Annotated in this window: 88 protein-coding genes and 1 tRNA gene; 36 read left to right on the top strand and 53 right to left on the bottom strand. The window is 64.4% G+C overall.

Annotation, left to right across the window (positions count from 1 at the left end; all coding sequences use genetic code 11):
• The 5 genes from QMZ05_RS10235 to QMZ05_RS10215 form a co-directional block, all read left to right on the top strand.
• Positions 1-1,280 (top strand): peptide ABC transporter substrate-binding protein (locus QMZ05_RS10235; protein WP_353700651.1); only part of this gene is annotated, 1,280 nt, incomplete at its 5' end.
• 243 nt (positions 1,281-1,523) lie between these two features.
• Positions 1,524-2,480 carry an ABC transporter permease gene (locus QMZ05_RS10230; RefSeq protein ID WP_353700650.1) on the top strand — a complete coding sequence of 319 codons (957 nt, stop codon included), beginning with the start codon at positions 1,524-1,526 and terminating at the stop codon, positions 2,478-2,480.
• A complete protein-coding gene (locus QMZ05_RS10225; protein WP_353700649.1) occupies positions 2,446-3,363 on the top strand; it encodes an ABC transporter permease in 918 nt (305 codons plus the stop codon). The genes QMZ05_RS10230 and QMZ05_RS10225 overlap by 35 nt, the downstream gene beginning before the upstream one ends.
• Positions 3,360-4,340, top strand: a complete 981-nt coding sequence (locus QMZ05_RS10220; RefSeq protein ID WP_353700655.1) for an ABC transporter ATP-binding protein — start codon at positions 3,360-3,362, stop codon at positions 4,338-4,340. Before QMZ05_RS10225 ends, QMZ05_RS10220 begins: the two co-directional genes overlap by 4 nt.
• Positions 4,337-5,305 carry a dipeptide ABC transporter ATP-binding protein gene (locus QMZ05_RS10215; RefSeq protein ID WP_353700648.1) on the top strand — a complete coding sequence of 323 codons (969 nt, stop codon included), beginning with the start codon at positions 4,337-4,339 and terminating at the stop codon, positions 5,303-5,305. Before QMZ05_RS10220 ends, QMZ05_RS10215 begins: the two co-directional genes overlap by 4 nt.
• Positions 5,306-5,504: 199 nt before the next feature.
• Here QMZ05_RS10215 and QMZ05_RS10210 read toward each other — a convergent pair whose 3' ends face one another.
• On the bottom strand, positions 5,505-6,473 hold the full coding sequence (locus QMZ05_RS10210; RefSeq protein WP_353700647.1) for a LysR family transcriptional regulator: 969 nt from the start codon (positions 6,471-6,473) through the stop codon (positions 5,505-5,507).
• A gap of 100 nt (positions 6,474-6,573) precedes the next feature.
• On the opposite strand from QMZ05_RS10210, the gene bla reads away from it, so the two are divergent.
• Positions 6,574-7,494 carry a class A beta-lactamase gene (gene bla / locus QMZ05_RS10205; protein WP_353700646.1) on the top strand — a complete coding sequence of 307 codons (921 nt, stop codon included), beginning with the start codon at positions 6,574-6,576 and terminating at the stop codon, positions 7,492-7,494.
• Positions 7,495-7,628: 134 nt separating this feature from the next.
• Positions 7,629-8,543 (top strand): ankyrin repeat domain-containing protein, encoded by a 915-nt coding sequence (locus tag QMZ05_RS10200; protein ID WP_353700645.1) that lies wholly within the window; start codon positions 7,629-7,631, stop codon positions 8,541-8,543.
• A gap of 1,236 nt (positions 8,544-9,779) precedes the next feature.
• On the opposite strand, the gene QMZ05_RS10195 is transcribed toward QMZ05_RS10200, so the two are convergent.
• From QMZ05_RS10195 to QMZ05_RS10140, 12 genes are all read right to left on the bottom strand, one after another.
• Positions 9,780-10,346: a c-type cytochrome gene (locus tag QMZ05_RS10195; RefSeq protein ID WP_353700644.1), complete on the bottom strand. Its 567-nt coding sequence runs from the start codon at positions 10,344-10,346 to the stop codon at positions 9,780-9,782.
• 239 nt (positions 10,347-10,585) lie between these two features.
• Positions 10,586-12,295 (bottom strand): PQQ-binding-like beta-propeller repeat protein, encoded by a 1,710-nt coding sequence (locus tag QMZ05_RS10190; RefSeq protein ID WP_353700643.1) that lies wholly within the window; start codon positions 12,293-12,295, stop codon positions 10,586-10,588.
• 552 nt (positions 12,296-12,847) lie between these two features.
• Positions 12,848-14,278 (bottom strand): amidase, encoded by a 1,431-nt coding sequence (locus QMZ05_RS10185; protein ID WP_353700642.1) that lies wholly within the window; start codon positions 14,276-14,278, stop codon positions 12,848-12,850.
• 83 nt (positions 14,279-14,361) lie between these two features.
• Positions 14,362-15,300, bottom strand: coding sequence for a carbohydrate kinase (locus QMZ05_RS10180; RefSeq protein ID WP_353700641.1), 939 nt, complete (start codon positions 15,298-15,300; stop codon positions 14,362-14,364).
• Positions 15,301-15,309: 9 nt separating this feature from the next.
• Entirely contained in the window at positions 15,310-16,962 is a 1,653-nt protein-coding gene (locus QMZ05_RS10175) for an FGGY-family carbohydrate kinase (RefSeq protein WP_353700640.1), read from the bottom strand.
• Positions 16,963-17,100: 138 nt separating this feature from the next.
• Positions 17,101-17,874 carry an SDR family oxidoreductase gene (locus QMZ05_RS10170; protein ID WP_353700639.1) on the bottom strand — a complete coding sequence of 258 codons (774 nt, stop codon included), beginning with the start codon at positions 17,872-17,874 and terminating at the stop codon, positions 17,101-17,103.
• Positions 17,875-17,959: 85 nt separating this feature from the next.
• Positions 17,960-18,967, bottom strand: coding sequence for an ABC transporter ATP-binding protein (locus tag QMZ05_RS10165; RefSeq protein WP_146987008.1), 1,008 nt, complete (start codon positions 18,965-18,967; stop codon positions 17,960-17,962).
• A gap of 15 nt (positions 18,968-18,982) precedes the next feature.
• Positions 18,983-19,813, bottom strand: coding sequence for a carbohydrate ABC transporter permease (locus QMZ05_RS10160; protein WP_353700638.1), 831 nt, complete (start codon positions 19,811-19,813; stop codon positions 18,983-18,985).
• Between the two features lie 4 nt (positions 19,814-19,817).
• Positions 19,818-20,690 (bottom strand): sugar ABC transporter permease, encoded by an 873-nt coding sequence (locus QMZ05_RS10155; protein WP_050423560.1) that lies wholly within the window; start codon positions 20,688-20,690, stop codon positions 19,818-19,820.
• A gap of 135 nt (positions 20,691-20,825) precedes the next feature.
• The gene (locus QMZ05_RS10150) at positions 20,826-22,139 is read right to left on the bottom strand and encodes a sugar ABC transporter substrate-binding protein (RefSeq protein WP_353700637.1); all 1,314 of its coding nucleotides are present in this window, start codon (positions 22,137-22,139) and stop codon (positions 20,826-20,828) included.
• Between the two features lie 371 nt (positions 22,140-22,510).
• Positions 22,511-23,464 carry a sugar-binding domain-containing protein gene (locus QMZ05_RS10145; RefSeq protein WP_353700636.1) on the bottom strand — a complete coding sequence of 318 codons (954 nt, stop codon included), beginning with the start codon at positions 23,462-23,464 and terminating at the stop codon, positions 22,511-22,513.
• Positions 23,465-23,473: 9 nt separating this feature from the next.
• The gene (locus QMZ05_RS10140; RefSeq protein ID WP_353700635.1) at positions 23,474-24,139 is read right to left on the bottom strand and encodes an HAD family hydrolase; all 666 of its coding nucleotides are present in this window, start codon (positions 24,137-24,139) and stop codon (positions 23,474-23,476) included.
• A 113-nt stretch (positions 24,140-24,252) separates the two neighbouring features.
• On the opposite strand from QMZ05_RS10140, the gene ybaL reads away from it, so the two are divergent.
• Both ybaL and QMZ05_RS10130 read left to right on the top strand, forming a co-directional pair.
• Complete coding sequence (gene ybaL / locus QMZ05_RS10135; protein WP_353700634.1) at positions 24,253-25,986, top strand: YbaL family putative K(+) efflux transporter; 1,734 nt, start codon at positions 24,253-24,255, stop codon at positions 25,984-25,986.
• A 71-nt stretch (positions 25,987-26,057) separates the two neighbouring features.
• On the top strand, positions 26,058-26,291 hold the full coding sequence (locus QMZ05_RS10130; RefSeq protein ID WP_353700633.1) for a hypothetical protein: 234 nt from the start codon (positions 26,058-26,060) through the stop codon (positions 26,289-26,291).
• Positions 26,292-26,296: 5 nt separating this feature from the next.
• Here QMZ05_RS10130 and QMZ05_RS10125 read toward each other — a convergent pair whose 3' ends face one another.
• The 5 genes from QMZ05_RS10125 to QMZ05_RS10105 all read right to left on the bottom strand — a co-directional run bounded on the left by QMZ05_RS10125 (position 26,297) and on the right by QMZ05_RS10105 (position 29,616).
• Positions 26,297-26,521 (bottom strand): hypothetical protein, encoded by a 225-nt coding sequence (locus QMZ05_RS10125; RefSeq protein WP_016843345.1) that lies wholly within the window; start codon positions 26,519-26,521, stop codon positions 26,297-26,299.
• Positions 26,522-26,615: 94 nt separating this feature from the next.
• Complete coding sequence (locus tag QMZ05_RS10120) at positions 26,616-26,891, bottom strand: chaperone modulator CbpM (RefSeq protein WP_353700632.1); 276 nt, start codon at positions 26,889-26,891, stop codon at positions 26,616-26,618.
• Complete coding sequence (locus tag QMZ05_RS10115) at positions 26,888-27,790, bottom strand: J domain-containing protein (protein WP_353700631.1); 903 nt, start codon at positions 27,788-27,790, stop codon at positions 26,888-26,890. The genes QMZ05_RS10120 and QMZ05_RS10115 overlap by 4 nt, the downstream gene beginning before the upstream one ends.
• Before the next feature lie 122 nt (positions 27,791-27,912).
• Complete coding sequence (locus QMZ05_RS10110) at positions 27,913-28,095, bottom strand: hypothetical protein (protein WP_353700630.1); 183 nt, start codon at positions 28,093-28,095, stop codon at positions 27,913-27,915.
• Between the two features lie 84 nt (positions 28,096-28,179).
• Entirely contained in the window at positions 28,180-29,616 is a 1,437-nt protein-coding gene (locus QMZ05_RS10105) for a hypothetical protein (RefSeq protein WP_353700629.1), read from the bottom strand.
• Positions 29,617-30,222: 606 nt separating this feature from the next.
• Between QMZ05_RS10105 and clpB the strand changes: the two genes are divergently transcribed.
• From clpB to QMZ05_RS10080, 5 genes are all read left to right on the top strand, one after another.
• On the top strand, positions 30,223-32,835 hold the full coding sequence (gene clpB / locus QMZ05_RS10100) for an ATP-dependent chaperone ClpB (RefSeq protein WP_353700628.1): 2,613 nt from the start codon (positions 30,223-30,225) through the stop codon (positions 32,833-32,835).
• 103 nt (positions 32,836-32,938) lie between these two features.
• Positions 32,939-33,193: a DUF2171 domain-containing protein gene (locus tag QMZ05_RS10095; RefSeq protein ID WP_050423550.1), complete on the top strand. Its 255-nt coding sequence runs from the start codon at positions 32,939-32,941 to the stop codon at positions 33,191-33,193.
• 148 nt (positions 33,194-33,341) lie between these two features.
• Positions 33,342-34,403 carry a Dyp-type peroxidase gene (locus tag QMZ05_RS10090; RefSeq protein ID WP_353700627.1) on the top strand — a complete coding sequence of 354 codons (1,062 nt, stop codon included), beginning with the start codon at positions 33,342-33,344 and terminating at the stop codon, positions 34,401-34,403.
• Positions 34,396-35,211 (top strand): family 1 encapsulin nanocompartment shell protein, encoded by an 816-nt coding sequence (locus QMZ05_RS10085; protein ID WP_353700626.1) that lies wholly within the window; start codon positions 34,396-34,398, stop codon positions 35,209-35,211. The genes QMZ05_RS10090 and QMZ05_RS10085 overlap by 8 nt, the downstream gene beginning before the upstream one ends.
• An 80-nt stretch (positions 35,212-35,291) precedes the next feature.
• The gene (locus tag QMZ05_RS10080; protein ID WP_229186775.1) at positions 35,292-35,483 is read left to right on the top strand and encodes a hypothetical protein; all 192 of its coding nucleotides are present in this window, start codon (positions 35,292-35,294) and stop codon (positions 35,481-35,483) included.
• A gap of 17 nt (positions 35,484-35,500) precedes the next feature.
• Here QMZ05_RS10080 and QMZ05_RS10075 read toward each other — a convergent pair whose 3' ends face one another.
• The 4 genes from QMZ05_RS10075 to QMZ05_RS10060 all read right to left on the bottom strand — a co-directional run bounded on the left by QMZ05_RS10075 (position 35,501) and on the right by QMZ05_RS10060 (position 40,110).
• Positions 35,501-36,787 (bottom strand): MFS transporter, encoded by a 1,287-nt coding sequence (locus tag QMZ05_RS10075; RefSeq protein ID WP_353700625.1) that lies wholly within the window; start codon positions 36,785-36,787, stop codon positions 35,501-35,503.
• 124 nt (positions 36,788-36,911) lie between these two features.
• Positions 36,912-37,988 carry a cellulase family glycosylhydrolase gene (locus QMZ05_RS10070; protein ID WP_353700624.1) on the bottom strand — a complete coding sequence of 359 codons (1,077 nt, stop codon included), beginning with the start codon at positions 37,986-37,988 and terminating at the stop codon, positions 36,912-36,914.
• Positions 37,934-39,223, bottom strand: a complete 1,290-nt coding sequence (locus QMZ05_RS10065) for an O-antigen ligase family protein (RefSeq protein WP_353700623.1) — start codon at positions 39,221-39,223, stop codon at positions 37,934-37,936. Before QMZ05_RS10065 ends, QMZ05_RS10070 begins: the two co-directional genes overlap by 55 nt.
• 74 nt (positions 39,224-39,297) lie before the next feature.
• Positions 39,298-40,110 (bottom strand): WecB/TagA/CpsF family glycosyltransferase, encoded by an 813-nt coding sequence (locus tag QMZ05_RS10060; protein ID WP_353700654.1) that lies wholly within the window; start codon positions 40,108-40,110, stop codon positions 39,298-39,300.
• Between the two features lie 516 nt (positions 40,111-40,626).
• On the opposite strand from QMZ05_RS10060, the gene QMZ05_RS10055 reads away from it, so the two are divergent.
• Positions 40,627-41,757, top strand: a complete 1,131-nt coding sequence (locus QMZ05_RS10055) for a GNAT family N-acetyltransferase (RefSeq protein WP_353700622.1) — start codon at positions 40,627-40,629, stop codon at positions 41,755-41,757.
• Positions 41,758-41,903: 146 nt separating this feature from the next.
• Here the strand turns inward: QMZ05_RS10055 and QMZ05_RS10050 are convergent, their stop codons facing one another.
• Positions 41,904-43,124, bottom strand: a complete 1,221-nt coding sequence (locus QMZ05_RS10050; protein ID WP_353700621.1) for an NAD(P)/FAD-dependent oxidoreductase — start codon at positions 43,122-43,124, stop codon at positions 41,904-41,906.
• A 495-nt stretch (positions 43,125-43,619) separates the two neighbouring features.
• On the opposite strand from QMZ05_RS10050, the gene QMZ05_RS10045 reads away from it, so the two are divergent.
• Positions 43,620-44,966, top strand: a complete 1,347-nt coding sequence (locus QMZ05_RS10045; protein WP_353700620.1) for a polysaccharide biosynthesis C-terminal domain-containing protein — start codon at positions 43,620-43,622, stop codon at positions 44,964-44,966.
• A gap of 141 nt (positions 44,967-45,107) precedes the next feature.
• Here the strand turns inward: QMZ05_RS10045 and QMZ05_RS10040 are convergent, their stop codons facing one another.
• A complete protein-coding gene (locus tag QMZ05_RS10040) occupies positions 45,108-47,222 on the bottom strand; it encodes a GumC family protein (RefSeq protein WP_353700619.1) in 2,115 nt (704 codons plus the stop codon).
• Positions 47,223-47,388: 166 nt separating this feature from the next.
• Here QMZ05_RS10040 and QMZ05_RS10035 point away from each other — a divergent pair, with 166 nt between their 5' ends.
• The gene (locus QMZ05_RS10035) at positions 47,389-48,684 is read left to right on the top strand and encodes a glycosyltransferase family 4 protein (protein ID WP_353700618.1); all 1,296 of its coding nucleotides are present in this window, start codon (positions 47,389-47,391) and stop codon (positions 48,682-48,684) included.
• A 15-nt stretch (positions 48,685-48,699) separates the two neighbouring features.
• Positions 48,700-50,256, top strand: coding sequence for a hypothetical protein (locus QMZ05_RS10030; protein WP_353700617.1), 1,557 nt, complete (start codon positions 48,700-48,702; stop codon positions 50,254-50,256).
• A gap of 25 nt (positions 50,257-50,281) precedes the next feature.
• On the opposite strand, the gene QMZ05_RS10025 is transcribed toward QMZ05_RS10030, so the two are convergent.
• The 12 genes from QMZ05_RS10025 to QMZ05_RS09970 are packed head-to-tail and all read right to left on the bottom strand — an operon-like array spanning position 50,282 to position 62,716.
• Positions 50,282-51,484: an ABC transporter substrate-binding protein gene (locus QMZ05_RS10025; RefSeq protein ID WP_353700616.1), complete on the bottom strand. Its 1,203-nt coding sequence runs from the start codon at positions 51,482-51,484 to the stop codon at positions 50,282-50,284.
• Between the two features lie 56 nt (positions 51,485-51,540).
• On the bottom strand, positions 51,541-52,242 hold the full coding sequence (locus QMZ05_RS10020) for an SDR family NAD(P)-dependent oxidoreductase (RefSeq protein ID WP_353700615.1): 702 nt from the start codon (positions 52,240-52,242) through the stop codon (positions 51,541-51,543).
• A 39-nt stretch (positions 52,243-52,281) separates the two neighbouring features.
• Positions 52,282-53,088 carry a glutathione S-transferase gene (locus QMZ05_RS10015; RefSeq protein WP_353700614.1) on the bottom strand — a complete coding sequence of 269 codons (807 nt, stop codon included), beginning with the start codon at positions 53,086-53,088 and terminating at the stop codon, positions 52,282-52,284.
• Positions 53,089-53,113: 25 nt separating this feature from the next.
• Positions 53,114-54,274: an iron-containing alcohol dehydrogenase gene (locus QMZ05_RS10010; RefSeq protein ID WP_353700613.1), complete on the bottom strand. Its 1,161-nt coding sequence runs from the start codon at positions 54,272-54,274 to the stop codon at positions 53,114-53,116.
• A gap of 42 nt (positions 54,275-54,316) precedes the next feature.
• The gene (locus tag QMZ05_RS10005; RefSeq protein ID WP_353700612.1) at positions 54,317-55,090 is read right to left on the bottom strand and encodes an enoyl-CoA hydratase-related protein; all 774 of its coding nucleotides are present in this window, start codon (positions 55,088-55,090) and stop codon (positions 54,317-54,319) included.
• Between the two features lie 11 nt (positions 55,091-55,101).
• Positions 55,102-56,112: a nitronate monooxygenase family protein gene (locus QMZ05_RS10000; protein ID WP_353700611.1), complete on the bottom strand. Its 1,011-nt coding sequence runs from the start codon at positions 56,110-56,112 to the stop codon at positions 55,102-55,104.
• Positions 56,113-56,133: 21 nt separating this feature from the next.
• The gene (locus QMZ05_RS09995) at positions 56,134-57,324 is read right to left on the bottom strand and encodes an acetyl-CoA C-acyltransferase (protein ID WP_353700610.1); all 1,191 of its coding nucleotides are present in this window, start codon (positions 57,322-57,324) and stop codon (positions 56,134-56,136) included.
• A gap of 14 nt (positions 57,325-57,338) precedes the next feature.
• Positions 57,339-58,469 carry an acyl-CoA dehydrogenase family protein gene (locus QMZ05_RS09990; protein ID WP_353700609.1) on the bottom strand — a complete coding sequence of 377 codons (1,131 nt, stop codon included), beginning with the start codon at positions 58,467-58,469 and terminating at the stop codon, positions 57,339-57,341.
• Positions 58,470-58,492: 23 nt separating this feature from the next.
• On the bottom strand, positions 58,493-59,674 hold the full coding sequence (locus QMZ05_RS09985) for an acyl-CoA dehydrogenase family protein (protein WP_353700608.1): 1,182 nt from the start codon (positions 59,672-59,674) through the stop codon (positions 58,493-58,495).
• A 12-nt stretch (positions 59,675-59,686) separates the two neighbouring features.
• Complete coding sequence (locus QMZ05_RS09980; protein WP_279707997.1) at positions 59,687-60,424, bottom strand: SDR family oxidoreductase; 738 nt, start codon at positions 60,422-60,424, stop codon at positions 59,687-59,689.
• 48 nt (positions 60,425-60,472) lie between these two features.
• A complete protein-coding gene (locus QMZ05_RS09975) occupies positions 60,473-62,020 on the bottom strand; it encodes an AMP-binding protein (protein WP_353700607.1) in 1,548 nt (515 codons plus the stop codon).
• 57 nt (positions 62,021-62,077) lie between these two features.
• On the bottom strand, positions 62,078-62,716 hold the full coding sequence (locus tag QMZ05_RS09970) for a 2-hydroxychromene-2-carboxylate isomerase (protein WP_353700606.1): 639 nt from the start codon (positions 62,714-62,716) through the stop codon (positions 62,078-62,080).
• A gap of 197 nt (positions 62,717-62,913) precedes the next feature.
• Between QMZ05_RS09970 and QMZ05_RS09965 the strand changes: the two genes are divergently transcribed.
• Positions 62,914-63,426 (top strand): helix-turn-helix domain-containing protein, encoded by a 513-nt coding sequence (locus QMZ05_RS09965; protein WP_353700605.1) that lies wholly within the window; start codon positions 62,914-62,916, stop codon positions 63,424-63,426.
• Between the two features lie 51 nt (positions 63,427-63,477).
• Here QMZ05_RS09965 and QMZ05_RS09960 read toward each other — a convergent pair whose 3' ends face one another.
• From QMZ05_RS09960 to QMZ05_RS09950, 3 genes are all read right to left on the bottom strand, one after another.
• Positions 63,478-64,347 (bottom strand): PhzF family phenazine biosynthesis isomerase, encoded by an 870-nt coding sequence (locus tag QMZ05_RS09960; RefSeq protein WP_353700604.1) that lies wholly within the window; start codon positions 64,345-64,347, stop codon positions 63,478-63,480.
• Between the two features lie 38 nt (positions 64,348-64,385).
• The gene (locus tag QMZ05_RS09955; protein ID WP_353700603.1) at positions 64,386-65,429 is read right to left on the bottom strand and encodes an alpha/beta hydrolase; all 1,044 of its coding nucleotides are present in this window, start codon (positions 65,427-65,429) and stop codon (positions 64,386-64,388) included.
• A 110-nt stretch (positions 65,430-65,539) separates the two neighbouring features.
• Positions 65,540-67,861, bottom strand: a complete 2,322-nt coding sequence (locus QMZ05_RS09950) for a molybdopterin guanine dinucleotide-containing S/N-oxide reductase (protein WP_353700602.1) — start codon at positions 67,859-67,861, stop codon at positions 65,540-65,542.
• A 714-nt stretch (positions 67,862-68,575) separates the two neighbouring features.
• Here QMZ05_RS09950 and QMZ05_RS09945 point away from each other — a divergent pair.
• Positions 68,576-69,235: a hypothetical protein gene (locus QMZ05_RS09945; RefSeq protein WP_353700601.1), complete on the top strand. Its 660-nt coding sequence runs from the start codon at positions 68,576-68,578 to the stop codon at positions 69,233-69,235.
• Positions 69,232-69,507, top strand: coding sequence for an HGGxSTG domain-containing protein (locus QMZ05_RS09940; RefSeq protein WP_353700600.1), 276 nt, complete (start codon positions 69,232-69,234; stop codon positions 69,505-69,507). The genes QMZ05_RS09945 and QMZ05_RS09940 overlap by 4 nt, the downstream gene beginning before the upstream one ends.
• A 564-nt stretch (positions 69,508-70,071) precedes the next feature.
• Here the strand turns inward: QMZ05_RS09940 and QMZ05_RS09935 are convergent.
• Together QMZ05_RS09935 and QMZ05_RS09930 are read right to left on the bottom strand one after the other, a co-directional pair.
• Positions 70,072-70,323: a PilZ domain-containing protein gene (locus QMZ05_RS09935; protein WP_353700599.1), complete on the bottom strand. Its 252-nt coding sequence runs from the start codon at positions 70,321-70,323 to the stop codon at positions 70,072-70,074.
• Between the two features lie 113 nt (positions 70,324-70,436).
• On the bottom strand, positions 70,437-70,856 hold the full coding sequence (locus QMZ05_RS09930) for a hypothetical protein (protein WP_353700598.1): 420 nt from the start codon (positions 70,854-70,856) through the stop codon (positions 70,437-70,439).
• A gap of 557 nt (positions 70,857-71,413) precedes the next feature.
• On the opposite strand from QMZ05_RS09930, the gene fabF reads away from it, so the two are divergent.
• Positions 71,414-72,676 carry a beta-ketoacyl-ACP synthase II gene (fabF, locus tag QMZ05_RS09925; RefSeq protein ID WP_353700597.1) on the top strand — a complete coding sequence of 421 codons (1,263 nt, stop codon included), beginning with the start codon at positions 71,414-71,416 and terminating at the stop codon, positions 72,674-72,676.
• Between the two features lie 389 nt (positions 72,677-73,065).
• On the opposite strand, the gene QMZ05_RS09920 is transcribed toward fabF, so the two are convergent.
• The 3 genes from QMZ05_RS09920 to QMZ05_RS09910 are packed head-to-tail and all read right to left on the bottom strand — an operon-like array spanning position 73,066 to position 73,900.
• Positions 73,066-73,503, bottom strand: a complete 438-nt coding sequence (locus QMZ05_RS09920) for a hypothetical protein (RefSeq protein ID WP_353700596.1) — start codon at positions 73,501-73,503, stop codon at positions 73,066-73,068.
• The gene (locus tag QMZ05_RS09915) at positions 73,500-73,679 is read right to left on the bottom strand and encodes a hypothetical protein (protein WP_353700595.1); all 180 of its coding nucleotides are present in this window, start codon (positions 73,677-73,679) and stop codon (positions 73,500-73,502) included. Before QMZ05_RS09915 ends, QMZ05_RS09920 begins: the two co-directional genes overlap by 4 nt.
• Positions 73,676-73,900 carry a hypothetical protein gene (locus QMZ05_RS09910; protein WP_353700653.1) on the bottom strand — a complete coding sequence of 75 codons (225 nt, stop codon included), beginning with the start codon at positions 73,898-73,900 and terminating at the stop codon, positions 73,676-73,678. The genes QMZ05_RS09915 and QMZ05_RS09910 overlap by 4 nt, the downstream gene beginning before the upstream one ends.
• Before the next feature lie 381 nt (positions 73,901-74,281).
• On the opposite strand from QMZ05_RS09910, the gene QMZ05_RS09905 reads away from it, so the two are divergent.
• The 5 genes from QMZ05_RS09905 to QMZ05_RS09885 all read left to right on the top strand — a co-directional run bounded on the left by QMZ05_RS09905 (position 74,282) and on the right by QMZ05_RS09885 (position 77,052).
• Complete coding sequence (locus tag QMZ05_RS09905) at positions 74,282-74,743, top strand: Hsp20 family protein (protein WP_353700594.1); 462 nt, start codon at positions 74,282-74,284, stop codon at positions 74,741-74,743.
• Positions 74,744-74,842: 99 nt separating this feature from the next.
• Positions 74,843-75,334 carry an Hsp20/alpha crystallin family protein gene (locus tag QMZ05_RS09900; protein WP_353700593.1) on the top strand — a complete coding sequence of 164 codons (492 nt, stop codon included), beginning with the start codon at positions 74,843-74,845 and terminating at the stop codon, positions 75,332-75,334.
• Between the two features lie 86 nt (positions 75,335-75,420).
• Positions 75,421-75,750 carry a hypothetical protein gene (locus QMZ05_RS09895; protein WP_353700592.1) on the top strand — a complete coding sequence of 110 codons (330 nt, stop codon included), beginning with the start codon at positions 75,421-75,423 and terminating at the stop codon, positions 75,748-75,750.
• Between the two features lie 343 nt (positions 75,751-76,093).
• The gene (locus tag QMZ05_RS09890) at positions 76,094-76,336 is read left to right on the top strand and encodes a hypothetical protein (protein ID WP_353700591.1); all 243 of its coding nucleotides are present in this window, start codon (positions 76,094-76,096) and stop codon (positions 76,334-76,336) included.
• The gene (locus tag QMZ05_RS09885; RefSeq protein ID WP_353700590.1) at positions 76,333-77,052 is read left to right on the top strand and encodes a Fic family protein; all 720 of its coding nucleotides are present in this window, start codon (positions 76,333-76,335) and stop codon (positions 77,050-77,052) included. The genes QMZ05_RS09890 and QMZ05_RS09885 overlap by 4 nt, the downstream gene beginning before the upstream one ends.
• A 50-nt stretch (positions 77,053-77,102) precedes the next feature.
• Here QMZ05_RS09885 and QMZ05_RS09880 read toward each other — a convergent pair whose 3' ends face one another.
• Positions 77,103-77,801: a TetR/AcrR family transcriptional regulator gene (locus QMZ05_RS09880; RefSeq protein WP_353700589.1), complete on the bottom strand. Its 699-nt coding sequence runs from the start codon at positions 77,799-77,801 to the stop codon at positions 77,103-77,105.
• A 91-nt stretch (positions 77,802-77,892) separates the two neighbouring features.
• On the opposite strand from QMZ05_RS09880, the gene QMZ05_RS09875 reads away from it, so the two are divergent.
• On the top strand, positions 77,893-79,188 hold the full coding sequence (locus tag QMZ05_RS09875) for an MFS transporter (RefSeq protein WP_353700588.1): 1,296 nt from the start codon (positions 77,893-77,895) through the stop codon (positions 79,186-79,188).
• Between the two features lie 15 nt (positions 79,189-79,203).
• Here QMZ05_RS09875 and QMZ05_RS09870 read toward each other — a convergent pair whose 3' ends face one another.
• On the bottom strand, positions 79,204-79,446 hold the full coding sequence (locus tag QMZ05_RS09870) for a DUF3047 domain-containing protein (protein ID WP_353700587.1): 243 nt from the start codon (positions 79,444-79,446) through the stop codon (positions 79,204-79,206).
• A gap of 86 nt (positions 79,447-79,532) precedes the next feature.
• The gene (locus tag QMZ05_RS09865) at positions 79,533-82,319 is read right to left on the bottom strand and encodes a UPF0182 family protein (RefSeq protein ID WP_353700586.1); all 2,787 of its coding nucleotides are present in this window, start codon (positions 82,317-82,319) and stop codon (positions 79,533-79,535) included.
• A gap of 452 nt (positions 82,320-82,771) precedes the next feature.
• Between QMZ05_RS09865 and QMZ05_RS09860 the strand changes: the two genes are divergently transcribed.
• The 3 genes from QMZ05_RS09860 to QMZ05_RS09850 are packed head-to-tail and all read left to right on the top strand — an operon-like array spanning position 82,772 to position 84,800.
• Positions 82,772-83,707, top strand: coding sequence for a class I SAM-dependent methyltransferase (locus QMZ05_RS09860; RefSeq protein ID WP_353700585.1), 936 nt, complete (start codon positions 82,772-82,774; stop codon positions 83,705-83,707).
• A complete protein-coding gene (locus QMZ05_RS09855) occupies positions 83,704-84,393 on the top strand; it encodes a glycosyltransferase family 2 protein (protein ID WP_353700584.1) in 690 nt (229 codons plus the stop codon). The genes QMZ05_RS09860 and QMZ05_RS09855 overlap by 4 nt, the downstream gene beginning before the upstream one ends.
• Positions 84,390-84,800: a DUF2304 domain-containing protein gene (locus tag QMZ05_RS09850; RefSeq protein WP_353700583.1), complete on the top strand. Its 411-nt coding sequence runs from the start codon at positions 84,390-84,392 to the stop codon at positions 84,798-84,800. The genes QMZ05_RS09855 and QMZ05_RS09850 overlap by 4 nt, the downstream gene beginning before the upstream one ends.
• Positions 84,801-84,848: 48 nt before the next feature.
• Here the strand turns inward: QMZ05_RS09850 and QMZ05_RS09845 are convergent, their stop codons facing one another.
• Positions 84,849-86,543, bottom strand: coding sequence for a hypothetical protein (locus tag QMZ05_RS09845; RefSeq protein ID WP_353700582.1), 1,695 nt, complete (start codon positions 86,541-86,543; stop codon positions 84,849-84,851).
• 989 nt (positions 86,544-87,532) lie between these two features.
• Positions 87,533-87,862, bottom strand: coding sequence for a hypothetical protein (locus QMZ05_RS09840; protein WP_353700581.1), 330 nt, complete (start codon positions 87,860-87,862; stop codon positions 87,533-87,535).
• Positions 87,863-88,132: 270 nt separating this feature from the next.
• On the opposite strand from QMZ05_RS09840, the gene QMZ05_RS09835 reads away from it, so the two are divergent.
• Entirely contained in the window at positions 88,133-88,543 is a 411-nt protein-coding gene (locus QMZ05_RS09835) for a hypothetical protein (RefSeq protein ID WP_353700580.1), read from the top strand.
• Here the strand turns inward: QMZ05_RS09835 and QMZ05_RS09830 are convergent.
• Positions 88,531-88,605 (bottom strand) — tRNA-Glu (locus QMZ05_RS09830). The two genes, QMZ05_RS09835 and QMZ05_RS09830, sit on opposite strands and share 13 nt — an antisense overlap.
• A 536-nt stretch (positions 88,606-89,141) precedes the next feature.
• On the opposite strand from QMZ05_RS09830, the gene QMZ05_RS09825 reads away from it, so the two are divergent.
• Both QMZ05_RS09825 and QMZ05_RS09820 read left to right on the top strand, forming a co-directional pair.
• The gene (locus QMZ05_RS09825; RefSeq protein ID WP_074130888.1) at positions 89,142-89,594 is read left to right on the top strand and encodes a (2Fe-2S)-binding protein; all 453 of its coding nucleotides are present in this window, start codon (positions 89,142-89,144) and stop codon (positions 89,592-89,594) included.
• A gap of 1 nt (position 89,595) precedes the next feature.
• On the top strand, positions 89,596-91,911 hold the full coding sequence (locus tag QMZ05_RS09820; RefSeq protein WP_353700579.1) for a molybdopterin cofactor-binding domain-containing protein: 2,316 nt from the start codon (positions 89,596-89,598) through the stop codon (positions 91,909-91,911).
• A gap of 293 nt (positions 91,912-92,204) precedes the next feature.
• Here QMZ05_RS09820 and QMZ05_RS09815 read toward each other — a convergent pair whose 3' ends face one another.
• The 3 genes from QMZ05_RS09815 to QMZ05_RS09805 all read right to left on the bottom strand — a co-directional run bounded on the left by QMZ05_RS09815 (position 92,205) and on the right by QMZ05_RS09805 (position 95,118).
• Entirely contained in the window at positions 92,205-93,935 is a 1,731-nt protein-coding gene (locus QMZ05_RS09815) for a methanol/ethanol family PQQ-dependent dehydrogenase (RefSeq protein WP_353700578.1), read from the bottom strand.
• Positions 93,936-94,006: 71 nt separating this feature from the next.
• Positions 94,007-94,654: a Rieske (2Fe-2S) protein gene (locus QMZ05_RS09810; RefSeq protein WP_353700577.1), complete on the bottom strand. Its 648-nt coding sequence runs from the start codon at positions 94,652-94,654 to the stop codon at positions 94,007-94,009.
• 128 nt (positions 94,655-94,782) lie between these two features.
• The gene (locus tag QMZ05_RS09805) at positions 94,783-95,118 is read right to left on the bottom strand and encodes a hypothetical protein (RefSeq protein ID WP_353700652.1); all 336 of its coding nucleotides are present in this window, start codon (positions 95,116-95,118) and stop codon (positions 94,783-94,785) included.
• A gap of 11 nt (positions 95,119-95,129) precedes the next feature.
• Here QMZ05_RS09805 and QMZ05_RS09800 point away from each other — a divergent pair, with 11 nt between their 5' ends.
• Together QMZ05_RS09800 and rpoH are read left to right on the top strand one after the other, a co-directional pair.
• Positions 95,130-96,161, top strand: coding sequence for an RluA family pseudouridine synthase (locus tag QMZ05_RS09800; RefSeq protein ID WP_353700576.1), 1,032 nt, complete (start codon positions 95,130-95,132; stop codon positions 96,159-96,161).
• Positions 96,162-96,377: 216 nt separating this feature from the next.
• Positions 96,378-97,274, top strand: coding sequence for an RNA polymerase sigma factor RpoH (gene rpoH / locus QMZ05_RS09795; RefSeq protein WP_021077401.1), 897 nt, complete (start codon positions 96,378-96,380; stop codon positions 97,272-97,274).
• Positions 97,275-97,413: the final 139 nt, after the last annotated feature.

Genomic DNA, 97,413 nt, shown 5'->3' with positions numbered 1-97,413 from the left:
ACAGCGGCCTGACCGTCGAAAAGATCGACGATCTCACGATCCGCATCACTTTCAAGAAGCCGACGCCGTTCTGGGCCAATGCCTTTGTCGGGGCCTATGGCTGCATCATCCCAAAGCATCTGTTCGCAGATTACAAGGGCGGCAAGTCCCGCGAGGCGCCCAACAATCTGAAGCCCGTCGGCACCGGCCCGTACAAGTTCGTCGAGTTCAAGCCGGGCGATCTGATCCGCGGCGAGATCAACCCCGACTACCATATGGCCAACCGTCCATCCTTCGACACGATCGAGATGAAGGGGGGCGGCGATGCCGTCTCGGCCGCACGCGCGGTGATCCAGACCGGCGAATATGATTTCGCCTGGAACATCCAGGTCGAAGACGAAGTGCTGCTGCGCCTGGAAAAGGGCGGCAAGGGCAAGGCTCTGTTCGCGGTCGGCGGCGACATCGAGTTCATTGCGATCAACTTCACCGACCCCAACACCGAGGTCGACGGCGAGCGCTCGTCGATCAAGACCAAGCATCCGATCCTGTCGGATCCGAAGGTACGTCAGGCGCTGGCGCTGCTGGTCGACCGCGACTCCGTCAAGAAGGCGATCTACGGCCGCGCCGGCCGCACCACCGCCAACTATCTCAACGGCCCCGAGGAGTTCGTCTCCAAGAACACCAAATGGGAGTTCTCGGTCGAGAAGGCGAGCGCGCTGCTCGAGCAGGCCGGCTGGAAGCTGGGCTCCGACGGCATCCGCGAGAAGGACGGCAAGAAGCTGAAGCTGCTGTACCAGACCTCGATCAACGGGCCGCGGCAGAAGACCCAGGCCATCGTCAAGCAGGCCTGCCAGAAGGCCGGCATCGACGTCGAGCTGAAATCGGTGGTGGCCTCGGTGTTCTTCTCCTCCGACGTCGCCAACCCCGACACCTACGCCCACTTCTATGCCGACATCGAGATGTTCCAGATCCCGATGACGCAGCCCGATCCCGCTTTGCACATGCGCCGCTACCACTCGCGCAACATCGCCACCAAGGAGAACAAGTGGCAGGGGCCGAACTTCCCGCGCTGGGCCAACAAGGAATTCGATGCCGCGGTCGACGCGGCTGATACCGAGACCGATCCGATCAAGCGGGCGGACCTCTACATCAAGGGCAATGACCTGATGTGGCAGGACAATGTGATGATCCCCGTGATGCATCGGCTCGCGGTTGAAGCCTCCTCCAACACGCTGCGTCCCGCGCTCTCCGGCTGGGCCAACCAAACCGACAATCTGCAAGACTGGTATCGTGAAACTTGAGCCGTGAGGGGGCTCGAGATGTGCTCCTTCCTCCCCCCGTTCTTACGGGGAGAGGCTTGGGGTGAGGGGCTCCATCCGCAAATGGGTTGGAAGGTGAGTTCGCCTGAGAACCCCCTCACCCGGAATTCAAGCCGTGCTTGAATTCCAACCTCTCCCCGCACGCCGGGCGAGGTGAAGCTCGCCTTTCGATTGGAAGCAAGATCAACGTGCTCAAGGTGCGAGCGTTAGTTAGATGATCTCTCGATGAGTCAATATATCCTGCGCCGTCTGATGATCGCGATCCCGAGCCTGCTCGGAATCTCGCTCGTGCTGTTCGTCGTGCTGGCGCTCGCGCCCGGCGATCCGTTCAGCGAGCTCGCGACCAATCCGAACGTGCCACCCGAAGTGCAGGCCGCGCTGCGCGCCAAGTTCGGTCTCGATGACCCGATCTATCTCCGTTATCTGCACTGGCTCGCGGCAATGGTCCACGGCGACTGGGGCTTCTCGTTCGTCAGCCGGGTCGATGTCGACACCCTGATCCTGCAGCGGCTGCCGACCACGCTTTACGTGGTCGGCTCGTCGCAGCTGCTGGCGCTCCTGATCGCGATCCCGGTCGGCGTCTATGCCGCCACCCGGCCCTATTCGCTGTTCGACCAGCTCGCCAACACCTTCGCCTTCATCGGCTTCTCGCTGCCGACCTTCTTCACCGGCATCCTGTTCATCCTGGTGTTTTCGGTGAAGCTGGACTGGCTGCCCTTCGTCTACACCAGCGTACCGGGAAGCGGCATCCCCTGGCTGCTGGAGATGATCCGGCAGGCCATCATGCCGGTGATGGTGCTCGGCCTGTTCCAGGCGGCATCGATGACCCGCTTCGTGCGCTCGGCGATGCTCGACGTGATCCGGCTCGACTATGTCACCACCGCGCGCGCCAAGGGGCTCGGGCAGGCCAAGGTGATCGTCAAGCACGTGATGCGCAATGCGATGATCCCGGTGGTCACGCTGATCGCGCTGCAGATGCCCGCCGTGTTCGGCGGCGCCATCGTCACCGAGCAGATCTTCCGGATTCCCGGCATCGGCTCGCTGCTGATTTCCTCCATCCTCACCAATGATACGCCGGTCGTGATGGCCGTGACCTTCGTCTTCGCGTGTCTCGTGGTGCTGTTCAACCTGATCGCAGATGTCCTCTATGGCTGGCTTGACCCTCGCATCTCCTTCCGCTGAGCGGCGCGGCTATTCGCCCTGGCGCGAAACCTGGCGGCGCTACCGCCGGCACCGGCCGGCCGTGATCAGCGCAGTGCTGCTGCTGCTGCTGATCGCGGCCGTCGTGATCGGCCCGTTCATCTGGCGCGTCTCGATCAGCGACATCGACGTGGTGGCGGGCCTGCAGGGGCCCTCGCTGGCGCATCCGTTCGGCACCGACGATCTCGGCCAGGACCTACTCGCCCGCATGATTTATGGCGGGCGCATCTCGCTCGCGGTCGGCCTCGCCGCGATGCTGGTCTCGGTGTTCGTCGGCACGCTGATCGGCGCGCTGGCCGGCATGTCGCGCGGCGCGCTCGGCTATGCGCTGATGTGGCTGACCGACCTGTTCCTGTCGCTGCCGCAACTGCCGCTGCTCCTGATGCTCATCTACCTGTTCCGCGACGGGCTCAAGGCGATGTTCGGCCCGGAGGGCGGCATCTTCATCCTGATCGTGCTTGTCATCGGCGGCCTGCGCTGGATGCCGGTCGCCCGCCTGGTGCGCGCCCAGTTCCTCTCGCTGCGCGAGAAGGAATTCGTCGAGGCGGCGCGTGCGCTCGGCGCGAGCCCGGTGCGCCAGGTGGTGCGCCACATCCTGCCCAATGCGCTGGGACCCGTGATCATCGCCGGCACGATCGACGTCGCCGCGGCGATCATCGCCGAATCGACGCTGTCGTTCCTCGGCCTCGGCTTTCCGCCCGACACTCCGACCTGGGGCCGCATCCTCTATGACGCCAAGGACTTTCTCGACATCGGCCCGCATTGGGCGCTGTTTCCGGGCGGCGCGATCTTCATCGCGGTGGTCGCGATCAACTTCATCGGCGACGGGCTGCGCGACGCGCTCGACGCCCGCAAGGTGATCTGATGGCCTTGCTCGACATCAAGGGCCTGAAAACCCATTTCAGCACCGACGCCGGCGTGTTGCAGGCGGTCGATGGCGTCGACATCTCGATCAACCGGGGCGAGACACTGTGCGTGGTCGGCGAATCCGGCTGCGGCAAGACCGTCACCGCGATGTCGATCCTCAAGCTGATCGCGATGCCGCCGGGCAGGATCGTCGAAGGCGAGATCATGTTCGAGGGCCGCGATCTGGTGCCGCTGACCAGCCACCAGCTCGACGACATCAGGGCCAAGGAGATCGGCTTCATCTTCCAGGAGCCGATGACCTCGCTCAATCCGGTGCTGACGATCGGCGAGCAGATCGCCGAGAGCCTGCGCCGCCACGAGGCGGTGACCAAGAAGCAGGCGCTCGAGCGCACCATCGAGATGCTGAAGCTGGTGCAAATCCCCAATGCCGCGGGCCGCGTGCATCACTATCCGCATCAGTTCTCCGGCGGCATGCGCCAGCGCGTGATGATCGCGATGGCGCTGGCCTGCCGCCCCAAGCTTGTCATTGCCGACGAACCCACCACCGCGCTCGACGTCACCATCCAGGCGCAGATCCTCGACCTGCTTCAGGACATGAAGGAGCGCTTCGGCATGGCGGTGATGCTAATCACCCATGCCATGGGCGTGGTCGCCGAGACCGCGCAGCGCGTTGTCGTGATGTATGCCGGCAAGGTGGTGGAAGAGGCGCCGGTCGACGAATTGTTCGGCAACCCGCGCCATCCCTACACCCAGGGCCTGATCCGCTCGATCCCGCGCATCGACCTCGACGCCGAGCACAAGACGAGGCTGGAGGCGATCGGCGGCTCGGTGCCGATCCTGATCAACCCGCCACCCGGCTGCCGTTTTGCGCCCCGCTGCAAGCACGCCATGAGCATCTGCACCGAACGGGAGCCGCGCCTGCGCGAGATCGCACCCGGCCATCGCATGGCCTGCCACCTCGGAGACGCGTCATGAGCGAGCCGCTGCTGCGCGTCTCCAATCTGAAGAAGCACTTTCCGGTGCTGGGCGGACTGTTGTCGCGCGAGGTCGGCCAGGTCTATGCGGTCGACGGCGTGTCGTTTGCGGTCAACCGCGGCGAGACGCTGGGACTGGTCGGCGAATCCGGCTGCGGCAAGTCGACCACCGGCCGCTGCGTGCTGCGGCTGATCGAGCCGACCTCGGGCGAAATCGTGTTCGACGGCCAGAGCGTGACGGGCTTGGGCAGCGGCAATCTGCGCGCCATGCGTCGCAACATGCAGCTGGTGTTCCAGGACCCGTTCGCCTCGCTCAACCCGCGCATGACGGTCGGCGCGATCCTCGCCGAGCCCTTCATCATCCACAACCTCGCGACCTCGGCCAGCGAGCGCGAGGACCGCGTCGCGAGCCTCCTGGTCAAGGTCGGGCTGAAGGCCGAGCACATGCGGCGCTACCCGCATGAGTTCTCCGGCGGCCAGCGCCAGCGCATCGCGATCGCCCGCGCGCTCACCCTGGAGCCGAAGCTGATCGTGTGCGACGAGCCGGTCTCGGCGCTCGACGTCTCGATCCAGGCCCAGGTCATCAACCTGCTCGAAGATCTGCAGGCCGAGCTGAACTTGACCTATTTGTTCGTGGCCCACGATCTCTCCGTGGTCGAGCACATCTCCGACCGCGTCGCCGTGATGTATCTCGGCCGCATCGTCGAGCTCGCCAAGGCCAGCGACCTCTATCGCAACCCGCAGCACCCCTACACCAAGGCGCTGCTGTCGGCGGTGCCGGTCGCCGATCCCAAGGCAAAGCGCGACCGCATCCGCCTGAAGGGCGACGTGCCGAGCCCGATGAATCCGCCGAAGGGCTGCCACTTCCACACCCGCTGCCCGATCGCCGAAGAGCGCTGCCGGCAGGAGGCGCCGGAATTGCGCCAGGGCAGCAACGGGCATTCCGTGGCGTGCCATCTGGCGTAGGCCGCAGGCTGCTTCGACCTGCTCCGCTTACCTCTCGGTGCGCCGCAGACGTGCGGGGCCAAAATATCGAAAACAACCCCATGCAAAGGAGCTGACGGCTGCCGGCGTCCGACCGCGGCTTGACACGTCGGGCAAATGGGGATATATTTCTAATATCCAGAAATCGTATCAGCGCCCGCAGCAGCTTACGCCACATCCGCTAGCGACGGCGCTTCTTCGACGTGGACTTTACCGCCTTGCGCTTTGCCTTGACCTTTGCCCTTGGTCGCGGAGCCGATGCGCTCTTCTCGCTCTCATTTACCTCCGCCCGCAGCGTATCGAGCAGCCAGTCGCGGAAAGCGCGCATGCCCGGCGTGACCTCGCGCGACTTCAGCCAGGTCAGCCAGTACGACCCCGCCGGCACTTCGGCCGAGAACGGCCGCACCAGGCGGCCGGAGGTAAGCTCATTTGCAAACATCGCAATCGGCACCAACCCGACGCCGACGCCACGTGCCGCCGCCTCGGCCATACCAACCGAGCTGTCGAAGATCGGCCCCTGGATTTTCGGACACGGCGCGCCGGCCACCGCAAACCACAACGGCCATTCCTCGGCGCGGTAGGAGCGCAGCAAGAATTCCTGCGCGAGATCGGACGGCTTGCGCAGCCGGGCCGCAGCATCGGGGCAGCAGACCGGCGAGAGCGGCGCGGACAACAGATGGATCGCCTCGGTGCCGTGCCACGAGCCGTCTCCGAAGCGCAGCGCAAGATCGAGCCCGTCGCCCGCGATGTCGACGCGATTGTTGTTGGTGAGCAGCCGCAGGTCGATATAGGGATGCGCGCGCTTGAAGCGGTCGACCCGTTGCAGCAGCCACCCGGTCGCAAACGTCGTGACGGAGCCGACGGTGACGACCTCGCGCGTGCCCTTGGCCTCGATCCGGTCAATCGCGGCACCGATCCGATCGAACGTGTCCGACAGCACCGGCAGCAGCGCCAGCCCTTCGTCGGTGAGCACCAGCCCGCGCGGCAGGCGGCGGAACAGGCTCGCGCCCAGCAGCTCCTCGAGCTGCTTGACCTGATGGCTGATCGCGGTCTGCGTCACGCGCAGCTCCATCCCCGCGCGGGTGAAGCTCAAGAGCCGCGCGGAAGCCTCGAAGGCGCGCAACGCGTTCAACGGGAGATGCCGACGCATGGCGTCATGACCAAGTTTTTCTCATGCCTCGTTGTATAAATGATTGTTTGTGCGCCGTCACGCCGCCCGGCAGGTTCGCGCCGCCAACGGGAGATTCGACATGCTGACGAGACGGATATTTGGATTGCGCGCGCTGGGCCTTGCGGTGTCCTGCGCCACCCTGCCGCGGCAAAGCGCCGCGGCGGGACAGAGTGCGGCGGCAGGAGCAAGCGAGCCGGCGCAGCGGCTGCAGCAGGAATTTGCGCGCATCGAGCTCGCGACCAGCGGCCGGCTCGGCGTCGCCGCGCTCGACATGGAGACGGGATTGCGCGCGAGCCAACGCGGCGACGAGCGGTTCCCGATGTGCAGCACCTTCAAGGCGATGCTGTCAGCTGCCGTGCTGCACCGGGTCGATCGCGGCGAATCCAGCCTTGATCAGCGGATGCAAGTCGAGGCCAAGGATATCTTGGCCTACGCGCCCGTCGCCAAGCAACACGTCGGGTCGAGCATGACGCTGGCCGAACTCTGCGAGGCCGCGATCACGCTCAGCGACAATACCGCGGCCAACCTGCTGCTGCGTGAGATCGGCGGGCCTGCCGGCTTGACCAGCTTCTTCCGCACCATCGGCGACAATGTCAGCCGGCTCGATCGCTGGGAGGTCGCTCTGAATGAAGCCGTGCCCGGCGATCCGCGCGACACCACCAGCCCGGTGGCGATGCTGAAGAATCTGCAGCGCGTGGTGCTCGGCGATGTCCTGCAGGCCAATTCGCGCCAGGAGCTGGTGGACTGGATGGTCGCCAACAAGACCGGCGACGCCAGGCTGCGCGCCGGCGTGCCGCGCGACTGGCGGGTCGGCGACAAGACCGGCACCGGCGAGCGCGGCACCTACAACGATATCGGCGTGTTCTGGCCGCCCGGCCGCAAGCCGATCGTGGTGACGGTCTACCTGACCGGGGCAAGTGCGCCGATGGAGAAGTGCAACGAGGTGATCGCCAACGTCGCGCGCGCCGTTGCGAATGCGAGCACCGGGCAGACCGGCTAGAGCGGCACGACGACCCCGCGCGGCGCAAGATCGCCGCGCGGCTTTACATCGCTGCGCGGCTTGGCAGCAACCAAGGATCATGCGACGCTCGACCCGGATGGCGATGCGCCCAGCAGCCATCCGGAGGACACGTCTTGTATCGCCGCATCGCCCTCGCCGCGCTGCTTGTTGCCGGCCACGTCCACGCTGGCTTTGCTGCGGCCGACCCGGCGCGGTGCCGCGAGCTGATCCGCAAATATGAAACCGACAAGGCCCAGCTCGGCGCGATCGAGATCTCGCTGACCCTGTTCGCGGCCGCCAATGCCGATTGCATCAACCTGGCCACCGAGTTGCTCGACGGCGGTGCCTCGGTCGACGCGCGGGACCGGCTCGGCGCACGGCCGCTGAGCCACGCCGCCCGCTCCGGCCATCTCGACATGGTCGACCTGCTGCTGGCACGCGGCGCACCGGTCGATGCGCGCAACCTCGCGGGATCGACCGCGCTGTATTTTGCCGCCGAGCGCGGCCATGTCGCGATCGTGCAGCGCCTGATCGACCGCGGCGCCGACGTCAATCTCACCGGACGCAGCGGCGCTTCCCCGGTCGCGGCCGCCGCCTATGCCGGCCGGGACATGGTGGTGCGGATGCTGCTCGCGCACGGCGCCGACGGCGGCAAGGCCGACGACACCGGCAAGCCCCCGGTCGTGTATGCGGCGGCCGGCGGCCAGCTCGGCATCGTCAAGCAGCTGCTCGCGCGCGACATCGACATCAATGCGCGCTACGCCAAAGACCTCACTCTCCTGATGTGGGCAGCCGGACCGGACGAAACCGTGCCGGAGGCGCAGGCGCTCGAGGTCGTCTCGTATCTCCTGGACGCCGGCACCAGGGTCGACGAGCGCGACGCGCGCGGCCGCACCGCGCTGATGATCGCCGCCGAAGGCAACCATCCTGCCATTGCCAAGGCGCTGCTGGCCCACGGCGCCGACGCCGCGCTGGCCGACAAGGCGGGCAAGCACGCCGCTGATCTCACCATCCTGTCAGCGCTGCGCGCGGAGCTGACGCCGCGCTGAGACAGCTTACGAACCAGGACACGTAGTCATAAATCGTTCGCGATGTCCGCTTTGCTCCGATACCGACCGCCTTTGTGCAACCGCGGCAAATGCCGAAATGGGGCCAATAGACGACATCGCCATCCATTTCTAATGTGAAAGATGCTGCCCACTGAGGCGGCCTAAAGCGTGGATAAGGCCTTCAATGTCGTCGGAAGCCGCGTCGACCCGAGCCTAAAATGACTGCGAATAACAACCACCCGACTATCTCGCCAATGGCGAGATAGAATCCATCGGTCGCAATCATCAAGAGAAACATCAATATCCCGATAAAAACGAGAGTGACGCGTCCAGCGATTTCCCACCCGCGTGGGTACAACAGGTCTTGAACTTTTCTTTCGTCGCTCATGGCCTGTTCGCTTCACCGCGCGATACGAGTTTCCGCAAGAGCGGTCCCTCGTGTAATCGGCCAAACCCTACTCAGGTCAGTGGGACGTCCGCTTATTGAGGATGAGTGGTCGCGAGCGATCCCAACCATTGCATTGTGCAATCGTAAGTTGGCTGTGAACAATGCTAACGCTGCAGCGGTCGCGACCCTCGACGGCGAAAAACCATCCGTCATGTCCGTATTCTGTCCTTCTCAATAGAAGATGAAGATGCCCATTTTTGTATGAGAATTTTCCTCCAGAACCCAAAGCCTCGGACCCACCGTAATGTGTGGTCTCGACTACTCCATCTCTTTTGAAACAGATCGCGTCGCCGAACAACGCCATCCTTCGACCTGGTGGAGCATCCGGATACGCCACCCCTTCGTGAAGATTGTCCCAACAGCCGTATATGCCTTCTTCAGCATAAGCCCCGTCATAGAATGCAAATGCCAGGAGAACGACAAGCATGGATCGTAGCATAAGAGCCCTCATACACGCCCGCAGGCTATCACGGGAGCCAAGGCCAAAGCACAACCTCCGGAAAATGTGAACCTCGCCCCAATCGACCCGCCGCAACATCGGCGTGCTCAAGCCGAACGGCAAATCGGTTCAAAAAGCCATGGGTGTTTATGTCCGCGTTGGGTCATTCTCGACGGTTTCGGCTGAGTTTGTCGGTTGATTGATGTCGGCTTCCGTCCAAAAGCACCGAAGCTAGGACCGGGCCAGCAGCGCTGCGTTCGGCCAGAGCCCCGTGATGGCTATGGCTGCGTCCAAATGAGTTCGCTCCCTGGCTGCACTGCTCCTTGCCCGCAGGACAAGACTTCGCGCCTCAAAGCCCAGCCAGATAGTCCACCAGCGCGGCGAGGTCGTCGGGCGAGGTCGCCAGCATCAGGTCGGACATGCCGGGATTGTTGCCGCGCGCGCGGGTGCGGAAATCGGCGATGGTTTTCGCGAGGTAGTCGCGTCCCATCCCGGCGAGCCGCGGCACCGTGCCGTCGCCCTGGAAGCGATCGAGATGGCAGGCCGGGCAGCCGACCGATGCGCTGGCACTGAGCGCCTTCGCCGCGACGTCCTTGGGCGCGCGGGGTTGGCCGAGGTCTGGCCATGGCTTCTGCGAAAAATATTCCGCGATCGCCAGCATGTCGTCGCGCTCGAACTGCGTTGCGATCGGCTGCATGATCTCGCTCTTGCGGTCGCCGCGCTTGAAATCGCGGAGCTGGACGTAGAGATAGCCGGCCTGCTGGCCCCAGATTGTCGGAATGGTCTTGTCGACCGGCTTGCCGTCGGCGCCGTGGCAACCGGCGCAGACCGCAACCTTGTCCTCGATCGTCTCCGCGCGGGCCTGTGCTGCAAGCAACAGCAGCGCGGTGGCGCAAATCATCAGATTACCGACCATGAGTTGATTCCGAAGCGCTATGTCTCCCGTCATTGCGAGGAACTCGCGACAGAATTGCAAGGCAATTTTGCGCTGAAGCGACGAAGCAATCCATGCCTCCGCTTGCGCGGCTCGATGGATTGTTTCGCTTCGCTCGCAATGACGCGGGCTGATCTCTCATCCGAAGAAACAGAAGCGGGACCGAACGGGTCCCGCCTCGCCGTCAATGTTTGCACGCGCGATGATGCATCCGCCTCGGCTCAGTCGAGCGTGAAGGCGATGATGTTGTTGCCGCGCTTGTAGTCGAGCTGGGTGTTGCCACCGGCGCCGACCACGACATACTGCTTGCCGCCGACCATGTAGCTCGACGGCGGCGCATTGACGCCGGCGCCGGCCCGGAAGCTCCACAGCTCCTTGCCGTTCGACGAATTGTAGGCCGCGAACTTGCCGTTGCCTTCGCCGGTGAACACCAGCCCGCCGGCCGTGGCGAGGATGCCGCCGATCATCGGCTCGGGCGTCGTGACCTGCCACGTGATCTTGCCGGTGTTGTAGTTCACCGCGGTGATGTTGCCCGACTGCTTCTCGCTCGGGATCACCTTGAAGGCTCCGCCCAGCCACAGCTTGCCGTTCGGATAGGCCGAGCTTTCGACGTGATAGGTCATCGGCTGGTGCAGGTTGATGGCATAGGCCAGCGACTGTCCCGGGTCGGTCGCGATCGGTGACCATTCGACGCCGCCATTGGCGCCCGGCAGCATGCGCGCGCCTTCCTTGGTCGGCAGCACCCACATGTTCTCCTGCGGCACCATCGCCTCGGAGAAGCGGATCAGGCTGCAGTCCTTGCGATCGTGCACATAGATGTGCCCGGTCTTGCCGGCATGAATGACGCCGGGAATGGTCTTGCCGCCCTTGTCCTTGACGTCGACCAGCACCGTCGGGCTGACCGCGTCGAGATCCCACACGTCATGGGCGATGTACTGGAAGTGGCAGACATACTTGCCGGTGTCGAGATCGAGCGACACCATCGAGTTGGTGTAGAGGTTGTCGCCGGGCCGGTTCGAGCCGTCGAGGTCGGGCGACGGATTGCCGACGACGAAGTAGATCCGGTTGGTCGCGAGATCGACCGACGGGTTCTGCCACACGCCGCCGCCGAGCTTGGCATAGGGATCGCCGATCTTGGCGAGCATGTCCTTCTCGGCCTGGATGTTGCGATGCATGTCGCGGCCGGTGGCGTCCTTGGTCGCCCAGACGCCGACCGAGTTCTCCGGAATGGTGTTGAAATTCCAGAGCTGCTTGCCGGTCTTGGCGTCATAGGCGCGGACGAAGCCGCGGATGCCGTATTCGCCGCCATTGGTTCCGATCAAGACCTTGTCCTTGACCACGGTCGGCGCCATCGTCTCGCTGTAGCCGAGCTCGGGATCGGCGATGTTGGTGGTCCACACCACCTCGCCGGTCTTGGCATTCAGCGCCATCAGCTTGGAATCCAGCGTCGCCAGATAGACCCGGTCGCCGAGCACCTGGACGCCGCGATTGTTGGGACCGCAGCAATAGACCGTGATCGGGCCCATCTTGTGGGCATAGTGCCAGAGCTGCTGGCCGGTCTTGGCGTCGAGCGCATAGACGTGGCTGAACGACGTCGTGACATACATCACGCCGTCGACGACGATCGGCGATGTCTCGAGCGACTCCTTGACGTCGGTCTGGAAGATCCAGGCGACGTGCAGGTTCTTCACATTGTCGCGGCTGATCTGCTTGCCCGGATAAAACCGCGTCTGGGCGTAATTGCCGTTGGTGAGCAGGAAGTCCTTCGCGTTCTTGTCGGCGGCGTTGAGCTGCTCCTGGGTCACCGGCGGGACATTGGCGTTGCCGAGGACCGACTGCTTCTCCTGCTTGACTTCCTGTGCGATGGCGGCGCCGGACAACAGGCCAACGCCGACAGCTGCGGCAAATGCCGCAAGCCCTTTCACATGCATGATTTCCCCCGTTATTTCTTGGTTGGAATATTAGGGACGGTGTTCGCTACTTCGCCTCCGAGGCCTGGTCGCCATAGCGAGCGCACATCGTTGCGTGATCCGGTTGCGCTGCAATAGATAATCAAAAAGACAACGACAGGTATCGATGGATGGGTTCCATGTTAGCGCTGTCCTTCACAAAGACAATCGATGCGCTCAATGCGAAGCCGGCACAGCGTGCATTCGTGCGGGCGAAACGCGACGATGCCGGGCAAGCATCAACCCAAGCGATATCGGTCACTTGCAGTGCCTGCGCACGCATCGCCTGACGAATTCTCCTTCGCACGCGCAGCACGCAAAATGAGACTACGCGTCAAGCGACGGCATCGCGCGGGGAGCCGCGCCGGCTGAGGCCATTGCTCTGCGCCGGCGCGATCGCCTACTCCCAGGACCAGGCCGAGAAATCATTCTCGAACTGCGGGACTTCCTTCCACACGCCCTTCAGCTTCTTGCTGGCGATCGTGATGGAACAGGCCGCAGGTTTCACCATGTTCGCGAACCAATGCTAGCCCTTCACGCGGCTAGCGCCGGCCAGCGCCCCAGCAGATCGCTCGCCTGCTCAAAGAGCGCCACGACGCGCAACAGTTCCGCATCGGCCCGGAAGCGGCCGACCAGATGCAGGCCGATCGGCAAGCCATCGCGGCCGAAGCCTGCGGGGATGCTGACCGCGGGATGCCCGGTCATGTTGAACAGCATGGTCCAGGGAAACCAGTGCGGCCGCACGCTATCGAAGCTCTGGCCGTCGATCTCGATGGTGCCGAACAGATCCTGATCGATCGGCAGCGCCGTGCGCGTCAGGGTCGGCATCGCCAAGAGGTCGCCGCGCGCGAGCAATGACTGCACGCGGCGGAACAGCGCGGTGCGGTCGAACATCGCCTGCTGGTAGTCGACGCCGCTCACATCAGCGGCCAGCGCGAGCTGTTTCAGGAAGGTCGGACTGAGGTCGTCGAGATGATCGGCCGCAAGCTTGTCGAAACGGGTGCGCCAGACCGTGTGATTGATGGCGCGCCAGATCGGCTCGATGTCGAAACCATCGCCGGAGAACTCCTCGAGTTCGGCGCCTAAGCCGGCCAACCGGTCGAGGCTCGCCTTGAACGCAGCGGCGACATCAGCGGTCACCGGGCGGCCCGGCGGCGACAGGCAGAACAGCACCCGCCTGCCCCTGAGATCACCGCGCGGCGCGGCAAGGTCGAGATAATCGGGCACCGGAACGCCGATCGACCAGGGATCGGACGGATCCTCGCCGGCCATCGCCTGCATCATCAGCGCGGTGTCGGCGACGGTGCGCGTGGTCGGCGTGACATAGGTCTGGTTGCCGAAGGCGTCCTGCACCTGGCTGTGCGGAATCACGCCGTTGCTCTGCTTGATCCCGACCACGCCGTTGCAGGCCGCGGGAATCCGGGTCGAGCCGCCACCGTCGGTCGCAACCGCAAGCGGCGCGATGCCGCTCGCGACCGCGACCGCCGCGCCACCGCTGGAGCCGCCGCTGGAACGCCCGGCGCTCCACGCATTGCGGGTGCGGCCGAACAGCGGCGAGTCGGTCAGGCACTTGCTGCCGAACTCCGGTGTCGTCGTCTTGCCGAGCAATATTCCGCCCTGCGCGCGAAGCCGGGCGACCGCCACGGCATCGTGGTCGGGCACATTGTCCTTGTAAGGCACCGCGCCGAACGTCGTCCGCACGCCCTTGGTGCTGACGATGTCCTTCACGGTGAAGGGGATGCCATGCAGCAGGCCGAGCGGCTCGCCGGTCATGAGCTGGCGCTCCGCAACCTTCGCCTGCGCCATCGCCTCGTCGCCGCACAGCGTGATGAAGCAGTTCAATTCCGGCTGCAGCCGCTCGGCGCGGGCGAGCACCGCGGCCGTGATCTCGACGGGAGAGATGTCCTTGGCGGCGATGCGTGCGCGAAGGTCAATGGCTGACAGCAGGCACAGATCGTCGCTCATTCTGGCACGCGCTCGCATCGGTCTTCGATCACAAGCATCGTGCCGCGCCCCGTGCGGCAAGTCCATCACCTCAGGCGCATGGCTTACCAATAATCGGCGGGCAGCTCCCGGCTCCGCGGCGGATCGGCGCCGGCGCGGGTGCAGGTGAAGGCGGCGCATTTGCAGGCGAAGGCCAGCGCGCGCGTGAGCTCGGCGGCGGAGAGGTCGCGCAGCCGCTGCCGCGCGATCCGATCGAGCCGGTGCAACGCTGCGAGCAGCGCCGCCTGACAAGAGTCGCCGGCGCCGATCGTATCCACGACATTCACGACCGGCGCCTTGACCTCGATTGATCCGGCCTTTTGATGCCAGGCGGAGGCGCCGTCGTTGCCGCGCGTGATGACGACGAGCGACGCGCCGCCCGACAGCAGCGCCTCCGCCCGCGCGGCATACGCCTCATCGCCGAACAGATAGGCGAAGTCGACGTCGGACATCTTTACGATATCGGCCTTGCCGCAGAACGCCAGCATGCGGGTGCGATAGGCGTCCTTGTCCTTGACCAGGTTCGGCCGGCAATTTGGATCGAGCGAGATCGTCACGTTGGCCCTGATATCCTCGATGAAGGCAAGTGTTTCGGCCGCGCCCTTGTCATGAACCAGCGTGGTCGATCCGGTGTGCAGGCAGGTGATGCCATCAAGCGCGATCGCATCACGCCGATAGGTCCAGTTCCGCGCTGCGGTGTCGGCGTCATAGAAGGCGTATTGCGTCTCGGTGCCGGTGACGCGCGCAAAGGCCAGTGTGGCCTCATGATCGCTGCGGGTGGCGCGGCTGAGATCGACACCTGAAGCTGCGGCATGATCGGCGATCATCCGGCCGAACGTGTCGGTCGCGATGCCGCCGACAAACCCGGTGGGCACATCGAGCCGCGCGCTGCCGATCGCGATGTTGAGGCAGGAGCCGCCGACTGCCGGCGTCATGGCCTCGCGCCCATCCGCCGTCCGTGATGGCAGGAAATCGATCAGCGCATCTCCGCAACTCAGCAGCATGCAAACACCTTAACCCGGCGCCTCGCCGGGCGCGCGCTTCATCGCCTCGCGGCTGTCGCGATCGAGCGCCCGCAGCATCTTGTGCACGCCGCGCTTCCGGCGGTGGAAATCGGCAAGCTCGGGCCTGGTCGGCTCGCTCAACCGCCCGAGCGCCGACATGCCGGCCATTGCGGAGTTAATCGAATGATGCGCGCCGCTGGCGACCGCGCCCAGCATCGCAGCGCCGAGCAATACGGGTTCTTGCGTCTGCGGCAGCGCCACCGCATAGCCTGTCGTGTCGGCCATGATCTGGCGCACCAAGGGGCTGCGGCTGGCGCCGCCGCCGATCACGATGGTCTTGCCGCTGACGCCATGCGCCTGCAGGGTGTCGATGACATCGGCGAGGCCATAGGCGAGGCCGCACAGACCGGCAATGAACAGCCGCTCCAGCGCCGACACGTCGGTGTCGAGATCGAGCCCCGCGATCACCGCGCGCGAGCCTGGATCGGCATAGGGCGAACGGTTGCCGAGAAACTCCGGCAGGACGTGAACGTTGCGCGCGAGCAGCGCGGCCGCACCGGCATTGCCGCTGCGCGCCAGGATGCGCTTCTCGAGATATTCGATCACGTCGACGCCGTCGTTCTTCGCAGCAAGCAAAACTTCGGCATGCGCCGGGTGCGATTTGAGCAGATGATCGATCGCGGCGCCCGCTGCCGATTGACCGCCCTCGTTGAGCCAGAAGCCCGGCACCATGCCTTCGAAATACGGGCCCCAGACGCCGGGCACGAAACAGGGATCGACCGTCGTCGCCATGATGCACGCCGACGTTCCCATGATGTAGGCGAGCCGCTGGCAGACATCGACCTCGGCGCCGGAGCCATCGCGCCCGCCGATCGCGCCGACGCCGCCGGCATGGGCATCGATCAAGGAGGCGCCGACGGCGGTTCCCGGTAGCAAACCCAGATCGCGCGCGGCATCCACCGACAGCCCGCGGCCGAGCGGCGAGCCGGGCGGCACGATCTCGGTGCCGATGCGCCCAAAGCGATCGGCGGCGAGCGCCTCCAGCCCGACGCGCTTGAGGAAGGATTCACTCCAGCCGCCTTCGCCGGCGACATAAGTCCATTTGCAGGTGACGGTGCAGGTCGAGCGCGCCAGCGATCCGGAGGCGCGGAACGAGAGGTAGTCGGCGAGATCGAAGAAGTGCCCGGCGGCTTCGAAGGTCGCGGGCAGATGCCGCTTCAGCCAGAGGATCTTCGGGATCTCCATCTCCGGCGAGATGGCGCCGCCGACATAACGCAGCACGCGGTCGCCGGTCGCGTTGACGAATTCGGTTTCGTCCATCGCGCGGTGATCCATCCAGACCACGACGTTGCGCGCGGGATCGCCGGACGGGCTGACGGTGAGCGGCCGCCCTGCCCGGTCGAGCACGACCAGCGAGCAGGTCGCGTCAAAGCCGATGCCCTTGACCTGCTCGGCGGCAACCGCCGCCTCCCGCATCGCGTTGCGCGCGGAGGCGACGCAGGCCGCCCAGATGTCGTCAGACGATTGCTCGACGATGTCACCGGGTTCATGCCAGACCCGGATCGGATGCCGGGCCGAGCCCAGCAGCTTCCCGGCTTCGTCGAACACACCCGCGCGGGCGCTGGTGCTCCCGACGTCCACCCCGATATAGGCTTGCCGCATTTTCGCTCCGTCAGAACGCGACGCCGTTGCTTGGAACGTTATCGCGCTCGCACTTCTTGTATCAGCATCGTCCGGAAAACCGGTCCCCACGTTGCGCTAACGCGGCCGTTCCGGTCCGGATCATGCTTCGACGCGAGCCTACCAGCAAGTGTAACCGCCATCGACCAGAACGATGCTTCCGGTCATCAGGCTCGCCGCCTCGGAGGCAAGGAACAAGACCACGGAAGCGATCTCGTCGACCTGCCCCATCCGCGCCATCGGGGTTCCACCGATCCAGGCGTCATACATTTTGGGGCTGTTCTTCACGAAGGCGTTCAGCGGCGTCTCGATATAGGTCGGCGCCACCGCGTTGACGCGGACCCCGCGCGCGCCCCATTCGGCCGCGAGCGATTTGGTCAGATGATGCACCGCGGCCTTGGAGGCATTGTAGAAGCATTGTTCCTGCGGCTTGTTGACGATGAAGCCGGACATCGAGCCGACATTGACGATGGTTCCGGATTTGGCCTTCAGCATGTGATTGCCGAAGGCGCGGCAGCACCAGAAGGTGCCGTTCAGGTTGACGTCGATGACGTTGAGCCAGTGCTCGTCGGTCACGGTCTCGGCCGGCGTCTCGCTGCGGGCAATGCCGGCATTGTTGACGAGGATGTCGACCTTGCCGTACTTGCGCACCAGTTCGTCGGCGACCGCCGAGACGCGGCCGGAATCCGTCACGTCCATCAGCGCGATATCGGCGTCGAAGCCCTTGGCCTTCAGCGTGGCCTGCGCGTCATTGGCGACCTTGGCGTCGCGATCGCCGATGATGACCTTGGCGCCGGCTTCCGCCAGCGCTTCGGCGCAGGCGAGCCCGATGCCCTGACCGGCGCCGGTGATGATGGCGGTCTTGCCGCCGAGCTTGAATTTCTCGAGATACATTTTCTTCTTCCTTTGCCTAGAGCCCGCGTTTCGCGGGCGTGCCGCCCCGGCCAGAGCGAGATCGACGGCGGAGACCCTCCACGCTCTACGCGTGGATCGATTTGCCGCTGTCGTCGAAACGATGGATGCGCGCCGGATCCGGGATCAGCGACACCTTGTCGCCGGGATGCAGGTCGAGCTCGCCGATGTAGCGCGCGGTCAGCATTCCCTGCGGCCCGGCATCGACATAGAGGAAGGTGTCGCTGCCGAGATGCTCGGCGACCGAGACCGTGCCGTGCCAGCCGCCCTGCCCGTCGCGCTCGACCTTCAGATGCTCCGGCCGCACGCCGATGGTGGTGGCGCCCTGTTGCTTGGCGAGCTCGCCGGTGACGAAATTCATCTTCGGCGAGCCGATGAAACCGGCGACGAACAGGTTTGCCGGCTTCTCGTAGAGTTCGAGCGGCGAACCATATTGCTCGATCTTGCCGCCGTTCAGCACCACGATCTTGTCGGCCATGGTCATGGCCTCGACCTGGTCGTGGGTGACGTAGATCGCCGTGGTGCCGAGCTGTTTCTGCAGGCGTGTCACCTCCAGCCGCATCTGAACGCGCAGCGCGGCATCGAGGTTCGACAGCGGCTCGTCGAACAGGAACGCCTTCGGCTCGCGCACGATGGCGCGCCCAATCGCGACGCGCTGGCGCTGGCCGCCGGAGAGCTCGCGCGGCTTGCGGTCGAGATAGGGGGTCAGGTTGAGCGTCGCAGCCGCGGCCTCGACCTTGCGGTTGATCTCGTCCTTGGCGATGCCGGCCATCTTCAGGCCGAACGCGATGTTGCCGCGCACGCTCATATGCGGATAGAGCGCGTAGGACTGGAACACCATCGACAGGCCGCGCTTGGCCGGCGGCACGTCGACCACGTTGCGCCCGTCGATCAGGATGGCACCGCCGGTGACATCCTCGAGCCCCGCGATCAGCCGCAGCAGCGTGGTCTTGCCGCAGCCGGACGGACCGACGAACACCACGAAGGAGCCGTCGGCGATGTCGAGGTCGGCGCCCTTGATGATGTGGACCGGCCCGAACGATTTTTGCACACCCTGCAGCGTAATCTGACCCATGGAAAAGCCTTTCTGCTACTTGACCGCGCCGAAGGTCAGGCCGCGGACGAGCTGCCGCTGACTGAACCAGCCGAGCACGAGAATGGGCGCGATCGCGAGCGTCGACGCCGCCGACAATTTGGCCCAGAACAACCCTTCCGGGCTGGAATAGGATGCGATGAACACGGTGAGCGGCGCGGCCTCGAGCGTCGACAGATTGAGGGTCCAGAACGCCTCGTTCCACGCCAGGATCAGGTTGAGCAGCAGGGTCGAGGCGAGCCCCGGCACCGCCATCGGCGTCAGCACGTAGATCAGCTCGCGCCCGATCGTGGCGCCGTCCATTCGTGCCGCCTCTAAGATGTCCTTCGGGATCTCCTTGAAATAGGTGAACAGCATCCAGATCACGATCGGCAGATTGCCGAGGCACAGGATGAAGATCAGGCCACTTCTGGTATCGAGCAGGCCGACCGTCCGGAAGATCAGGTAGATCGGCACCAGCACGCCGACGGGCGGCATCATCTTGGTGGAGAGCATCCAGAGCAGCACGTCCTTGGTGCGCTTGGTCGGCGAGAAGGCCATCGACCACGCCGCGGGAATCGCAATCAGCATCGCGATCAAGGTCGAGCCACCGGCGATGATGATCGAGTTGAGCGCATGGTGGAAATAATCGCTGCGCTCCTGCACCGTGACGTAGTTCTCCGTGGTCCAGTGGAAGAACAGGAACGACGGCGGGATCGCGAAGGCTTCAAGCTCGGTCTTGAAGCTCGCCAGCACCATCCAGAGGATCGGGAAGAAGATCAGGAATCCGACCAGCCAGGCGGCTGCCGTCGAGATCACCTTGCGCCGTGTCGTGACCATCCGCGCCATGACGTTACGCCTCCAGATTCCGGCCGACGATACGAACGAGGAAGAACGCGACGATGTTCGCCAGCACCACCGCGACCAGGCCGCCCGCCGAGGCGCTGCCGACGTCGTACTGGATCAGCGCCTGCGAATAGATCAGGAAGGCGATGTTGGTGGTCTGTAGGCCGGGCCCGCCGCCTGTGGTGACGAAGATCTCGGCAAACACCGTGAGCAGGAAGATGGTCTCGATCAGGATCACCACCGTAATCGGGCGCGCTAAGTGCGGCAGCGTGATGTAGATGAAGGTCGAGATCGCGCTCGCGCCGTCCATCTCGGCCGCCTCCTTCTGCTCCTCGTCGAGCGATTGCAGCGCGGTCAAGAGGATCAGGGTCGCGAACGGCAGCCACTGCCAGGAAATGATCAGGATCACCGCGAACAGCGGCGCATCGTTGAACCAGTCGATCGCCGGCAGCCCGAACAGATGCGCGATCCAGGCGAACAGGCCCGACACCGGATGCATCAACAGGTTCTTCCAGACCAACGCGCTCACTGTCGGCATCACGAAGAACGGCGCGATCACCATCAGGCGGACGATCGAGAGCCCGACCACCTGCTGGTCGAGCAATAACGCCAGCGGCACGCCGAGGATAATCGTGATCGCGAGCACCGAGCCGACCAGCACCAGCGTGTTCTGCAACGAGGCGAGGAAGGCCGGATCGGTCAGGAAGTAGCGGAAGTTTTCCAGCCCGACAAAGGACTCGGAGCCGGGATCCAGCAGATTGTAGTGCAGGGTCGCGAAGTAGAGCGTGAGCGCCAACGGCACGATCATCCAGATGAACAGCAGCGCCACCGCGGGCGTGAGCAGCGTGCGTGCGAGCAGTTGGGTCTGCTGGGTCGCCATCCCCGCCTCCTTCTTCAAGGAAAGGAGCGACCATCCCGCTGCGGGACAGGATGGTCGCGAGTGATCCAGCTCGGGAGGTCTAAGCTGGTCGGCGGCCAGGGCGTTTGACACGCCCTGGCGATCGGAACGCGTGGATTATTTAATGTAGCCCGCGCGCTTCATCTCGCGCTCGGTCGCGGACTGCGCGGCGCTGAGCGCAGCATCGACCGTGGTCGAGCCGGACAACGCGGCCGAGAACTGCTGGCCCACCTGGGTGCCGATGCCCTGGAACTCAGGGATCGCCGCATACTGCACGCCGACGTAAGGCACCGGCTTCACGGTCGGGTGGCTCGGATCAGCCGCATCGATTGAGGCCAAGGTCATCTTGGCGAACGGCGCCGCCTTCAGATACTCGGGATTCTGGTACAGCGAGGCCCGTGTTCCCGGAGGCACGTTGGACCAGCCTTCCTTCGACGCGACGAGCTTGGAATAATCCTTGCTGGTCGCCCAGGCGATGAACTTCTCGGCCGCATCGACCTTCTTCGAGCCGGCGGGGATCGCCAGGCTCCACGCCCACAGCCAGTTGGCGTTCTTGCCGAGGCCGGTATTCGGCGCCAGCGCGAAGCCGACCTTGCCGGCGACCGTGGACTGCGCCGGGTTGGTCACGAACGACGCCGCCACCGTGGCGTCGATCCACATCGCGCATTTGCCGGCGTTGAACAAAGCGAGATTCTCGTTGAAGCCGTTGGAGCTGGCGCCGGGAGGACCGGCCTGCTTCATCAGGTCGACATAGGTCGTGAGCGTCTTCTTCCATTCCGGCGAGTTGAACTGCGGCTCCCACTTCTCGTCGAACCAGCGCGCGCCGAAGGAATTGGCCATCGCGGTCAGGAACGCCATGTTCTCGCCCCAGCCGGCCTTGCCGCGCAGGCAGATGCCGTAGACGCCGGCTGATTTGTCGGTCAGCTTCTTCGCCGCATCGACCACGAAATCCCAGGTCGGGCTGTCCGGCATCTTCAGGCCGGCCTTGTCGAACAGGTCGGTGCGGTACATCACCATCGAGCTCTCGCCGTAGAACGGTGCGGCGTAGAGCTTGCCGTCGACCGAGACCGCATCCTTGATCTTCGGCAGCAGGTCATTGACGTCGTAATCGGCGCCGAGCTTGTCGAGCGGCACCAGCCAGCTCTTCTTGGCCCAGATCGGCACCTCATAGGTGCCGATGGTGAGCACGTCGAACTGGCCGCCCTTGGTGGCGATGTCGGTGGTGACGCGCTGGCGCAGCACGTTTTCCTCGAGCGTCACCCATTTGACTGATATGTCGGGATTCTTCGCGGTGAATTCGCTGGTGAGCCCCTGCATGCGGATCATGTCGCCGTTGTTGACGGTCGCCACCGTCAGCGTGGTCTGGGCGATCGAGGGGGCAGAGATCAAAAGAGCAGCCGCGCCCGCAACGGCGCAAAGGACGTTTTTCAAGGTGACCTCCCTTATGTCACGTTGAGCATATGCCCACGTGTTGAGCGTATGTTCAACCTGTCGCCAAATTTTGTCAAGCGCGCGGGTGGCGTCGCAGTGCGCGATTGCGGGTTCCACCGCACGTTGGAAGGGAGGTTTTGCGGAAGCATGGGGAGCGCTGAGCAGCTTACGAGCTGGCCTCGATCGCGACCGCAGCGGGACTGCGCTCCCTCGCCCCCGTTCTTACGGGGAGAGGGTTGGGGTGAGGGGCCCTCTCCGCGCATACGGAAGCAGAGGAATGCGTGGAGACTCCCCCTCACCCGGAATGCATCTGGCGATGCATTCCGACCTCTCCCCGCAGGCGGGGCGAGGTGAAGTGCAGCGCGCTGATCCTAACTATCCAGCACCGCGCGCGCGGTCGCCTCATCGGTGATCAGGCCATTGATCACCCGGCCCGCCAGCGCGGCCTTGATCGACGGCACCTTGGCGACGCCGACGGCGGCCGCGATCGTGGTCGAGACCGCGGGGATCTGCGGCGGGATGCTGGTCAAACGTTTGTTGGTGCCGCCCTTGATCAGGCGGCCCTTGGCGTCATAGGCCCAGCCGGTCACCTCGCCGACCGCGCCGAGCCGCATCATCTCCAGCAGCTCCTCGCGGGTGACGAAGCCGTCGACATGAACCTGGGCCTTCTGGTCCATCTGGCCGATGCCGATCAGCCGCAGATCGGCCTTGGCGGCGACCGCCCTCACCCGCGCGATCGGGTCGATGCGCACCATGCGGTTGCGCTCGTCCTCGCTCGACATCAAAAACGGCAGCGGCATCGGGTAGTGCCGCGCGCCGGTGCGGTCGGCGAGCCGGCCCACCGTGTCGTAGAAGCTCGCCGAGCCGTCGGCGGAGATATTGCCGACCAGCGAAACGATCTGGTGATCGGGCCGTTCGATCGGCGAGACCCGCTCGACCGCAGCGCGCACCGCGCGGCCGGTGCCGAGCGCCACGATGACCGGCGTCTCCGAGCGCAGCGTCGTCTCCAGCAGATTGGCGCTGCGCTCGGCAATCCCTGCATTCGATAGCGGCGCCGCCGGATCTGTCGGCACCACGTCGCAATGCACCAGATCGAACCGCGCCTTCAGCCGCGAGGCCAGCTCCATGCAGGCCGCAATCGGGTGCTCGAGCCGGAACGTGATCAGCCGCTCGGCCAGGCACAGCGACACCAGGCGCTGCGCCGAGGCGCGCGACACTTGCAGCATTTTCGCAATCTCATCCTGGGTGTGGCCTGCGATGAAATACAGCCAGCCGGCGCGCGCCGCATCGTCGAGGCGGGACTTTTCATTGTCGGGCGCAGCCATCGTCCTGTGTCAGCCTTCGTTCCAGAAATCATTCATCGCGGCGAAGATTCGATCCGCCCCCGCCTGCCGCAGCAGAGCACTGCCGTCCGCCAGCCGATAGTGGGTGCCGCCGATGAATCCCCATACTTTCATGTCCGCGGCCTTCGCTGCCATCACCCCGCTGACGCTGTCCTCGATCACAAGCGTGCGGCCCGGCTCGGCTCCCATCGCACCTGCCGCATACAAGAACAGATCCGGCGCCGGCTTGCCGTGTTTGACCATCTGCGAGGTGTAGAGACGTGGCCCGAAGCTCGACGCAAGACCGGTCAGCTCCAGCGAAAACTTCACCCGCTCGAGGTCGCTCGACGAGGCGACGCAATACGGCAGATGCAACTCCCCAAGCACCGCCGCGATGCCGGCAATCGGTTTGAGTTGAGACCGGAATGTCTCGCGGACCTGCACCGCCAGTTCCGGCAGGAACGTCTTGGGCAGCGGCTTGCCAACGCCCTGGCAATAGTCCAGCAGGGCCGTGGCGCTGCGCCCGAGGAAGAGCTCGAGCGCCCGCTCGGTGCTCATCTCGATGCCGATCTGAACCATCGCGTCGGCGAGGCAGCGGCAGCTCAATTCCTCGCTGTCGACGAGCACGCCGTCGCAGTCGAAGATGACCAGATCGGTCTCGGGAAGCCGCGGATCCATCCCGGCATGAGATCATATGCTCACGTTATGAGCAATAGATCACAGTTTCGCGCGGAATGCCGCGCCTCAAATGGTCGCGGTGCACCGCCGGGAATGCTGTGCGACAAGGCGAAATGCCGCATGACACACCTCTGATCGCGACCGTTGTCGCGGGCCTCGGCCTCGCCTTCGTCTTCGGAACCATCGCCCAGCGCTTTCGGGTTCCGCCACTGGTCGGTTATCTGCTCGCGGGCGTCGCCGTGGGTCCGTTCACGCCCGGCTTCGTCGCCGATCAGGCACTGGCGACCGAGCTCGCCGAGCTCGGTATCATCCTCCTGATGTTCGGCGTCGGCCTGCATTTCTCGCTGAACGATCTGCTGTCGGTGCGCGCGATCGCAGTGCCCGGCGCGGTCGCGCAAATCGCGGTCGCGACACTGATGGGTCTCGCCCTCGCATTGCTGATGGGCTGGACCGTCGGCGCCGGTCTGGTGTTCGGGCTTGCATTGTCCGTCGCAAGTACCGTCGTCTTGTTGCGCGCGCTGCAGGAGCGGCGACTGATGGACACCGAGCGCGGCAAGATCGCGGTCGGCTGGCTGATCGTCGAGGACCTCGCCATGGTGCTGGCGCTGGTGCTGTTCCCGGCGGTGGCGAGCTTCCAGGGCGGCAACGGCGCAACGCTCGTCTCCGATCCGCTCGCCGCCCGCTTCGGCCTCGGGTTGACCGGCGTGCTGGTGCTGACGCTGATCAAGATCGCCGTGTTCATCGCGCTGATGCTGGTGGTCGGACGCCGGCTGATCCCATGGGTGCTGCACTACATCGCGCACACCGGCTCGCGCGAGCTGTTCCGGCTGACCGTGCTTGCGATCGCGCTCTGCATCGCCTTCGGCGCGACCAAGCTGTTCGGGGTTTCGCTCGCGCTCGGCGCCTTCTTCGCCGGGATGATGCTGCGGGAATCGCCGCTGAGCCAGCGCGCCGCGCAGGAGACGCTGCCGTTGCGCGACGCCTTCGCGGTGCTGTTCTTCGTCTCCGTCGGCATGCTGTTCGATCCGCTCAGCGTGGTGCGCGAGCCCTGGCCGTTCGCAGCAACCCTGTTCGTCATCGTGGTCGGCAAGTCGCTCGCCGCGCTCTTGATCGTCGTGCTGTTCAGGCATCCAATGGCGACCGCGCTGATGATCTCGGCGAGCCTCGCCCAGATCGGCGAATTCTCCTTCATCCTCGCCGAGCTCGGCGTAGCCCTCAACCTGCTTCCGAAGGCCGGTCGCGACCTGATCCTGGCCGGCGCGATCTTCTCGATCATGCTCAACCCGCTGGTGTTCGCGGTGGTCGACTGGCTGACGGCGCGGCTCGACAAGCCGCAGGCCGCCTCGCCGACCGCCGCGACATCAGAGCCGATCCCGGTCACGGACTTGCAGGATCACACCATCCTGGTCGGCTACGGCCGGGTCGGCAGCATCGTCGGCGACGCCCTGCATCAGCGCAACGCGCCGTTCCTTGCGGTCGAGGCGTCCGACGACATGGTCGCCAGGCTCAAGCAGCGCGGCATCGAGGCCCTGATGGGCAATGCCGCGCGCGCCAGCGTGCTGCGCGCGACCAATCCGTCGGGCGCGCGATCGCTGGTCATCGCCATTCCGGAAGCGTTCGAGGCCGGACAGATCGTCGAGCAGGCCCGCGCCGCGAATGCCGACATCCAGATCATTGCGCGCGCGCATTCCGATGCCGAGGTCGATCACCTGAAGGGGCTCGGGGCCGACATCGTGATCATGGGCGAGCGCGAGATCGCTCGCGGCATGATCGAGGAGCTCGACCGGCGACACGCAGCTGTGGCCACGCAACATCCGCCCGCCGCCAGGGAAGATTCCGCAGCCTGAGGTGACGGCGCGCACCGGCCAGGTGCGGTGATGCCCGCGCCTTGCGATCACGCGATAGAGGGAGACAGGATATGGCGTTCAAGAGCCCGCACGTTTCGCTGGTGTCGTTCTTGATCGAGATCGGCGCCGAGGCCACGACCAATGTGATGCAGATCGAGACCGATTTGCATCTGAACACGCGTCATCCGAGCTACGACGCTGCCGCAATCGAGCGGCTGGTGCGCGATGCGCAGACCTATCTCGCCGGCAATGCCGACCAGATCACGCAAATCCGGCTGGTCTCCACCCGCAGCGGCCAGACCTGAGCAAATCAGCCGCCGAGGAATGCGGGCGCCAGATCTTCCTGCACGATGATGTTGGCGGCTTCCGTCGTCAGCTCGCTGCCGACCAGATCGAGATTCTTCGCGGCCTCGAATAGCATCGAGCGGACGTCATCCGGCGTCAGCACGCCCTTGGCAATCAGCTTGCGCACCAGCGCCTGCAGGATGAGAACGTCGATCTCGCCATGGGCCAGCGGCGTCGGCTTGTCCGTCATGATCGTCTCCGAGGGCTGAAGTTCGACTCAGGCGAGCTTGCTGTTTGAGCATGCTCTTTTCGGAAAACCGCTTCGCACTTTTCCGGATCATGTTCTAGCGCTGCGGTGACGCGATATCCTTGTGCAATTCTTCGAACGCGCGGCGCAAGCCATGCAGTTGGTCGACCAGATGGAGGATGACGTCGATCCCCTCGTCGTTGACGCCGAAGTCGCCCTTCAGATCCTGGATCAGATGCGCGCGCGCCAGGTCGGTGTCGGAGAAACTGACTTCGTGAGCGGTCTCGTCCGGAACCAGCCATTGCTGCTCGATCCAGAACTCCAGGGTCTGCACCTCCAGACCCGCATCGATGAGGAATTGCTGCTTGTTCATGACGCACCATCCTCGCGCGGATTGAATGCCTTGCGATCCCAGTTCGACACAAACGCCTCGAGCGCGGGATCGGGTCCCTTGGGCAGGACCACCTTGAGCTTGACGAATTCATCGCCATGGCCGCCGCCGACCTTGGGCGCGCCCTTGCCGCGCAACCGCATCGTCGTGCCGGTGTTCGAGCCCTTCGGAACTGTCATGGTGACGGCGCCGGTCGGGGTGGGAACGTTGACCTTGCCGCCGAGCACGGCCTCCGACAGCGAGATCGGCAATTCCAGCGAGATATCGTCGCCATCACGGGTGAAGCGCGGGTCGGGTCGAACCTCGACCTCGATCAGCGCGTCGCCCGGACCGCCCTTGCCACTGCCCGGCATGCCCTTGCCGCGCAGACGGATGATTTGTCCGTCGACGAGTCCCGGCGGGATCGTCACGTCGAGCGTGCCGCCATCAGGAAGCGTCAGCCGCTTGCTCGCACCGGTGATCGATTCCGCGAAATCGATCGGAAGGCTGTAATGCAGGTCGCGGCCGCGTCGGTTGGCGCGCGCCTGCTCGCTGCGCCGAAGCAGCTCGGCAAACGCGTCGTCCTGATACATGTAGTCGGCATAGCCGGAGCTGTCGGCATAGGAATGCCCCGCATCCGCGGTGGCGAAATCCCGGTAGTAGCGATGCTGCGGACGCTCGGCGCCGCTGGCGTCGATCTCGCCGGCGTCGAAGCGCTTGCGCTTGTCGGCATCGCTGAGCAGATCGTTCGCAGCAGCGACTTCCTTGAACTTGTCCTCGGCCGCCTTGTCACCCGGATTGAGATCCGGATGCAGCTTCTTTGCCAGCTTGCGATAGGCCTTCTGGATCTCGGCCGCGGACGCCGTCGGGGCAACGCCAAGGACCTCGTACGGATTTCCCACAATCTGCTCCGCAACACCGTGAGTGCACCTGCAATCATGAGGGCGCAAAAGCCGGCGATTTGCAAGTGCGCAGGCGCGCTGCCCGCGAACAGGCAACGCAGCATGCGCTCAGATCACGGGCGCTACGAGGTATGTCCGGGATCCAGATATTTCGGCATGTTCTTTTCCTGCTGCGGCGTCATCTTGGCGGTGTCCGGCTTGCCGGGCACGCCCCTCGGCCCGAGCAGGGCCCGCTGTATATCGTCCTCGCTCAAGCGAGGCTTGCCGTCGTCAAGCTGTCCGTCGCCACCGTGACCCTGTGCCATGACCGACCTCCAGTGATGATCGCGCGCGCGGGCAAAGCAGAGTGCGCGCTCCGCCGGAACGAGCCGGCGGAGCGCGATCTTACCTCAGTGTTGCTCCTGCCGCTTCTCCTCCGCAGGATGACCTGCGGGCGCGCCGTGGGGAGGCGCCTGAACATGCGGCGCGGCCGGATGTGGCGCCGGCGCCTGAACGTGCGACTCCGGCCGGGCCGCCGGCTGCGGATGCACCTCGGCTGGCTGCGGATGCGCGGCCGGCGGCTGCGGAGCATGCGCCTCGGGGTGCGGCAACGCCTCAGGCCTTGCTGCCTGCTCGGGCCGCGCGGCCGGCTTCGCGGCTGGCTCGGGCCGCGGCTCCTCCTTGCGCACTTCCGGTGCGGCAGGCCGCGCTGCTTCCGTTGCAGGCCGCGGTTCGACCTTGGGCGCGGCGGCAGGTGCCGCGCGCTTCTCTTCGACCGCGGGCTTGTTCACCTCGGCGGGTGGATGCGCAGCAACGCCCTTCTCGGGGACCGGAAGCGCGTGAGATCCGGCAGGCGCTGGAGCGGCAGGATGCGGCTCGACCTTCGTCTCGGGCGTGGGAGCTGCGTGCTTCTCCTCGACCGCAGGCTTGTTCTCCTGAGCGGTCGGATGCGCCGCGGGAACTTCCTTCCCCGGGACCGGGAGCGCGTGAGAGGCAGGCGGTGCATTCGCAGTCGCAGGCGCAGGTGCAGCTGGGGCCCCTGGCCGCGCCGGCTCCCCGGCCGCCGGCTTTGCGGCGGTGGCAGGCACGGCCTCACCGGCCGGACGTGCGCGGACCACGCCCGGTCCCTTCAACTCGCCGGGACGCGCGGTGGCGCCGACGGCGGGCACACCATTATTGGCGCGCTTGAACAGGCTCGGATCCTGGCTCGCGGTCTCGACCTGCTTGCGTTGCAACGGCGTCGCCGCAAAATGCTGCTCCTTGGCGACCGCGCGATCGGCAGCAGTCGGCCGCGCTTCGATGCCGCCGGTGCCGCCATTGTAACTGACGTTGTTGACGGTGGTCTGGTTGATCGTGACGTTCTTCTCGTAGACGTTGTTGATCTGCGCGCCTTGCAGATTGTTCACGGTGCGATTGTAGAAGAAGTTGCCGTGATCCCAGCGGCCGCCTTCATAGCCCGAACCGCCGTAGCCGAAGCCGTAATTGATGCCGCCGTAGAAGCCGACGCGATCACCCCAATAGCCCTGATGGAAAATGAAGCCGCCGCCGAACGCGCCCCAGTAGCCGGGAGTCCACAGCAGCCCAACGCGTGGCGGCTGCACCCAGGTGCCCGGCACCCAGTAGTAATCGCCGCGATCATCGTCCCACGACCAATTGCCCGGCGACCACATGTAACCGGGCCCAGGCACCGGCGGCTGATCGTACGTCGGCAACGGCGGCGGCGGAGAGTCGACAGCAGAGACCGGCGCGCATGCCGCATCCTGTGCGATTGCTGGCACGGCGGAGACATAGAACAGCGCCGTGGCAATCGCTGCACACGACACGGTCGATAGAAGACGAGTGGTCATTGGGAGCCTCTTCGATGAGCACGAGCCCGTTAACGTGAGAGCCGGAACAAAAGTTCCGTGCATCGGCAACGCACCGACACACTTCATCGCTAGCGCCTTGACCTTACACCAGCCTGAAACAGCTCGAAACACAGCACGCAACCATTCATCGCGGGTTCAGAGTGTGCAGTGACTCATCGTTGCACGATTCAATGGAACATCGCGACGACGGCCGGCATCATCGCGTGCGCTCCACCGTGCGCGAGATCATCGCTTTTCCGAAACGTGTCACGAATACGATTTTGGCGTTCGCACGATTGCAATGATTCGAGACTCGTCGCGCTGCTGAGGTTGCCGAGACGGTCGGCCAGCCACCATCGGCGCGATGCGCGCTGGCACATCCCGTAGCAGTACCTCCGGGTGAGTGCCAACGGCCGCGCTCCGTGATTGACACACCCCTGAAACGACCACACGATGCGAGCCGCGGCAGCTTCAGGTCCGCGGTTTTCCGCCGGCGCAAATGCATGGGCTGCCGCATGATGGATGTCATCGTTCCGCCATCTGTCGCGGCCGGCAACGCATGGCATACCTGATCTCGACGAGCCTGTGCCGCCTTGAGGTGCCACGATGAATATTGAAAAATATACCGATCGCGTCCGCGGCTTCATTCAGTCGGCACAATCGCTCGCGATGCGCGAGGGACACCAGCAGTTCTCTACGCTCCACATCCTCAAGGTGCTGCTCGACGACCCCGAAGGCCTCGCGGCCGGCTTGATCGACCGGGCCGGCGGCAACTCGCGCGCGATCCTCAAGGCCACCGAAGAGGCATTGGCGAAGGTGCCGAAGGTCAGCGGCGCCGGCTCCGGACAAATCTATCTGGCGCCGGAGACCGCGCGCGCCTTCGCCGCGGCGGAACAGGCCGCCGACAAGGCCGGCGACAGTTTTGTTTCGGTCGAACGCCTGCTGCAGGCCCTCGCCGCCGACAAGGACAGCGACGCCGGCAAGCTTCTCGCCAAGGGCGGCGTCAATCCGCAGAACCTGAATGCGGCGATCAACGCGCTGCGCAAGGGCCGCACCGCCGACAGCGCATCGGCCGAGAACGCCTATGATGCGCTGAAGAAATACGCCCGCGACCTCACCCAGGCCGCGCGCGACGGCAAGCTCGATCCGGTGATCGGCCGCGACGAGGAAATTCGCCGTACCATCCAGGTGCTGTCACGCCGCACCAAGAACAATCCCGTTCTGATCGGCGAGCCCGGCGTCGGCAAGACCGCGATCGTCGAAGGCCTGGCGCTGCGCATCGTCAATGGCGACGTGCCGGAAAGCCTGCAGGACAAGGCGCTGCTCGCGCTCGACCTCGGTGCGCTGATCGCCGGCGCAAAATATCGCGGCGAGTTCGAGGAACGGCTCAAGGCCGTGCTGCAGGAGGTGACATCAGCCGAGGGCGGCATCATCCTGTTCATCGACGAGATGCACACGCTGATCGGCGCCGGCAAGGGCGACGGCGCGATGGATGCGTCGAACCTGCTGAAACCCGCGCTTGCCCGCGGTGAGCTGCATTGCATCGGCGCCACCACGCTCGACGAATATCGCAAGCATGTCGAGAAGGACCCGGCGCTGGCCCGGCGCTTCCAGCCGGTGTTCGTCTCGGAGCCGACGGTCGAGGACACCATCTCGATCCTGCGCGGCCTGAAGGACAAGTACGAGCAGCATCACGGCGTGCGGATCGCGGATTCGGCGCTGGTCGCCGCGGCCACGCTGTCCAACCGCTACATCACCGACCGCTTCCTGCCCGACAAGGCCATCGACCTGATGGACGAGGCCGCGGCGCGGCTGAAGATGCAGGTCGATTCCAAACCCGAAGAACTCGACTCGCTCGACCGCGAGATCATTCGCCTCAAGATTGAGCAGGAGGCGTTGAAGAAGGAGACCGATCTCGGCTCCAGGAGCCGGCTACAGACCCTTGAGAAGGATCTCGTCGATCTGGAGAAGAAGTCGGCGGACATGACGTCGCGATGGCGTTCGGAGAAAAGCAAGCTCTCCGACGCGCAGAAGATGAAGGGCGAGCTCGAGCAATTGCGCACCGAACTCGCCAATGCGCAGCGCAAGGGCGAATTCCAGAAGGCGGGCGAGCTGGCCTATGGCCGCATTCCCGAGCTCGAGAAGAAGCTCGCGGCGGTCGAGGCCAGCGAGACCTCGTCAGCGAGCGAGACCGTGACCGCCGACAATATCGCGGCTGTGGTGTCGCGCTGGACTGGCGTACCGGTCGACAAGATGCTGGAGGGCGAGAAGGACAAGCTGCTGCGCATGGAGGAGATGCTCGGCAAGCGCGTCGTCGGCCAGGCCGAGGCCGTGCGCGCGGTGTCGACCGCGGTGCGCCGCGCCCGCGCCGGCTTGCAGGACCCCAACCGGCCGATCGGCTCGTTCATGTTCTTAGGGCCAACCGGCGTCGGCAAGACCGAGCTCGCAAAGGCGCTCGCCGAATATCTGTTCGACGACGAGACCGCGATGATCCGCCTCGACATGTCCGAATACATGGAGAAGCACTCGGTCTCGCGGCTGATCGGCGCGCCGCCCGGCTATGTCGGCTATGACGAGGGCGGCGCCCTGACGGAAGCGGTGCGGCGACGACCTTATCAAGTCGTTCTGTTCGACGAGATCGAGAAGGCGCACCCCGATGTCTTCAACGTGCTGCTGCAGGTGCTCGACGACGGCCGCCTCACCGACGGTCAGGGCCGCACCGTCGATTTCCGCAACACGCTGATCATCATGACCTCGAACATCGGCGCCGAATACCTCGTCAACCAGCCCGAGGGCCAGAGCACGAGCGCGGTGCGCGAGCAGGTGATGAACATGGTGCGGGCGCACTTCCGTCCCGAATTCCTCAACCGCATCGACGAGATCATCCTGTTCCACCGGCTGCAGAAGAACGACATGGGCCGGATCGTCGAAATCCAGTTCGCGCGGCTGCGCAAGCTGCTCGAGGATCGCAAGATCGATCTCGAGCTCGACCCGAAGGCGCGCGACTGGCTGGCGGAGAAAGGCTGGGATCCGGCCTATGGCGCCCGCCCGCTGAAGCGGGTGATCCAGCGCAGCGTGCAGGATCCGCTCGCCGAGATGATCCTTTCCGGTGACGTGCGCGACGGCTCGCAGGTCAAGCTCTCCGCGACCAAGGCCGGCCTCACCTTCAACGGCAAGAAACCCGAGAACGCGGCGGCCGACGAATTCGAACCGGTGTGAGGTAAGCCCCGGACTGCCGACGACGCGCTGTCATCGCCGCGTCGTCTGGGCGCATCATATGCAAGCCGAATATGCAAGCTGACCTGCAACCAGGGAGAGCGCCATGACGCAGCAGAACATCAAGGACAATATGGAAGTCATCGGCGCCGACGGCGTGCATGTCGGCACCGTCGATCACGTCGAAGGCAACCGCATCAAGCTCAAGAAGAGCGAGAGCGACGGCTTCCATAAGGGCCACCACCATTATATCGAGCTCGGCTTCGTCGCCGGTGTCGAAGGCTCCAAGGTGCGGCTGTCCGCCAACGCCGCCATTGCGGTGACCCTCGAGGAGGAGAAGTCCGGAAAGCCCGTCGATTGAGGCAGGCGCCTCTGCAATAGAGTGGGCCATTCGAACCCTTGTAAAGGGTCCGATGGCATGCTCCTCTGCCCCTCCCTGGACGTCGATCCGGCGTCCAGTCCAAGCCTTTTGCCGTCGTCGAAGTGCCGCTTCAGTCAAGGAGACCTGCGTGCCATCAGCCGTTCCGCAACCGGTCGCTGCGAAGCTGACGCGCGCGGCAATCTTCCTTGCGGTCTCGATCAAGCCCGATCCGGAATACGATGCCGTGGTGCGGTCGCTCTGCGCCGATGTGGCCGCGCTGGTGCGCGCCGTAGGCTTCCGCGATCTCGAAGGCAGGCTGTCTTGCGTCATGGGCATCGGCTCCGATGCGTGGGACCGGCTGTTCGGCGCGCCCAAGCCGAAAGGCTTGCACCCGTTCCGCGAGATCAACGGCGTTCACCACGCGGTTGCGACACCGGGCGACCTCTTGTTTCACATCCGCGCCGTGCCGATGGACCTGTGCTTTGAGCTGGCGACGCAGATCGTGTCACGGCTCGGCGATGCCGTTGCCACTTCGGACGAGGTGCATGGCTTCAAATATTTCGACGAGCGCGACCTGCTCGGCTTTGTCGACGGCACGGAGAACCCGCAGGATCAGGCGGCGCTGGAGGCCACCATCATCGGCGACGAGGACGCGGCGTTCGCCGGCGGCAGCTATGTGATCGTGCAAAAATACCTGCACGACCTGAAGAAGTGGAACGAACTGCCGGTCGAGATGCAGGAGAAGATCATCGGCCGGACCAAACTGTCCGACATCGAGCTCGACGATGCGGTGAAGCCGAGCTACGCGCACAACGCCCTGACGACGATCGTCGAGAACGGCGAGGAGCTCGATATCGTCCGCGACAACATGCCGTTCGGCAGCGTCAGCAAGGGCGAGTTCGGCACCTATTTCATCGGCTACGCCAAATCCCCGCGCCGGATCGAGCAGATGCTGGAGAATATGTTTGTCGGCAAGCCACCGGGCAATTACGACCGCCTGCTCGACTTCAGCCGCGCCGTGACCGGCACGCTGTACTTCGTCCCGTCGGCGACCTTCCTGGAGGACGTCACCAGCGAGGCGCCTGCAGCCGCGCCCGCTGAACCGTCACTGGATGATGCCGGGGCCGACGAGACATCCGCATCGGGAATACAGCCGTCCGACGGCTCACTCGGGATCGGCTCACTGAAAGGAGACGCTGGACATGAATAATCTTCATCGGGGACTCGCCCCCATCTCGGACGCGGCATGGGCCCAGATCGAAGAGGAAGCCTCGCGCACGTTGAAGCGCCATCTGGCGGCGCGCCGTGTCGTCGACGTCGACGGTCCGAAGGGAACGGATTTCTCCGCGGTCGGCACCGGTCATTTGAAAAAGATTGCGACTCCCGGCGACGGGGTCGAGGCGACGCAGCGCGAGGTTCGCGCGCTGGTCGAGCTGCGCGTGCCGTTCGAGTTGTCGCGCCAGGCGATCGACGATGTCGAGCGCGGCGCGAATGATTCCGACTGGGATCCGCTCAAGCAGGCGGCGCGAAAGATCGCCTTCGCCGAGGATCGCGCGGTGTTCGACGGCTACACCGCCGCCGGAATTCAGGGCATCCGTCAGGGCACCAGCAACCCGGTGCTGACGCTGCCGGCGAGCGTCAAGAATTACCCCACCGTGGTCGCGCAGGCGGTCAGCCAGTTGCGGCTCGCCGGCGTCAACGGCCCCTACACGCTGCTGCTCGGCACCGAGCCCTATACCGCGATCGGCGGCGCGACCGACGACGGCTATCCGGTGCTGCAGCACATCCAGCGCCTGATCGACGGCAAGATCATCTGGGCCCCCGCAATCGCGGGCGGCGTCCTGCTCACCACCCGCGGCGGCGATTTCCAGCTCTCGATCGGCCAGGACCTGTCGATCGGCTATCTCAGCCACTCGGCGACCTCGGTCCAGCTCTACTTCCAGGAGACCATCACGTTCCTGATGCTGACGAGCGAAGCGTCGGTGGTGCTGGCGCCGGAGGCGAAGAAACCGGCCTAGCCCTGTCGGCGTTCACTCTTCCAGGAAGCTTCGGCCGTTGCCGGAGCTTCCGTTGAACGTCAACGGAGAGGAGCCGCGCAATGGACTACGATCTCTACATCAACCCCAAGAAGGCATCGGTTGGCCTCTATGTCCGCAAGGGCGCCGGCCTTCCCGATCTCGCCGACGCCAAGGACTGGGTGTTCGACGGCACCTTCGGTCAAGCCAATCTGCCGGCGCAGTTCGTGAAGGAGATCGAGGCCAACGGCCACGCCTTCCGCGACATGGATTGAGCGCGGTTGGCCCGCGGTTATTTCTCGCCAACCTTAACCGGGGCGGTCTCGGGCATCAGGCTCATCGCCACGATGCCGACCGCGGCCGCGAGCAAGAGATACCAGGACGGCGCCAGCGGATCTCCGGTCACGTGCAGCAGCCACGTGACCACGAGTTGCGCGGTGCCGCCGAACGTTGCGATCGCGACCGCGTAGATGGTGGCGAACACACCACCGCGGATGGTCTGCGGCAGCGCTTCCGTGAAGGCGGCATAGAATGCCGTGAACGGCAGCGATCCGATGAACGACAGGATGCCGAAGCCGAACAGCAGCGACCACGCGCCCGGGTCCCGGACGATCCACAGGAAGGCCGGATAGGTCAGCACCAGCACGACGAGCTGCGGCCAGATCATGATCGGCTTGCGGCCAAGCCGGTCGGCGAGCCAGCCGCCCAGCACCGCGCCGATGATCTGAAGCCCGTTGCTCACCAGCGACACGGTGAACGCCAGCGACGGCGACACATGCAACGTGTTCTTGGCATAGGTCGTCATGTATTGCGTCACATAGGTCGAGATCGTCCCGCTGGCCAGGATCATCACCGCCAGCACGATCACGCGAAGGTGCCGGCGCGCCAGCGCGAGATGGCTCGAGCTTTCGACCTGCCCGGCAACGTGCTCGCCATGCGAGACCGTTTCCGGCAGCGTGCGGCGCATCCAGATGCCGAACGGCAGGCAGACCGCCCCGAGCAGGAACGCGACCCGCCATCCGTAAGCCTGCAGCATGTCGGGCGCCATCGTGCTGCTCAAGATGACACCGACGAGCGCGCCGACCGTCGCCGCGATCTCCTGGCTCGCAGGCTGCCATGCCACCACGAGGCCGCGATTCCTGGGCGCGGCGATCTCGATGAGATAGGCCGTGGTCGGTCCGACCTCGCCGCCGAGCGCAAAGCCCTGCACCATCCGCGCCAGGATCACGATGACAGGCGCCACGATGCCGATGGCGGCATAGGACGGCGTCAGCGCGATGGTCAGGATCGCACCACCCATCAGTGCGAAGCTCAGCAGCATCGCCGGCCGGCGGCCGACCCGGTCGGAGAAGATGCCGAGCACGATGCCGCCAATGGGGCGCGTCAGGAAACCGGCGCCGAAGGTCGCAAGCGACAGCATCAGGCTGCCATACTCACTTTGCGCGGGAAAGAACGTGTGCCCGATCTCGGTCGCAAAGAAGCTGTAGGTGATGAAGTCGTAGAACTCCAGCATGTTGCCGATGGTCGCGGCAAAGGCTGCGCGCTTGACATCGAATTCCCTGCTCGCAATGTCCGGCAACGCTGTCGGTTCCTTGTTTGCCTGTGCGGGGGCAGTATTATTCCTCCGATCATGTTAGGCAAGGCAAGGCCTCGGCAGAGCATGGCGCGCAACGCGGTCTGCATGCGGCGCAAGCAGCAAGGACCTAGCGGGCTGGAGGAATGATCGCGCGGAGGATATCCGTCTTCCAGCGTTGCCGGGCGCCGTCGAACGCCGCGAAATCGTGATCGAATTGCCAATAGGCCCACGCCCAGCCGTTCCGTTCCGCGCTCCTCGTCATGAACGACAGGTACCTCGCCCGGCTCTCCGCCGGCGCGCGCTCATAGACGCCGAACTCGCCGAGATAGATCGGGCGCTTCTCCTTCTCCGCCCAGCCGCGGATCTTGTCGAAATCGGCGGCGGCCCTGGCTTCGTCCTCCGCAGAGCCCCAGCTCAACGGGCTGACCTTCGAGAATGTCGCCGACCACGGCGCGCCCTGATGGGTGAATTGCAGCGGCAGGTAATAGTGGAACGTAACGATGAGATTCCTGTCAGCGGCCGGCAGCGCCAGCGCGTCGATCGGCAGCTCCTCGGTGTTCAGGATGGCGACCACGACATTGCGCTTCGGATTGGTGCCCCTGACGATGGCCAGGCATTCACCGAGCAGCGTATTCCACTCCGTCGATGTCATGTTCCCGCCGGGCTCGTTCAGGATCTCGAACACCAGCGCGGGATATTTGCCCGCGTAGCGCGATCCGATCTGACGCCAGAACGCCTTGAGCTTGGCGGTGCATTCCGGCACGTCGCGCTGGCAGAGATCGCTGTCGTGCTCATCGAGGATCGGGATCAGCCCGTGTGCCAGGACCTGCTCGATCACGGCATCGAGGCGCCGCAACACGGCTTCATCCAGCATATTGCCGGGATCCATGTGCCTGAAGCCGAAGAAGTTGATCCGCACATGCGCGAAGCCGGCCTTGCGGATGGCGGTAAGGTTTTCCAGACGGAACGGCGCGTTCTGGTAACCTTCCCAGATGCCATCATAGCCGAGAATATTGACGCCGCGCCCCAGCGCTGCGACGTCCGGAGGCGCCGCCTGCCCAGCCGCACCCGCGGGCGAGATCAGCGCCGCGGACTGCGCCGCCGCCAGCAGCGCGCGGATGGCTCCTTGCAGAAGCAATCGAACCGCCCTCATGACCCCTCCAACTTGTACAGCTGCACGCGCGACGACGGCAACGACCGGCACACGGCGAGGAAGAACGCGATCAACAGCACCGATGTGAACATCGTCGAGCGAAGGAAGACCGTCTCGGTAAAATTGGTCTGGCAGTTGAGGAAGACGAACCCGATGATCAGCGCGCAATGCAGACGGTCGATCGCGCGTCCTGCGATCAGGCAGAGCACCTTGTAGGAGAACAGAAAGACGCTCGCCGTGAACAGGAAATAGCCGATGAACCCGGTCTCGACCAGAATGGCGATATAGCCATTATGGTAGTTGTCGAGCACCCAGCCGTGGTTCTGGTTGAAATAGTCGTAGATCTCAGGCCTGGTCCAGAACCCGTTGATGCCAAATCCGAACAGCGGCGCATCGTCGAAATGGCTGATGGCGTACTGCCAGATGTAGGTCCGCTCGGTGAAATTGATCGCCGTGTCGAAGACATGGATCGAATCGTAGCCAGTGGTGTAGAAGTACAGCATCAGCAATGCGGCCACGATGCACATCGCAACCGGCAGCATCGCGTAGACCTGCATGCACCTGACCGACCACAGGGAGGTCAGCAGCAGCGCGCAGGCGACCAGCGACAAGGCGCCGGCGCCGCGCGACTCCGAAAAAATGACGCAGGTCGAAGCGAGCGCGAAGGTCACGAGGAACGGCAGCCATCCCTGTCCGGTCACCTTCCGATAGCAGGAAAAGAACATCAGATAGGCCCCGGCGAAGCCCAGCGTCTGCTTCGATTCGAAGACGCCCTGCCATTGCCCATTGTGCATCCAGGTCTGGTCCACGCCGATGTCCGGGAGGATCACCGCACAAAAGGCCGAGCCTGCGATCAGGACAAAGAGGCCGCGGGTGGTCGACTTCACGATATCGTCGAGGTCGACGCGGGTGACCATGCAGAACGCGCCGAGCGTCGTGATCGCGAGCGCGGCGGCCTTCATCAGGGCGGAGACGCCAAGATCGGTCCAGAACACTGAAATCGTGGCGAACGCATAGAATGCGACGATCATCAGCGTGTCGAGATTGAAGGCGAGCCGCAGGCGGGGACGGATGAACAGGCTCGCATAGATCAGCACGCCCCACATCACAAGGGCGACGGCCTGCTGCACCAACGTCACCCCGGCTGGAAGCAGCGCGGGGTGGAACGTTCCCATCGACATGATCACGTTGATGGTGATCGACCAGTTGACGACAGTTCGCGCGAAATTTTCTGCTTCAATGCCCGGCGCCTGCCAGACCGAGCTATCGAGCGCTCGTCCGTCCATATCAGTTGTACTCCGCTCACTGAAGAGCTCGCCGCTCCGGTGGATCGGAGCGGCACATTGCACGCGGTAGAAAGCTAGTCCTTGGTCGACGAGGACCGGGTCCGGTTGAACAGCAGATAGAGGGCGTGGGGATTGGTCGTCAGATAGCGCCAGAACAGCCGGCGCGGCTCGAGCCAGAGACGCCAGGCCCATTCGAGCCCGACGATCTGCATCCATCGCGGCGCACGAGGCCGCGATCCGGACAGGAAGTTGAACAATCCGCCTGAAGTCTTGATGACGCCGACATTACCAAGCCGCGACATGAATTCGTCGACGAAGGCCTGCTCGTAGGGCACGCCGAGCGCGACCCAGAGGAAGTCCGGCGCCAGTGCGTTGATCTCGTCCACTTTGGCCCGCAGCGCGTCGCCACGCAGATAGCCGTGCGAATGGCCGACGATCTTGAGGGCCGGATAGGCGCGGCGGACATTGGCGATCGCCGCCCTGTTTTCGGCTTCGTTGGCGCCGAACAGATAGAAGGTCAGCCCGAGTTCTTCCGCCTTGCACGCGACGTCATGGAACAGATCTGTGGTCGCGACGCGCTCGGGCAGCGGGTTCGGCGACCGGAGCTTCGACACCATGACCAGCGGCTGCCCGTCGGCATTGATCAGGTCGGCGGCACGGAACAGCCGATCGGTCATCGGCTCGGTGGAGCAGCGCGACAATACTTCTCCGTTGGCCGAGGTCAGATAGAGCGGACGATTGGCGCGCCGGTTGGGATACACCGCCTCGACCATGAAGTCCGCCGTCTGTTCGCGATCGAGCACGGCGAGACGCAGCCCACCGATGGTTTCCCGCGGGACGCCGGCAGTCACGGCCCTGCCAACAGGATTGGTCCGACGCTCCCGCATGCCGCTCGGCAGGGTCGACCGGTTCGACACATCCGTCGCGTGCGCCGGCGGCTCATCAAGCGAAGTGTCGCAAATTCGGACAGGCGGAACAGCGATATCTGAATCGAGACTCTGGGTCCCCTCGCGATCGGCGCGCGCAGACGATATTGCATCGGAAATGCGGGCGTTTTGGCTATGACTCAACATTTCAGCAGGGGCTCCAGTGCTTACATGCCCTTAACTGCAATATCCGGTCCAGACAACGCGCGATGTCTCGTCGCACCCACGATGAGTCGAGGCCGCAAAGAGGTCGTTAACCATGCTCGCTTCGCACGGCACGACACGGCAATCCTGCGCCGACAGCAAGCAGCGGTCGTTTCAACCACAGCGACGCTTCCAGCAACAATATGCAAAGGTCGAGGCACGACATTAATACAAATCGTATTCTACCAGTGCGCGCCGTCATCGGCCTTTGCTATAAGGATGAGAGGCCGGCTCGATCGGCGTTTTTGAAAACTCGTTTGTTTTTGGTTTCACATGAACAAGAATGATGACGCGTTCGATGTCTGCATCGACGACGCATTCGACTTCCTGTCTGAAGAATACGCGACGTTGTTCGAAGGCTCGGACGCGACCGCCTTCCAACATCCGCTATGGCTGGACAGCCTCTATCGCAAGCTCGCGCCCGCCACAGCAGCAAAGCCCTTGGTCGTCGTCGTCCGCTCGCGCGCAACCGGCGCGCTGGCGGCGGTGCTCCCGATGCTGCGCGTGCGACGTGGGCCGATGCGGACGATCGAATTCGCCGACCTTCGCGTGTCTGACTATCTGGCGCCGGTGTGCAGCATCAAGACATTTGCCGAACTGCTGCAGGACGGTCGCACCTGCCAGAAGCTTCGGCAACTGCTCCGGCCATTCGACCTGCTGCGCATACCCAAGCTGCTCGATGCAAAGATGCCGATCGAGAATCTGTTCGGAGCGCCGCACCGCAGCCTGATGGATACCAATGCCTATGCGACGGTGCTGGCCGCGCCGTTCGAGCAATGGCAGCTCAACGCATTGGGCAAGTCTTATATGAAGGAGCTGGCAAAGAAATGGCGCCAGATCCACAAGAAGGGCACGCTCACCTTCTCATGCTGTAGCGACGCCGCTTCCATCGGCGAGGCCATGGAGACGATGCGGAAGTTTCGCGGTCCGCGCTTCCATGCCCAGGGAGACGGCGACCTGTTGCAGCGCCCGGAGTATTTCGATTTCTATTCGAGCGTGGCGCTTCGCGGCATGGGCTCCTTTACCCGGCTCTACGCCATGAAGATGGACGGCAACGTAATCGCGACCGCCCTTGGGCTGGTCCACCGCGACAGCCTCCTCGTCGTCATGACGGCGTTCGATGTCGAGGGATACAAGAGTCAATCGATCGGCGCGCTGACGTTCGAGAGCGTCGCCAAGGATTGCATCGAGCGCGGCGGCCGGGTGCTGGATTTCACCATCGGCGACGAGCCCTACAAGATGCAGTTCGGAGGTCAGCCCACGCCGATGTCGAGCGTGACGCAAGCCGGTAGCGCCGCCGGCTCGTTGGCATTGTTTGCCCTGAAGCAGGCGCCCTGGATCAAGCAGGCCGCCAAGCGCGTGACCGACCTCAGACCGATCCGCACCTCGACCGGCACGCGCTGAAGCGCGATGGGTTCGCGCTGAACCATCATCGCGCTTCAATCGTTTGAGCAGGGGCTCGCGCCAAACGCCGCGCGTTTGCCGCGAGGGAAACCCGCATAGCACATTCCGGATGACGCGATGGAGCCGCGGGGAAGCGGCTCTCGCCCTTACCGGAGCGCGCTGCGAACTCGCATCACCCATCCCGGATGAATCCGGTCCACCTGGTGCGTGATCATGCGGCGCAGGAAGTGCAGCTGCCGCTGCAGCGTCCAGCGCACATCGGTGTTCGAGGTCAAGGCCTCCCGGTAACGCGCCAGGTGCAGCGAGTGGCGGTCGGCGGCGAGCTTGTCCTGATCGGAATAGAACTGCTCGATCTTCTCCGTGCCCATGCCGTCGGTCTCGAGCCAGCGCGGCACATATTCGGTGCAAAGCCGCTCGACATCCACCAGCAGGCGGCTCACGCCGGTGCCGGCCGCAGGACAATTGGTCTGGAACGCATCGCCGATCAGCACGATACCCGGCTGCAGATGGCCCTCGGTCACCGACAGGTCCATGACCCAGTTGTGCACCTGGCCGACGATCTCGAAATCACCGAGATAGGGTTCAAGTCCCGGCATCAGGCGAAGCAGCGTCCGCTTGGTGTCGCGGCGCAGCTCGCGCATGATCGGATCGGTCGGATCGCGGAACATGAACAGGTTCGCCCGCATGCCGCCCGACATCGGAAACAGGCTGAGATAGTCGACGCCGTCGGCCGCCTCCTTGCCATAGCAGGTCAGCGCGTCGAAGCCGAATGGCGCATTGTCCGGCCGCGCGATCGTGAAGCCGAACGTGACCGAGTGTCGCGCGGCAATCATCTGCCGGCGCATTCCGAGAGTGTAGCCAAGCGCGCTCGCCATGCCGGTCGCCAGAATGACCAGGCGCGAGACGACGCGCCTCCCGGAGGCCAGCGTCAGTTGCTGGCGATCTTCGCTGCAGCTGACATTGGTCACCAGGTCGAGCCGGAAGCTCGACGGATCAGGCACCAAGCCGCGCGCCATGTTGACGAGATCTGCATAGGAAACGCCATAGGACCGCCCGACGCCGATATCGACCAGTCTGCCGCCCCTGATGTTGAGCACGTGGTCATAGGACGAGGAGACGGCCTCGACGTCGTCGAGGAAGCCGAGGCGGCGGAAGATATCGATCTGCCGTCCCGCAACCTTTTCGACGCGGAATTCGTCCGGCGGGATCGAGCGCTTGTCGATCAGGAGGACCCGATACCCGGCCCGGACAAGCACAGCCCTCGCGAGCGAGCCTGCCAAACCGGCGCCAACGATAGCAATGTCTGTCTCGATAATATCAGCCTCGCAAGCTGCGATCGGCTGGGTCGTGCTTTCCTCGGCAATCATCTTTGTCCGCTCCGACGGCTAATTGGCCACCGAACTGCAATTCCCTTGCCTGCCTTGCCGCCACACCCGAGCGAACAGGACGAGTTCCGTTATTGAGGTTAACAAAGCGGCCTCGACAGCGATTGATGGGTTCCCGGCACATAGCTTGCAGCAAAAGCCGCCATGAAACTGATCCCCTGGAGGCTCCGCGGCAGGCACGCGGGACCATTGCCTGGCCGAGGAGCTTCGACGGGCCTCGTTGACGCGCTAACGCCGTCTCAACCAGCACGGCTCACGCTGCTGGCGATGCGGCGGAGTGCGAACCGACCTGCGCCGTTTGGAGACAGCGAGGACGACGGCGTTCCAGAATGGAGCAGCGCGACATATTGGCCGGGTGCACGACTGTCTGGCGCGCGGGCTGCCGGAAGGAACGGAATCTTAGCAAGACAACATTAACACTCCCGGCTTCACCGATTGCTACGGTCCGCAGCCTGACAGGATATTGAGACGTCTCTGGTGATTGCCTCTGTGCTCCAAATGTTTCGGCGCGATGTCACGCGCGGCGTTGCCGGGACCATCCTCCTCAAGGTCGGCAGCGGCGGGCTTGCGTTCGCCTTGTTCTCGCTGGCCGCGCGGGCGATGACGCCTGACGCGTTCGGCGACTTCGCGACCTTGCTCTCCATCGCCCAGATCGCCTCGGTCGTGGGCCTTGCCGGCCAGGAGCTGCTCCTGGTTCGCTTCCTCAACGAATACGAGGTGCGCGGTCAGACTGAGTTCACCAAGGGTGTGCTGCTGTCGAGCCTGAGGAATTCGGCGATCGGGATGCTGATCTCGATCGCTGCGATCGCTGCGGTGGCAACCCTTCGCGGCGAGTGGTGGCTGCTGATCCTGTCGGTCTCGGCGTTTACCGCGGTCAATGCCGGGCTGATGCTCGGCAGCCAGATCGCGCGATCTCTGGTCAGCATCCTGATGGGCGAAGGCAATCGCGAGTTCTTCTGGCGGGTTGCCGTTGTCCTGGCCTTGATCGCAGTGCTGTTCGGCCACCGGCAGCTCACCCCTGCTGAGCTGTTCACCGCGATGAGCGTCGCGATGGCACTCGGGCTCGTCGTCCAGATCGTGTCGATCGTGCGTGTGCTGCCGAACCTGCGTTCGGTCACGGCGCGCTTCGAGACCTCGCGCTGGAACCGCAGCGCATTCCGCTTTTGGCTGGCGTCCATTCTCGAAGCGGCGAACCAGTATTTCGACGTCATCCTGGTCTACTGGATGCTGGATCCGGCGACCGCAGGCGTCTATTTCGCCGCCTCGCGTCTCGCGAACATCTTCGCGATGCTGTCGGCTGCGCTCTATACGTTCGGCGCGCGCCGGCTGCCGTCGCTGTATTTCAGCAAGAACCACCGCGAGCTCGAACATACGCTGAAGCTGATGGCCGAGGTGACCGCGCTCTGCGTGCTCAGCGGGCTCGTCATCGTCTGGGTCGGCGCTCCCTACCTTCTCGGCCTGTTCGGACCGCATTTCGCCGCGCAACAGTGGGTGTTGATCGTGCTCGCGATCGGGACGGCGTTCCAGGCAGCCGGCGGGCCGTCCGCCGCGGTCCTGCAGTTGACGGGGCATGAGCGTGATTACGTTCCGGTGGTCGCCGCCAACGTGGCGTTGCGGCTGCTGGGGTTCGTCGTGCTGATCCCCTGGCTCGGCGTGCTCGGCGCCGCGATTTCGGCGACCGCTTCTCTTGTCATCGCCACCATCGCGCTCAACGTGCTGTGCCGCCGCCGGACCGGCGTCGACCCGTCGGTTCTGGTGCTGGCGCATCCATCGCCGTCGAAGGGCAGCGCCTACACCGTCCGCGTTGCGGATAGCAACGACTAGAGCGAGAAGAGTTTTGCTTGAATCGGCTTGACGCGCTCTCGGTTCACCTCTCCCCGCCGTGGAGAGGTGAACTTGCGACGCCGTTGCAGCTCAGCAACCTAACCTCATCAGGCTGTCACTCGCAGCGCAGCCGATCCGCCTTCAGCTCGCCAATCCCAAGGCTTCGCCCTGAGGGCTGCGGACCGTGGCGTTGGCCGCCGCGCGATTGACGACCAGCGCAGTTGGGACCAAGCCGAACCTCGACAGCTCAGCCCGCACCTTGCCGATCGCGGCCTGGTCGGCGGCGCCCTCGCGAACCACGAGGATCACGAGGTCGGCATGGGCGGCCAGCGCCACCGCGGCCGGCTGCGTGGCAAGCGACGATGCGTCGACGATGATCAGGCCGAAATCGGCGCGAATATCGTCCGGCGGATAAGGCGGCGCCTTGCTGCTGGCGCCGAGCAGTTCGACGACCGACGGCAGATCGGCCTTGATGATCCCCGAGCCTTGCGGCGGCACGACTTCGGCGCGCTTCGATTCCATCTCGATCAGGACGCTCAGCATCCCGTTCTTGACGGCGGACCGGTTGAGCGACCGCGCGACAGTACTGCCGCCCGCGCCGGTCTCGACCGACAGCAGCAGCGCCACCTTGCCGTGGTCACCCGGAAGCTGCTCGATGTTCTCGATCAGCAGCTGAAGATGCGGGCTGAGGTCGGGCTCGGCCGTCGTCGAAATCGGGGTCTGCCAGACGCTCTTGACGGCATCCGGCGACACCATGTTGGGAATGCGGGCCAGCACCGGCAATCCCGGCGGCAGCGCGGATTGCGGCGCGGCCGGGGCCGGTGCCGGGGTCGATACGGGCGCCTCGGCTCTGCGTAGCGGCGGAATGGTCTTGATCGGGAGCTTCAGATTCAGGCCGGGAACGGCGACGATCGCGGTCGACGTCAGCAGCGAGACGATCGCGAGCACGACGAGCAACAGCGGGAGCGGCGGAAGCGTCGAACGGATCGGCGGCGTCGCCGGAGATGCGACCTTGGTCTGCGAGGCCTGCAGCAGGCGCTGCTCGTCGGTCGTCTTGTAGCGCGAGAGGAACTGCTCGTAGATGTTCTTGTTGGCGTCGGCGTCACGTTGCAATTCCTGCAGCCTGACGAACGCCTGACCGTCAACCAGGATCTGCGATTCAACCGCCTTCAACTGATCCTCGAGCGCCTTTTGCTGGTCGCGCTGCGCCTCGTATTCCGACTTCGCGGTGTCGATGTTCTTCTTGCGCTCGATGTCGATCTGCCGGTTGAGGTCGCTGAGCTGGCTGAGCGCCATCACGAGGTCGGGATGACGATCGCCGAGCACCCCGCGCTTCTGGGCGATCTGGTCATTGAGCGCGGAGCGCTGGGCGCGCAGCGCGCTCAGCAGGTCCTGCTTGACCGGCCCGTCGACATTGGCCTTCAGGTCGCGCTGCAACTGCTCATAGCGCGCCTTGGCCTCCTCGGTGCGGGCGCGCGCGGCGGCAACCTGCTGCGTCAGATCGGTGACGCGCAATTGCTGTGTGGTGGATTCCTTGCCGGCGTTCACGATGCGGTGCTCGAGCTTGAACTTGGCGACGGCATCTTCCGACGACCGCAGCCGGTCGTTCAACGTCTTGAGCCGGCTCTTCAGCCAGTCGGCGGCCTCGTCGGTCGCCACGGTGCGCGTCCCGCGCTGACTGGCGACGAACGCCTCGGCGATCGCATTGGCGTAGTACGCCGCGCGCTGCGGGTTGTTGGACGTGAACTTGATGGCGATAACATAGGTTAATCCGCGCCGTGAGATATCGAGCCGGTTGCGAAACCGATCGAGCAGACGCGTGGTGTCGGTCTTGCCGCCGGAGATGTCGCTGTCCTCGGCGACCTTGAGCTGATCGATCAGCGGCCCGAGAAATCCATCGGACTTGGCGATCTCGACAGCGCTCTGCAGTGCTGCGGCATCTTGACCGATCCCGGGCAGGACGTCCTGGTCTGTGGTCACGCGCTGCTCGCGCGGGTCGACGACGACGAGCGCCGTCGCGGCGTAACGCGCCGGGATCAACATCAACAGAATGATACCGACCGCGAAGATGACCGCGGCGAGCATCAGGATGCGTTGACCTTTCTCGCGGAAAAAGGCCACCACCCCCGGAATGCTTAGGACGCCTTTGGTGGTTTCTGCGGAGGATTGACCGGCCGGCACGCCGGCAGTTTCCCACGACGCTGCGGGTTCCGTGACTTCGGAACGTCTCGGGCCTGCGCGGCTACCGAACTTCATGGGTTCTGACTCGAATTCAACTGACAGTACTGCCCCAACGTAAATATCCATGGTTAATCGCCGGTTACCCCCTGTCTGCGCTGCCGTAACCAATTAGTTAACGAGCCGGCGGTACCCTATCTGTGAGATAATAGCTCTTGATTGCTGACACATGTCTGATTGCTAAATGAGCAGTAACCTCAACACGCGCTACTCGGTGCACGAGCACGCTCCGCGTGATAGTTACGCGCGCAAAAATGAAGGGGACGAATCCACTCCTTCAACGGGTGAGGGTTCCGTGCTCCAATACACGCCAAGCACAGAATTGCGCGAGGCATCGAGCGCATCACGCGGTCGACCGAACGCGCGAAAGCTGCGTGTCGTCCTGGTGCAGACCCAGGCCGAGAACGCCGGCGCGCAGGAGATCTCGCGGCTGCTCGGCGCCGGCCTCGCCGCGCGCGGCTGTGACGTCGCCAACCTGTTCTTCTTCCGCAAATCGGATTCCTTCGACGAACCGCCCAACACGTTCTATTGCGCGCAGACCCGGCCCGGAAATCCAGTGGCGCTGCTGCGCATGCTGTGGGCGCTCGCCGGTCATCTCAGGACCATCAATCCCGATGTCGTACTGACCTTCCAGCACTTCGGCAATGTGATCGGCGCAGGCGTGTCGCGGCTCGTCAGCCGCGCCCCGGTCATCGCCAACCAGGTATCTTCGGCGCTGTCGATGAGCATGCCGGTGCGGGCCGCCGACATCATCATGGGCTCGACCGGCTTCTTCCAGTGCATCACGCTGAACTCGCGCGACATGGAGCGCGAATACGCGCGCTATCCTGCGCCCTACCGATCGCGCATGAAGCACGTCCCGCATGGCTTCGACGACAAGTCGCACAGCCTGCCGAAGGACGTTGCGCGGCAGCAGTTCAAGCTGCCGCCGGACCGCACCCTGCTCGGCTGCGCGGCGAGGCTGCACCCCCACAAGCGGCTCGATGCGGCCATTCGCCTGCTCGCGGCCGACCCATCCTGGCACCTTGCCCTCGCGGGCCAGGGCGCGGATGAGGCACGGCTCCGGACCCTGGCGGACGAGTTGAAAGTCTCGGACCGGCTGCACTTCATCGGCGAGATTCCACCGCGCCAGATGGCCGACTTCCTGGCCTGCCTCGACGTCTTCGTCTTCCCCACGCAGGCCGAAACCTTCGGCCTCGCCGCGGTCGAGGCCGCGAGCGCCGGCATTCCCTGCGTCGTCAACGATCTCCCCGTGCTGCGCGAGGTTCTGTCCTACCAGGGGCAGCCCGCAGCGGTGTTCGTCGACGCTGCTGACGAAGCCGAATTCTCGGCCGCCGTGTCGCAGGTCCTGACAGATCGCGTGTTGAGCGACCGGCTGCGGCAAAGCGCCGTGGGCCTGAAATCGCGCTATTCGTTGGATGCCATGATAGAGGAATACGTCCGCATTCTCGGCGACGCTGTGGGGGCGGACGCGTACTAGGAAGTTGGGCTGGCCATGATTATCGAGTTTCGCTGCGATCGCGAGCAGCCGCGGCTCTGGATGTGCCGTGAGTCACTGCGCGTCAACGATCAGGATATTCCCGTTCAAATCTCATGGACCACGACGCCGGCACCGCGACCAGCCGGCCTCGACATGCTGTTCGAGCTCGAACGCATCGTCCTGCGCAAGGGCAAGGCCGGCGGCGCCGACAGGGCGAAGCCGATCCCGGAGCGGCCGCGCGCGGGCAGCCCCGACGTGGTGATCGACTTCACCACCGCCGAGCGCGACCCGAACTGCTCCGCGAAACTGTATCTCCGTCCACGGTTCAACGGACACGCGGGAGAATGCGCAGCACTGACGGCCATTCTGGCCGGCGATCTGCCGGTGATCGAAATCGTCAACGAGCTCGACGGCGCCGTGATGGACCGCGGCCACCCCTCGGCGGAAATGGCCGCCGGCCTGAGCGGCGGGCTCGACACGGTGATGGCACGCACGCTGTCGATGCTGCCGCCGATCCTGTCAGGGGCTCCGCGGCTGGTGCCGCAACTGCCTGCTCCGGCAAACGGCGGCGCAGCGCCCAATCCCGCACCGTTTGTCCTGCGCGGCGTGGCGACGTCGATCGCAAAGGAGATCTATCGGCTGTGCTGCTACGCGCCGCACTGGCATATCGGTTGGCGCTTTGCAGGGAATACGGACATCTGGCGCACCGGCGACCTCTCGGGACCGGCCTGGAACGTGCTCGCTGATCCCGGCAACCACTTCTATGCCGATCCTGTGCCGGTGAAATGGCAGGGCCGGACGTTTGTATTCTTCGAAGACCTCGACCACCGGACCAACAAGGGCATCATTTCCGCGATCGAATTCGACGGCAACGGGCCGATCGGCACGGTGATGCCGGTGCTGGAAGAGCCCTGGCATCTGTCCTACCCGTTCATGATCGAGCACAATGGCGAGCTCTGGATGATCCCGGAAAGCACCGCGCATCGGGACGTTCCGCTCTACAAATGCATCCGCTTTCCGGACAAGTGGGAGCGGCACTCAACGCTGCTGTCCGGGCTCGAGCTTGCCGACGTGACTATCACGCAGCATGAGGGTCGCTACTACATGTTCGGCGCCTGGCGCGATGGCACCGGCGGATATTCCGACACGCTGGCGATCTATTACGCCGAGCAATTGCTCGGCCCATGGCAGCCGCATGCGGCCAATCCGATCCTGATGGATCGCGCCACCACGCGGCCGGCCGGCAACTTCGTGACCGTCAATGGCAAGCTGTGGCGGCCGGTGCAGGACTGCACCAACGGATACGGCGCAGCGCTTGGACTAGCGGAAGTGCTCGAACTGTCGCCGACGACGTACAGGCAGTCCGTTCGGCATCTGCTCCAGCCCGGGCCGCTATGGACTGGCCGCAAGCTGCACACGCTCAACCGCTGCGGCCAGCTCGAGGTGATCGACGGCTCGCGGGTGCAGCCGAAGACCACGGCGTTTCTGGCGAGCCTGCGGTCGAGCGGCCGATCATCGCCATGGGATTGGCATAGCGCGCTGGCGAAGCCGATCGCACGCCGGCTTCACTAGCACGCAAGCAAATCGATGCGACAGCTCAGTTCGTATCGGCGCTCAGCACGCCGCCGAACTGCTCCCAGGAGCTTCCGGTCCAGCGCTGCAGCTGAAGCTGGGTGTAGGCCATGCTGTTGCCGGGGCCGGTGTTGATCGTGATCCCCGGCATCAGGGTCGGCAGCACCAGCCCCTTGATGTTGCGCGCCTGCTTCACGATGTTCTCGCGCGACAGATCGTCGCCGCACTGCTTGAGCACCTGCTCCAGGATCTGGCCCTGCTGGGTGCCGAACAGATAGTTGTTGTCGCCGATATCGGCGCCGGGAAGATATTTCTCGAAGTGGGCGCGATACCACTTCATGCCGGGATCGTCGGCCCACTTCTTGTCGTTCGGATCCTTGGTGATGGTTGCGACCACCACGCCGACCGCCTTGTCGGCTCCCGCGGGCACGATGGTGGCGGAGACCGAGCTCGACACGTAGTTGACGATGGTGAGCGGCGTCCAGCCGATCTCGCTCGCCTTCTTGATCGCCTGTGCCGCGAATTTCGGCGTGCCGGCGACCAGGAAGGCCTGCGCGCCCGACGCCTTCAGCGTCACCACATGCGATTCGATGGTGGGCTCGGTCACCTCATAGGGAGACGTCACGACCTTTTTGTCGAAGTCGGCCTTCAGGGTTTCCTTGAAAGCGGCCACGAAGTCCCGGCCGAGGTCGTCGTTCTGGTAAAGGATCGCGATCTTCGCATCGGGCGCCGTCTGCGCGATGTATCTGGCGTAGATCTTTCCCTCGGTGTTGTAGCTCGGCAGTCCCGTGGTGGTCAGCGGAAACTCGTTGAAGTTCGTGAACTTGGTCACGCCGCTGACGACGAAGAGATGCGGCACCTTCTTCGCGGTGACGTATTTGATGGTTGCGCCGATCCCGGGCGTCCCGAGCGGGCTGAACAGGAACGCCACCTCGTCGCTCTCGATCAGCTTCCGGGTCTGCTCCACCGCCTTGGGCGGCGTATAGGCATCATCATAGGTGATGAGGTTGATCTTCCGGCCGTTGACGCCGCCGCGGTCATTGACGGAATGGACATAGGCGATCAGGCCCTTGCCGGTGTTGCTGAGCGGCGATGCGGGACCGCTGAACGGGAATGTCGCCCCGACCTTGATCTCCGATTCCGAGATACCAGGCGTTTCGGCGCGGACCGGAGCGGCAGCAAACGCGGCGAGAATTGCAATGGATACCGCAAGCTTCCTCAAAGACATCGAATTCCCCCTTGGCCTTTATGAATTGATCGGCTGTTGCCAACGCCGCGCAGCGCCTACCAGGCTTCGCCGAACGGTCTGATCTCGACATTGAACGACCACGCGCTGCGGTCTTGGTGGGTGACGTGCCAGATCTCGTCCGCGATCGCTTTCGGCTTAATGAAGAAGTCGTCCGGCCGCTCGGGCCAGCGCTTCCGCGTCCACTCCAGGTCGATCACCGCATCGATCACGACATAGGCGACGTGAACGCCTTGCGGCCCCAGATCGCGCGCCATCGCTTCGGCGAGGATCCGCTGCGCCGCCTTGGTCGGCGCGAACCCTGCGAAGCCGGCTTTGCCGCGCAACGCCGAGGTATTTCCGCTCGCAACGATGGCGCCCTTGCCGGTGCTGATCATCGCCGGGGCAAACCGCCTTGCCAGATACAGCAAGCCCATCGTGTTGACCTGGAAGTTACGATTGAGGATCTGCGGATCGATCTCGCGGAACGTACCGAACGCACCCCCGACGGCATTGTGGATCACGACGCCGGGGCTGCCGAGATCGCGCTCCACGGCAGAGGCCACCGTCTCGACCTGCGCGGGATCAGAGACGTCGCATCGATAGGCCTTTGCACCAGGCAACTGCTTTTCGAGCGCGGCGAGCCGCTCCTCGTTCCTGGCCAATAGCGCAACGCGGTAGCCGCCCTCGGCGAACCGCCTGGCGAGCGCCGAGCCGGTGCCGGGCCCAACGCCGGATATCAGACAGACGGGTGCGGACATGCGATCAATCCTCCGCGTGAGAGCCAACAGGTGTCATGGTCAGGCCGCGGCCTTCGATCGCAGCTTCTCGACATAAGGCTTGAGATCCGGCGCAAAATGCGCGTGCGCGACCAGCCGGGCAAAGTGAGCGAACATCAGCGGATACCCATCCTGCACCCCGGGATGCAGGATCCTGGTCAATCCCTGCTTGTCCAATTGCTCGCTCCGCCCGTACTCGTTCATGAACAGCGCGAGCTCGGCGGCAAAGCAGATGTCGGCAATCGAGATGCCGTCCCCGACCAGCGTCTCGCGCCGTGGCGACAGTGCCTGCTCGATTCCGGACGCATAGATCGCGAACGCATCCCTGGCGCGGGCATGAATGGCTGCGTCGACCGTGCCGCCCGACAGCGCGAGCAGATAGATCTGCGAATCCCGCGCAAACACCAGGCTGACATCGAGAAAGCTGTCGATCCTTGACGCCTCGTAGGCGTCGTGCCCGTACAGCGGAAACGTCGCTTCGCCGAGCCGCGCCACCGCGCGCATGATGCTGTTGGATTCGAAGATCCCGACCTTGCCGTCAGTGCCGAAAGCGGCGGGCACATTGCCGAACGGATGCGCTGCCATGAACGCATCGGTCTTGAACAGCTGCGCGCCGGTCAGGCCGACCTTCCCGGTCCGCGCGAGCGAAGCGAGCTCCGCGCGCTCCTGCTCTGACAGTGGATGGGCATCGTAATCCCATAACCAGTCCCGCAACTCCTTGCCCGAGGCGCCCCTGACCTCGACCTCGACGCCGCAGAACCGGGCCGCGATGGTCGCCTTCCAGACCCGCGGGTTCGGCAGATAGGAGAAGATGCGCAAGGCGGTCATCGCGGCTGCTCCAGGTGCTGTTGCCTCAGGCGGCGAGCTTCAGGATCTTGACGACGTCGGCGGGCTCGCGGATCGGCTGCGGGTTGGCGCGCGTGAAGATCGACAGCATCGCGTTCCTGCCGATCAGCTCGAAGCGGTCTTCACCAACACCGACATCGGCAAGCCGCCGCGGCAGGCCGAGCTGCGCGATGAAGCCTGCGAATGCCTCGCCGGCGTCTCGCCCCGGCGCGCCGAGCGCGGCGGCGATCGATTGCTGGGCCGCCTCTGTCGCCGGGCGGTTGTAGTGCAGCACGCTCGGCATCATCACCGCCGTGCAGAAATAATGCGGGACGTCGCAGGTACCACCGAGCACGTGGCCGATGGCGTGGCTCGCACCCATCGGCACCCGCGACTGCAATCCGAACGCCGATAGCCAGGAGCCCAGTTGGCAATTCAGCCGCGCCGCCTCGTCGTCGGGATTGGCCTTGGTGCGCAGCAGGCCGTCATGCAGGTAACGCAGGCCCTGCTGGCACACCGCATCGACCAGCACGTTGGGCCGGCTGGAGCAGATCGCCTCGATGCCGTGATCCATCGCACGCGTGCCCGAGCCGAGCCAGAGCTTCTCCGGCGTGTACTTCGTCATCGCGGGATCGAGGATGATGCTGCGCGGCATCATCATCGGATGGTTGAAGATCTGCTTCAGCTTGCGGCTGGTGTCGGTGACCAGCGCGCCGGAGTTGTATTCGCCGCCCGAGAGCGTGCTGGGGATCGCGATCATCCGGACTTTCGGGTTGCGGAACGGCCCGAACCGACGCTCCGGCGTGGTCTCGAAACCGTCGAGCCCGGCCGGCTCGAAGATCTCATGCTCGATGCACATCAGCACGATCTTCGCGGCATCGACCACCGAGCCGCCGCCGATCGCGACGACGAGATCGGCCCTGGCTTCGCTGGCCTGCCGCGCGATCTGCGTCACCACATCCCGCGTGGTGTGCTGCGGCACGCCGTCGAAGGTCGCCGCATGGCGATCGCCGAGACCCTTGCGGATCTTCTCGATCTCATCGGTCGTGGTGTTCAGCGTCCGGCTGGCGATCAGGTAGACGCGCTTGGCGCCGAGCCGCTCGGCCTCCTCGTGCAGCGCTTCGGCTGCCGGTTTGCCGTAAATCACGGTTTCCATGGCGGGATATTGATGGCTGCCGACGACGTGCATGCTTGTCACTCCCTCGATGGTTCCGTGAATTTCGCTGCCGGTTCAGGCCGACAGCTTGGTGAAGTCAGGCTGGCGCCGTTCGGCGAAGGCGGCAAAGGCCTCGCGGGCCTCGGGCGTCGTCAGGCGCTGCTTGAACAGCACGCCCTCCTCGGCGATCTGCGCCGCGATCCGCTGCTGCTCGCGCATCAGCGCCTTGGTCATGCTGAGCGAGCCGGCCGGCCGCTTGGTCAACGCGATCGCCGCGTCATGTGCTTTCTTGCGCAGATCGGCCTGCGGCACCACGGCATTGGCAAGGCCCGATGCCAGCGCGCCCTGCGCATCCATCGGCTCGCCGAGCGCGAACATCGCATAGGCACGCGCGTGCCCGATCCGCAAGGGGAGCAGCCAGCTCGATGCCGCCTCCGGCACCAGAGCGAGATTGACGAAGGGCGTGATCAGCCGCGCGGTCTCGGCGAGATAGACGAGATCGCAATGCAGCAGCATGGTGGTGCCGACGCCGACCGCATTGCCCTGCACGGCCGCGACCAGCGGCTTGCCGACCTTGCTGATGGTCTCGATGAAGCGATGTGCCGGGCTATCGACCGCGCTCTCGCCACGCGCCTGGCTCGCGAAATCGGCCAGATCGTTGCCGGCGGTGAAGCTGTCGCCGTCGCCCTGGAACAGGATGACGCGGACCGACGGATCCGCCTCGGCCTGCTTCAGCGCGTTCGACATCGCGTCATACATGGCGCCGGTGAGGGCGTTCTTCTTCTCCGGCCGTTGCAGCGTCAGCGTCATGACGCCGGCGGCGATTTCCACTGTGACATGCTCGGTCATGGCAATCTCCCTTAAGCGACCGCGCGGGCCGGCCTGGTCTCGAACTTGCCGTCGAGGAAGCCGGTCAGCCGCTGCCGGATGATCGCTTCGGCGTCAGTCATGATGCGGTCGATCAATTCCTTGACGGTCGGGATGTCGTTGATCAGGCCGACCACCATGCCGCAGCTCCAGGCCCCGGCATCCATCTCGCCCTCAATCATCACCTTCGGGTAGACGCCGGCGACCTGCTCGTGGATGTCCTCGATCTTGAGCCTGGCGCCCTTCTCGCGCTCGATCTCCAGCAGCTCATCGACGCCCTTGTTCTTCAGCACCCGCTCGGTGTTGCGCAACGCGCGCATCACAAGGCGCGTATCGAGCTCGTCGGCATCGAGCAGCGCCTGCTTCACATTGGGATGAACCGGCGCTTCCTTGGTCGCGATAAAGCGCGTGCCCATGTTCATGCCGGCCGCGCCCATCGACAGCGCCGCGACGAGGCTGCGCGCATCCGCCATGCCGCCCGAGGCGACGAACGGGATCTTCAGCTCGTCCGCCGCGCGCGGCAGCAGGATCATGTTCGGGATATCGTCCTCGCCGGGATGGCCGCCGCACTCGAAGCCGTCGACGCTGACGGCATCGCAGCCGATCTTCTCGGCCTTCAGCGAATGCCGCACCGAGGTGCATTTGTGGATCACCTTGATGCCGGCCGCCTTTAGCGCCGGCATATATTGCTCCGGGCTGCGGCCCGCGGTCTCCACCGCCTTGACGCCGCCCTCGCGGATCGCAGCGATATATTCCGGATAGGGCGGCGCGGTGAAGCTCGGCAGGAAGGTGAGGTTCACCCCGATCGGCTTGTCGGTCATGTCGCGGCAGCGCGCGATCTCCTTGGCCAGCAGTTCCGGCGTCCGCTGGGTCAGGCCGGTGATGATCCCGAGGCCGCCGGCGTTCGACACCGCCGCCGCCATCTCGGCGAAGCCGACATAATGCATGCCGCCCTGGATGATCGGATGCTGAATGCCGAACAGTTCGGTGATTGCTGTCTTCACAAGTTTCTCCCGCGTTTCCGATCAGTGGATGATTTCAAACAGGCCGGCCGCGCCCATGCCGCCGCCGATGCACATGGTCACCACGCCATATTTCGCCTTGCGCCGCCGGCCCTCGATCAGGAGGTGGCCGGTGAGCCGCGCGCCGGTCATGCCATAGGGATGGCCGATCGCGATCGAGCCGCCATTGACGTTGAGCTTGTCAGGATCGATGCCGAGCTTGTCGCGGCAGTAGATCACCTGCACCGCGTAGGCCTCGTTGAGCTCCCAGAGATCGATGTCGTCGATCTTGAGATTATGCCGCTTCAAAAGCCGCGGGATCGCGGCGACCGGGCCGACGCCCATCTCGTCCGGCTCGACGCCGGCGGCGACGAAGCCGCGGAAGATGCCGAGCGGCTTCAGCCCCTTCTGCGCCGCGACCTTGTCGCTCATGATCACGCAGGCCGAGGCACCGTCAGAGAGCTGGCTGGCATTGCCCGCGCTGATGGTCTTGCCCTCGAACACCGGCTTGATCTTGGCGAGACCTTCCGCCGTCGTGTCCGGCCGCGGGCCTTCATCCTTGGCCAAGGTCACCTGCTGGAAGCTGACTTCCTTGGTGTCCTTGTTGACCACGGCCATCTTCGTCGTAAAAGGCACGATCTCGTCGTTGAAGCGGCCGCCCTGCAGCGCGGCGCCGACGCGGCGCTGGCACTCGAGGCTATATTCGTCCTGCTGGTCGCGGCCGATCCCGTAGCGCTCGGCGACGACCTCGGCGGTCTCCAGCATCGACATGTACATTTCGGGCTTCATCGCCATCAGATCGTCGTCGACCGCATGGAACCTGTTCATGTGCTCGTTCTGCACCAGGCTGATCGACTCGATGCCGCCACCGATCGCGATCTCGACGCCGTCAAGCATCACCGAGCGCGCGGCGACCGCGATCGCCTGCAAACCGGAGGCGCATTGCCGGTCGATGGTGGTGCCGGCAACGGTGACCGGAAGCCCGGCGCGGATCGCGCCCTTGCGCGCGACATTCATCACCATGGTGCCCTGCTGCATCGCGCAGCCCATCACCACATCCTCGACCTCGCCCGGCGCGATGCCGGCGCGCTTTACGGCTTCGGCCATCACGTGACCAGCCAGGGTCGGGCCGTCGGTGTTGTTGAGCGCGCCGCGATAGGCCTTACCGACGCCGGTGCGCGCGGTGGAAACGATGACTGCTTCGGGTGATGACATGCTTGCCTCTCTGATTAGGCGGCCGCATCGAGCTGCGCATAGCGCAGCACGTGATAGGCGGGATCGCCGAACTGGATGTTGATGGAGGAAATCCGCTTGAAGTAATGGCCGACATTGAGCTCCTCGGTCATGCCCATGCCGCCATGCAGCTGCACCGCCTGGTCCGCCACGAACTTGCCGGCATAGCCGATCTTGGACTTGGCGCCCGACGCCAGCCGGGACAGGCCGGCCTCACCCTCGCTGAGGCTGAGCGACAGATGCTGCATCAGGGACAGCGCCTCCTGATGCGCGATGAACATGTCGACCATCCGATGCTGCAGCACCTGGAAGCTGCCGATCGTGACGCCGAACTGCTTGCGCGTCTTGGAATAGTCCAGTGTCGCGTCATTCAGCTCGCCGATCGCGCCGACCGCCTCGGCACAGAGCGCGCCGATGGCGCGGTTGCGGCAGGCCTCCAGCGCGGCGACACCCTCGCCTTCCCGGCCCAACAGCTCCCCGCGCACGCCGCGCAGGTTGATCTCGGCCGCCCGGCGGCCGTCGATCGTCTTGAAGCTTTGCAGTTCGAGATTGGCGGCGCGGCGATCGACCACGAACAGACTGACGCCGCCGCGATCGTGGCGATGGCCCGAGGTGCGCGCGGAGACGATGAGATAGTCCGCCCAGGGCGCGGCGATCACCGCGGTCTTCTCCCCGCTCAGCACATAGTCGTCACCGTCCCGGCGCGCCGTGGTCGTGACGGTCGCAAGATCGAAGCGCGAGCCCTTCTCGGTCCAGGCCAGCGCCCAGAGCTTCGATCCCGCGATGATGTCGGCGATGTAGGCCTGCTGCTGCGCCTCGGAGCCCGCCTGCTCGATCAGGCCGCCAGCCACCACCACCGTCTCGACGAACGGCTCGACCACGAGATGGCGGCCGAACTCGTGCATGATGATCATGGTCGACAGCGGCCCGCCGCCGAAGCCGCCGACGGCTTCCGAGAACGGCGCGGCGAGCAGGCCAAGCTCGGCGAATTCATCCCATTGCCTGCGACCAAGCCCCTCTTCGCTCGCAACGATCTTGCGGCGAGCGTCGAAATCATACTGGTCGCGCAGCAGCCGCTGCACGCTGGACCGCAACAATTCCTGCTCTTCCGTGAACTGGATATCCATCCGATCCTCTCGTGCCGCAGCCGTTAAAGTCCAAGCACCGCCTTGGCGATGATGTTGCGCTGGATCTCGTTCGACCCGCCGTAGATCGAGAGCTTGCGCGAGTTGAGGTATTTCTCCGACGCGGTGTGGCCGTAGTCGGGGCCCGGCATAAAGTGATTGGCGCTAACCGGATGCTCGCGGATCGCAAGCCCGTAATTGCCGATCGCCCGATGGGTCAGCTCGGTGATATCCTGGAATATCTCGGTGCCGCGGATCTTGAACAGCGAGGCCGCCGGCCCCGGATCGATGCCGCGCGCCATCTGGGCGACGACGCGAAGCTCGGTCGCCTCCAGTGCCAGCACGTCGAGCTCGATGCGGGCGATGTCCCTGATGAACTCGAGATGCGCCGGATCGTCTTCCGGTATCTCGGCCTTCACGATCTTCTTCAGCCGCTCGATGTAGCGCGTCGAGCGGCCGATGCCGGCCATGCTGGTGCGCTCATTGCCGAGCAGGAATTTGGCGTAGGTCCAGCCCTTGTTCTCCTCGCCGATCAGGTTCTGGGCGGGGACGCGGACGTTCTCCAGGAAGACGTCATTGACCTCGTGCGAGCCGTCGATGGTGATGATCGGGCGCACGGTGACGCCCGGCGACTTCATGTCGATCAAGAGGAACGAGATGCCGGATTGCGGCTTGGCCGTGGGGTCGGTGCGGACCAGGCAGAAGATCCAGTCGGCGTGCTGCGCCAGCGTGGTCCAGGTCTTGTGGCCGTTGACGATGTAGTGGTCGCCGTCGCGCACCGCCTTGGTGCGGACGGTGGCGAGATCGGAGCCGGAGCCCGGCTCCGAATAACCCTGGCACCACCAGTCCTCGCCGGAGAGGATCCGCGGCAAGAATTTTTCCTTCTGCGCCGCGTTGCCGAAGGTGTAGATGACGGGACCGACCATGGTGACGCTGAACGCCAATGGCGGCATCGTGCCGGCGCGCGTCGTCTCCTGCTCAAAGATGAAGCGGCGGGTGATCGACCAGCCGGGCCCACCATATTCCTTCGGCCAGAGCGGCGCGATCCAGCCCCTGTCGTGCAGGATGCGATGCCACAGCAGCATCTGCTCCTTGGAGAGGTCGGTCTCCGGATTGGCGACGCGCATCTCCGCCGGATAATTGTCCTTGATGAAGGCGCGAACCTCGTCGCGAAACGCCGCATCTTCTGGGGATAGCGCCAGCTCCATCTGCCGTTCTCCCTACCACTTCTCGCCGAAGGGGCGGATTTCCAGCTCGAAGGTCCAGGCGCTCTTCGGCTGCTGGTAGAGCTGCCAGTAGGACGCGGCAACCGAGGCCGGCGGCATCAAGAGATCGGGATTGTCGAGCGCGTTCGGGCCGAGCGCCTCGATGCGACGCTGCCGCACCCATTCGGTGTCGACGCCGGAATCGATGATCAGATGCGCGACATGGATGTTCTTCGGCCCGAGCTCGCGCGCCATCGCCTGCGCCACGGCGCGCAGGCCGAACTTGGCGCTGGCAAACGCGGCATAACCGCTGCCGCCGCGCAGCGACGCGGTGGCCCCGGTAAAGAAGATGTTGCCCGCGCCGCGCGCAGTCATCAGCCGCGCCGCTTCGCGTCCTGCCAGGAAACCGGAATAGCAGGCCATCTCCCAGACCTTGCGGAACACGCGCTCGGTGGTCTCGAGGATCGGGAAATTGACGTTAGCGCCGATGTTGAAGATGCAGACCTCGAGCGGCGCATGCTTGTCGGCGTCGTTGAGGAAGGCGGTGATCTCCTCCTCCTTGCGCGCATCGAGCGAGCGGGCATGGATCTCGCCGCCGGCGGCCTCGATCTCCTTGACCAGCGGCGCGAGCTTGTCGCCGTTGCGGCGGCCGGCGAAGATCGTGAAGCCCTCGGAGGCGAACTTCTTGGCGATCTCGCCGCCGATGAAATCACCGGCACCAATGACGGCCACCGTCTTGTTTCTCTTCTGCATGGTGTTCTCCGGTCTTGTTTGAATGAACGGGCTGGCGGCGGCTCAGCGTCAGCTGCGCAGCGATTCCGCCAGCTTGTGCTTCAACAGCTTGCCCGTCGATGTCGCGGGCAGCGCGTCCATCAGGATAATCTCCGTCGGGCGCTTGTACGAGGTGAGTTGCGGAACAATATGGGCCATCAGGTCCTGCGCGGTCGCTGTCGAGCCCTTGATCAGCTGCACGAAGGCGACGACCTCCTCATTGCCCTCGACCGCCCGGCCGACCACGGCGCACTGCACAACGGCGTCATGCGTGCTCAGCACCGCCTCGATCTCGGCCGGATAAACGTTGAATCCGGAGCGGATGATCATCTCCTTGGTGCGCCCGACGATGTAGAGCGCATCGTTCTCGAAGCGCGCCAGATCTCCGGTGTTGAACCAGCCGTCGGGATCGATCGCCTTGGCGGTCAGATCGGGCGCGCGGTAGTAGCCGCGCATCACGTTCGGACCGCGGACGTGGAGCTCGCCGACTTCGCCTGCGGCAACCGGCTTGAGGTCGCGACCGACCAGCCTTGCCTCGATACCCGCCATGACGGTGCCGACCGCATGGTCGGCCCGCGGATTGTCGGGCCGGACGCCGGAGATGCCCGGCGAGCATTCGGTGATGCCGTAGCCGTTGAGCAGCGGCAAACCGAGCTCCTGCTCCACCCGGGATTTAAGATCGAGATCGAGTGGCGCGCCGGCGACCGAGATCACGCGCAACCGGCCGCGATCGAGCTTCGGCAAGCCGGCATTGCGGCGGTATTCAAGCAGACGCTGATAGGTCGCGGGCACGCCGTTGAGGATCGTGATGCCCTCTTCAGTCATCGCCTTGACCAGCGCGGCCGGATCATACTTGGCGACGAGGCGCACGGTGGCGCCGACCATCAAGGTCATCGTCAGCAGCGAAATGCCGACGATATGCGAGATCGGCAGCACGCAATATTGCACGTCATCGGCCGCCATCCTGCGGAAGCCCGCGGTGCCCCGGGCGCTGAACAGGAGATTGCGGTGGGTCAGCATCACGCCCTTTGGCGCGCCGGTGGTGCCGGACGTGTAGATCAGAACCGCGACCTGGTTGGCGCCGTCGGCTTCGACGGGCTCAGCCGCGGTTGCCAGATTCAAGCTGGTGACGGCAACGCCGCGGAGCGGGCCGACGTCCTGAATGGTAGCCTCATAACGCGCGGCATGCGCGGCAGCCTCCTGCGAGACCTCGACGGTGAGCAGCACGCGGCGAGCGCCGCTGTGATCCCTGATCTGATCCAGCTCCCGCGGCGACAGCCGCGGATTGACCACGATTGACCAGACATCGAGCCGGCTCGCCGCCAGCAGCAGGCAGGCCAGCGGAATCGAATTCTCGCTCACGATCATCATGCGATCGCCGGCGCGGATACCTAGTACCTGCAACGCGGCGGCGACGCGATCGACCGTTTGATCGAGTTCGCGATAGGTCAGCCGCATCGTATCGTCGATCAGCGCCGGATGATCCGGCGTCGCCACGACGTGGTGATTGATCACCTCGTGGATGCGGTTCGGCAAGCCTTCCACACTTCCTTCGGCAAACTGGGTCAACGCCTGCACTGAAACCTCCCTGTCGTAGCCGTTTTGGCCTCGTTGTTTTCCTGCGAAATCTCCCGCTCAGGCAGTTTTGCGCTGCCTCGCAGCGAGCTGGGCGACAATTTCGTCCTCGACCTCGCGCAGCCGGTCCTTGCCGAAGAATATCTCGTCGCCGACGAAGAAGGTCGGCGAGCCGAACGAGCCGCGCGCCACCGCATTGCTGGTGTTGTCGATCAGCTTCTTCTTCACCTCGTCCTGCTGGGCGCGGGCGATGATGCGATCGACATCGAGACCGGAGGACAGGAACGCCTCGCGGAACACCTGCGGGTCATCCATCTTCTTGGGCTCGGACCACATGTGGTGATAGGCGGCGCGAAAATACGGCTCGAATAGCCCCTCGAAATCGGCAGCGACGACGCCACGCATCAGCATCAGCGTGTTGACCGGGAAGAACGGGTTCGTCTTGAACGTCGTGATGTTGTGGCGGCGCAGGAAGCGCTCGGTCTCGAGCGCGTTGTATTCGGGCTTGTTCTTGATGCCGCGCAGGGACTCGCCGGGCGACATGTTGCCAGTGGCCTTGTAGACGCCGCCGAGCAGCACCGGGATGTAGTCGAACTTCACGCCGGTGCGCTTCTCGATCCCCGGCAGCGCGAGCTCGGCGAGATAGGCGTTGGGGCTTCCGAAATCGAAGTGGAATTCGACCTTGAGCGGAGCAGCCATGGAACGCCCTTCCCTTCGATGGACAGCGATCGTCTGTCGCTGCCGGTTGATCGTGGTTCCGGACCATAAGTTCTATTTTAGAACTGTCAATATGATATTTGTCATCCAATAGCTTGCTGTGAAGCATCATATTGAAATGACGTAAGTTCTGATTTAGAATTTAATTCGCGTGTCGTCGCAGACCGCTGGAGATGCTGATGAAATGGGATGCCCTCGAGGAGGAGCCGTGCTCGCTGGCCCGCACCGTGGCGGTGATCGGTGACCGCTGGAGCCTGTTGATCCTGCGCGAATGTTTCCTGCGCATCCGCAGGTTCGATGACTTCCAGGCGTCGCTCGGCATCACCCGGCATCTGCTCGCCGACCGGCTGAAGAAGCTGGTGCGCTTCGGCGTGCTACGCAAGATTCCCTACCAGGAAGCGCCGAAGCGCTACGAATACATCCTGACGCAGAAGGGGCTCGATCTCTATCCGATCATCATGTCGATCGTGCACTGGGGCAACATCCACATGGTCGATGCGCGCGGCCGGCCGCTGCTGCACGAGCACAAGACGTGCGGAAAGATGTTCGATCCCGTGATGGTCTGCTCGGAATGCGGCGAGCCGCTGAGTGCCAAGCACGTCCATGTGCATCCGGGCCCCGGCGCCCGGCGATCATCGCCGCTGCACGCCAGCGCGCGGGAGCGCACCAAGAGAAATGCCGAGCAGGGCTAGACTGTCCTTGCAGAAGCGGCACCTCGAGTAGCTGGTCGACAGCCGCTGATTTCAGTGTGCGGCCATCAATGCGACATTGCCGCCGAGCAGGCAACCGATGGGACGCCCGCCGGCGAAGCCGATGCGGACGCGAATCTCCGACAGGCGCCCCATCGCCCTGCCCTGCAGGATCCGGATCTCCCCGTCATTCGGCGCGACCAGACCGCTATCGAGCAGCCCGAAGGCCAGCGCCGCGGCCGCAATGCCGGTTGCGGCATCTTCGAGATAGCCGGACGAGCGCGGGAATTGCCGCGCCTCGAACAAGCGAGCCTCGAGGTCGATCACCGCAAAGGGGTACAACCCGGTCGATCCGATCCGGCGGCAGACAGCCTCGACGTCCTCGGCCGAGGGATCGAGCGCGTTCAGCGCTTCGGGAGAGCGCATCTGGATCAGAGTCTTAATCCGCGACGTGACCGCATTGCACGGCGTTGCCGCGCCGATCGCATCGGGCCCGATCGCGAGCGCGCGCAGCACGTCGTCGCGCTGGCTCACAGTCAGCGGAACAGTCTTGCCGGCCGGCTGGGTGATCTCGACGCGGGGCTCGCCGCGACCATCGCGGCCGATGAAGCCGGTGACGGGACCGCTGCGGGTCGAGATCCGGATCGTATCGCCTCCCAGCTTGCCGTGGCGCGCCAGCAGCCAGAGCGCACCGATGGTGGCGTGGCCGCACATTTCCATTTCGTGGTTCGGAACGAAGAAGCGCAACGTCGCGTCGAAATCGTCGCTTTCCGCCGGCAACACAAAGCCGGACTCGTGACCGTGGCGGCGGGCGACGTCCTGCATCTCGGATGCGCTCATGCCGCTCGCATCCACCACGATCGGACAGGGATTGCCGCCCTGCCCGTCCACCGTGAACACGCTGACCAGTTCGGCTGTCGTCATGATCTCGTCCCCAAACGCCTTGCCCTAAGCCGCGGCCCTTATTTGACCAGCGTCGCGCCGGTTTCCGGATGCTGCAACCAGCCGAGCAGTGCTTCGTGGAAGCGTGCCGGCGCTTGGATCTGCGGGGAATGGCCGAGATCGGGGAATTCGATCAGCTGGATATGCGGGATCCGCTTGGCGGCTTCCTTGCCGAGCACCGGATAGTTGCCGAGCGTCTTGCGGATCTCGGGCGGCGCGGTGTCCTTGCCGATCGCGGTGGTGTCCTTGTCGCCGACGAACAGCAGCGTCGGCGGCTTGATCTGCTCGAATTCGTAGAACACCGGCTGGGTCGCGATCATGTCGTAGAGCCGCGCCGAGCTCGACGCCACGGCGGCGCGGCCCTCCCCGCGATACATGCCGGCCAGCATCTGCACCCAGGTCTCGTAGGACGGATCCCAGGTGTCGGCGTAATAGGTGGCGCGCTCATAGGCGCGGATGCTGTCGGCGGTGACGCGGGTCTCGCGCTGCATCCAGCCGTCGAGGCTGAGCCACGGCACGCCCTTGGCCTTCCAGTCTTCCAGCCCGATCGGATCGACCAGCACCAGGCGATCGGTGGCGTCCGGATACATCAGCGCATAGCGCATCGCCAGCATGCCGCCGGTCGAGTGGCCGACCATGATCGCATGTTCGATCCCGAGCGAGGCGAGCAGCGCGCGGCTGTTGCCGGCGAGCTGCTGGAAGGTGAACTGGTAGCGTTCCGGCTTTGAGGATTTGCAGAAACCGATCTGGTCCAGCGCGATCACGCGATAGCCGGCGCCGCTGAGCGCCTTGATGGTGCCGTCCCAGGTCGCGGCACAGAAATTCTTGCCGTGCAGCAGCACCGCGGTCTGGCCGTTCGGCGTCGAAGGCTTGACGTCAAGATAGGCCATCTCGAGCTCCTGCCCCTGCGAGCTGAAGCGATAGTGCTCTACCTGATAGGGATAGTCGAAGCCCTGCAACTCCGGACCATAAGCCGGCTCAGTGGCTGATTGCGCCCACGCACTAGACGAACCGAGCGCAACGGTTGCAGCGACGGCAAGATGAAACAGGGTTTTCAGGTGCATCTCAGAGTGTCCAGCAATCAGGAGCGATCTCGTGATGCCGTAGCCGAACGGTTCGGCGACATCCAGCGGCCGACCGATGATTTGTTCGTGATCGGCTAAGGCCCCTCCCGTTACGCCGGATCGAACGCCCGGATCGGCGGCAGGTTGCCGTTGAAGCGCTCGACCTCGACGGTCGTGAGCTGGCCGGTGCAGCCCTGCGCGAAGGATGACGTGCCGATGTCGCGCGTCAGCACGTTCGGATTGCCGTGCACGCAGAGCGGCGCGTCCTCCTCGGGGTCCATCGGGTCGTACCAGGCGCCGGTCGGCAGCTGCACCACGCCGGGCGCGATGCCGTCGGTGACATGCACCGCGGCAAGGCAGGCGCCGCGCGCGTTGAAGATGCGGATGATGTCGCCGTCGGCGATGCCGCGCGCCGCAGCATCGCGCGGGTTCATCCGTGCGACCTCGCGGCCGCGATGTTTAGCGTCGAGCGAGTGGCCGCCGAAATCGAGCTGGCTGTGCAGGCGCGTCACCGGCTGGTTGGCGACCAGGAAGCATGGAGAGCCCGGCTTGGGCGTGTCTGATTTCTCGAGCCAGACCGGATGGCCCGGACAATCGGCATCGCCGTGATCCGCGATCTTCTGCGAGAAGATCTCGATGCGGCCGCTCGGCGTCGGCAATGGCCGCGCCACCGGGTCCTCGCGAAAGCGGCGCAGCGAGCCGCCGTCGTCGAGATGCTGCGGCACGACCAGGCTGCCGCGCGCCCAGAATTCGTCGAAGCTGGGCGACTCGAGCCCGCGCGCCGCGAGCGCCTTGCGGGTCGGTTCATAGAGATGTTCCAGCCACTCACGCGACGTGCGGCCTTCGGTGAAGGGCCCGCGCGCCCCTAACCGCTCGGCGAGATCGGCGAAGATCTCGTAATCGTCGCGGGCGAGGCCGAACGGCTCGGCGATCCGGTGCATCGCGACCATCAAGGGATCGTTGCTGGAATAGCCGATGTCCTCGCGCTCCAGCGTCATCGTCGAGGGCAGCACGATGTCGGCGTGGCGGGCGGTGGCGGTCCAGGCCAGTTCGTGCACGACCAGCGTGTCGAGCCGCGCAAACGCCTTGCGCAGGCGGTTGAGATCCTGGTGATGGTGGAACGGATTGCCGCCGGCCCAATAGACCAGGCGGATATCCGGATATGTCCGCGTCTCGCCATTGTAGCGATAGGTCGTGCCGGGATTGAGCAGCATGTCGGCGATGCGCGCCACCGGGATGAAGTCGGCGACGCCGTTGCGGCCCTGCCCGAGCGTCGGCCCCGGCACGGCGTTGACGCGGCGCCCGTAATAGCCGATCGCGCCGAGCGAATAGGCATAGCCGCCGCCGGGCAGGCCGATCTGGCCGAGCGCCGCCGCCAGCACCATGCCCATCCACACCGGCTGCTCGCCGTGCTCGGCGCGCTGCAACGAATGGGAGACGGTGATCAGCGCGCGCCGCCCGGCGAGCCGGCGTGCGAGCGCCTTGATGGTGTCGGCATCGATGCCGCAGATTGAAGCGGCCCATTCGGCGCTCTTCGGCACGCCATCGCTCTCGCCGGTCAGATAGCGCAAGAACACCGGCCAGCCCTCGGTGTAGCGATCGAGGAACGCCTGATCGTGCAGGCCTTCGCTGACCAGGGCGTGGACGATGCCGAGCATCAGCGCGGTATCGGTGCCGGGTGTCGCCGTCAGCCATTCGGCGCCGGCCTCCGCGGGCAGATCCTCGCGCAGCGGGCTGACTAGGACGAACTCGCAGCCGCGCCGGTGCGCGGCCTCCATCGCGCCGCGCTCGACATGCTTGCTGATCGAGCCGCCGGCGACCATCGAGTTCTTCAGCGCCATGCCGCCGAACGCCAGCACGATGTCGGTCTCATCAGCGATCTGCTCCCAGGTGACGTTGCGCTTGGTGATGTCCTCATAGCCGGTGAGGATCTGCGGCAGCAGCACCGAGGACGCGCCCGAGGAATAGGTGTTCACCGAGCGGACATAGCCGCCGAGCGCGATGTTGAGGAAGCGATGCACCTGGCTCTGCGCGTGGTGGAAGCGGCCCGCGCTCGACCAGCCATAGGAGCCGCCGAACACCGCGCCGGGGCCGACCGTATCGCGAATGCGCGCCAGCTCGCCGCCGAGCAGATCGAGCGCCTGCTCCCAGCTCACCGAGACGAACTCGTCGCGGCCGCGGCGCTCGTCGGGTCCGGGCCCGCGCTCGAGCCAGCCGCGGCGGATCGCAGGCTGGGCGATGCGCGCCTGGTGGCGCAGCGCGCCGGGGAAGTTGTTGATGATGCCGTTCGGATCGGGATCGCCGGCATAGGGCCGGACTTCGAGACCGGCTTGGCCTAGCCGCGCCGAGAACACGCCCCAATGCGAGGTGTGCGGCTTGAAACCATCGGACAGATCGAGGCCGGGATCGGGGTAGCCAATGGTCTCACTCATTCAGCAGCGTCCTCAGATGCGGGTCTCGAGCCCTGTCGCAAAGATGTCGTCAGTATCACGATCCGCGACCCCAAGTCTTCGGATACAGGGTTGCGCGACGCGCAGGCGGCCACGCGCACGGCACCCGCGAGCGCCGATGTCGCACCGCGCCTTGCCGGCCTCATCGCTGACGCCAGTGGAGCATTCGAGTTGTAACGGCATCGGCAGTCGGCTCCCTCTCCCGCTTGCGGGGGAGGCATAGGCGGCCTTCGGCCGCCGTTCCTGAGAACACGCCGATGCAAAGCATCGGCTACGGGTGGGGGCTCTCTCCACGAGTCATATTGTGGAGAGAGCCCCCACCCGCCGCGCGCTAGGCGCGCGTCGGCCTCCCCCGCAAGCGGGAGAGGCGAAGGGAACTCGCGGAGAATCTCCGCAAACGTCACACGCGATTGTCTCCGACAAGGCGCACGGCCAAAAACTCGAAAACAACCCCATGCAAAGGAGCAGGCCCGCCACGGGCGTTCAACCAGGCGGCTTGACACGTCGGGCAAATCAGGGGCATATTTCCAATATTCCGAAATCGTGCAAGCGCCGCTCTTAAGCGCCCTCGCCCGCAACAGCAGGCTCGCCGGCTGCGATCGCGGCCGAACATCCTCAACCCACATCGACCGCGCACCCAGGCCCGCAGCGAACGATCGCCTGCGCGTGCCGCGCGCGTTCCAGGGAAACATCGACATGACCACTGCCCCCGATCTCACTGTTTCGACGATGGCCGCCGCACCCGGCGAGCCGCAAGCCGCCATCCTCCCGCGCATCAAACTCTCGCGGCGCGGCTACGCGATCGATCACCCCGACCCGAGGCTCGGCGAGCAACTGATGGCGAATGCGCTCGGGGTCGCCGATCGCGACGCGATGGACGGCATCCTCAGGCAATTGGTCAGGGCCAGCGTGAACGGCGGCAAGCCCTGCGAGGTCAACCTCGCTTTCATGATCGCGATGGTGAAGAGCATTCGCCCGCGGGATTCCGTCGAGGCCATGCTAGTGGCGCAGATGGTTTCGGTGCATGTGATGGCGATGCGCTGTGCCCAGCACCTCGCGCATGCCGACGACCTCGCCCAGCACGACAGCGCGGCGCGCGCACTCGGCCGGCTCGCCCGCACCTTCCCCGCCCAGATCGAGGCGCTGAACCGCTACCGCAGCCATGGCGAGCCCGCCATCACCGTGCAGAACGTGAAGGTGGAGGACGGCGGCAACGCCATTGTCGGCAACGTCACCCAGCATGCGAGCGTGATCGTCTCCGGCGAGACCCCGGCACCCGCGGTGCGAGCGCCGAAGGCCGCGAGCGCCAGGCGAACGCATGAGCCCGCCGATGCCGGGCAGGACGCCGAGGCATGAGCGGTCACATCAGCACCACAGGCGCGATGCTGGCGAGCCCGCGTTGTGGCGCCAAAACCCGCACCGGCGGCGCGTGCCGCGCGCCGGCGGTGCGCGGCAAGAGGCGCTGCCGCATGCACGGCGGCGCAAAGGGATCCGGCGCGCCACGGGCAAACCGGAACGCGCGCAAGCACGGCCTGTTCACCAGGGATGCGATCGCTGAACGGAGGCAGATTCGGGCGTTGCTGGGGGAAGCGCGTCAGTTGCTGAAGGGAATGAGATTTCGACCATGACCCCGTCGTCCACCTGGTGGTGACTGTCGCGGCATCGACCTAGCTGGGTCCAAAAATCATGTAGAGCAGCGTCGTCCCCACAACGGCTGTCCAGCCGATCGAAGCTGCGATGGCCCACACCTGTATCGGCATTGGAGATCCCTCCGCAAATTCAATGAAGCAAAACGAAATGGAGCAAAACGAAGAGGTCGCTGGCGCTGACAGCGACCTCCTGGACCTGTTCTCAAATGAACATTTTCGAAATACAATCGCCGCCGAAGGTCCATCATCATTAGAGAATAAATCCGCGGTCCGGTGAAGAGCAAACACGCCCGGTCCCCAGCGGAACAATTGCAACGTTGCGAGGGCGACACACTTCCCTAAGGGCTGAGCGAGCAATCCCGATCGAACAGCCGGTTACGATGCCGGCGCTACACCGCCACGACAAGCATGGGCCTATTCCTGCGGCGGGATCATTTCCCGTACCTTCCCGGTACAGTCAGCGCGCGTCGATTGCCAAATCCCGCGCATGCCACGACATGCAGCCGTAGAGGCGTCGCATTCAGCGTGAAGTGAGCACGCATTTCACTCGGTGTGGAACTTGACGCCGACCCATCCGCCTTTGCGCCAAACCACATTGCACAACCAGGTCTTGCTCGGTGGAATGATGAGGGTGAACTGTTCGGGTAGCTCGGAATGCTGGTCTGCCCACACAGCGGCGCCATCTTCCGTGATGTCCCGCACGGTACAGCACAGCGACAGGTCGTCGAACCTGATCAGGGCATCATCCAAAGACGGATTGCGCGCAGACTTTCGTCTGTCGGGAAGGATAACCATTCCGTGGCCAATCAACAAATGATGCAAATCTGATCGATGCTCCGTCAGAAAGATTGCGTTTCCACTAACGAAGGCTTGATGCGGCGCCGCGCGCCAAAGCCCAACAAACCACTTCAGGCCCTGCGCCGATTGGATCGATCCTTCCCCCGTCGGCGGCGCGGCCAGTCACGGCGTCTTTGGGGAGGATCAAGCGATCTTGCCACCTCCGCCACTGGCTTTGCTGGCGGCTCGCTGGATGGCAGATCGACGACTGTTCGAGGCGGTGGCTCTATTCGATTGGCAACCGCCGCCTCGAGCGCCGCGAGGAATTGCCGTCCCTCATCGGTGATTTCCCAGCCTTGATGATCGCGAAGAACGAATCTGGCCGAGAAGATATTCAGATCCGGTGCATGCTGAGCCAAGCGCTTCATGCGATCGGTCCAGTCCTTGCCGCTGTTCATCAGGATTTCGACGGCGTGCCGGATTTCGGCAACAGAGGCGCGTCCGGCAGACTGGCCGGCCAGCACTTTCAAGACGGTCAGTTGGAAGGACACTTCCACGTCTCCGGTCTGGCTCTTGAAGTGTCGGCGAGGTCGGTTAACCGCCCGTCAAAATTTCGTCATCGCCGCTCAACAATTGACGCAATGGATCAAGCACTCCTGCCGGGATCAATCACGCAGCGGAGTTAGCCTGAACTAAAATGGATAGGTCGGCGGCCGGAGTTCCCGATTTAACCTGATCGCGCAGCATCAAGCTTAACGCGCGAGTTCGTTTGCTTTGACGCGGTCGCCGATCAAACATCAGCGGACCGGATATTGCCCTCCATCCGGATCCACCATGGCGAAGTCGTCGCGCCACGATATTCGGTGTGACGACTTCGTTGTTGGTCCGTCAGCAGGGTGCCCGCATGAGCGCAGCGACATGCGGGGACGGACCATGAGGCGCTGCACACATCATTTCAATTCGCCTTCCAGCCTCCGCAAACGGCGTCAGGCGGTGCCTTGACGCTCGGGCGGTCGCGGTCATATATGACGATCATCATATACCAGATCAGCCTCGAAACCCTGGAAGTTCAAGTCCCGCTCACGCCGGCAACCACCACAGGAGCACCATGCGTCGAATTGTCGTAACAGGCCTGGGGACGGTGTCCCCGCTGGGCTGTGGCACCGAACTGGTCTGGTCGCGGCTGCTGGCGGGGCAATCCGGGCTGCGGGCATTGCCGGAATGGGCGATGAGCCTGCCGGCGCGCGTCGCGGGTCAGGTGCCTGACAAGGCCGGGGATGCCGAGGGCGGGTTCGATCCCGATCTGGCGGCGCCGCGCAAGGACCAGAAGAAGATGGACCGGTTCATCCTGTTCGCGCTGCTGGCGGCGGCGGAGGCCACAGTTCAGGCCGGCTGGATGCCGGCCGAGGCGCGGGCGCAGGTGCGCACCGCGACGGTGATCGCAACCGGGATCGGCGGGTTTCCCGCGATCGCGGACGCGGTGCGCACGGTGGAGAAGAGCGGCACGCGGCGCCTGTCGCCGTTCACCGTGCCCGCCTTCCTGGCCAATCTCGCGGCCGGGCACATCAGCATCCGCTATGGCTACAAGGGTGCGATCGGGGCGCCGGTGACCGCGTGCGCGGCGAGCGTTCAGGCGATCGGCGATGCGGCGCGGCTGATCCGGTCCAATGAGGCCGACGTTGCGATCTGCGGCGGTGCGGAGGCCTGCATCGATCCGGTGAGCCTCGGCGGCTTTGCGGCCGCGCGGGCGCTTTCGACGTCGTTCAACGAGGCGCCCGCCCTCGCGTCGCGGCCGTTCGACCGCGACCGCGACGGCTTCGTGATGGGCGAGGGTGCGGGCGTGCTCGTGATCGAGGAGCTCGAACATGCCTTGCGGCGCGGCGCGACGCCGATCGCCGAGATCATCGGCTACGGCACGACGGCGGACGCCTATCACATCACCGCGGGGCCGGAAGACGGCGACGGCGCCCGCCGCGCGATGGAGATGGCACTCGCGCAGGCCGGCGTGCGCGCGAGCGAGATCCAGCATCTCAACGCGCATTCGACATCGACGCCGGTCGGCGATCTCTCCGAGCTGGAAGCCATCAAGCGCGTGTTCGGGCGCGAGGGCGGGGTTGCCGTCAGCGCAACCAAGTCGGCGACGGGACACCTTCTGGGAGCTGCCGGCGGCGTCGAGGCGATCTTCACGATCCTGGCGCTGCGCGATCAGGTGGCGCCGCCGACGCTCAATCTGGAGAACGCCGATCCGGCCGCGCAGGGCATCGACCTCGTCGCAAACGTTGCGCGGCCGATGGCAATCGAGCACGCGATCTCGAACGGCTTCGGATTTGGCGGCGTCAACGCCAGTCTCGTGTTTCGGCGGTGGGCCTGAACCGGCCGGCGGTTCACCTCTCCCCGGCGGGGAGAGGTCGATTTGCGAAGCAAATCGGGTGAGGGCCGCAGGTCTCACGAGAGAGCGTGACCCCTCACCCGGCGCGGAGCCTGTGCTCGGACGGCGCAAAACGCCGATCCGAGTGCGCCGACCTCTCCCAAGGGAGAGGTGGACCTTCGACGCGGCTCAACTTGATGTCATTACGCTCCAAAGCGCGATGGGGTTGGCAGCGAGTAACCGGCGTGAGCGCAGCGACATGCGCGGATGGACCATTCCCCGGCATCGCAGGCTAGAGCATGATCCGGAAAAGTGCGAAGCGGTTTTCCGAAAAGATCATGCTTAAACAAGAATCAAAGTGCGATGACCATTCAACCTGATCTCATCGCGCTTTAGGGCCCGGATGGTCCGGTGTCGCTGGACCGGCGACGGGACCGCCGGGCAGCAAGTCGAGCCGTCGCCGAGGCAGCGACGGCCGCATGCGCCGGGCGGTGCTTCGCGACATTCTCCGACAGCGTCCTACTCTTCCGGCGCAGCCCTTCGGTCGTGGTCCGGTTCTCCGGCCTGCGAGCGCACACGCGGGAGATTGCCGGTGCGGCGCGCGGCGAAGGATCGGACGGCTCGGGCGGCAGCTCCGAAAGCCGCGAGGCGCTGGCGCAGAGCAGGAGAAACAGCGCACGCTGCGCCTTGTATCGCGCTCCGGCCTGACTGCATTCCGAGCCGCACATGATGGCATGCCCGCCGGTACCGCAGACGGCCCATTTCCACCTGCCGCGTCCGCGCCGCTTCAGCACGATGTCGAACGCCGCGAAGCGCCCGTCGCCGGTCATGCCGCGAATCGATCCGGCAGGCCGCCCTTGAGCTCGTCCAGCAGGCGCTGCTCGCGCTCGATCCGGCTCCGGTAAAGTTCGCGCTCCTTCTCGGTCGCAGCGCTCGCCAGCAGCAGGCGATAGTGGCCGATGACCTTTTCGCTGCCGCGGATCAGCACGTCGCGGAGGTCGGTCATGACGACGCCTCCGCGCTCGACGTGGCGGGGGGATCTTTCGGCAAGGTAAACGCGACGGGGAATGTTTCGGAAACCAGCGCCTCGACGGCGGCCTGCTCCTCCGACAGACGCCGTTCGATGAACTGGCGTTCGAGGTCGGAAAGCCTCGTCTTCAGCAGGCGTCGATAGCGGTGGATGTTGTTGCGGTGGGTGCGGATGCGGGCAAGATCTTGATCGAACATCATCGTCACTCCAGACGGGCGTCGTTATCCTTTTCGGTTTCGAAAAACCGGAAACGAATTCCGGTGCGAGAAAATTTATCCAGGCCGCTCTCTCTGTCAAGCGTCGCCGCTCGCCTTGCGCGGCAATCCTTAACGGCCCGCATCGCCGAGCGCCATGCTGCGGCGCGGTGTCCGTGTCATCCAAAAATCCGGCATCAAAAAAATCCGGCAAAAAGTTTTCTGACCCTCTTGAATCGACCGGTGGTTTTTCTAAGTCATTTTTCGCCGCGAGAGCGGTGTGCCGGGCGCCTTGCAGGGTCCGGCGCGGGCGCCGGGCGGACGATCTTGCGACCTGCCGTCTTGCGTTCCTTCGTAACCATCTTGCTCTTTGGAGGACTTGGTATGAGGACCACCTTCGACTTCGCGCCCCTGTGGCGCTCCACCATCGGCTTCGATCATCTGGCCGGCCTCGTCGACAGCGCGCTGCGCCAGGCGAGCGAGGACAACTACCCGCCCTACAACATCGAGCGTTCCGGCGAAGACCACTACCGGATTTCGCTTGCGGTGGCGGGTTTCGGCGCCGACGACATCAGCGTCACAGCCGAGCAGAACGCGCTGACCATCGAGGGCAGGAAGCCCGAGAAGGCCGCCGGCGAATACCTGTACCAGGGCATCGCGGCGCGTCCGTTCCGGCGCGTGTTCAACCTCGCCGACTATGTCCAGGTCAGGCAGGCCTCGTTCAGGGATGGCCTGCTGATCATCGACCTGGTCCGCGAGGTGCCGGAGGCCATGAAGCCGCGCAGGATCAATATCGCGGCCGGCAACTCCTCCTCGCCGCAAATCGAGCAGAAGCAGGCGGCCTGACCGCGCGACCGAGGCGACGGCGGAACGCGGCGCGCCGATGCGCGTCCGCGCTCCCTCGCCCCATGCATGAAGGAGAGAAGACATCTGAAGGAGAAGAGCATGGCAATTCGTGATCTCGTTCCCTGGTCGAGAAACCAGGAGCTCGTACCCTCGCGCGGCAACTATGATCCGTTCATGACGCTGCACCGCGAGATGAACCGGCTGTTCGACGACGCCTTCCGCGGCTTCGGCGCGCCAAGCCTGTCGCCCCTGATGGAAGGGCGGTTCGGCTGGCCGCAGCTCGAGGTCAGCGACACCGACAAGACGCTGACGATCTCCGCCGAGCTTCCCGGCATGACGGAGAAGGACGTGCAGATCGAAATCGCAAACGGCGTCCTGGCCATCCGCGGCGAGAAGAAGGACGAGCGTAAGGACGAAGGCAAGCACTTCACCGAGCGCACCTACGGCGCCTTCGAGCGGCAGATTGCGCTGGAAGGCGTCGAGGAGGACAAGGCGGAGGCCTCGTTCAAGAACGGCGTCCTGACGATCTCGCTGCCGAAGTCCGAAAACCCGCGGGCCGGCGTCAAGCGCATCGCCATCAAGACCCAGTAGTGTGATCACGGGCGGCGGCATCTGCCGCCGTCCGACCTGCGACAACAATCGTCCCCTTCGGAAAGGAGCGTAAAGGGAGGCAAGCAATGACCGACGCCAACACGAACTCCGGCAAACTCCATCCCCTCTTCCACCCGGCCGCGCACTACGCGTCGCCAGACGAGGTCCTGAACGACGAGGCGCTCTCCGTGCCCGAAAAGCGGATCATCCTGTCGTCATGGGCGTCCGACATGTTCGCGGTCGAATCCTGTCCCTCGCTGCGCGAGATTCCGGGCATGGATCATCCGATCCGGCTCGCCGACATTCTCGCGGCGCTGCGCCGCCTCGACGGCGACGACGACGATCCGCCGCGGCCCGGCGGCGTCCCGATGCGGCTGCGGCGGCCTTGGGCCGCCGCGTTGCGGAGAACACAATGATGGTCACGCAAGCCGTTCTGACCCTGGTGCTGCTTGGCAATCAGGCGGCGGCGTGGATCGTGCCCTTCGTCGCCCTCATGGGTGGTCGTGCCGCGCCCCGAACACGGTGAACGTCGACGAGCAAGTAGCCCGCATGAGCGCTGCGACATGCGGGGGCGGACCACTCCCCGGATATCGCGGAGCCTGTCATCGGGCGCGCATTCGCGCGACCCGTTGGCTCATCCGGGCTACGCTTTGCTGTGATCGCAATCCGAAACGACAACCCAGAAAGCCCTCCCAACTCACTGATTTCAGGAGCCTTTTCGTTAATGAAATCTCAGTCAGAAAGTGCTATATTGTTGATATGGATAAGGTCACCGCCTCCTCGACCGCAGAGCACATCCGGACCCTCGCCCGGACGTTCGACGTGTCTTATTCCGAGGGTCCAAACGACCGCCTGGCCCATCATATCTCGCGCCTGGCCGGGGATACGGTCGAGCTGGACGAGATCGAGCGGTTACTCATTGGCCTGGTACGCGCGGAACGGATTACGCGGCAGGAAATGATCCTTCTTCAGGCCCGCTATCTGCGTGAAGCCAGGCCGTGACGTTTGATCCGTTCGGCGACTTCGAAGCGCGCGGATACCTACGCAATCTTGCCCAAGAGAAAGATCCCGCAATTGCAAGGAGGCTCGAACATGCCTCCTTCACGACCGGGATAGACGATGCGTTCGCGGCGCTTCAGAAAAAGAAGGCCCTGACCTACGCGGACGTACTGACCACGCATAAGACGCTCTTCGAAGCCATGTATCCGTGGGCTGGGCAGGACCGTCTTCAAACGGCACCGGACATCGCCGTCAGCCGCGGCGGCGTCTTGTTCGCACATCCCAACTCCATCCAAAACGCAATCGAATACGCTCTGAAGCTCGGTAGCGATCCCAAGACCATGCGCGAGAAGCCCGGTGAGGTCATGGGCTATCTGGCCCACGGCCATCCCTTTCTGGATGGCAATGGCCGCACGATCATGGTCGTTCACTCGATACTGGCTCAACGCGCCGGCTTCAGCATCGACTGGGCCGCCACAGACAAGACCGCCTACCTTCAAGCGCTCACAAAAGAGCTCGACGACCCCGGCAAAGGCATCCTCGACAAATATCTCGAACCTTATGTCCGCGCAGCGGTAAGCGATCTCAAAGAACACATCGCGGCAGCCAAGGGGCTCGATGGAGGCAGGGGCGAGATGGACGCCGTTCGCGGAAGCAACGACGATCCGGCGATACAAGCCGAGTACAAACAGCAGCAGCTCAAACGCCACTCAAAATAAAGCTGCTGCTTCAAGCGGCCTCGCTCGCACTCTGCCGCGCGTCACGCGCCTCACCCCTTCGGCACGCTCGCATCGATCAGCAGCTTCGCGACCGCGAGCGCCGACTGCGCCGGGCCGTCTTCGGACTGCTGGCCGGTGCTGTAGATGCCTTCGATCAGCAGCAACAGCGCATCGCCGAGCACGGCGGGGTGACGCGCGCCCATGCTGCTTGCGAGCTCGCGCAGGCGCTTGCGGAACACCTTCTTGTGCGCTTCGGCGACCTGCCGCGCGGGATTGTCGCGCGCCGGATATTCCACGGTGGCGTTGCTCAGCCCGCAGCCGCGATAGCCCTTGCGCACCGCGCGCGTCGACAGCCCCCTGACATAGGCGAGCACGTGCTCGCGCGGATCGGCATAGGATTTTCCGTCGGGCTTCTCGAAGTCCTCCCAGAAGGCGATGTCGTAGTCGCGCATATAGGCGGCAGCGAGATCGTCCTTGGAGGCGAAGCTGCGATAGAGGCTCGGCTTGGTGACGCCGGCGCGGTCCACCACCTCATCGACGCCGACGGCGCGGATGCCCTCGCGATAGAACAGCTCGGCCGCGGAGGCGCGGATGCGGTCGGCGGCCCTGGGGCCTTTTTCGTTCCGATGGGATCGGAACGGGGCTCCAGATTCTTGTTTTGACGCGTTTTCTTTACGCGAACCGGTAGCCACTTCGCTCGAAAACGCTTTGGCCGGGCGCTCCGCGGACGGTTCGACGGCTTTCTTCATGACGGCTCTCCCGACCTTCTCTCAATCCTCTTGACAATGTTACTGACCGGTACGTATACACGCCGCATCGCAACACGTACCGGTAAGTAACATGTCCAGCACCACCGTTCAAGAAGCTCCCGTGCGCCGACGTCCGTTCGGCCAGAACTACGCGTTCGTCGTCGTCGCCGTGATCTTCCTGGCGCTGCTCGCCTCCGCCGGCCTGCGCGCGACGCCGGGCGTGCTGATGCTGCCGCTGCAAGGCGCGTTCGGCTGGGATGTCGGCGTGATCTCGTCATCGGCCGCGGTCGGCATCTTCCTCTACGGCCTCGCCGGCCCGTTCGCCGCGGCCGTGATGCAGCGCTTCGGCATCCGACGCACGGTGCTGGGCGCGCTGCTGCTGATGTCGGCATCGACAGGCGCGAGCTATTTCATGACCGCGCCGTGGCAATTGTTCCTGACCTGGGGGCTATTGTCCGGCATCGGCTCGGGCGCGGTCGCCAACGTGCTCGGCGCCACCATCGTCAATCGCTGGTTCACCACCAATCGCGGCCTCGTCATGGGGCTTTTGACTGCGTCGACCGCGACCGGCACGCTGATCTTCATGCCGGGCCTTGCGGCATTGGTGGCATGGGGCGGCTGGAAGCCGGTGGTGCTGACGGTCGCCGCATGCTGCGCGGCGCTGATCCCGCTGGTGTATTTTCTGGTGCCGGAGCGGCCCGCTTCCGTCGGCCTGCGCTCGTTCGGCGGCAAGCATGACGATCATCCCGCGCCGCCGGCGCAGGGCAATCCGTTCGTCGCCGCGATCAGCAATTTGGTGCGCGCCGCGCAGACGCGGGCGTTCTGGTTCCTGTTCGGCACGTTCTTCATCTGCGGCTTCACCACCAACGGCCTGGTCGGCACCCACCTGATCGCGTTCTGCGGCGACCATGGCATCGTCGAGGTGCAGGCCGCAGGCCTGCTCGCGCTGATGGGGTTCTTCGACCTGTTCGGCACCACGCTGTCGGGCTGGCTCACCGACCGGTTCGATCCGCGCAAGCTGTTGTTCCTCTATTACGGGCTGCGCGGCCTGTCGCTGATCTACCTGCCCTATTCGGATTTCTCGCTGGTCAGCCTGTCGGTGTTCGCGGTGTTCTATGGCCTCGACTGGATCGCGACCGTGCCGCCGACCGTGCGCATCGCCAACGAGGCGTTCGGCGACAAGAACGCGCCGCTGGTGTTCGGCTGGGTGGTCGCGGGCCATCAGCTCGGTGCCGCCTGCGCCGCGTTCTTCGCCGGCTTCATGCGCTCGGCGCAGGGCGATTATCTGCAGGCCTTCATGATCGCGGGCCTGACCGGCATCATCGCGGCCGTGCTGTCGCTTTTGATCACACGGCGGCCGGCGCAGCCGGTGCTGGCCGCGGCGTGAGGCTCCCTCCTCGCGCTAAACCCTGTGCACGGCGTTGTCGCGGGTGGTGACCTTGATATCGGCATAGCGACAGGCGCCGTGGCGGCGTTGAAACGGCGCCACGGCCAGCAGCCAGATCTTCGAGATGGCCTTTGCCGATCCGCCGATATGGGCGACGTAGTCCGCCGCGATGTCGCGTTCCTGCGCTTGCCAGGTTCCGATATCCGCTTTCCCGGAACGGACGATCATATGCGTCTCGATCGCTTTCCAGGCGGGCAACGGGCAGATGATGGCGCCGCGGCGGGCAGTGCCGCGATCGTCCTTTCCGAATCGGAGGCAGCACCAGGCCTAAGGAGCCGGGAGCACTAATGGCCGGAGGAACGTCGGTTCATGTCCTCCAAAAGCTCGCGCATTGCATCGAACTGCGTGCCAAAGCCCTTCCAGTCGCCGGACCGCAATCGTTCGACGGCTTGATTGTAGCGATCGAGCGCCTCCCTCGCCTGGCTCGTCGACGGGCCTGTGACAGGCATGTCCTCATTCGCACCCGGCACCGGCCGCGCCGCGCCAGGCTCGACGAACAGAGCCGACAAGGCCTCGCCGAGCGTCTCCTTCATCACCACATGTTCGCCATAGGCCGCGATCACCCGTTTCAGCTCCGGCAAGTGCCCGTACTCCGCGCGCAGATAGAGCGGCGATACGTAAAGGATCGAGTTCTCGATCGGTATAGCCAGCAGGTTCGCCCCGCGTATCACCCGCGAGCCCATCTGATTCCACAAGGTCAGCTGCTGCGATATCTCCGTGTTCTGATTGATCCGCGCCTCGATCTGGAACGGCCCGTAGACGAGCTTGTCCTTCGGGAATTCGTACACGATCAGCTTGCCGTAGTCGGGCGCATCGCAACGCGCCGCCAGCCACGCGATCATGTTGTCGCGGCGGCTCGGCACCATGGGAACCATGAGGAAGAACTCGGCCCGCGCCTCGCCGGGCAGCCGCATGATGATGTAATATGGGCTCATCACCGAGGTGCCGCCGCCGCTGCCCGGCTGGCGCGGGAATTGCCAGAGATCCTCGCGATTGTAGAACACTTCGGCGGCCTCCATGTGGTAGGTCTGGAACAGCCGCGCCTGAATCAGGAACAGGTCCTCCGGATATCGAATGTGCTTCTGCAAGTCCGCAGGCATCGCCGCGAACGGCTTGAACAAGTGCGGAAAGATGCGCGCGTAGGTCGCCGCAATCGGGTCCGTAGGATCCATCAAGTAGAAATCGACGGTCCCGTGATAGGCATCGATGATGACCTTCACCGAATTCCTGATGTAGTTGAGATCGAAATCCTGCACAGGCGGCGCCGACGGAAAATAGGAACTCGTCGTATACGCATCCTGTATCCAGAACATCCGCCCGCCGCTGATAACCAGATAGGGATCATGATCGAGCATGAGGAACGGCGCGATCGCGGGTACCCGCTCCCGAATATTGCGCCAGATCATGATCCGGCTCTCCGGCGTGATGTAGTTCGAGAGCAAAAGGTTCGGATCGTTGAAGTAGTACGCGAACAGCGTTCGCCATGCCACCGAGCCGATCGGAATGCCGCCAGCGCCCTCATACTCCGCATACACGTTGTCTTTGCCTTTCGGATAATCAAACTCCGGCGCACCTCCCTTGACGATGACGTAGTCGTCGCTCTCCTCGCCGAAATAGATGCGCGGCTCGACGATCCTGGGGCCTCCGTCCGCAACCGGCGGAATGTCCCGCAAATAGAACAGCGGCAGACCCTCGCTGCTCTTGCGGGTGACCGGGCTCATCACCGCGCCATTGCCGTGGGTGAACAGCACGTGGCGGTTGACCCATGTCTGCGCATTTGGCGGCAGGAGCGAGGAGCGCAGCTCGCGCGCCGAGAGCATTACACTCTGGTAGGAATCGTCGAGCCAGTAGCGGTCAACGTCGAGATCGTGGAATCTGTAGTAGGTGCGGATCTCCTGCAACTGCGCGTAGGTATCCGACAGGGGCAGCCAGTCCCACAGCCTGATATTATCGATTGTCGCCTTGTTGGCGTCGAGCGTCTTGAGGGTAAGCTTCTGTTCGGCGGCAAAGGGCTTGGCTACGATCTTGTCGAGATCGTACGCCTGCCGGGTGAGCGCGATATTGCGTTCGATGTAGGGCTTCTCCAGCTCCAGCTCGCTCGGCTTGACGAAGAATTGCCGGAACAGGGCGGGGACGACGCCGGACAATGCCGGGGCGCCGATGACGAAGAGCATGACCGCCGCCGCCGGAAGCCGGTAGCCGCGCGTCCGCAGGTTTGCCCACGCGACGAGCGCCGCGGTGATCGAGAGGGCGATCATGAGCCACAGGGCCGGCAACCCCACATGCACATCGGTGTAGCTTGCGCCGACGACAACGCCGTTGTCGCCGTAGAGCAGCAGATAGCGGTCGAGAGCGTAGGACCAGGCCTTCACCGCGAAGAGAAGGCCGAGCAATGCCGAACCGTGGGCGATCGCCATGGGCGACATCGACCGGTGATGAACGTCGTATTCGATATCGCCGCGAGCCCAATAGATCGCTGCGGCGAACACCGCGCTCAGGACCAGGGTGAGCAGGATCCAGTTCTTGATCAGGACATAGGCGGGCAGCGAGAACAGGTAGAAGCCGAGGTCCTTGTTGAAGAGCGGATCGTCTGCGCCATAGGGCGCCTGATAGAGATACTTCAGGAAGGTGCCCCAATGGCCGACTTCGGCCGCCGCGACGAGCAGCGCGGGCAAGGCTGCTCCGCCTGCGACGATCGCGGGCCACGGCAGTCGATCCAACAACAGCGCAAACGGATCCGGCGGCGCGCTGCCCGCGACCTGCCAGACGGGCGCCGCGGCAACCTGTGTCGACCGCTTGCCGGCTAAACGCAGCGCGATACACCCGTTCACCCCGAGGATGAGAGCCGTTCCCGTCCAGGCCGCAGCAAAGGTGGCAACCTTGGCGCCGATGGTTGTCCAGAAGATTTGCAAATAGCCGACCGACGAAAACCACAGCCAGTCGACCAGGAAATCGCTCGCGAGTGCGAGCAGGACCAAGCAGACCACAATGGCAATGGTCGCAAGGATCAGCCTGACCACGCCACTTTGTCGTGGTGCCTTCCGTTCGGGTCCGGTAATCCCGATCGTCATGGCTGCAATCATAGCGGAAATGAGGGGCGTCTGCCCGCCTGATTGGGACCGGGATTCCACGGAGTGCAAAACAGCCCGCGCGAAATCACGCTCCCGCGACGAAGCCGCTTCGGACAAGGCTATGGAATGGCGCGGCTTTGGCACGCCGTTCAGAATAGAACTGCGAACTCTTATGCGATTGAAATTGTTCTCTAATTCCAGACTGCGCCCACGTTATTGAGTGCAGATGGAGCAACGCGAGGAAGCCGGGAGCGCGCCATACCCTCGATCCGATCGAGCACGTCACGAAGCGCCGGAGCTCACGGACGAGCAGCGCGCCAGCGTCTTTGACCCCAACGCGGCCAAGCTGCTCAACATCAGCCTCAGCTGGCACTGCGGAGACGCCGGCGCCCGGCGGCTCCGGCGTCACCGCTCCCCGTGGCCGTTCGCCGAGCGGAACAGTTCGGCTTCGGATGCGTTTTTCCGACCGAAGAACGCCATTGGGCGGAACGCATGTGCTGATGCGCAACGACCGACCTGCCGTTACGCTTGAATGCCCCGCGTGCAATCGCGCGACGGTGCATCGGCTTCTTTACGTCAAGAACGGTTGCGACATCCTGCAATGTCCTGACTGCGGACTGGGACGCACCGAGACATCGAGCTTCGACCCCCTCGCCTATTATGACGATGGCTACTTTTCCGGCCGTCAGTCCGACGGCTACGCCGACTATCGCGGCGCCGAACCCGTGCTACGGCGCGAGTTCGCCCGCACGGTCGAGTTCATCCAGCGCCGCAAGGCACAGGGCTTCTTGCTCGAGATCGGCTGCGCCTACGGCTTCTTTCTCGATGAAGCGCGCCGCGCTGGATTTGAGGTGAGCGGCATCGAGCCCGCAGAAGCGGCTGCAGCGCATGCTGGCGATCTCGGCTTGAACGTCGTGCGCGGTCCGCTGAGCGAAGCGACTCTCAAGTCGCTTGGCACCCTGGATGTCATCGTCCTCCTCGATGTCGTCGAGCATCTGCCCGAGCCGAGGGAAGCCCTCGCGCTACTTGCGGACCATCTCCGGCCGGACGGAATCATCGTGCTGACGACCGGAGACTTCGGTTCCTTGGCAGCGCGATCGACCGGCGCGCACTGGCGCCTGATGACGCCGCCGCAGCACCTCTGGTTCTTCAACCGCGACAGCATCGCGTCTCTGGCCGATTCGATCGGTCTTCGCATAGAGAGTTCCGATCACCCCTGGAAATTCGTGCCGTTCTCGCTGATCACCTTCCAAATCGGTCGCATGCTCGGCCGCAAGATCGCGGCCAGCCCGACCGGCAACCGGTTCGCCATTCCGGTGAACCTGTTCGACGCGATGCGCGTGGTCTTGAGCAAGGCGCCCCCACGTCCGGACACGAGCTTCCCATGACCGGCCGGATTCGCAATCCCTGGGTTGTTGTCGCGGCGTACAATGAAGCACCGGTGGTCGGCAGCGTCGTGTCCGGCATTCGCCGCGCCGGATACGCGGTCATCGTGGTCGATGACGGCTCCGCCGACCGCACCGGCGACGTCGCGTTGCTCGCAGGTGGGGTCGTGGTCCAGCATCCGATCAACCTCGGACAGGGCGCCGCGCTACAGACCGGCATCGACTTCGCCCTCGAGCAGCATGCGGATGCACTCGTCACGTTCGACGCCGATGGTCAGCATTCCCCCGCGGCCATCGCGGCGCTGCTCGCGGCCATCGAGCAGCCCGGGATCGATTTCGCGCTCGGCAGCCGATTTCTCGCCGGCGCGACGGCAAATCTGCCGGTGCTGCGCCGCATCTTGCTCGGCGCCGCGATCCGGTTTACGCGCGCGAGCACCGGACTGCCAGTCACCGATACCCACAATGGCCTACGGGCGATGACCGCGCGCGGCGCCCGCGCGATCTCCTTGCGACAGAACCGAATGGCACACGCGTCCGAGATCCTGCACCAGATCGCCCAGAGCCGCCTGCGCTTTGTCGAGGTGCCGGTGAACATCGAGTACAGCGCCTATTCGCTGGGCAAGGGTCAACGCATCACCGATGCTCTGACCATCCTGATCGATCTGTTTGCGCGGAGACTCTACCGATGATCGCGCAGCTCTTTCTGACCGTCCTTCTCGCGTTGGTTCTGGTCTACGCATGGTCAGCGCATCGAACGGTGCCGATCATCGGGCTGTTCGCGAGCGGCGCCGCGCTCGCCGGCCTCTACTTCGTCTGGGTGCCGGAGCATGCCACGGCGCTTGCCGGCTTCGCGGGAATCGGCCGCGGGACAGACCTCATCGTCTACACCTGGGTCGTGATCAGCCTGCTCATCATGCTCCACTTGCATCTCAAGCTGCGGCTCCAGCTCGACATGATCACGCGGCTGACGCGCGCCGTGGCGATCGATCGCGCCAAGGAGAGCCGGCGTGAGGCAGGCCGCCCGCGAAAACGTCGCCCGGTCACGTTAGCCCGAAAGGCCGAGGCGCCCCCGATCGAATTGCAGGCGAAGAAGTAGATGCCATTGCCAAGTCGCGCGGGGCAAGTTTGTGCAGGCAGGCGTCACTCACCGAGCCCGCGACGAATTGGCGTAGATCCAGGCGAAGGGGCGGCCAAATCGTTTGACCTCGTCAACCAGTACGGCCGTCGTGCCATCGGCACAAGGCCAGCGCTCGGTGGCGATCAGGTAGTCGGCCTTGTCCAGATGTGTTTCGGCAATCCAGTTGCGACGGAACATCACGCCGGCCAGATTCTCGCGCCAGGCCAGGCAGAGCAGCACGCGCGGTGAATCGCCCGCGAACCGGCCTTCGGCGTCAATTCGCGCCTCGAGGCGGCGCAGCGCCTCGGGAGCCGCCATGCTCCAATAGTCGAGGTCGAAGCGGCCGTAAGCGCCGGGGACGCCGCCTGCCAGACCGTTCATCGCGATATATTCAAGCGGATGCAGGATGATGAGCGTCGCCAGGATGGTGGCCGTGTGCGCGCCCCCGAGGGCCACGGGCACGATCGGGAGGCGCCGCAAGAACGGCAACAGGCTCGCGAGCCCGCGCGCGGCGACGATGGCGAGCATAGGGATCACGAACAATACGTGGCGGACACCGTCATAGAGCGTCGAACCTTGCAGGATGAGCACCGCGGTAGGCCCGAACGCCGCGACACTAACGACCAGCACCGCGCGCGCTCCTGCGAGCTCGGAAGCGACCGGTCGCAGTCCCGCGACGCCGGACCGACGCAGGGCGCTGAAGGTGGCGCGGATCCACGACCCTGCAGCACCGATCCAGACCGCCATGCCAAGCAACAGCAACGCCAGAAAGCCCTCCGGCAGACGCGCCACGAGCTGTCCCGGGATGTACCAGGCGGGCACGTTATCGGTGAACGTGAGCCGGCCCCAGTTCTGGAATTCGAACGACGTGTCGAGCGTACCAAAGTGCCGATATGCCTCGAGGAATTGCGTGAGCGGATTTCCAATCTGCAACCACGGCCAGAGCGCAACCGCTGTCAAGCAGGCGATGAGGATGACGAGCAACGTATGCAAGGCGATCTGAAGCAATTGGCCATAGCCCGTGCGGCCATGGCGCAGCAGCACCTCGAGCGCGCACAGGCTCATGCCGCCGACGAGGTAGGCGTGCGTGATCACCCCGCCGGTGCGCGTTGCGATGGCGAGACCGGTGGCAAGGCCTGTCATAAGGGTCAGACGCCAGCTGGGCGCCCCCTGCCGCACCATCAGGACGATCGCGAGGGTCGACCAGCTCATGGCGAACAGGAACGGCACGTCGATCGGGGCGAAGAACAGGTTGCCGTAGAGGTAGCCGGTCAGCAGGCACAGGGTGAGCGCCGTCAACCCAGCCCAGGACCCGACCGTGAGCCGTGCGATCGGCACGACAGCGGCGAGCCCAGCGAGACCGACCAGAAAGGTCATGGTGTGCCGGACCGTGATCGGGCTCGCGAGCGCAAGCGACTGCACCGCCGCGACGAGCATCTGAAACCACGGTCCATACATCCACAGATACTCTTCGACCGTCTCGAACTGAGACCGGTCCGCAAAAGCGCTCGTGTACCAGGCAAGCGCCTTGGGGCCGTACTCGTCGGTGTTGAATTCGTCGGTCGACAGCCCGTAGTCCGCGGCGGTCGCAAGCCCGATGATTAGGGCCACGCCGAGCACAAGGAGCACGAGCAACGTCTCGGCATGGCGAGCAGCAAATGCGAGGCCGAGTTGCGGCCTCACAAGCCCGGAGCTGTCGCGATCCACCCGTTCAAGCGCCATGCAATGTCCTTAACCGGTTGCATGACCACGCACTGGGACCGCCCGGAACGCGGTGGGAATTTGCGCTGCGGAAGCACCCGTCACTTGAAGCTATCATCTCGCTCAACCGCTTAATCGGGAACGACCCCCAGCGCACCTCAAGTGTTGTACTTTGGCTGGACTTCGGTAACACGCCTGACGGGAACTTTGTTCCCGAGGTTTCAAATCAGGTCAGCCAAGGCGGATGAGCAATCGCGATCCTTCTTGCCGGAGGTGCCGGATTCATTGGAGCCACACGGTGTACGAACTTGTTGATCGTGGCGAACAGCCGCGGACATCGACCGCAAGTCTGCGTCTTGACTCATCCCGAACATCGCATTGCAAGCATCAAGGCCTCCATATGCCAGGCTAGATCAAGCGATCGAGGTCGGGATGAGGTGCCTGCATATATTTGCCGCTCCAGATGGAGAATCCCATTTTGGGGAGGTGGACGTCGCGACGACGATGACCCCGCTATTCCCCAACGAGCGCCTTTTGAGCTTTCGGCATACTACCTGGCGTCACGCGTCCGTTTTGTTCACATCCCAGCTGGGATGCGCGAAGCCGGTTTTCACATGCCACCGGATAGACTGCTCGCCGTATGGCCGGACGGCCACGTGGAATTCGAGACGAGCGATGGAAAGGTGAGACGCGTTACTGCAGGACATGCAGTCCTCGTCGAGGATACCCACGGGAAGGGACATATCTCGCGCCATCCACCGGAAGGACAGAACCTTATTTTGGTTATGCTGCCAAACGGTCTTGGGTTGCCATCTGACTAATCAGCTTCGCGGCCCTTGGCCGATGCCGATGAACCGGCAACCTTCCGAAAGGGGGGCATCGTGTGGCAGTGTAGGAAACGACGACATCCGGCAGCTTTGGCGCTCCCTAGGGAACTGCGGGAACTTCACCAAATCAACTGCTTAGCGCCAGATTTGGGGCAAACATCCTCCATTGATCTCCAAAACGTTTTAGCCATCCGCCCCAAACTCGCCGCTACCTTCAAGCATGAACGCAGTAAAAAGCCGACTAATTAGGTCGAGCGCTTGATAGATTGGCAAGTTGCGATGAAAGGATTTGCTTTTCAGGTGGGCTTCCGTTCGCCCATCAGTATCTGTCCATGAAACCTTAAACAGCGTGCTGCAACCCTTCGGCAACTCGATTGGCGCTTGAAAGCCAAAATCAACTCGCTCGGGATAAGACACATTAATATTGGCATCGCCGACGCTATAGTCCCCAGGGAGAATTGGCCCCTGCAAAGCTATGCAAACAAAGAAATCAATTTTCGATGGCGTTTGCACAAGTCTTACTTATGTTTTTCGCGATTGCTGCGTTCTAGGTTTAAGATGCGGCTTCCGCACGTTCTGGTTTATAAGCCTCCGACAGTCGCTGGGCAATGAATTGCCGGACCCAGCCACATCATCAGTTTTTCCTTCCATCATTCGAAATGCGATTTCCGCGTCGACAAGGCTTATGACGCGGGCTTCCATGGCGCGTCCGCCTTCCCGACGCCGATGACTTTGAATACACCCGGCGGAAGACTGGCGTCCCCCGTCGTCGTTGAGAAGGCGATGTCGCTTAAGAAGGCGCTAGACGCACTGCCACGAAAACACGTTTGCATTCTCACGACGGAATACGGCAAGCCCGTCTACGGCTTCAGCGGTTGGACGCGCGACGCGATGGATGAGGCCGGCCCGCCGCTCGACTGCCGACCGCACGGCCTACGCAAGACGTTCGGACGCCTCCTCGCCGATGCTGGCGCGACTGCGCACGAGATCATGGCAGCGATGGGCCATCTCACTCTGCTGAAGCTGAACGCCATACGCGCGAGGCGGATCGGCGGCGCGGTGGACGCCGCGCGATCGCGAAGCTCGAGGACCACAAGGCGAACAAAATGCCCCAAACCCATTCTGCAGGTTTGGGCAAATCGCCAAAAAGCTGAAAGAGATCAACGCGTGGAGGGCCTGGCTGGCGCTCCCTAGGGGAATCGAACCCCTGTTTCAGCCTTGAGAGGGCCGCGTCCTAACCGCTAGACGAAGGGAGCGTTGAGAGGCAAGGCAATAGCCTTGAAATCCCCCCGCCGCAAGGTGCCTTGTGCATTGCGGCGGGGATTTTGTCATCCATGCTTTACAGACCGGGCCGGCGGTTTCGGCATGGATGGGGTCCCAAACGGGCCAAGCCCGGGGCCTCAGCGCGTCGCATCCGCGCGGATACAGCGATGCGGCCGCGCCGATTGCATGACGGCCACCTCCGGATGTCATGTCTGCGTCGCACACGGCCCTGCTTTTGACAAACCGCAAATGCAAAACTGCTCTCTCTAGAACACCTGCCTGTGAAGTCACTCGCCGCCTTGCTCTGCTAACATCGCAGCCCTTCACCATGCTGCGCCGGGCAAGGCGCTCGAGAAGCAAGAGGAGTGCTTGGAACAAAGCGCAATCCCTTGGCGCACGACAATTTGGCTCACCAACATCTTCACAAACATCTTGGCAAAACAAACATCAGCGCGGCCGCAGGCGATGGAAGACGTTCCGCACCTCGCGCCGCAACCGGTCAATAGCTTAGGCAGAGCGAGGACAGACCATGATCAAACTAAAAATCAACGGCCAGGAACAGAATTGGGACGGCGATCCGGATCTTTCGCTGCTCTGGTATCTGCGTGACGAAGCCGGCCTCACCGGCACCAAGTTCGGCTGCGGCCAGGCGCTGTGCGGCGCCTGCACCGTGATCATCGACAAGGAGGCGGTGCGCGCCTGCATCACCTCGGTGTCCGACGCGGCCGGCCGCGAGGTCACCACCATCGAGGGGTTGCACCCGACCGGCGACCATCCGGTGCAGAAGGCGTGGCGCCAGGTCAATGTTCCGCAGTGCGGCTATTGCCAGGCCGGCCAGATCATGCAGGCCGCGGCGCTTTTGGACCAGAACCCGAAGCCCAATCACGACCAGATCCGCGAAGCCATGTCGGGTAATATCTGCCGCTGCGGCTGCTACCAGCGGATCGAGAATGCCGTGCATCTCGCATCGACGGGGGTGTGACATGAATATCCGCACCAATCCGAACAAGCTTCGTGGCTTCGAGAAGCACGCCAGGATCGAGAATCTTTCCCGCCGCAGCATCCTGAAGGGGCTCGGCATCGCCGGCTCCTTCGTGCTCGCCGCGCCCGTGATGACGCGCCAGGCGTTCGCCTATGAGACCGGTGCCGGCAAGATGCCGCACGGCGTCGTGGTCGACCCGCGCGTGTTCGTCGCGATCGCGCCCGACGGCGTCGTCACCATCCTGGCGCACCGCTCCGAGATGGGCACCGGCGTCCGCACCAGCCTGCCCTTGATCGTCGCCGAGGAGATGGAGGCCGACTGGTCGCGCGTCCATGTCCAGCAGGCGCATGGCGATGAGGTCAAGTTCGGCAACCAGGACACCGACGGCTCGCGCAGCACGCGGCACTATCTGATTCCGATGCGCCAGATCGGCGCCGCCGCGCGCACGATGCTGGAAGCCGCCGCCGCCAAGAAATGGGGCGTGCCGGTCAGCGAGGTGAAGGCGCAGAACCACGAAGTCGTGCATTCCGCGAGCGGACGCAAGATCGGCTTCGGCGATCTCGCGGCCGATGCCGCCAAGGAACAGGTGCCCGATATCAAGGGCCTCAAGCTGAAGGATCCGAAGGACTTCCGCTATCTCGGCAAGGGCCAGGTCTCGATCGTCGATTTGCACGACATCACCACCGGCAAGGCGCATTACGGCGCCGATACCCGCCTGCCCGGCCTGAAATACGCCGTCATCGCCCGGCCGCCGGTCACCGGCGGCAAGGTGAGGTCGTTCGACGACAGCGCGGCGATGAAGGTGCCGGGCGTCGAGAAGGTCATGGAGGTCAAGGGTTGGCCGTGGCCATCCAAGTTCCAGCCGCTCGGCGGCGTCGCCGTGATCGCCCGCAACACCGGCGCTGCGATCAAGGGCCGCGATCAGCTGAAGATCGTCTGGGATGACGGCGCCAATGCCAAGTACGACTCCGTCGCCTATCGTGCGTCGCTCGAAGAGGCTGCGCGCAAACCCGGCCTCGTGGTGCGCAAGGAAGGCGATGTCGATGCGGCGTTGAAGAGCGCCGACAAGGTCATCACCGGCGAATACTACCTGCCGCATCTCGCCCATGTCAGCATGGAGCCGCCGGTCGCGGTTGCCGACGTCAAGGGCGACAAGGCCGAGATCTGGGCGCCGGTGCAGAGCCCCGGCGGCACCCGCGAGGATGTCGCCAAGACGCTCGGGATCCCCGAGGACAATGTCACCATCAACGTGACGCTGCTCGGCGGCGGCTTCGGCCGCAAGTCGAAATGCGACTTCGCGCTCGAGGCGGCTTTGCTGTCGAAGGAACTCGGCGCACCGGTCAAGGTGCAGTGGACCCGTGAGGACGACGTCCATCACGACTTCCTGCACACGGTCTCCGTCGAACGGATCGAGGCCGGCCTCGACAAGGGCGGCAAGGTGATCGCGTGGCGGCACCGCAGCGTGGCGCCGACCATCGCCTCGACCTTCGCCGCCGGCGCCAATCACGAAGCGCCGTTCGAGCTCGGCATGGGCCTGATCGACAACCCGTTCGAGATCGCCAATCTGCAGTGCGAGAATCCGGAAGCGGCCGCGATGACGCGGATCGGCTGGTTCCGCTCGGTCTCCAACATCCCGCGCGCCTTCGCGGTGCAGTCCATGGTCGGGGAAATCGCGCACGCGACGAACCGCGACCAGAAGGACATGCTGCTGGAGCTGATCGGATCGCCCCGGATCGTCAACCTGTCCTCGGTGAAGGATCCCTGGAACTACGGCGAGCCCTATGAGAGCTACCCGATCGACACCGCGCGGCTGCGCAAGGTGGTCGAGCTGGTTGCCGAAAAGGGCGAGTGGGGCCGCACCGTGCCGAAAGGCCACGGTCTCGGCATCGCCGTGCACCGCTCCTTCGTCAGCTACATCGCGACCATCGTCGAGGTGGCGGTCGACGACAAGGGCAAGTTCACGGTGCCGCGGGTCGATACCGCGATCGATTGCGGCACTTACGTCAATCCGGAGCGGATCAACTCGCAGATCGAAGGCGCTGCGATCATGGGGCTGAGCCTCGCCAAATACGGCGAGATCAGCTTCAAGGACGGCAAGGTCCAGCAGAGCAATTTCGATGACTTCCCGGTGATCCGGATGGACGAGTCGCCTGGCATCACCAACGTCTACATCGTGCCGCCCGGCGCGGACACCCCGCCGAGCGGCGTCGGCGAGCCCGGCGTGCCGCCGTTCGCACCGGCGCTGATCAACGCGATCTTTGCCGCCACCGGAAAGCGGATCCGTGCATTGCCGATCGGCAAGCAGCTGGAGACGTGAGGCAGTCGTACCGCTAGACGAAAAGATCGGACGCCCGCGACGCTTTGTTCGCGGGCGTCTTGCTTTGAAGGCAGGATGATTTTGGATCGTCGATCGCAGAATGGGTTCCTTCGTCATTGCGAGGAGCGACAGCGACGAAGCAATCCATCGCTCCGCATATGCGGACAGATGGATTGCTTCGCTTCGCTCGCAATGACGTGGATAGAACCGTGCGCGGACCGGGAAGCGGCCGGTCTCCCCAACCGCCGCTTCCCGATCGCATCGCCCCCTGTCGGAAGGTCGCGCGTCTCTTGCTACTTCTTGTCGAGCGCGAACACCCAGATCACGCCGCCTTGCGGGACGTTGTTCTCGAAGCCGTTGACCTTGCCGGCCAGCGCGTCCTGGATGCGCTGGGCGTCGACGCCCCAGCCCGACTGGACCGCGATGTACTGCGTTCCATCGACCTCATAGGACATCGGCATCGCCATGATGCCGGAGTTGGTCTTCTGCTCCCACAACAGCTCGCCGGTCTTGGCGTTGAAGATGCGGAAGGCGCGGTCGTTGGTGCCGCCGGCGAGAACGAGATCGCCTGCGGTTGCCGTCACCGCGCCGAACAGCTGCGACGTCTTGTAGCCGTGCTGCCAGACCTTCTTGCCGGTGACCGGATCCCACGCCTGCAACTCGCCGAAATGATCGGCATTCGGCGCGGGGATCAGTCCGATGTCTTCCGGCTTGGTGCCGAGCCAGAGCTGGCCGGGAACCAGTGGTTGCTTCTCGCCGGTGAAACCGCCGCAGAAGTTTTCGTTGGCGGGAACGTAGACGAGCTTGGTGTTCGGGCTATAGGCCGCCGACGGCCAGTCCTTGCCGCCCCACAGTGATGGGCAGAACTCGACCCGCTTGCCGAGCACCGGCTTGTGCTCGGGATCGACGATCGGCCGGCCGGTCTCGGCCTCGATGCCCTTCCAGACATTGGTCTTCACGAACGGCCAGCCGGCGACATAGTTGATCTTGTCCGGCTTGCGCTCCAGCACCCAGAAGATCGCGTCGCGTCCCGGATGAACCAGGCTCTTGAACGACCGTCCGTCGCGCTGCATGTCGATCAGCATCGGCGCGTCGACCTCGTCCCAGTCCCAGGAATCGTTCTGGTGATACTGGAAATGGGTCTTGATCTTGCCGGTGTCGGGATCGAGCGCGAGCACCGAGCTGGTGTAGAGGTTGTCGCCGGCATGCATCGAGCCGGGCCATGGCGCGGCGTTGCCGACGCCCCAATAGACCGTCTTGGTGTCCTTGTCGTAGGTGCCGGTCATCCAGGCCGATCCGCCGCCCGACTTCCAGTCGTCGCCGCTCCAGGTCTCGTGACCGGGCTCGCCTTCGCCGGGGATGGTGAAGGTGCGCCACAGCTCCTTGCCGCTGCTCGCGTCATACGCGGCAACGTAGCCGCGCACGCCGAACTCACCGCCGGAGCCGCCGACGATCACCTTGCCGTCGACGGTGAGCGGCATCAGCGTCATGTACTGACCCTTCTTGTAGTCCTGGACCTTGGTGTCCCAGACCACCTTGCCGGTCTTGGCGTCGAGCGCGACCACGTGGTCGTCGGTCGTCGCGAGATAGAGCTTGTCCTCCCACAGGCCGACGCCGCGGCTCGTCGGATGCAGCTGGAACAGATCGTCGGGAAGCTGCCGCTTGTAGCGCCAGTACTCCTCGCCGGTCTTCGCATTGAGCGCGATCACCTGCCCCATCGGGGTCGCGACGAACATCACGCCGTTGTTGACGATCGGCGGCGCCTCGTGGCCCTCGATCACGCCGGTCGAGAATGTCCAGGCCGGCTTCAAGTCTTTGACGTTGGATGTGTTGATCTGGTTGAGCGGACTGAAACCCTGTCCGTCATAGGTCCGGCGATAGAGCATCCAGTTGCCGGGTTCGGGATTTTCGAGACGCTGAGACGTCACCGGACTGTAGTTTTCGATCGGCCCCGCGACGGCGTAGGTCGAAATGAGGCACGTGAATGCGACACAACTCGACAGTAACCACTGCTTGCTTGTCATGAGATGCTACCTCCCTGCTCTGTTCTATTTTTTCAGTTTTATTTAGATCATGCAGAACTCCCGGTGTGGCCTCATCCTCCCTGCTGAGCACCCACCTTCCCAACGAATGGCGCTGCGACCGTGATCGCGCCGTCGGCCACCGTCAGCGGCAATGCCGCGAGGCGACGTGGCGCCGGCCCGAACACGACCTGCGCATTCTGCCGCGGATCGTATTCGGAGTTGTGACAGAGACATTTCAGAACGTTCTTGTCGCCCTGCTCTTCCTTCACCCAGGCGGTGATCGGACATCCGGCGTGCGAGCAGATCACGGAGTAGCAGACGATGCCGTCAGGCGCGCGCGCACGCGTGGCATCGTCCAGCTCGTTCGGATCGAGCTTGACGAGCACGACTTCGTTCAGCCGCGAACCTTTGCGGACGACCGAGGTCTTCGGGTCCTGCGGCCAAGCGCGAACGGGCGGCCCGCCCAACGTCAGATCATCCGACTTGATGACCTGGCCGGCCTTGTCGCCTTCGGCGCGCACAAGCACATCGGCTTTTTGCGGTCGCTCACTGGCGCCGGGCTGATCTTCATCGTCGGCGGCTGCAGGCTCGATCGCGGCGAGACAGGCGCAGCCCGCGAGCGCGGTCAACAGCGCGCGGCGCGTCGGATCGGTGCACGACCCCACCGCATCGGATTCACCGCGTTGTTCGATGGAAGCGTTGGGGTTGGATTGCGACATGGCGCAAGCTGAACGTGCAACTCGGCCGAAAAGATGGCGGCACACCTTCTCGATGCGCGAACGCATGCGCAAAAAATACGCTGCAGCTTTTGGTTGATCGACTGCGCGCCGCTTCGCGATTGCGAAGGTCAGGGCTCGTTGACGAAGCTCAGCCTGCCGACAGGTTTCAGCGTCTTTGCATCAAATGTGCGGATCTCTGTTGCACCGCCTATATCGAGCGTGAGCACCAGCCGCTCGCCGGCGACGCCGGTTGCGACGATGCGGGCGCCTTTCGGCAGCGCAGCAGTGACGTCGGACATCGAAACGGGGCTTCCCTCGCTGCGATAAAGGCGGTAGCCGATGGCGATCAACACGACGGCCACGGCCAGTGCCGAGGTCAGGCCCGCGATCAGCATCATGCGCCGCACCCGCGCGATCAGCGCGGCCTGGTCGGGGGTCGGTTCGGTCACAGCGGTGTCGGTCATCACAAGGCTCTATGTCTTTGCAAGTTACTTCGCAGCAGGTCTCATCGAATGGCGGTCGGAAGCTGGAGGTCATCGTCGCTGGCGACGAGGGCTCGGCCCGGCTTGACCGCGTGCTCGCACAGCGCACTCCGGAGCTGTCGCGGTCCCGGCTGAAGGCGCTGATCCTCGCCGGTTCCGTGACCGTCAAGGACGCCGTCGTCCGCGACCCCGCTTATCATGTCGCTAGCGGCGATACGATCATAATCGACGTGCCGGAGGCCGCCCCCGCCGAGCCTCAAGGCGAGGACATCGCGCTCGATATCGTGTTCGAGGACGACGATATCATCGTCATCGACAAGCCCAGGGGCCTGGTCGTGCATCCGGCCGCCGGCCACGCCACGGGAACGCTGGTCAACGCGCTGATCGCCCATTGCGGCACCAGCCTGTCCGGCATCGGCGGGGTCAAGCGGCCGGGCATCGTGCACCGGCTCGACAAGGACACCACCGGGCTGATGGTGGTTGCCAAGAACGACCACGCCCACCAGTCGCTGACCGCGCAGTTCGCCGACCATGGCCGCACCGGCCCGATGGAGCGCGGCTACATGGCGTTCGCCTGGGGCGTGCCGAACCGGCCGCACGGCACGATCGACGCACCGATCGACCGCCACCCGCATGCCCGCGAGAAGATGGCCGTGCGCCAGGGCGGCCGCGAGGCGATCACCCATTTCGAGGTGCTCTCGAGCTTTGCCGGCCGCGACGGCAAGCCGGTCGCCTCGCTGCTGGCCTGCCAGCTCGAGACCGGCCGCACCCATCAGATCCGGGTGCACCTCGCCCATCTCGGCCATCCCCTGATGGGTGACAGCGTTTACGGCGCCCACTTCAAGACCAAGGCCGGACAGCTTGGCGCGGAAGGTAAGCACGCACTTACCGCGCTCGACCGGCAGGCGCTGCACGCCTATCTGCTGGCTTTGGAGCACCCCCGCACCGGGGAACTTTTACGCTGGGAGTCGCCCCTGCCGGAGGATTTGCTTCTCCTGGAACGGGCGCTGGCAGCGGCGGTATGACGCACCCCTCCCGGAAAAGGCCCGTCATGACAACAGGTTATACCTGCCACACGGGGACGTGACGTCAGCAATCCTTCCCTATCACGGACCGTTTAGTGTATGTTGCACCTGCGCTGAATATCCAGCGCGGAACATCGCAGCATGGCCGGCTTTAACCCAGCGGCCACCTGCCGGGCCCGCCGCTATCGGGGGTCTGAACCACTGGAGGGCGCTCGAATGGCCCGTACAGCTACGTTACCGGTCCTCAACGGAGAATCCGGTCTTTCCCGTTACCTCGCCGAGATCCGCAAGTTCCCCATGCTGGAGCCCCAGCAGGAGTACATGCTCGCCAAGCGTTGGCGCGAGCATGACGATCGCGACGCGGCGCATAAGCTCGTTACCAGCCATCTCAGGCTCGTGGCCAAGATCGCCATGGGCTATCGCGGCTACGGCTTGCCGATCTCCGAGGTCGTCTCGGAAGGCAATGTCGGCCTGATGCAGGCGGTGAAGCGATTCGAGCCCGAGAAGGGCTTCCGTCTCGCCACTTACGCCATGTGGTGGATCAAGGCGTCAATACAAGAGTACATCCTGCGTTCCTGGTCGCTCGTGAAGATGGGCACCACCGCGAACCAGAAGAAGCTGTTCTTCAACCTGCGCAAGGCGAAGAGCAAGATCTCCGCGCTGGAAGAGGGTGATCTCCACCCCGACCAGGTGAAGCTGATTGCCAAGCGCCTCGGCGTGACCGATCAGGACGTGGTCGACATGAACCGCCGCCTCGGCGGTGACGCGTCGCTCAACGCCCCGATCCGCGACGACGGCGAAGCCGGCGAATGGCAGGACTGGCTGGTCGACAACTCGCCCAACGCCGAAGCCCTGATGGCCGAGAGCGAGGAGTTCGATCATCGCCGCCAGGCCCTCAACGGTGCGATCGGCGTGCTCAACCCGCGCGAACGCCGCATCTTCGAGGCGCGTCGTCTGGCGGATGAGCCGATGACGCTGGAAGACCTCGCCGCCGAGTTCGGCGTATCGCGCGAGCGCGTGCGGCAGATCGAGGTCCGCGCGTTCGAGAAGGTGCAGTCGGCCGTCAAGGGCACGATCGCCCGGCAGGAAGCAGCTCTCGAAGCCGCGCACTAATCGCGCGACAAACGAGCCAACAGACACGAAAGCCGGCGGCAACGCCGGCTTTTTTGTTGCCTGTAGCAACCATTAAGTCGTGACGCCGGTTTCGCGCCAAGGCGTCCCGCGCTGTACGACGGTGTTGGCATAGATCAGC

Source organism: Bradyrhizobium sp. INPA03-11B (assembly GCF_040446015.1).
Classification (GTDB): Bacteria; Pseudomonadota; Alphaproteobacteria; order Rhizobiales; family Xanthobacteraceae; genus Bradyrhizobium; species Bradyrhizobium macuxiense_A.
The sequence above is the reverse complement of the archived record's forward strand: the minus strand, read 5'-3'. Positions and strand labels throughout refer to the sequence as shown.

Excerpts from the sequence above, each read along its gene's own strand:
- QMZ05_RS10230 (WP_353700650.1), top strand. The coding sequence starts at position 1,524 with ATGAGTCAATATATCCTGCGCCGTCTGATGATCGCGATCCCGAGCCTG.
- QMZ05_RS10225 (WP_353700649.1), top strand. The coding sequence starts at position 2,446 with ATGGCTGGCTTGACCCTCGCATCTCCTTCCGCTGAGCGGCGCGGCTAT.
- QMZ05_RS10215 (WP_353700648.1), top strand. The coding sequence starts at position 4,337 with ATGAGCGAGCCGCTGCTGCGCGTCTCCAATCTGAAGAAGCACTTTCCG.
- QMZ05_RS10210 (WP_353700647.1), bottom strand. The coding sequence starts at position 6,473 with ATGCGTCGGCATCTCCCGTTGAACGCGTTGCGCGCCTTCGAGGCTTCC.
- bla (WP_353700646.1), top strand. The coding sequence starts at position 6,574 with ATGCTGACGAGACGGATATTTGGATTGCGCGCGCTGGGCCTTGCGGTG.
- QMZ05_RS10195 (WP_353700644.1), bottom strand. The coding sequence starts at position 10,346 with ATGGTCGGTAATCTGATGATTTGCGCCACCGCGCTGCTGTTGCTTGCA.
- QMZ05_RS10190 (WP_353700643.1), bottom strand. The coding sequence starts at position 12,295 with ATGCATGTGAAAGGGCTTGCGGCATTTGCCGCAGCTGTCGGCGTTGGC.
- QMZ05_RS10185 (WP_353700642.1), bottom strand. The coding sequence starts at position 14,278 with ATGAGCGACGATCTGTGCCTGCTGTCAGCCATTGACCTTCGCGCACGC.
- QMZ05_RS10180 (WP_353700641.1), bottom strand. The coding sequence starts at position 15,300 with ATGCTGCTGAGTTGCGGAGATGCGCTGATCGATTTCCTGCCATCACGG.
- QMZ05_RS10175 (WP_353700640.1), bottom strand. The coding sequence starts at position 16,962 with ATGCGGCAAGCCTATATCGGGGTGGACGTCGGGAGCACCAGCGCCCGC.
- QMZ05_RS10170 (WP_353700639.1), bottom strand. The coding sequence starts at position 17,874 with ATGTATCTCGAGAAATTCAAGCTCGGCGGCAAGACCGCCATCATCACC.
- QMZ05_RS10165 (WP_146987008.1), bottom strand. The coding sequence starts at position 18,967 with ATGGGTCAGATTACGCTGCAGGGTGTGCAAAAATCGTTCGGGCCGGTC.
- QMZ05_RS10160 (WP_353700638.1), bottom strand. The coding sequence starts at position 19,813 with ATGGCGCGGATGGTCACGACACGGCGCAAGGTGATCTCGACGGCAGCC.
- QMZ05_RS10155 (WP_050423560.1), bottom strand. The coding sequence starts at position 20,690 with ATGGCGACCCAGCAGACCCAACTGCTCGCACGCACGCTGCTCACGCCC.
- QMZ05_RS10145 (WP_353700636.1), bottom strand. The coding sequence starts at position 23,464 with ATGGCTGCGCCCGACAATGAAAAGTCCCGCCTCGACGATGCGGCGCGC.
- QMZ05_RS10140 (WP_353700635.1), bottom strand. The coding sequence starts at position 24,139 with ATGGATCCGCGGCTTCCCGAGACCGATCTGGTCATCTTCGACTGCGAC.
- ybaL (WP_353700634.1), top strand. The coding sequence starts at position 24,253 with ATGCCGCATGACACACCTCTGATCGCGACCGTTGTCGCGGGCCTCGGC.
- QMZ05_RS10130 (WP_353700633.1), top strand. The coding sequence starts at position 26,058 with ATGGCGTTCAAGAGCCCGCACGTTTCGCTGGTGTCGTTCTTGATCGAG.
- QMZ05_RS10125 (WP_016843345.1), bottom strand. The coding sequence starts at position 26,521 with ATGACGGACAAGCCGACGCCGCTGGCCCATGGCGAGATCGACGTTCTC.
- QMZ05_RS10120 (WP_353700632.1), bottom strand. The coding sequence starts at position 26,891 with ATGAACAAGCAGCAATTCCTCATCGATGCGGGTCTGGAGGTGCAGACC.
- QMZ05_RS10110 (WP_353700630.1), bottom strand. The coding sequence starts at position 28,095 with ATGGCACAGGGTCACGGTGGCGACGGACAGCTTGACGACGGCAAGCCT.
- QMZ05_RS10105 (WP_353700629.1), bottom strand. The coding sequence starts at position 29,616 with ATGACCACTCGTCTTCTATCGACCGTGTCGTGTGCAGCGATTGCCACG.
- clpB (WP_353700628.1), top strand. The coding sequence starts at position 30,223 with ATGAATATTGAAAAATATACCGATCGCGTCCGCGGCTTCATTCAGTCG.
- QMZ05_RS10095 (WP_050423550.1), top strand. The coding sequence starts at position 32,939 with ATGACGCAGCAGAACATCAAGGACAATATGGAAGTCATCGGCGCCGAC.
- QMZ05_RS10085 (WP_353700626.1), top strand. The coding sequence starts at position 34,396 with ATGAATAATCTTCATCGGGGACTCGCCCCCATCTCGGACGCGGCATGG.
- QMZ05_RS10080 (WP_229186775.1), top strand. The coding sequence starts at position 35,292 with ATGGACTACGATCTCTACATCAACCCCAAGAAGGCATCGGTTGGCCTC.
- QMZ05_RS10065 (WP_353700623.1), bottom strand. The coding sequence starts at position 39,223 with ATGGACGGACGAGCGCTCGATAGCTCGGTCTGGCAGGCGCCGGGCATT.
- QMZ05_RS10060 (WP_353700654.1), bottom strand. The coding sequence starts at position 40,110 with ATGCGGGAGCGTCGGACCAATCCTGTTGGCAGGGCCGTGACTGCCGGC.
- QMZ05_RS10055 (WP_353700622.1), top strand. The coding sequence starts at position 40,627 with ATGAACAAGAATGATGACGCGTTCGATGTCTGCATCGACGACGCATTC.
- QMZ05_RS10050 (WP_353700621.1), bottom strand. The coding sequence starts at position 43,124 with ATGATTGCCGAGGAAAGCACGACCCAGCCGATCGCAGCTTGCGAGGCT.
- QMZ05_RS10040 (WP_353700619.1), bottom strand. The coding sequence starts at position 47,222 with ATGAAGTTCGGTAGCCGCGCAGGCCCGAGACGTTCCGAAGTCACGGAA.
- QMZ05_RS10035 (WP_353700618.1), top strand. The coding sequence starts at position 47,389 with ATGAGCAGTAACCTCAACACGCGCTACTCGGTGCACGAGCACGCTCCG.
- QMZ05_RS10030 (WP_353700617.1), top strand. The coding sequence starts at position 48,700 with ATGATTATCGAGTTTCGCTGCGATCGCGAGCAGCCGCGGCTCTGGATG.
- QMZ05_RS10025 (WP_353700616.1), bottom strand. The coding sequence starts at position 51,484 with ATGTCTTTGAGGAAGCTTGCGGTATCCATTGCAATTCTCGCCGCGTTT.
- QMZ05_RS10020 (WP_353700615.1), bottom strand. The coding sequence starts at position 52,242 with ATGTCCGCACCCGTCTGTCTGATATCCGGCGTTGGGCCCGGCACCGGC.
- QMZ05_RS10015 (WP_353700614.1), bottom strand. The coding sequence starts at position 53,088 with ATGACCGCCTTGCGCATCTTCTCCTATCTGCCGAACCCGCGGGTCTGG.
- QMZ05_RS10010 (WP_353700613.1), bottom strand. The coding sequence starts at position 54,274 with ATGCACGTCGTCGGCAGCCATCAATATCCCGCCATGGAAACCGTGATT.
- QMZ05_RS10005 (WP_353700612.1), bottom strand. The coding sequence starts at position 55,090 with ATGACCGAGCATGTCACAGTGGAAATCGCCGCCGGCGTCATGACGCTG.
- QMZ05_RS09995 (WP_353700610.1), bottom strand. The coding sequence starts at position 57,324 with ATGTCATCACCCGAAGCAGTCATCGTTTCCACCGCGCGCACCGGCGTC.
- QMZ05_RS09990 (WP_353700609.1), bottom strand. The coding sequence starts at position 58,469 with ATGGATATCCAGTTCACGGAAGAGCAGGAATTGTTGCGGTCCAGCGTG.
- QMZ05_RS09985 (WP_353700608.1), bottom strand. The coding sequence starts at position 59,674 with ATGGAGCTGGCGCTATCCCCAGAAGATGCGGCGTTTCGCGACGAGGTT.
- QMZ05_RS09980 (WP_279707997.1), bottom strand. The coding sequence starts at position 60,424 with ATGCAGAAGAGAAACAAGACGGTGGCCGTCATTGGTGCCGGTGATTTC.
- QMZ05_RS09970 (WP_353700606.1), bottom strand. The coding sequence starts at position 62,716 with ATGGCTGCTCCGCTCAAGGTCGAATTCCACTTCGATTTCGGAAGCCCC.
- QMZ05_RS09965 (WP_353700605.1), top strand. The coding sequence starts at position 62,914 with ATGAAATGGGATGCCCTCGAGGAGGAGCCGTGCTCGCTGGCCCGCACC.
- QMZ05_RS09960 (WP_353700604.1), bottom strand. The coding sequence starts at position 64,347 with ATGACGACAGCCGAACTGGTCAGCGTGTTCACGGTGGACGGGCAGGGC.
- QMZ05_RS09955 (WP_353700603.1), bottom strand. The coding sequence starts at position 65,429 with ATGCACCTGAAAACCCTGTTTCATCTTGCCGTCGCTGCAACCGTTGCG.
- QMZ05_RS09950 (WP_353700602.1), bottom strand. The coding sequence starts at position 67,861 with ATGAGTGAGACCATTGGCTACCCCGATCCCGGCCTCGATCTGTCCGAT.
- QMZ05_RS09945 (WP_353700601.1), top strand. The coding sequence starts at position 68,576 with ATGACCACTGCCCCCGATCTCACTGTTTCGACGATGGCCGCCGCACCC.
- QMZ05_RS09940 (WP_353700600.1), top strand. The coding sequence starts at position 69,232 with ATGAGCGGTCACATCAGCACCACAGGCGCGATGCTGGCGAGCCCGCGT.
- QMZ05_RS09935 (WP_353700599.1), bottom strand. The coding sequence starts at position 70,323 with ATGGTTATCCTTCCCGACAGACGAAAGTCTGCGCGCAATCCGTCTTTG.
- fabF (WP_353700597.1), top strand. The coding sequence starts at position 71,414 with ATGCGTCGAATTGTCGTAACAGGCCTGGGGACGGTGTCCCCGCTGGGC.
- QMZ05_RS09920 (WP_353700596.1), bottom strand. The coding sequence starts at position 73,503 with ATGACCGGCGACGGGCGCTTCGCGGCGTTCGACATCGTGCTGAAGCGG.
- QMZ05_RS09915 (WP_353700595.1), bottom strand. The coding sequence starts at position 73,679 with ATGACCGACCTCCGCGACGTGCTGATCCGCGGCAGCGAAAAGGTCATC.
- QMZ05_RS09910 (WP_353700653.1), bottom strand. The coding sequence starts at position 73,900 with ATGTTCGATCAAGATCTTGCCCGCATCCGCACCCACCGCAACAACATC.
- QMZ05_RS09905 (WP_353700594.1), top strand. The coding sequence starts at position 74,282 with ATGAGGACCACCTTCGACTTCGCGCCCCTGTGGCGCTCCACCATCGGC.
- QMZ05_RS09900 (WP_353700593.1), top strand. The coding sequence starts at position 74,843 with ATGGCAATTCGTGATCTCGTTCCCTGGTCGAGAAACCAGGAGCTCGTA.
- QMZ05_RS09895 (WP_353700592.1), top strand. The coding sequence starts at position 75,421 with ATGACCGACGCCAACACGAACTCCGGCAAACTCCATCCCCTCTTCCAC.
- QMZ05_RS09890 (WP_353700591.1), top strand. The coding sequence starts at position 76,094 with ATGGATAAGGTCACCGCCTCCTCGACCGCAGAGCACATCCGGACCCTC.
- QMZ05_RS09880 (WP_353700589.1), bottom strand. The coding sequence starts at position 77,801 with ATGAAGAAAGCCGTCGAACCGTCCGCGGAGCGCCCGGCCAAAGCGTTT.
- QMZ05_RS09875 (WP_353700588.1), top strand. The coding sequence starts at position 77,893 with ATGTCCAGCACCACCGTTCAAGAAGCTCCCGTGCGCCGACGTCCGTTC.
- QMZ05_RS09865 (WP_353700586.1), bottom strand. The coding sequence starts at position 82,319 with ATGACGATCGGGATTACCGGACCCGAACGGAAGGCACCACGACAAAGT.
- QMZ05_RS09860 (WP_353700585.1), top strand. The coding sequence starts at position 82,772 with ATGCGTTTTTCCGACCGAAGAACGCCATTGGGCGGAACGCATGTGCTG.
- QMZ05_RS09855 (WP_353700584.1), top strand. The coding sequence starts at position 83,704 with ATGACCGGCCGGATTCGCAATCCCTGGGTTGTTGTCGCGGCGTACAAT.
- QMZ05_RS09850 (WP_353700583.1), top strand. The coding sequence starts at position 84,390 with ATGATCGCGCAGCTCTTTCTGACCGTCCTTCTCGCGTTGGTTCTGGTC.
- QMZ05_RS09845 (WP_353700582.1), bottom strand. The coding sequence starts at position 86,543 with ATGGCGCTTGAACGGGTGGATCGCGACAGCTCCGGGCTTGTGAGGCCG.
- QMZ05_RS09835 (WP_353700580.1), top strand. The coding sequence starts at position 88,133 with ATGTCGCTTAAGAAGGCGCTAGACGCACTGCCACGAAAACACGTTTGC.
- QMZ05_RS09825 (WP_074130888.1), top strand. The coding sequence starts at position 89,142 with ATGATCAAACTAAAAATCAACGGCCAGGAACAGAATTGGGACGGCGAT.
- QMZ05_RS09820 (WP_353700579.1), top strand. The coding sequence starts at position 89,596 with ATGAATATCCGCACCAATCCGAACAAGCTTCGTGGCTTCGAGAAGCAC.
- QMZ05_RS09815 (WP_353700578.1), bottom strand. The coding sequence starts at position 93,935 with ATGACAAGCAAGCAGTGGTTACTGTCGAGTTGTGTCGCATTCACGTGC.
- QMZ05_RS09810 (WP_353700577.1), bottom strand. The coding sequence starts at position 94,654 with ATGTCGCAATCCAACCCCAACGCTTCCATCGAACAACGCGGTGAATCC.
- QMZ05_RS09805 (WP_353700652.1), bottom strand. The coding sequence starts at position 95,118 with ATGACCGACACCGCTGTGACCGAACCGACCCCCGACCAGGCCGCGCTG.
- QMZ05_RS09800 (WP_353700576.1), top strand. The coding sequence starts at position 95,130 with ATGTCTTTGCAAGTTACTTCGCAGCAGGTCTCATCGAATGGCGGTCGG.
- rpoH (WP_021077401.1), top strand. The coding sequence starts at position 96,378 with ATGGCCCGTACAGCTACGTTACCGGTCCTCAACGGAGAATCCGGTCTT.